This window comes from Mesorhizobium sp. M0217 (assembly GCF_040321955.1).
In the GTDB taxonomy this organism is placed as follows: domain Bacteria; phylum Pseudomonadota; class Alphaproteobacteria; order Rhizobiales; family Rhizobiaceae; genus Mesorhizobium.
In genome coordinates this window covers 1-110,662 of record NZ_JAMYSN010000005.1, presented here as the reverse complement: position 1 = coordinate 110,662, position 110,662 = coordinate 1, and the positions used below count along the sequence as shown (strand labels likewise).

The 110,662-nt window shown below is 61.3% G+C and carries 117 protein-coding genes, 1 tRNA gene and 2 pseudogenes (1 of these 120 cut by a window edge); 56 read left to right on the top strand and 64 right to left on the bottom strand.

From position 1 onward, the window contains the following. A protein-coding gene (locus tag NKJ18_RS11470; protein ID WP_352758252.1) for a hypothetical protein crosses the window boundary here: on the top strand, positions 1–244 show its final stretch. It extends 581 nt beyond the left edge of the window; the window shows 244 of its 825 coding nt (coding positions 582–825); its start codon lies beyond the left edge, outside the window; the stop codon is at positions 242–244. A 490-nt stretch (positions 245–734) separates the two neighbouring features. Next, positions 735–1,478, top strand: coding sequence for a hypothetical protein (locus tag NKJ18_RS11465; protein ID WP_352758251.1), 744 nt, complete (start codon positions 735–737; stop codon positions 1,476–1,478). A gap of 267 nt (positions 1,479–1,745) precedes the next feature. On the opposite strand, the gene NKJ18_RS11460 is transcribed toward NKJ18_RS11465, so the two are convergent. After that, positions 1,746–2,126 carry a hypothetical protein gene (locus NKJ18_RS11460; RefSeq protein ID WP_352670601.1) on the bottom strand — a complete coding sequence of 127 codons (381 nt, stop codon included), beginning with the start codon at positions 2,124–2,126 and terminating at the stop codon, positions 1,746–1,748. A 1,935-nt stretch (positions 2,127–4,061) separates the two neighbouring features. On the opposite strand from NKJ18_RS11460, the gene NKJ18_RS11455 reads away from it, so the two are divergent. Both NKJ18_RS11455 and NKJ18_RS11450 read left to right on the top strand, forming a co-directional pair. Further along, on the top strand, positions 4,062–4,301 hold the full coding sequence (locus NKJ18_RS11455; protein ID WP_352758250.1) for an exopolysaccharide production repressor protein: 240 nt from the start codon (positions 4,062–4,064) through the stop codon (positions 4,299–4,301). Between the two features lie 93 nt (positions 4,302–4,394). After that, the gene (locus tag NKJ18_RS11450; RefSeq protein WP_352758249.1) at positions 4,395–4,700 is read left to right on the top strand and encodes a hypothetical protein; all 306 of its coding nucleotides are present in this window, start codon (positions 4,395–4,397) and stop codon (positions 4,698–4,700) included. A gap of 50 nt (positions 4,701–4,750) precedes the next feature. Here the strand turns inward: NKJ18_RS11450 and NKJ18_RS11445 are convergent, their stop codons facing one another. Further along, the gene (locus NKJ18_RS11445) at positions 4,751–4,966 is read right to left on the bottom strand and encodes a hypothetical protein (RefSeq protein ID WP_352758248.1); all 216 of its coding nucleotides are present in this window, start codon (positions 4,964–4,966) and stop codon (positions 4,751–4,753) included. 871 nt (positions 4,967–5,837) lie between these two features. Here NKJ18_RS11445 and NKJ18_RS11440 point away from each other — a divergent pair. Continuing rightward, a pseudogene (locus tag NKJ18_RS11440) lies at positions 5,838–6,035 on the top strand (winged helix-turn-helix domain-containing protein); the annotation flags it as partial. 277 nt (positions 6,036–6,312) lie between these two features. Here NKJ18_RS11440 and NKJ18_RS11435 read toward each other — a convergent pair. Genes NKJ18_RS11435 through NKJ18_RS11415 form a run of 5 tightly spaced genes read right to left on the bottom strand, consistent with a single transcriptional unit; the run spans position 6,313 to position 10,784 of the window. Beyond that, positions 6,313–6,852 (bottom strand): prepilin peptidase, encoded by a 540-nt coding sequence (locus NKJ18_RS11435; protein ID WP_352758247.1) that lies wholly within the window; start codon positions 6,850–6,852, stop codon positions 6,313–6,315. A gap of 9 nt (positions 6,853–6,861) precedes the next feature. Continuing rightward, complete coding sequence (locus tag NKJ18_RS11430; RefSeq protein ID WP_352758246.1) at positions 6,862–7,404, bottom strand: tetratricopeptide repeat protein; 543 nt, start codon at positions 7,402–7,404, stop codon at positions 6,862–6,864. Between the two features lie 53 nt (positions 7,405–7,457). Further along, entirely contained in the window at positions 7,458–8,408 is a 951-nt protein-coding gene (locus NKJ18_RS11425) for a type II secretion system F family protein (RefSeq protein WP_352597192.1), read from the bottom strand. 16 nt (positions 8,409–8,424) lie between these two features. Next, positions 8,425–9,396 carry a type II secretion system F family protein gene (locus tag NKJ18_RS11420; protein WP_352597194.1) on the bottom strand — a complete coding sequence of 324 codons (972 nt, stop codon included), beginning with the start codon at positions 9,394–9,396 and terminating at the stop codon, positions 8,425–8,427. Then, positions 9,396–10,784 (bottom strand): TadA family conjugal transfer-associated ATPase, encoded by a 1,389-nt coding sequence (locus NKJ18_RS11415; RefSeq protein ID WP_352758245.1) that lies wholly within the window; start codon positions 10,782–10,784, stop codon positions 9,396–9,398. Before NKJ18_RS11415 ends, NKJ18_RS11420 begins: the two co-directional genes overlap by 1 nt. Positions 10,785–11,312: 528 nt before the next feature. On the opposite strand from NKJ18_RS11415, the gene NKJ18_RS11410 reads away from it, so the two are divergent. The 10 genes from NKJ18_RS11410 (at position 11,313) to NKJ18_RS11365 (ending at position 19,527) form a co-directional block, all read left to right on the top strand. After that, entirely contained in the window at positions 11,313–11,531 is a 219-nt protein-coding gene (locus NKJ18_RS11410; protein WP_352597198.1) for a Flp family type IVb pilin, read from the top strand. Positions 11,532–11,611: 80 nt separating this feature from the next. Then, positions 11,612–12,649 carry a Flp pilus assembly protein CpaB gene (cpaB, locus tag NKJ18_RS11405; protein ID WP_352597200.1) on the top strand — a complete coding sequence of 346 codons (1,038 nt, stop codon included), beginning with the start codon at positions 11,612–11,614 and terminating at the stop codon, positions 12,647–12,649. 50 nt (positions 12,650–12,699) lie between these two features. Continuing rightward, positions 12,700–14,145 carry a type II and III secretion system protein family protein gene (locus NKJ18_RS11400; RefSeq protein ID WP_352597202.1) on the top strand — a complete coding sequence of 482 codons (1,446 nt, stop codon included), beginning with the start codon at positions 12,700–12,702 and terminating at the stop codon, positions 14,143–14,145. Positions 14,146–14,149: 4 nt separating this feature from the next. Continuing rightward, positions 14,150–14,431 carry a hypothetical protein gene (locus tag NKJ18_RS11395; protein ID WP_352597204.1) on the top strand — a complete coding sequence of 94 codons (282 nt, stop codon included), beginning with the start codon at positions 14,150–14,152 and terminating at the stop codon, positions 14,429–14,431. A gap of 62 nt (positions 14,432–14,493) precedes the next feature. Further along, on the top strand, positions 14,494–16,026 hold the full coding sequence (locus NKJ18_RS11390) for a TadE/TadG family type IV pilus assembly protein (protein ID WP_352758244.1): 1,533 nt from the start codon (positions 14,494–14,496) through the stop codon (positions 16,024–16,026). Positions 16,027–16,031: 5 nt separating this feature from the next. Then, positions 16,032–16,568, top strand: coding sequence for a TadE/TadG family type IV pilus assembly protein (locus tag NKJ18_RS11385; protein WP_352758243.1), 537 nt, complete (start codon positions 16,032–16,034; stop codon positions 16,566–16,568). Positions 16,569–16,570: 2 nt separating this feature from the next. Beyond that, positions 16,571–17,206 (top strand): TadE/TadG family type IV pilus assembly protein, encoded by a 636-nt coding sequence (locus NKJ18_RS11380; RefSeq protein ID WP_352597210.1) that lies wholly within the window; start codon positions 16,571–16,573, stop codon positions 17,204–17,206. Then, positions 17,203–18,369 carry a CpaE/TadZ family protein gene (locus tag NKJ18_RS11375; protein ID WP_352758242.1) on the top strand — a complete coding sequence of 389 codons (1,167 nt, stop codon included), beginning with the start codon at positions 17,203–17,205 and terminating at the stop codon, positions 18,367–18,369. Before NKJ18_RS11380 ends, NKJ18_RS11375 begins: the two co-directional genes overlap by 4 nt. Next, the gene (locus NKJ18_RS11370) at positions 18,350–18,937 is read left to right on the top strand and encodes a L,D-transpeptidase (protein WP_023689303.1); all 588 of its coding nucleotides are present in this window, start codon (positions 18,350–18,352) and stop codon (positions 18,935–18,937) included. Before NKJ18_RS11375 ends, NKJ18_RS11370 begins: the two co-directional genes overlap by 20 nt. After that, complete coding sequence (locus tag NKJ18_RS11365; protein WP_023824910.1) at positions 18,934–19,527, top strand: hypothetical protein; 594 nt, start codon at positions 18,934–18,936, stop codon at positions 19,525–19,527. Before NKJ18_RS11370 ends, NKJ18_RS11365 begins: the two co-directional genes overlap by 4 nt. A 23-nt stretch (positions 19,528–19,550) precedes the next feature. Here NKJ18_RS11365 and NKJ18_RS11360 read toward each other — a convergent pair whose 3' ends face one another. The 3 genes from NKJ18_RS11360 to NKJ18_RS11350 all read right to left on the bottom strand — a co-directional run bounded on the left by NKJ18_RS11360 (position 19,551) and on the right by NKJ18_RS11350 (position 21,121). Next, a complete protein-coding gene (locus NKJ18_RS11360) occupies positions 19,551–20,090 on the bottom strand; it encodes a hypothetical protein (RefSeq protein WP_023726603.1) in 540 nt (179 codons plus the stop codon). A gap of 129 nt (positions 20,091–20,219) precedes the next feature. Then, positions 20,220–20,408 (bottom strand): hypothetical protein, encoded by a 189-nt coding sequence (locus NKJ18_RS11355; protein WP_156931615.1) that lies wholly within the window; start codon positions 20,406–20,408, stop codon positions 20,220–20,222. Between the two features lie 365 nt (positions 20,409–20,773). After that, on the bottom strand, positions 20,774–21,121 hold the full coding sequence (locus tag NKJ18_RS11350; RefSeq protein WP_352758241.1) for a DUF1294 domain-containing protein: 348 nt from the start codon (positions 21,119–21,121) through the stop codon (positions 20,774–20,776). Positions 21,122–21,369: 248 nt separating this feature from the next. Here NKJ18_RS11350 and NKJ18_RS11345 point away from each other — a divergent pair, with 248 nt between their 5' ends. Together NKJ18_RS11345 and dusA are read left to right on the top strand one after the other, a co-directional pair. Next, entirely contained in the window at positions 21,370–21,666 is a 297-nt protein-coding gene (locus NKJ18_RS11345; protein WP_023726601.1) for a hypothetical protein, read from the top strand. A gap of 228 nt (positions 21,667–21,894) precedes the next feature. Next, the gene (dusA, locus tag NKJ18_RS11340; protein ID WP_023726600.1) at positions 21,895–22,890 is read left to right on the top strand and encodes a tRNA dihydrouridine(20/20a) synthase DusA; all 996 of its coding nucleotides are present in this window, start codon (positions 21,895–21,897) and stop codon (positions 22,888–22,890) included. Between the two features lie 5 nt (positions 22,891–22,895). Here dusA and NKJ18_RS11335 read toward each other — a convergent pair whose 3' ends face one another. Then, positions 22,896–23,600 (bottom strand): TIGR02281 family clan AA aspartic protease, encoded by a 705-nt coding sequence (locus NKJ18_RS11335; RefSeq protein WP_352758240.1) that lies wholly within the window; start codon positions 23,598–23,600, stop codon positions 22,896–22,898. Positions 23,601–23,613: 13 nt separating this feature from the next. Then, positions 23,614–23,847, bottom strand: a complete 234-nt coding sequence (locus NKJ18_RS11330) for a DUF1289 domain-containing protein (protein ID WP_023824914.1) — start codon at positions 23,845–23,847, stop codon at positions 23,614–23,616. Between the two features lie 187 nt (positions 23,848–24,034). Here NKJ18_RS11330 and NKJ18_RS11325 point away from each other — a divergent pair, with 187 nt between their 5' ends. Next, positions 24,035–25,033 (top strand): nicotinate-nucleotide--dimethylbenzimidazole phosphoribosyltransferase, encoded by a 999-nt coding sequence (locus NKJ18_RS11325; protein WP_023726598.1) that lies wholly within the window; start codon positions 24,035–24,037, stop codon positions 25,031–25,033. Between the two features lie 9 nt (positions 25,034–25,042). On the opposite strand, the gene NKJ18_RS11320 is transcribed toward NKJ18_RS11325, so the two are convergent. Beyond that, a complete protein-coding gene (locus tag NKJ18_RS11320; protein WP_023669017.1) occupies positions 25,043–26,566 on the bottom strand; it encodes a sensor histidine kinase in 1,524 nt (507 codons plus the stop codon). A gap of 75 nt (positions 26,567–26,641) precedes the next feature. On the opposite strand from NKJ18_RS11320, the gene NKJ18_RS11315 reads away from it, so the two are divergent. From NKJ18_RS11315 to NKJ18_RS11300, 4 genes are all read left to right on the top strand, one after another. Then, positions 26,642–27,265, top strand: a complete 624-nt coding sequence (locus NKJ18_RS11315; RefSeq protein ID WP_023669016.1) for a thermonuclease family protein — start codon at positions 26,642–26,644, stop codon at positions 27,263–27,265. 39 nt (positions 27,266–27,304) lie between these two features. Next, positions 27,305–27,916, top strand: a complete 612-nt coding sequence (locus NKJ18_RS11310; RefSeq protein ID WP_023669015.1) for a glutathione S-transferase — start codon at positions 27,305–27,307, stop codon at positions 27,914–27,916. Continuing rightward, positions 27,916–28,533 (top strand): uracil-DNA glycosylase family protein, encoded by a 618-nt coding sequence (locus NKJ18_RS11305; protein WP_352758299.1) that lies wholly within the window; start codon positions 27,916–27,918, stop codon positions 28,531–28,533. The genes NKJ18_RS11310 and NKJ18_RS11305 overlap by 1 nt, the downstream gene beginning before the upstream one ends. A 143-nt stretch (positions 28,534–28,676) precedes the next feature. Then, positions 28,677–29,168: an Lrp/AsnC family transcriptional regulator gene (locus NKJ18_RS11300; RefSeq protein WP_023669013.1), complete on the top strand. Its 492-nt coding sequence runs from the start codon at positions 28,677–28,679 to the stop codon at positions 29,166–29,168. A 48-nt stretch (positions 29,169–29,216) separates the two neighbouring features. On the opposite strand, the gene NKJ18_RS11295 is transcribed toward NKJ18_RS11300, so the two are convergent. The 12 genes from NKJ18_RS11295 to moaA form a co-directional block, all read right to left on the bottom strand. Beyond that, a complete protein-coding gene (locus NKJ18_RS11295) occupies positions 29,217–29,786 on the bottom strand; it encodes a DUF3299 domain-containing protein (protein ID WP_023706850.1) in 570 nt (189 codons plus the stop codon). Between the two features lie 102 nt (positions 29,787–29,888). Next, a complete protein-coding gene (locus NKJ18_RS11290) occupies positions 29,889–30,593 on the bottom strand; it encodes a DNA alkylation repair protein (RefSeq protein ID WP_023706849.1) in 705 nt (234 codons plus the stop codon). A 9-nt stretch (positions 30,594–30,602) separates the two neighbouring features. Then, positions 30,603–31,472, bottom strand: a complete 870-nt coding sequence (locus tag NKJ18_RS11285) for an NAD(P)-dependent oxidoreductase (RefSeq protein ID WP_352758239.1) — start codon at positions 31,470–31,472, stop codon at positions 30,603–30,605. Positions 31,473–31,575: 103 nt separating this feature from the next. Then, the gene (locus NKJ18_RS11280) at positions 31,576–32,406 is read right to left on the bottom strand and encodes an ABC transporter permease (RefSeq protein ID WP_023820729.1); all 831 of its coding nucleotides are present in this window, start codon (positions 32,404–32,406) and stop codon (positions 31,576–31,578) included. Beyond that, positions 32,403–33,119 carry an ABC transporter permease gene (locus tag NKJ18_RS11275; RefSeq protein WP_023669007.1) on the bottom strand — a complete coding sequence of 239 codons (717 nt, stop codon included), beginning with the start codon at positions 33,117–33,119 and terminating at the stop codon, positions 32,403–32,405. The genes NKJ18_RS11280 and NKJ18_RS11275 overlap by 4 nt, the downstream gene beginning before the upstream one ends. Before the next feature lie 75 nt (positions 33,120–33,194). Continuing rightward, positions 33,195–33,980, bottom strand: coding sequence for an ABC transporter substrate-binding protein (locus tag NKJ18_RS11270; RefSeq protein WP_023688509.1), 786 nt, complete (start codon positions 33,978–33,980; stop codon positions 33,195–33,197). A gap of 319 nt (positions 33,981–34,299) precedes the next feature. Next, positions 34,300–34,803: a molybdopterin-guanine dinucleotide biosynthesis protein B gene (mobB, locus tag NKJ18_RS11265; protein ID WP_352758238.1), complete on the bottom strand. Its 504-nt coding sequence runs from the start codon at positions 34,801–34,803 to the stop codon at positions 34,300–34,302. Further along, a complete protein-coding gene (mobA, locus tag NKJ18_RS11260) occupies positions 34,800–35,432 on the bottom strand; it encodes a molybdenum cofactor guanylyltransferase MobA (RefSeq protein ID WP_352758237.1) in 633 nt (210 codons plus the stop codon). Before mobA ends, mobB begins: the two co-directional genes overlap by 4 nt. Positions 35,433–35,439: 7 nt before the next feature. Continuing rightward, the gene (locus NKJ18_RS11255) at positions 35,440–36,360 is read right to left on the bottom strand and encodes a DMT family transporter (RefSeq protein ID WP_352546195.1); all 921 of its coding nucleotides are present in this window, start codon (positions 36,358–36,360) and stop codon (positions 35,440–35,442) included. 228 nt (positions 36,361–36,588) lie between these two features. Continuing rightward, on the bottom strand, positions 36,589–36,945 hold the full coding sequence (locus NKJ18_RS11250; protein WP_023669002.1) for a hypothetical protein: 357 nt from the start codon (positions 36,943–36,945) through the stop codon (positions 36,589–36,591). 121 nt (positions 36,946–37,066) lie between these two features. Then, positions 37,067–37,537 (bottom strand): hypothetical protein, encoded by a 471-nt coding sequence (locus tag NKJ18_RS11245; RefSeq protein ID WP_352758236.1) that lies wholly within the window; start codon positions 37,535–37,537, stop codon positions 37,067–37,069. 55 nt (positions 37,538–37,592) lie between these two features. After that, positions 37,593–38,588 (bottom strand): GTP 3',8-cyclase MoaA, encoded by a 996-nt coding sequence (gene moaA / locus NKJ18_RS11240; protein WP_352758235.1) that lies wholly within the window; start codon positions 38,586–38,588, stop codon positions 37,593–37,595. A gap of 200 nt (positions 38,589–38,788) precedes the next feature. Here moaA and NKJ18_RS11235 point away from each other — a divergent pair, with 200 nt between their 5' ends. Together NKJ18_RS11235 and NKJ18_RS11230 are read left to right on the top strand one after the other, a co-directional pair. After that, positions 38,789–39,142, top strand: a complete 354-nt coding sequence (locus tag NKJ18_RS11235; RefSeq protein WP_023668999.1) for a gamma-butyrobetaine hydroxylase family protein — start codon at positions 38,789–38,791, stop codon at positions 39,140–39,142. 65 nt (positions 39,143–39,207) lie between these two features. Then, positions 39,208–39,819 carry a pyridoxamine 5'-phosphate oxidase family protein gene (locus NKJ18_RS11230; protein WP_352758234.1) on the top strand — a complete coding sequence of 204 codons (612 nt, stop codon included), beginning with the start codon at positions 39,208–39,210 and terminating at the stop codon, positions 39,817–39,819. A 26-nt stretch (positions 39,820–39,845) separates the two neighbouring features. Here the strand turns inward: NKJ18_RS11230 and NKJ18_RS11225 are convergent, their stop codons facing one another. Next, positions 39,846–40,298 (bottom strand): MarR family winged helix-turn-helix transcriptional regulator, encoded by a 453-nt coding sequence (locus tag NKJ18_RS11225; protein ID WP_023668997.1) that lies wholly within the window; start codon positions 40,296–40,298, stop codon positions 39,846–39,848. A 48-nt stretch (positions 40,299–40,346) separates the two neighbouring features. Between NKJ18_RS11225 and NKJ18_RS11220 the strand changes: the two genes are divergently transcribed. Next, entirely contained in the window at positions 40,347–41,255 is a 909-nt protein-coding gene (locus NKJ18_RS11220) for an alpha/beta hydrolase (protein WP_023668996.1), read from the top strand. A gap of 45 nt (positions 41,256–41,300) precedes the next feature. On the opposite strand, the gene NKJ18_RS11215 is transcribed toward NKJ18_RS11220, so the two are convergent. Both NKJ18_RS11215 and NKJ18_RS11210 read right to left on the bottom strand, forming a co-directional pair. Beyond that, positions 41,301–41,699, bottom strand: a complete 399-nt coding sequence (locus NKJ18_RS11215; RefSeq protein WP_352758233.1) for a rhodanese-like domain-containing protein — start codon at positions 41,697–41,699, stop codon at positions 41,301–41,303. Between the two features lie 62 nt (positions 41,700–41,761). Continuing rightward, a complete protein-coding gene (locus NKJ18_RS11210) occupies positions 41,762–42,370 on the bottom strand; it encodes a TetR/AcrR family transcriptional regulator (protein ID WP_023710494.1) in 609 nt (202 codons plus the stop codon). Positions 42,371–42,469: 99 nt separating this feature from the next. Here NKJ18_RS11210 and NKJ18_RS11205 point away from each other — a divergent pair, with 99 nt between their 5' ends. Both NKJ18_RS11205 and NKJ18_RS11200 read left to right on the top strand, forming a co-directional pair. Next, positions 42,470–43,216, top strand: coding sequence for a 3-oxoacyl-ACP reductase family protein (locus NKJ18_RS11205; protein WP_023668994.1), 747 nt, complete (start codon positions 42,470–42,472; stop codon positions 43,214–43,216). 212 nt (positions 43,217–43,428) lie between these two features. Then, positions 43,429–45,309: a L,D-transpeptidase family protein gene (locus NKJ18_RS11200; protein ID WP_352758232.1), complete on the top strand. Its 1,881-nt coding sequence runs from the start codon at positions 43,429–43,431 to the stop codon at positions 45,307–45,309. A gap of 96 nt (positions 45,310–45,405) precedes the next feature. Here the strand turns inward: NKJ18_RS11200 and NKJ18_RS11195 are convergent, their stop codons facing one another. The 3 genes from NKJ18_RS11195 to NKJ18_RS11185 all read right to left on the bottom strand — a co-directional run bounded on the left by NKJ18_RS11195 (position 45,406) and on the right by NKJ18_RS11185 (position 47,048). Continuing rightward, positions 45,406–45,876, bottom strand: coding sequence for a hypothetical protein (locus tag NKJ18_RS11195; RefSeq protein WP_023668992.1), 471 nt, complete (start codon positions 45,874–45,876; stop codon positions 45,406–45,408). A 213-nt stretch (positions 45,877–46,089) separates the two neighbouring features. After that, positions 46,090–46,707 (bottom strand): lysozyme inhibitor LprI family protein, encoded by a 618-nt coding sequence (locus tag NKJ18_RS11190; protein WP_352758231.1) that lies wholly within the window; start codon positions 46,705–46,707, stop codon positions 46,090–46,092. A gap of 83 nt (positions 46,708–46,790) precedes the next feature. Beyond that, positions 46,791–47,048 carry a PepSY domain-containing protein gene (locus NKJ18_RS11185; RefSeq protein WP_023668990.1) on the bottom strand — a complete coding sequence of 86 codons (258 nt, stop codon included), beginning with the start codon at positions 47,046–47,048 and terminating at the stop codon, positions 46,791–46,793. A gap of 352 nt (positions 47,049–47,400) precedes the next feature. Here NKJ18_RS11185 and NKJ18_RS11180 point away from each other — a divergent pair, with 352 nt between their 5' ends. Together NKJ18_RS11180 and NKJ18_RS11175 are read left to right on the top strand one after the other, a co-directional pair. Continuing rightward, positions 47,401–49,173, top strand: coding sequence for an adenylate/guanylate cyclase domain-containing protein (locus NKJ18_RS11180; RefSeq protein WP_023682506.1), 1,773 nt, complete (start codon positions 47,401–47,403; stop codon positions 49,171–49,173). A 129-nt stretch (positions 49,174–49,302) separates the two neighbouring features. Next, a complete protein-coding gene (locus tag NKJ18_RS11175) occupies positions 49,303–53,625 on the top strand; it encodes a cytochrome P450 (RefSeq protein WP_352758230.1) in 4,323 nt (1,440 codons plus the stop codon). 30 nt (positions 53,626–53,655) lie between these two features. Here the strand turns inward: NKJ18_RS11175 and NKJ18_RS11170 are convergent, their stop codons facing one another. Then, positions 53,656–54,342 (bottom strand): Crp/Fnr family transcriptional regulator, encoded by a 687-nt coding sequence (locus NKJ18_RS11170; RefSeq protein WP_023682508.1) that lies wholly within the window; start codon positions 54,340–54,342, stop codon positions 53,656–53,658. Positions 54,343–54,849: 507 nt separating this feature from the next. Here NKJ18_RS11170 and NKJ18_RS11165 point away from each other — a divergent pair. Both NKJ18_RS11165 and NKJ18_RS11160 read left to right on the top strand, forming a co-directional pair. Further along, on the top strand, positions 54,850–57,114 hold the full coding sequence (locus tag NKJ18_RS11165; RefSeq protein ID WP_352758229.1) for a DNA/RNA non-specific endonuclease: 2,265 nt from the start codon (positions 54,850–54,852) through the stop codon (positions 57,112–57,114). A gap of 197 nt (positions 57,115–57,311) precedes the next feature. Then, the gene (locus tag NKJ18_RS11160; RefSeq protein WP_023818904.1) at positions 57,312–57,584 is read left to right on the top strand and encodes a hypothetical protein; all 273 of its coding nucleotides are present in this window, start codon (positions 57,312–57,314) and stop codon (positions 57,582–57,584) included. A gap of 38 nt (positions 57,585–57,622) precedes the next feature. Here NKJ18_RS11160 and NKJ18_RS11155 read toward each other — a convergent pair. Both NKJ18_RS11155 and NKJ18_RS11150 read right to left on the bottom strand, forming a co-directional pair. After that, positions 57,623–57,697 (bottom strand) — tRNA-Val (locus NKJ18_RS11155). Between the two features lie 128 nt (positions 57,698–57,825). Next, positions 57,826–58,509 carry a phosphoglycolate phosphatase gene (locus tag NKJ18_RS11150; RefSeq protein ID WP_023818903.1) on the bottom strand — a complete coding sequence of 228 codons (684 nt, stop codon included), beginning with the start codon at positions 58,507–58,509 and terminating at the stop codon, positions 57,826–57,828. Between the two features lie 155 nt (positions 58,510–58,664). On the opposite strand from NKJ18_RS11150, the gene rpiA reads away from it, so the two are divergent. The 3 genes from rpiA (at position 58,665) to gor (ending at position 61,534) form a co-directional block, all read left to right on the top strand. Continuing rightward, positions 58,665–59,396 carry a ribose-5-phosphate isomerase RpiA gene (rpiA, locus tag NKJ18_RS11145; protein ID WP_023748796.1) on the top strand — a complete coding sequence of 244 codons (732 nt, stop codon included), beginning with the start codon at positions 58,665–58,667 and terminating at the stop codon, positions 59,394–59,396. Then, entirely contained in the window at positions 59,383–60,018 is a 636-nt protein-coding gene (locus NKJ18_RS11140) for a DUF2059 domain-containing protein (RefSeq protein ID WP_352758228.1), read from the top strand. Before rpiA ends, NKJ18_RS11140 begins: the two co-directional genes overlap by 14 nt. Before the next feature lie 124 nt (positions 60,019–60,142). Then, entirely contained in the window at positions 60,143–61,534 is a 1,392-nt protein-coding gene (gene gor / locus NKJ18_RS11135; RefSeq protein ID WP_023682513.1) for a glutathione-disulfide reductase, read from the top strand. A 73-nt stretch (positions 61,535–61,607) separates the two neighbouring features. Here the strand turns inward: gor and mgtE are convergent, their stop codons facing one another. From mgtE to NKJ18_RS11115, 4 genes are all read right to left on the bottom strand, one after another. After that, the gene (mgtE, locus tag NKJ18_RS11130; RefSeq protein ID WP_352758227.1) at positions 61,608–62,975 is read right to left on the bottom strand and encodes a magnesium transporter; all 1,368 of its coding nucleotides are present in this window, start codon (positions 62,973–62,975) and stop codon (positions 61,608–61,610) included. A gap of 289 nt (positions 62,976–63,264) precedes the next feature. After that, positions 63,265–65,151 carry an ABC transporter ATP-binding protein/permease gene (locus NKJ18_RS11125; protein WP_023710503.1) on the bottom strand — a complete coding sequence of 629 codons (1,887 nt, stop codon included), beginning with the start codon at positions 65,149–65,151 and terminating at the stop codon, positions 63,265–63,267. A 1,040-nt stretch (positions 65,152–66,191) separates the two neighbouring features. Next, positions 66,192–66,872 (bottom strand): DsbA family oxidoreductase, encoded by a 681-nt coding sequence (locus tag NKJ18_RS11120; RefSeq protein WP_023755261.1) that lies wholly within the window; start codon positions 66,870–66,872, stop codon positions 66,192–66,194. A 49-nt stretch (positions 66,873–66,921) separates the two neighbouring features. Continuing rightward, positions 66,922–68,742, bottom strand: coding sequence for an extracellular solute-binding protein (locus tag NKJ18_RS11115; protein WP_352626257.1), 1,821 nt, complete (start codon positions 68,740–68,742; stop codon positions 66,922–66,924). A 260-nt stretch (positions 68,743–69,002) separates the two neighbouring features. On the opposite strand from NKJ18_RS11115, the gene NKJ18_RS11110 reads away from it, so the two are divergent. Continuing rightward, a complete protein-coding gene (locus NKJ18_RS11110; RefSeq protein ID WP_023668972.1) occupies positions 69,003–69,626 on the top strand; it encodes an invasion associated locus B family protein in 624 nt (207 codons plus the stop codon). Positions 69,627–69,707: 81 nt separating this feature from the next. Here NKJ18_RS11110 and hspQ read toward each other — a convergent pair whose 3' ends face one another. Continuing rightward, complete coding sequence (gene hspQ, locus NKJ18_RS11105) at positions 69,708–70,031, bottom strand: heat shock protein HspQ (RefSeq protein WP_023668971.1); 324 nt, start codon at positions 70,029–70,031, stop codon at positions 69,708–69,710. Between the two features lie 224 nt (positions 70,032–70,255). Between hspQ and NKJ18_RS11100 the strand changes: the two genes are divergently transcribed. Then, positions 70,256–71,218, top strand: a complete 963-nt coding sequence (locus NKJ18_RS11100) for an AEC family transporter (RefSeq protein ID WP_023741221.1) — start codon at positions 70,256–70,258, stop codon at positions 71,216–71,218. On the opposite strand, the gene NKJ18_RS11095 is transcribed toward NKJ18_RS11100, so the two are convergent. Continuing rightward, a complete protein-coding gene (locus NKJ18_RS11095) occupies positions 71,195–72,406 on the bottom strand; it encodes a UbiH/UbiF family hydroxylase (RefSeq protein WP_352758226.1) in 1,212 nt (403 codons plus the stop codon). The two genes, NKJ18_RS11100 and NKJ18_RS11095, sit on opposite strands and share 24 nt — an antisense overlap. Positions 72,407–72,501: 95 nt before the next feature. On the opposite strand from NKJ18_RS11095, the gene NKJ18_RS11090 reads away from it, so the two are divergent. From NKJ18_RS11090 to NKJ18_RS11055, 8 genes are all read left to right on the top strand, one after another. Further along, positions 72,502–73,389: a DUF2182 domain-containing protein gene (locus tag NKJ18_RS11090; RefSeq protein WP_352459009.1), complete on the top strand. Its 888-nt coding sequence runs from the start codon at positions 72,502–72,504 to the stop codon at positions 73,387–73,389. Positions 73,390–73,403: 14 nt separating this feature from the next. Then, positions 73,404–74,018, top strand: coding sequence for a DUF1326 domain-containing protein (locus NKJ18_RS11085; protein ID WP_023706821.1), 615 nt, complete (start codon positions 73,404–73,406; stop codon positions 74,016–74,018). Beyond that, positions 74,015–74,845: a phosphatidylcholine synthase gene (pcsA, locus tag NKJ18_RS11080; protein WP_023682522.1), complete on the top strand. Its 831-nt coding sequence runs from the start codon at positions 74,015–74,017 to the stop codon at positions 74,843–74,845. The genes NKJ18_RS11085 and pcsA overlap by 4 nt, the downstream gene beginning before the upstream one ends. An 18-nt stretch (positions 74,846–74,863) precedes the next feature. Further along, a complete protein-coding gene (locus tag NKJ18_RS11075; protein WP_023682523.1) occupies positions 74,864–75,841 on the top strand; it encodes a quinone oxidoreductase family protein in 978 nt (325 codons plus the stop codon). A gap of 216 nt (positions 75,842–76,057) precedes the next feature. Continuing rightward, on the top strand, positions 76,058–77,635 hold the full coding sequence (locus tag NKJ18_RS11070) for an ABC transporter ATP-binding protein (protein ID WP_023682524.1): 1,578 nt from the start codon (positions 76,058–76,060) through the stop codon (positions 77,633–77,635). Continuing rightward, positions 77,632–78,756, top strand: a complete 1,125-nt coding sequence (locus tag NKJ18_RS11065; protein ID WP_031193354.1) for an ABC transporter permease — start codon at positions 77,632–77,634, stop codon at positions 78,754–78,756. The genes NKJ18_RS11070 and NKJ18_RS11065 overlap by 4 nt, the downstream gene beginning before the upstream one ends. Continuing rightward, positions 78,756–79,676, top strand: coding sequence for an ABC transporter permease (locus NKJ18_RS11060; protein ID WP_023682526.1), 921 nt, complete (start codon positions 78,756–78,758; stop codon positions 79,674–79,676). Before NKJ18_RS11065 ends, NKJ18_RS11060 begins: the two co-directional genes overlap by 1 nt. Positions 79,677–79,726: 50 nt before the next feature. Beyond that, positions 79,727–80,794, top strand: a complete 1,068-nt coding sequence (locus tag NKJ18_RS11055; protein ID WP_023682527.1) for a BMP family ABC transporter substrate-binding protein — start codon at positions 79,727–79,729, stop codon at positions 80,792–80,794. Between the two features lie 138 nt (positions 80,795–80,932). Here NKJ18_RS11055 and rimO read toward each other — a convergent pair whose 3' ends face one another. The 6 genes from rimO to NKJ18_RS11025 all read right to left on the bottom strand — a co-directional run bounded on the left by rimO (position 80,933) and on the right by NKJ18_RS11025 (position 86,408). Next, a complete protein-coding gene (rimO, locus tag NKJ18_RS11050) occupies positions 80,933–82,246 on the bottom strand; it encodes a 30S ribosomal protein S12 methylthiotransferase RimO (protein WP_023691314.1) in 1,314 nt (437 codons plus the stop codon). 141 nt (positions 82,247–82,387) lie between these two features. After that, positions 82,388–83,047 carry a TerC family protein gene (locus tag NKJ18_RS11045; RefSeq protein ID WP_023668959.1) on the bottom strand — a complete coding sequence of 220 codons (660 nt, stop codon included), beginning with the start codon at positions 83,045–83,047 and terminating at the stop codon, positions 82,388–82,390. Between the two features lie 262 nt (positions 83,048–83,309). Next, positions 83,310–83,717, bottom strand: a complete 408-nt coding sequence (locus NKJ18_RS11040; protein WP_032894508.1) for a DUF930 domain-containing protein — start codon at positions 83,715–83,717, stop codon at positions 83,310–83,312. Between the two features lie 110 nt (positions 83,718–83,827). Next, entirely contained in the window at positions 83,828–84,754 is a 927-nt protein-coding gene (locus NKJ18_RS11035) for a glycosyltransferase family 2 protein (RefSeq protein WP_352758225.1), read from the bottom strand. Then, positions 84,755–85,975 carry an FAD-dependent oxidoreductase gene (locus NKJ18_RS11030; protein ID WP_198020341.1) on the bottom strand — a complete coding sequence of 407 codons (1,221 nt, stop codon included), beginning with the start codon at positions 85,973–85,975 and terminating at the stop codon, positions 84,755–84,757. Between the two features lie 43 nt (positions 85,976–86,018). Beyond that, a complete protein-coding gene (locus NKJ18_RS11025) occupies positions 86,019–86,408 on the bottom strand; it encodes a sugar 3,4-ketoisomerase (RefSeq protein ID WP_352597244.1) in 390 nt (129 codons plus the stop codon). Positions 86,409–86,839: 431 nt separating this feature from the next. Between NKJ18_RS11025 and NKJ18_RS11020 the strand changes: the two genes are divergently transcribed. Beyond that, positions 86,840–87,562, top strand: coding sequence for a hypothetical protein (locus tag NKJ18_RS11020; protein ID WP_023668954.1), 723 nt, complete (start codon positions 86,840–86,842; stop codon positions 87,560–87,562). Positions 87,563–87,909: 347 nt separating this feature from the next. On the opposite strand, the gene NKJ18_RS11015 is transcribed toward NKJ18_RS11020, so the two are convergent. Further along, entirely contained in the window at positions 87,910–88,101 is a 192-nt protein-coding gene (locus NKJ18_RS11015; RefSeq protein WP_023668952.1) for a DUF3606 domain-containing protein, read from the bottom strand. Between the two features lie 186 nt (positions 88,102–88,287). On the opposite strand from NKJ18_RS11015, the gene NKJ18_RS11010 reads away from it, so the two are divergent. From NKJ18_RS11010 to NKJ18_RS10980, 7 genes are all read left to right on the top strand, one after another. Then, positions 88,288–88,449 carry a hypothetical protein gene (locus NKJ18_RS11010; protein ID WP_023691300.1) on the top strand — a complete coding sequence of 54 codons (162 nt, stop codon included), beginning with the start codon at positions 88,288–88,290 and terminating at the stop codon, positions 88,447–88,449. A 302-nt stretch (positions 88,450–88,751) separates the two neighbouring features. Further along, on the top strand, positions 88,752–89,072 hold the full coding sequence (locus NKJ18_RS11005; protein ID WP_352758224.1) for an Arm DNA-binding domain-containing protein: 321 nt from the start codon (positions 88,752–88,754) through the stop codon (positions 89,070–89,072). Further along, entirely contained in the window at positions 89,053–89,955 is a 903-nt protein-coding gene (locus NKJ18_RS11000; protein WP_352758223.1) for a tyrosine-type recombinase/integrase, read from the top strand. The genes NKJ18_RS11005 and NKJ18_RS11000 overlap by 20 nt, the downstream gene beginning before the upstream one ends. Positions 89,956–90,601: 646 nt before the next feature. Then, entirely contained in the window at positions 90,602–91,717 is a 1,116-nt protein-coding gene (locus NKJ18_RS10995; RefSeq protein WP_352758222.1) for a hypothetical protein, read from the top strand. Between the two features lie 133 nt (positions 91,718–91,850). Continuing rightward, entirely contained in the window at positions 91,851–92,402 is a 552-nt protein-coding gene (locus NKJ18_RS10990) for a terminase small subunit (RefSeq protein WP_352758221.1), read from the top strand. A gap of 109 nt (positions 92,403–92,511) precedes the next feature. Next, entirely contained in the window at positions 92,512–92,943 is a 432-nt protein-coding gene (locus NKJ18_RS10985) for a DUF2493 domain-containing protein (RefSeq protein ID WP_081726218.1), read from the top strand. Continuing rightward, the gene (locus NKJ18_RS10980; protein ID WP_023829822.1) at positions 92,940–93,218 is read left to right on the top strand and encodes a hypothetical protein; all 279 of its coding nucleotides are present in this window, start codon (positions 92,940–92,942) and stop codon (positions 93,216–93,218) included. Before NKJ18_RS10985 ends, NKJ18_RS10980 begins: the two co-directional genes overlap by 4 nt. Here the strand turns inward: NKJ18_RS10980 and NKJ18_RS10975 are convergent. After that, complete coding sequence (locus NKJ18_RS10975) at positions 93,207–93,722, bottom strand: GNAT family N-acetyltransferase (RefSeq protein ID WP_023829821.1); 516 nt, start codon at positions 93,720–93,722, stop codon at positions 93,207–93,209. The genes NKJ18_RS10980 and NKJ18_RS10975 overlap by 12 nt on opposite strands. A gap of 67 nt (positions 93,723–93,789) precedes the next feature. Continuing rightward, on the bottom strand, positions 93,790–94,437 hold the full coding sequence (locus tag NKJ18_RS10970; protein WP_023829820.1) for a helix-turn-helix domain-containing protein: 648 nt from the start codon (positions 94,435–94,437) through the stop codon (positions 93,790–93,792). Positions 94,438–94,649: 212 nt separating this feature from the next. Here NKJ18_RS10970 and NKJ18_RS32995 point away from each other — a divergent pair, with 212 nt between their 5' ends. Further along, positions 94,650–94,898, top strand: coding sequence for an exopolysaccharide production repressor protein (locus tag NKJ18_RS32995; protein WP_502906161.1), 249 nt, complete (start codon positions 94,650–94,652; stop codon positions 94,896–94,898). A 105-nt stretch (positions 94,899–95,003) separates the two neighbouring features. On the opposite strand, the gene NKJ18_RS10965 is transcribed toward NKJ18_RS32995, so the two are convergent. The 6 genes from NKJ18_RS10965 to arcD form a co-directional block, all read right to left on the bottom strand. Further along, positions 95,004–95,180 carry a hypothetical protein gene (locus tag NKJ18_RS10965; protein WP_023829819.1) on the bottom strand — a complete coding sequence of 59 codons (177 nt, stop codon included), beginning with the start codon at positions 95,178–95,180 and terminating at the stop codon, positions 95,004–95,006. Positions 95,181–95,235: 55 nt separating this feature from the next. Further along, a complete protein-coding gene (locus NKJ18_RS10960) occupies positions 95,236–96,126 on the bottom strand; it encodes a putative universal stress family protein (RefSeq protein WP_352519936.1) in 891 nt (296 codons plus the stop codon). 132 nt (positions 96,127–96,258) lie between these two features. After that, complete coding sequence (arcC, locus tag NKJ18_RS10955) at positions 96,259–97,179, bottom strand: carbamate kinase (RefSeq protein WP_352758220.1); 921 nt, start codon at positions 97,177–97,179, stop codon at positions 96,259–96,261. Position 97,180: 1 nt separating this feature from the next. Next, positions 97,181–98,182, bottom strand: a complete 1,002-nt coding sequence (gene argF / locus NKJ18_RS10950) for an ornithine carbamoyltransferase (protein ID WP_352758219.1) — start codon at positions 98,180–98,182, stop codon at positions 97,181–97,183. Positions 98,183–98,198: 16 nt separating this feature from the next. Further along, positions 98,199–99,413, bottom strand: a complete 1,215-nt coding sequence (locus tag NKJ18_RS10945) for an arginine deiminase (protein ID WP_023829815.1) — start codon at positions 99,411–99,413, stop codon at positions 98,199–98,201. Positions 99,414–99,426: 13 nt separating this feature from the next. Beyond that, the gene (gene arcD, locus NKJ18_RS10940; RefSeq protein WP_352534821.1) at positions 99,427–100,893 is read right to left on the bottom strand and encodes an arginine-ornithine antiporter; all 1,467 of its coding nucleotides are present in this window, start codon (positions 100,891–100,893) and stop codon (positions 99,427–99,429) included. 108 nt (positions 100,894–101,001) lie between these two features. On the opposite strand from arcD, the pseudogene NKJ18_RS10935 reads away from it, so the two are divergent. Together NKJ18_RS10935 and NKJ18_RS10930 are read left to right on the top strand one after the other, a co-directional pair. Further along, positions 101,002–101,231, top strand: a pseudogene (locus tag NKJ18_RS10935) (alcohol dehydrogenase); the annotation flags it as partial. A 441-nt stretch (positions 101,232–101,672) separates the two neighbouring features. Further along, complete coding sequence (locus NKJ18_RS10930; protein WP_031203498.1) at positions 101,673–102,149, top strand: plastocyanin/azurin family copper-binding protein; 477 nt, start codon at positions 101,673–101,675, stop codon at positions 102,147–102,149. 180 nt (positions 102,150–102,329) lie between these two features. Here NKJ18_RS10930 and NKJ18_RS10925 read toward each other — a convergent pair whose 3' ends face one another. The 5 genes from NKJ18_RS10925 to NKJ18_RS10905 all read right to left on the bottom strand — a co-directional run bounded on the left by NKJ18_RS10925 (position 102,330) and on the right by NKJ18_RS10905 (position 107,022). Beyond that, positions 102,330–102,920 carry an NAD(P)H-dependent oxidoreductase gene (locus tag NKJ18_RS10925; protein ID WP_023829812.1) on the bottom strand — a complete coding sequence of 197 codons (591 nt, stop codon included), beginning with the start codon at positions 102,918–102,920 and terminating at the stop codon, positions 102,330–102,332. Positions 102,921–102,950: 30 nt separating this feature from the next. Beyond that, the gene (locus tag NKJ18_RS10920) at positions 102,951–103,337 is read right to left on the bottom strand and encodes a hypothetical protein (RefSeq protein ID WP_352519940.1); all 387 of its coding nucleotides are present in this window, start codon (positions 103,335–103,337) and stop codon (positions 102,951–102,953) included. An 86-nt stretch (positions 103,338–103,423) separates the two neighbouring features. Further along, a complete protein-coding gene (locus NKJ18_RS10915) occupies positions 103,424–104,677 on the bottom strand; it encodes an MgtC/SapB family protein (protein ID WP_352758218.1) in 1,254 nt (417 codons plus the stop codon). Between the two features lie 13 nt (positions 104,678–104,690). Next, positions 104,691–105,140 (bottom strand): thioredoxin TrxC, encoded by a 450-nt coding sequence (gene trxC, locus NKJ18_RS10910; protein ID WP_352519942.1) that lies wholly within the window; start codon positions 105,138–105,140, stop codon positions 104,691–104,693. Between the two features lie 28 nt (positions 105,141–105,168). After that, complete coding sequence (locus tag NKJ18_RS10905) at positions 105,169–107,022, bottom strand: heavy metal translocating P-type ATPase (RefSeq protein ID WP_352534825.1); 1,854 nt, start codon at positions 107,020–107,022, stop codon at positions 105,169–105,171. A 185-nt stretch (positions 107,023–107,207) separates the two neighbouring features. Here NKJ18_RS10905 and NKJ18_RS10900 point away from each other — a divergent pair, with 185 nt between their 5' ends. Continuing rightward, on the top strand, positions 107,208–108,044 hold the full coding sequence (locus tag NKJ18_RS10900; protein ID WP_023835095.1) for a universal stress protein: 837 nt from the start codon (positions 107,208–107,210) through the stop codon (positions 108,042–108,044). Positions 108,045–108,115: 71 nt separating this feature from the next. Here the strand turns inward: NKJ18_RS10900 and NKJ18_RS10895 are convergent, their stop codons facing one another. The 4 genes from NKJ18_RS10895 to hemA all read right to left on the bottom strand — a co-directional run. Continuing rightward, positions 108,116–108,562 (bottom strand): pyridoxamine 5'-phosphate oxidase family protein, encoded by a 447-nt coding sequence (locus NKJ18_RS10895; protein ID WP_023835096.1) that lies wholly within the window; start codon positions 108,560–108,562, stop codon positions 108,116–108,118. A gap of 11 nt (positions 108,563–108,573) precedes the next feature. Beyond that, entirely contained in the window at positions 108,574–109,302 is a 729-nt protein-coding gene (locus tag NKJ18_RS10890) for a phosphoribosyltransferase (protein WP_023829805.1), read from the bottom strand. Between the two features lie 3 nt (positions 109,303–109,305). Then, positions 109,306–109,758: a DUF2267 domain-containing protein gene (locus tag NKJ18_RS10885; RefSeq protein WP_352758217.1), complete on the bottom strand. Its 453-nt coding sequence runs from the start codon at positions 109,756–109,758 to the stop codon at positions 109,306–109,308. A gap of 100 nt (positions 109,759–109,858) precedes the next feature. After that, positions 109,859–110,662: 5-aminolevulinate synthase (gene hemA / locus NKJ18_RS10880; protein WP_352758216.1), on the bottom strand; the 804-nt coding region annotated here is incomplete at its 5' end.

Genomic DNA, 110,662 nt, shown 5'->3' with positions numbered 1-110,662 from the left:
TGGTGACGACATGGCGCCACGAAGGCGGGAGCCTCTATTCTCCGTCAATGGCGGCATCGAGGCGTCCGTGGCGTCGGGTAATACCATCAACGATTTGACGACGCGCAAGATGTGCCTCGGCAAATCGGTTGGCGGCTATCTCGACCGCAAGATTTTTGAGCTTGCAACGTTCTCGACGGTACCGAGCGCACCCGAGAGGGACACCGTCATTGCCGATTTCATGGCCCACATCGGTGCAGTCTGATGGTTGCGGCAACCTTCTGGCCATGATGTGCAACCAATCGCGATGCGCTAGTTTATGAGTTTGAAGCCTGCGACTAGACCCACGCTGCGTTCAATCTGGGCAGTGTACAGCCCTTTGTTCGCCACGTTGTCCCAGATGTAGAACACGGCGACAGCGGCAAGGATCAACAGAAATATTCGCATGAACTGCGCCTCGGTAACGTGGTTTGCCCACGGCGCTTAGGCGAGTTGAAGGTTTCGGCCCGAGTCCGCGCGCATCCTCAACACCAGCAGGCGCGTCGCTGCGAATGGCGTCAAAACAATAAGCGCCATCGTGGTGTTGACTAAGAGCGACAGCAAACAGATCGAGCTTTGGGCGTAGCAAACGGATTCCATGACGTTCCCCTTTTCCATCGTTACTGGTGGCCTCCGTGCGGCAAGAATGATCCTGGTTCACGAGAAATACAAGCAGTTGCTAATACGTTGATATTTCCCCTAGGGTTGGGGCAACGATGCGAAATCGACGCCGGTCAGTTGTTTGGATAGCGATTGCCCTTGTCCTGGCGGCGTTGGCGATCACGGCGGCGATCATTGGCTTTCAGAATTTACGGCGCTCGTCACCGATCATGGTCTCGGCTGTCTCGGCCTTTAATACTGGGGGGCTCGTCCCTGGCCCCACGGTTAAGGCGCCCTCGAAAAACCTTGGTGCTGTTGCTACCGATAGGGATATCTGGCTCGAAGTCTCATGGAAGTTTTTCGGGGAGTTGCGGACGCTGGATACCGTAACTGTCGGCGACCTTCGGGCAAGGCGCCTGGTGCGCAGTCATGATGTGCCCTCAAGCGCCAATTCCGAGATCTGGTTCATATCAGCCGGCAGCGGCGACATATTGGAAAACACAACGTCGACCGACATCGGGTTCACTTTTGATGGCGGCAACCCGTCTGTCACGGCGCAGATTTACAGAGTGGTTGGAGCTTCTGAGATACCTGCCGCGATAGCTGCAGAAAGCGGCGACAGGATTACCATCACCATTCCAGCCGATGGCATCGCTTTTATCTCGCTCATCGCTTCCGGCACCACCTCCGGGTCCATGAGCAATGTCACCGAAGATTTTAGTGCCCTTTGTGGAAAGGATTTCCTTGGCATCCATGCATCAACAAGTTCGACCTTGAATCAGAGACTGCTACGTTTTCGGGAAACTCAACGGCAGATTTTGCTGCTGTCGCACTTCAGTCGGCCGCAGCGAGATAGCTAACCAGCCAGCGCCATTCCAAAGCAAACGCCTAGGCCGACAGCGAGGCCAAGGAACAGCTTGGCGGCAAGATCGAGGGCGAAGGCGCGGACTGGGCGCCACACGTCTGAGCGGGGCTCTCTGAGGGCGTTGGCGATATCATCGAACACCGTTTCCATGGAATGATTCTAGATCGGAACTCCGGGAATGTGAATCCCCTGTTTGTTCCACTTTCGCCCCATTGGGCAACCTGCACGGTTCGCCCGAAACCGTGCAGGCAGCAAAGGTGGCTTAACGCACCACTCTTAAGCCACTCGACTCCAGCCACGCTAGTGCCGTCTCTGCAAAGGTCGCGCAATTGTCCAAAGGATCATTGTTTTCATAGAGCGTGGCTTGATAGGCTGCTGCTATGCCTTCAAAAATGGCGGTTAGAACTTGGTCGCGGTCTCTGGCGGCGTCAGCGGCCGGTTCAACAGTCATCTTTGGTGTTTCTGGGTGTTTGCCTTCCATGAGGAAGTCGAGGAGCGCCGACACCAGCCACTCGGCGCTGTCCCTGTCCAGTTCGAGGAAGGTTGTGTGGTCGTCATCGGTCACCAGTTCCAGTGCGCCTCGCAACGCATTCCGCGATACCACCGTCACGTCACTATCCTGATATTCGACAATTTTGGTCATCACTTTGCTCCATGTTTTTTAGTGGCCGCAACGCCGCCATGGGCGCGGAAGCCGGATTGTTGTTGTTTGGAGTTGTGCTTGGGCAGCCGTGCTGCTCGTTGTCTACGACGTAAGGGCTCCCCCATCGTCGGTTATCACGCGGCTTGATTTCCAAAGGTGCCCGGGCCGCTTCTCTCAAGGCACGCAGTGAAGGTACCTAACCCGCTCGGGCAGTCAAGAGGGCGGAGGGGGCAAGCCATGCGGCTGGCACCAACCGCTAGCTAGGCTGCCTCGTTATTCTCACCCTTGGAACATTGTGGCCTCGAACACTTCGGGCGTTGCACTGCCCCATCAGTGCACGTTCCCTTGTTCTGTTGGAACTAGCCGGCTGCCGAAAGGAGGCCGGCTTTTTTGTATATAAGCGGAACCTGAAATTTGGGGGCTTTGTTGATAGAACGGCAGCGAGTGGGTGTTCGCTGCTGGTCGAGGTCCCGCAAGACTCGGCCGGGCTCGCGTCACCTCGCCGGGCGGTGCGAGCCCACAATCGCGGCCATCTGGTCCGCTGCTTGAGCTTGGGCTTCATCAGAATGAAGGGCGACATGGTTCATCCGAATGTAGAAATTTGCGTTGGGGGGAGGTGAGAATGAGGCGACCAGGAAATGTGTTGGCTGGGAGAACGCAGAGGTGCAGTGCGGTCCGCGAAAGCGATCAATGAGGTTGAATGCACAGAACGTGCCGCCAAGACAGCCAGGTTGAAATCGCTACGCTTGGCTCAGATCTTGCCAGAGGCCGACCCGCACTTTTCGTTCAACGAGGAGCTCGACTGCTCGGTACTTGTCGCGGTGCTGGCTCGGGAACCGCATAATTATCCAAAGCGGCCCGAATCCCATTCTTTCCGGCGGCTGCCCCTGCGACGAGGCCTTTGATCTCCTCAAGCAGCGCCGTTAGGCTTTGTCAACAATCGGCATTTTTCGCCGTGGCGACCCCACATGGCTCTCAACAACGCGCACGTGCTCGGCGTCGACAGTCACCAGTGGCCAGAGGCTGACGGTTACCTTGTCGCCGTCGATGCGCGTGACCGGGCCGACTAATTCCATATGCTGGCCGATTACGGCCTTCGAAGTCGAATCGACAACCGAATGTGGGAAGTCATAGGAGGGAATTGTCACGCTTATGCGATCGGAAGGCCGGCATTCCTGCCGACCAGATCAACGGCGAGCTTGAAAGCGTCTTCTAATTGATTATCGAAGTGAATCGTCGTGTCGCCGAAAGGGTGGACTTAGCCTGAGGCTTCCCCGACGTGCCGGTCATGTCCTACATGCCGGACTGCCTGACAAGGGGCTCGCTTACCTAACCGGCCAGCGCCACGCCAATGCCATCTCAGAGCAAATGTAGATCGACACCGCGAATCCGTGAATCCCCGGTTTGTTCTGGTCATGGCTTCTGCGCCGGTCCGGTCACACAGCGCTGGTGCGTTCACCCCTCCGGCTGGGCAGGGTCCGGTTCTTGGTGCCGCTCTCGTTGATTTTCGAGGAACAGCTATGGCGAGTTCGCCCCACTCAGGATGATCCGTGGTTTTATGCTCTTCTACGAACTCGAGGAAAGCCTTGCGCAAAGCGTCAAGGTCGAAAACCCCAAGATGCTCGCCCATACCGTCGTCCATGCCCGCGACTCTCAACGGTATTAGCTTGTCCTCTCGTTTGAGCCTTCAAGAGGGATTCCCTGAGTTTTGGCTTGGGAGCGCCTACATGGTTAATGGCGTGATTGCTGATATGACTATATCTAGGCAGCGCGGGGGCTCTATCTTCGCGCGCGGTGGCCGGTGCGGCCCCACACCCAAAGACTGCAGCGACCATTTCTGTGGATGGGTAGTGCTAGCCGATGCGACATCATGCTGCAGCGATATTTTAGAATCGGCTAATTGTGCAATCGCTAAATTAATGAAATGCGTGAGGAATGTATTTTCCACAGTTCCTGGTCGGCATGTCTGCCACTGCGATCATTGTGGCGATCTGGACCTACATCGAAGCCGGTTCAATTTGGACCGCGCTCGGCTGTGCGGTCCTTGCGCTGATCGTTCTGCAAGTCGGGTACGCCGGGCTGGTCGTTTGCTTGATATACTGGCGATCATCGGAAGCGGCTGACTCGACTAGTCGAATTTCGGTCGCGGCTCAACAGAACGTCGACGGCATCTGATAGCCCGCGATCGTCTCGGCACGGTCACGTGACCCTGGGGCAGCAGTTTTGCCTCGCAGTGCCGCCAGCAAGTGGGCCTACAACGTGTTTGCGGTGACAGACACCTACCCCGAGCTTCGGGCTGAAAGCCTTATCATTGATCCAGACGCGGAACTGGAGGACGGGTGCGTTGTGGTCGCCATGTTTGGAGGCGGTCATCCGCAAACCATGAGCTGGCGCAACAATCACGGGCGAGGCCATGGGGGCCGCTTTGCCGCCAAGGGAAGTCTGCACGAGACGTTCCTTCTCGATTCCATCGTGTGCGGACGAGGGCCATCTTCTTGCATTCGCATCCTCGGCCGGGTGTTCGGCTACCGGCCGCGCTTCCCGCGCTACAGAACCTGGAACGATCCAGTTTAATTCTTGAATAATTTGGCTCGCTGCCTCACGGTGGCGGGCTTTTTTGTTGCTCAGCCCCAACGTCTCGACGCCGGGCTGCGGAACGCAAACGTCGTGATGTCGTCACCGGAAATCCCGATGTCGCTGAGCATGTCGTCTGGTGACTTGCTCAACTCGTCCGTCGCCTTCAACAGCGCCTTCTGCTCGGCTCGATGACGGACCCAATCGGCAAGGGGACCAACTGCGACAAGACGAAGATTCACAAGCATAGGAAGGTTCACAAGCATCGGGACCACTCCCTTTACCCCTGCAGGAAACTGCACGTAGCCTACGCCAATACGTCGATGCGTCCGTGACAAACCTCACAGTCCGATCCGACGGGGCAAAAACTGCCCGGACGCCTGACGGTGGCGGGCCTTTTATATATTAGCAATGCATAAAATTCGAGAAGGTTCATGGCATGGTTGTTAGCAAACTCGCTGCTATCGTGCGACGCAGGGCTCGGTGGATGGTGTGCTGGAATGCGCGGGGCTGGATGGATCAGGGGTCTGATGGAAGCTGACGCTCGCGATCTGCGGAGCGAGATCAGTCGGCTACAAATAGACTTGATCGCTGCCGCCAACTCTCAGGGTAAATCCAGGCTGCATGACGTCGCGCACACACTGCGATGCCAGAAGGCGCGGCTGGAACGTCTGGAAGAGTGCCTCGCTTCAATGACGTCGAATGTCCGGCCAGAGGCATCCGCAACCCCGCCCCATGAAGGCCGGCCGTAAAAGGCAGCTCATCATTTCCGAAAGAGAACCCGCTGCCTCGCGGTGGCGGGCTTTTTATTGCTCAGCCCCTTGCGGGCAGCGTCTTGTCCGTGTTGCGGCGGAAGGTCATGCGAAGCCGGAAATTTTTTTGCCAGGAATGGTCGCCTCCGCGCCGATCGCCGGCTCCCGAGGCAGATCATCACCAGGCGACTCCTGCAAAAGCAGATAATTTGGGAGACTGTGTGCAGAGAGCGCACAGATTCTTCTTCTCTTCCTTTTTTCGATCTGGAACCTGCCATTGAAGCAACCTTCGATGATCGTGCCAATGTCGTTAGGAGCGCTGGGGAACGCATGGCACGCTGTGCAGGCGCGAACTGAGGCGGGGCGGCGGGCGCGCGGCCGCTAGCAAGAGATCCTGGCGGTCTTCGCCGCACGGGTCGGCGAAACCATGCCGCGTTATGCACTCGCCGGTGACGATTCGGAAGTCGGCGAGCGCACCATCGACGTCCAGATCAACCGGCTGAGCCGCAAGATCGAGCGCGATCCGCTCCAAATCCGGGTCTCGCTGCAGACGGTGCGCGGTATTGGGGACAGGCACCACTGATCGCTATGTACGGCGCCATTTTCGGACGAACGTCTTTTTGATGATTGGGAGCGGTGGCGGTTCGGCGCTGATAATTGTTGGTGTCGCCGGTTTGTTGACAACAGCCGCAAACGGGAACGCCACGGCACCAACAATCAATCCAGCCGCCAACCAGGCAACTGTCGACCGGTAATCCTGTATCATAGCGCACCCTCAATAGGCAGATAGACTGCCAGTTCGGCACTAAGCAAAGATTACGTCGGTGCGCGCTTCGTGCAGCAAAGCGGACTGCCGAGGTTCAATTAAGCTGATCCAGGATTCCTGAGCTGCTCGCCACCACCCAACTCCCGTAAATCTGGAAACCGATAGCGCCAATCGCAGCTGCCGAAATCGGCACGCCAAAAGGAACGACGCCCTTCCTGTCCATATGCTGGACATAGACGCGAAACGCGCCCGCCGGCAGCAGGAACGGATTTACCACCACCACGGCCATGGCAACGGCGAACACCATCAGCAGCAGAGAAAACACGAGAAGGCCGGCGCCGCCGACCAGAAGCGGCATGACTGCCATCAGCTTGACATCGCCGGCGCCCACCTTGCGCAAGGCCCAGAAGGGGAAGAACACGACAAACAGCAGGAGGCCGGCAGCCACGCTCATGCCCATGTCCCACCAGGATCCGGACTGAACAGCCACCAACAGCAGCGAGCCTAAGCCCAAGCCGAGCAGCAGCAGCACGATGCCGTTGGATATCTTTTGGGTGGTGAAGTCCACCCAGGCAACCCTTGCAAGCAGAGGGATGGCCAACGCCTTCAATGGCAGCGATGCGACTAGCAACATGCAGACAGCCTACCGCTCGACGTTCTGCACGCTGGACGACAGGAGCTTCAGATTGTTGACCACGGTCGGATCGTTGGGTGCCAGCTCATAGGCCTTGAGGAAATTCGCGCGCGCGTCCTGCAACTTACCGCGCAGCAGATAGGAATAACCGATATTATTGTAATACTCGGGCGACGCCCCCATCAGCTTGAAGGCTCGGCCATAGGCCCGATCGGCGAGGTCGAAGCGGCGGATGCGATCGCAGGAGGCGGCCAGTCCCATCCAGGCGCCACCATCATTGGGGGCCAGTTGCGTCGCCTTGAAGAACAAGGCACCGGCATTGCCGTAATTTTCCGCGCGGAACTGGTTCTTGGCCTCTGCAACAGCCTGGTCCGAGGCGTAATATTCGACGTCGCCGACCGTCTTCAGCCCGTCGAACGCATCGCCAAAGGACGTTACATCGCCTTTCGACGGCTCGTTGGTGCGAACGACACCGTCGGATGTGTCCACCGTCTGGCAGCCGACAAGCACTACCGTCAATAGGCAGGCTGCGACCGCGACAACTCTTTTCATGCAGTTCCCCTCGAACCCTCCGGACTCATATTAGGACCAAAGCATACATGCAACTAGAAGAAAATGCCCCTCATCCGAATGATAACCGGCAACATGATGACCATCAAGACAACCGGAAAAATGCACAGTCCCAAGGGGATCATCATCTTGACCGGCAAAGCATTAGCGCGCTCCTCGGCGCGAAGAATTCTCTGGCTGCGCATCTCGTCGCTATAGACGCGCAGCGCCTCCGTGAGACTGGTGCCAAGTTCTTCCGATTGCCGAAACAGAACGGCCAGCGCCCGCGCCTCGTCAAGGCCAATACGATCCGACAGATCGCGCAATGCGTCGCGCAACGGCTTACCCGCCCGCAGTTGCAGAGTCATGATGGCAAGCTGGATCCCCAGCCATTTGTGGGTTCCCGCCAGTTCGTTACTAACACGCTCCACCGCAGCTTCCAGGCTCATACCTGCGTCCGCGCACGTGATCATCATATCCATGAAGTCGGGAAAGCCGCGACGGTAAATTTGCATCTGAGCTTTCTCGAAGCGGTCAAGCCCAATACTGGGGACAACCAGACAGGCGAGCCCAAACAAGCCGGCGCCTGCAAATGCAATAAAGCCGGGCATTTGAGGTGGCAACACCCGAGATAGCAGCGTGTAGGCAGCAAAAAAGCCGATAGCTACAGCAGCTATGCGCGACAAGGTATAAACAAGGGGCGCATTTGGCTGGTGGAACCCGGCGCGAAAAAGCTTCGTCTCAAGCGCATTCGGCTCACCCCGCTCCTTCTCAATTGTGCGGAAATAGGCGTCGATCGGCTTTTGTGCCGATATCCTGGCGAGTTGCTCTTGGCCGGCAAGCGAACGACGGTCGACAATGCCCTCTGCCAAGAGGCTTTGCGCCACCAATTTTCTCGTCTGCAACGCTGGTATAAAGACCAAAGCGCAGAACAGAAAGAGCGCCGCCGCCGCCATGAACACGGCAACCGAAACCAGAAAGCTCAAACCCTGAATGGTGGACAACACAGCCGTGCTTCACTCCTCAGAAACCGAAGTTGACCATGCGATACATGATAAAATCGCCCAGAAGCGCCCATCCCCCGAAAATCATGAACACAGGCAGGATTATCGGGTTGTTCCATACGGTCCCATAGTAGGACGGAGCAGCGAACTGGAGGATAAAGAACATCGCGACCGGGAAAAGCGAGATGATCCAGGCCGACATTCGGCCCTCGGCTGAAAGGGCCCTGATTTTCAGCCGGAGCTTTTGCCTCTCCCGCAACACCAATGAGAGATTAGCAAGGATCTCAGTCAGATTGCCACCGGTCTTTGACTGAATCGAGAGCGACACCGAAAGCAGGTGAAGGCCTTCGAAACCCACTCGTTGCGACAACTTTCGAACGGCTTGTTCGATGCTCAGTCCGAAGGCGATTTCGTCGGCGACGATGCCGAATTCCGTGCCGAGCGGATCGGGCATTTCCCGGGCGACGAGACCGATCGCCACGGAAGCCGGGTGGCCGGCGCGCAGCGAACGGACGATCATATCAAGTGCGTCGGGAAGTTGCTTGGCGAACCTCTGGATTCGTTTGTTGCGGGCGCGACGAAGGACAAGAAGAGGCAGCGCAAAACCCACCAGCAGAAAAACGATGAGCGCGGCAATAGAGGAAAAGCCGAAAAGCAACTTCAGAGCCAGCGCAAGCATCAGCCCCGCGAGGAGGAACATTGCCGCGAAAGCCAGCGGATTGCCCGTGATACCTGATTGCGTATAGAGTCGGTTTAGCCCGATCGCGCGAAAAACAAAGTCGCCCGATTCCGTCAATCCACGTTCTCGCAAGAGGCCTTGGAGGGTCTGCTCGGCCGGCGCCTCCTCTGCAAGCCGCTTAAGTCGTCGGTTGATCGTGCCGATTCTGATTCGTCGTCCAGCATAAGACAAGTAGAGTGACTCGGCGGCAAGGATCACCGATGCCGCTGCCAGCACATAAATGAAGTAGAGCAAGGTCTGACCTGTCGGCATCAGAGCGGAACCTGCGGATTGAAGGCGTCCTTGGCGAAATGGTGACCAAGCGTCGCCGCTTCCTGGGCGAACCGCGGGCGAACCCCTGTTGCGCGAAAATCTCCAACAATCTTGCCTTCCGGCGTCACGTCGCGGCGGACAAAATGATAGATCTCCTGAAGCTGAACGACATTGCCTTCCATGCCTGTCAGTTCCGATATGGAAACGACCCTTCTGCCCCCATCGGCGAGCCGCTGCGTCTGCACGATGATGTCGATGGCTGAAGCAATCTGTGCCCGTATGGATTCGTGCGTCATCGGCATGCCGGCCATGCCGACCATCTGTTCCAGACGAGAAATAGCGTCGCGAGGCGTGTTGGCATGGATGGTGGTCATCGAGCCTTCATGGCCGGTATTCATCGCCTGAAGCATGTCGAAGGCTTCCTCGCCACGCACCTCACCGACGATGATGCGGTCGGGCCGCATGCGCAGCGCGTTCTTGACCAACTCACGCTGACGGACCTCGCCCTTGCCCTCGACATTCGGCGGCCGTGTTTCGAGCCGACCGACATGCGGCTGCTGCAGCTGCAGTTCCGCCGCATCCTCGATGGTGATCAGGCGTTCCCTGGACGGGATGTAGCTCGACAGCGCGTTGAGCAAGGTCGTCTTGCCGCTGCCGGTGCCACCCGAAACCAGGATCGACTTGCGCGCCTGGACGGCGATTCGCAGCAGATCGATCATCGGCTGCTTGATTGAATTGAGCGTCATCAGTCGTTCGAGCGAATACGGATTCTTCGAGAATTTGCGGATTGAGACCAGCGGGCCGTCCACCGATATCGGCCGAACCGCGATGTTGACGCGGGAGCCGTCCTCCAGCCGCGCATCGACCATTGGGGACGATTCGTCGACGCGCCGGCCGATCGCCGAAACGATCTTGTTGATGACGCGCAGCAGGTGCGCCTCGTCACGAAACCGGATAGCCGTCTCTTCAACCAGGCCACGCCGTTCAATGAAGACACGCTTGTGGGTGTTGATCAGGATATCGGTAATGGAGTCGTCCTTGAGCAACGGCTCGATCGGCCCGAGCCCCAGCATTTCGTCGGCCGTGTCGATGGTCAGTTGATCGAGCTCGCGGGCATTCAGCGGCACGTTTCGACCGCGAACGAACTCACGCACGATCGGCCGGATCTCGTTCAGGATTTCATCCTTGGACGCATTTTCAAGGGCGGTCAGATTGAAACGATCGATGAGATGGCGGTGGAGTTCGACCTTGAGTGTCAGGAAATCGTCGCCGCCCGATTCGATGTCAGCGGCCGGCGAAAGGGCCGGAGCGGCAGGCAGCACAGTCGGCTGCTCGGCCCTTGTCGAGGCCTGCAACTCGCTTGGTCCCTTGATAAACCGCCCCAGCATAATCCCTTATACCCCCGTTAGCCCTTATTAGCGGAAACTAAACGTTAACCAAGCGAGGCACAAGCGCTGGAGGGTCTCACGTGGAGCCAATGCTTTCAACATAGTTAAGGAGGACGCCAGAAAAATATCGTTTTATTTCGACGCCGCGCGCTTTACCCTCTCCCCAACTTCCACCTCGCGGGACCTTTCATACCGCAACAAATGAGATGCGGGTGAAAAATGTCGGTAAACCCTTACATATAAAGGAATATGCAGCTTCGCTAATGCAACTGTCGTTTTGCCTTGGCTGTGGCCAAATTGTGAACGAATGGTTAAGGCCGGTTGAAAATTCAGCCGAATCAAGCTCTTACTAGAATTCAAATGGCTTTTGCGTTCGCAAGTTCAGGTATTGGAAGGTTAAGGGACCGTTAATCCGTTTGACTCTGCTTTTTCGTGCGACCTAGGATCGAGGTGACGGGGGATGCTTGGGTATGGGGTTCATCCTTGGCTCTGTCTCGTCGGGTTCAACCTCCAAAGGGAGACATTGACATGAAGAAGCTCATGACGGTGGCCCGGCAGTTCCGCGACGATGAAAACGGCGCTGCTATGGTCGAATATTCCATCCTAGTCGGCATTATCGCCGCGGCAGCCATTCTCGCGATCCTCGCGATCGGCGGCTGGGTTACAGGTCGTTTCACCGGTCTCTGCACCGCGCTGGAAAACTCGCCAATCGGGTCCTGCAACGGCGCGACCGGCGTCGGCACCTGATCACGTAATAGTACTCAGGCCCGGATCGATCGATCCGGGCCTGAGTTTCAGCGCGGCGGGCAAATTGGGGCTTGGAGTTCATGCGTGCCAACACTTTGATAATGATTGTCCTAGCCGGCGTGTTCGGTGTCCTGGCGGTGGTTCTCGCAAACTTCTGGCTGGCCAGTCAGCGTAGCGCTTTGGCCGAGGCTAACGGCCTGCAGCGCGACACTGTGGTGGTAGCAGCAGTGCCTTTGAAATTTGGCGATACACTGTCGGCCGACAAATTGCGCGAAATCGCGTGGCCGGCCGGCGCGGTTCCGGCTGGTGCCTTCAGAACAACGAAAGAGATTTTAGGCGAAACTCCGAAGCAGGCATTGCAGGCCATCGGCGCCAACGAGCCCGTACTTGCCTCCAAGGTCACCGGCCCAGGCCAGCGCGCCACACTTTCGGCGGTGCTTAGTGAGGGCATGAAAGCCGTTTCCATCAGGGTCAACGATGTGCTCGGGGTAGCTGGTTTCGTTTTCCCCGGCGACCGGGTCGATGTGCTGCTGACGCGCACGGTGCGCGGCGATGGCGGCGCGGACCAGAGTTTTGTCGACGTGCTGCTGCAGAGCATGAAGGTGCTCGCCATCGACCAGGTGGCGGATGAAAGCAAGGACAGCCCGACGGTTGTGAAGTCGGTGACGCTAGAGGCCAGCACCAAGGACGCGCAGAAGCTGACATTAGCGGCCGGGGCAGGCCAATTGTCGCTGGCCCTTCGCCAGGCTGCCGCAAGCAAAGGCGAGGCGACCGAACGCGTGACATTGTCTGACCTGAGCGGCGAGACGCCCGCGGATGTCGCGAAGAGGCAGGCCGAACTCGATAAGCAGGCGGCGGCCGAAGCGGAGGCCGCGGCTGAGCGCAAGCGAGCCGACGATAAGATTGCCGGATTGACCCAGGCGGTGGACAGAGTGGGAAGCCGCCTCGACGAGTTGGGCAAAGTGAAGCCGGCTCCGGCCGTGGCGTCCGCGCCGGAAGTCCGGGAAGTCGTTAAGGAAGTGATAAAATACGTACAGCCGGAACCGCCGAAGAATGTTACAGTGGGCGTGTTTCGCGGCGTGAAGCTCGAATCCTACGATGTGCCGCGACAACCATAGCAGACACGCGGCAATCGAGGGCTGCCGGCGGCAGTGATTGGGGAGATAGGATGCAGGGGATTTGGGCTAGGATGGGGGCGGCCGCGTTGTCCGGTCTGGCTGCGCTGGTGCTATCGGGCCTTGCGGCCGATGCGGCTGACCGTTTCATCGACGTGTCGAACCCGAGCGTCCATCGCGTCTTCCTGCCGATGTCACAGTCGGTGACGCTCCAGGTGAGCGCCAACCTCGGCGATATCGTAGTCGGCGACGAGAAGATCGCCGATGCCCAGCCGATGACCGACCGGACGCTTTATGTCATCGGCAAGAGCGCCGGCACCACCACGGTCAATCTCTTCTCCCCGGAAAAGCGTTCGCTGGGCGTCATCCAGATCGAAGTCGGTGTCGATGTCAGCGACATGGCGCAGGCGATCCGTCAGGTGGCGCCTCGGGCGCGCATCGAGATCGGTTCGATCAACGGCAAGGTGAGGCTTGGCGGCCATGTCAAGGACGGCGCCACGCTGGCATCGATCCTTGAGGTGGTGCAGCAATATGGCCCCGACGCCATCATAAATTCCGTCATCGTCGACGACAGCCAGCAGGTGAATCTCGAGGTGCGTGTGCTCGAGGCCAAGCGCAATACCGGGCGCGACCTCGGTGTGTCGATCAGGAGCACAAACGGTAGCGGCACGTCACGCACCGGAACCGGCATTGCCGCCGTCGATGAAGACGATGTGGTGCTTGGACCGGGCGGTCTGCTTAGCGGTCTACTGTCGAACAGTAGTCCCTTCGCGGCGCTGATCACCCGCGTCATCGACAGCAACATCAAGGTCGACCTGATCATTGAAGCGCTTGAGGCCAAGGGGGCTGTGCGCACGCTGGCTGAGCCCAATCTCACCACGCTGTCCGGTGAGCCGGCCAGCTTCAACGCCGGGGGCGAAGTGCCTATCCGTGTCATCGGCACCGATGGTGAGGTAACCATCACGTACAAGCAATTCGGCGTCAATCTGCTGTTCACGCCGGTCGTACTCGACGACGGCAAGATCCATATGAAGCTGGCGCCGGAGGTGAGCGACCTGACCGGTTTCACCACCGCCGGCGACCCGATCTTCACCAACCGCAAGCTGGCGACCGTGGTCGAACTGCGCGACGGCCAGAGTTTCGCTGTCGGCGGGTTGTTGTCCAGCAAGACCACCAAGCTGCAGAACCAGGTGCCGTGGCTCGGCCAGGTTCCGGTCATCGGCTCACTGTTCCGCAATTCGAGCAACCAGAAGGAAGAGACCGAACTCGTCGTGATCGTCACGCCGCACATCGTGCGGCCGGTCAAGCCCGGCGAGCAACTGGCGACCCCGTTCGATAAGACGCGGCCGGCCAACGATCCGGAATTCTTCATCCTCGGTCAGCTCGAGGTGAACAAGGATATGATCCGCAAATATGAAACGGGAGACGGTGTGACCGGCCCCTATGGCCACATGCTGGACTTCAAATCGAAGGACAAGATGCTCTATGTCAAGAAATAGCGCCTTGGTCCTCCTCTTGTGTGCCGGCGCGCTGTCAAGCTGCGCCGCCGACTATCTGAACCATTACGATTCGGTGACCCTGGCCGCCGGCGATACGCAGAAATACAATTCGCTGCTGCAGACGGTCGATCCATTCAACCCGAATTCGAAGAACACACATATCGAAGGCGACGGCACGCGGGGTGCGCTTGTTGCCCGTAACTACAAATTTCCGCCACCACCACCGTCACCGCCTGCAATCACGGTCAATGTCGGCGGTTCTGGTGTTACCAACGGAGCGAATTGAGCAGAAGGATGCGATGCGCCGGGCTTCGAAGGGCTTGGCGCGAGGGGTAAAGGGATAGGGCCATGCTGCGAACTGTTCGCGCGTTCTGGCACGATCAGAAAGGACTAGCGCTGATCCTCGTCAGCGTCATGCTGCCGGCGATCATCGGTTTTTCCTTGTTGGCGATCGACATGAGCAGGGTCAACAACCTGCACAACGATCTGCAGAAGGGCGCCGACGCGTTTGCGCTTGCGGCTGCAGCGGAGTTGGACGGGAGCAGTGGCTCCTGGGTGCGCGCCGAACGGGCCATGGCGACGCTTGTGCACAACGAAAGCAATTTCTCGACCGCAGGCAGAGTCCCGATGGGCGCTGGCCAACCGGGAGGCACGCAGCGCTGCAACAGTGCCGGAAGCATCTCCTGGTGCTTCCTCAAGGCCATCCCCCCGTCTGACGGCACCAAGATCACAACAGCCAACCAAGGCTCCTATCTGGCCGACAGTACGCCTGCCGTCGGAGAAAAGGAAACGCGATTCATCCAGGTGACAGTCGTTCCCGAAGGGTTTGCCGCAATCTTCCCAGCCTCTTTTGTAACGTCCGGCGCCAGTGACAGCTTCAATGTCGGAGCAGTCGCGGTGGCGGGTTTCACCTCCGGCGTCTGCGATTTTACACCGGTTTTCATGTGCAATCCCTATGAGATGGCGAACGGAATAAACAATGCCGGCGGCTACACGCTTGAGCAGGCCGTTTCCAACCCGGCCGTCCATCGCCGGCTGATAGAACTGAGGAAGGTCGGAAACGGGGCTGCCGCTGGTCCGGGTAATTTCGGGTTCCTTGAACCCCCGCAAGGCATAGGAAACGGTGCCCAAGCGCTGGCTGAAACGATTGCGACTTCAACCCCAATCGGATGCTACAATTCCGCGAGCGTTTCGACAAAAACCGGCCAGAATGCTGGCCCGGTGCAGGACGCCTTCAATGTCCGGTTCGGAATAAAAGCCAGCGGAAACAACTTCAACACTCCTGTATACGGTCCAGCCGCGAACGTCCGCAAAGGGGCGATAAAAACCCAAGGAAGCGCGAACCAATGCCCTTCCATGAACCAACTTTCATTCACCTTAGCTGGAACAATGGGCCTTCCGCGGGATGCAACCACTCCGTATCTGAGCGGCCGGATGGGCGATGGAAATTGGAATTTCTCCGGCTACTGGAGCACCAACTTTCATTCCGCTGCTTACCCTGCATCATGGGACACAACAAAGCCAACGCGCTATGAGGTGTACCGTTACGAGATATCGGCAGGTCTGGTGAGCAGCGCGTCAACAGGTGGAGAGGTCGGAACCCCGTCGGCGGCTTGCCAGCCGCCTGTCACGACAATTGATCGTCGGTTGATTTATGGCGCGATCCTGAACTGCAACGCGCTAGAAGCAGCGGGCAACGATCTATCCGGCCACAGCACCAATCTGCCTGTCGAAGCCTTCGGCAGTTTCTTCCTCACGGAACCTGTTCCCTCGGCGTCTGACGACGCGTCGGTGATGGTCGAACTTGTCGACGTAACCGGCGGTGCCGGCCAAGGTACGCTTGACAATTTTCTTCGCGACGAAGCCCAACTCTACCGGTGACGCCAATGATGAAAGCGCTGTCCCAACATCTCCACCGATTTCGACGCGAGCAACGGGGTACGGTTCTCGTCGAAATGGCGCTAATCGCACCGCTGATACTTCTGTTTTCGGGAGGCGTGTTCGAGTTCGGCAACTTGATCCACAAGAAGCTTCTGATGGAAGCCGGCCTGTCGGATGCGGCACGTTTTGCCGCGCGGTGCAACAGTCAGTTGTACACCAAGGCGGGGCTGGCGGCGATAAACTGCGCAGACATCGCTGCGAACATCGCCGTGTTCGGCAAAGCAGCAGCAAATCCGTCAACGGATACCCCGCGCGTCAATGGCTGGCAGAAAACCGATGTAACGATCACCATCGCAGCCGCCGGCTCCTGTCACGACGCTGTAGAATCCGGCGTCACCCAATATCGAACTACCACTGCACAAGTCTGCATAGTCAGGGCGGCTGGGACGTTGGCCTATAGTGGCATCGGAATGCTGTCGCTGGTCGGCATCAACTCTATGACGCTGCATGGCTTTCACGAAGAGCGGTTGATCCGATTCTGAGCATGATCAGGCGCTTTGCAAAATCAGAAGACGGCTCAACCATGGTGGAAATGGCCATTGTATCGACTCTGCTGTTTACGCTGACGCTGGGGTTCGTCGACTTCGGCTACGCCTTCTATCAATGGAATGCTGCGACCAAGGCCGTGCAGATCGGCGCCCGCTTGGCGTCGATATCGGATCCCATTGCAACCAGCCTCGCGACTGCCGGGCCGACATCGTCTCCGGGCGCTCCGGTCGTCGCCGGCGTCTATGGGCCGTTCGTCTGCACGTACACCGCCGGCACGGGCGCTTGCAGCAACAGCGGCGGCTTCAGCGCCGCCAATTTCAGCCGCATCTTTCGCGGCGACACGGCAAACACCGACAGCGACGCCTGTCCCGACCTTGCCGCAGACCAGCGGGCTGGCATGTGCCACTTCTTTCCAGGCCTGCGGCGCGACAATGTTGTCGTCACCTATGCCGCTACAGGTCTGGGATATCAGACCCGACTGGGTGGGCCGGTGCCGACAATTACCGTCAACCTCCGGAACATAACCTTCCAGTTCTTCTTCCTGCAAGGACTACTCGGGTACGCTAACAAAACTATGCCCTCCATGCTAAGCACGGTCACGGGCGAAGACTTGAAGAGTACTTTCCCATGAACGCCATCGACACAAAGGTCCTTCCGACCAAGCGAAAGCAGGTGGCGCTTTTCTCGTCGGATGCGAATTTCAAGCGCGATGTGGCGACGCGGCTCGACGCGCTGGCGATCTATGATGTCCGGATTTCCGAGACCGGCGACTTCCTCAGGGGTCCGCCCGCGGACACGCGCCCCGGCATCGTCATCCTCGACCTCGGCAATGGCGAGTTGCTCGGCAGGCCGGGCATCGTCGAAGTGCGCGCCCTTTGGGCAACCGTGCCGCTGATCGCGGTCTCGGACGAACTGTCGTCGGAGCAGACGCGTGTGCTGGTGCGCATGAACGCTTCGGACTGGCTGCACAAGCCGCTCGACGGCAAGGAACTGCTCAATGCGGTGACCTTCCACGACACCGGCAACCAGGGAACCAAAAGCCGTATCATCACCTTCATCAGTGCGAGCGGCGGCGCCGGCGCGACGACGCTCGCTCTCTCGGCGGCCGAGTTCCTGTCATCGAAGTCGAAAGAGCGGGCGGCTTCCACTTGTCTGGTCGACCTAGATTTCCAGAGCGCCAATTGCGGCGCCTATCTCAACCAGTTCAACCAGTTCGACCTCGGCGGCATCATCGGCCAGCCGGAGAGGCTCGACGTCGAGCTGATGGATGTCATCAAGCTCTCGCGCCCGTCCGGGCTGACGCTCTATTCCTTCGAGAGGCCGCAATTGCCTTTCGAACCGCAGGGCAGTGATTTTGTCTTCCGGCTGCTGGACCTCGTCGCCTACCGGTTTGACGACATCGTCATCGACCTGCCGAACATCGAGACGCCTTGGCACAATTCCGTGCTGTCGACGAGCGATGAGATATTCATCGTCTTCGAACTCAACGTCGCCTCGCTGCGGCAAGGCAAACGGCTCTACAAGAAGATCCGTGAGTTGCGTGGCAATGCTGTCAGCATCACGCTGGTCGCCAACAAGCACAAGCGCAAATGGTTCGGCAACCATTTTTCGCGCAGCGAACTCGAAAAGATCTTCAAGGCGCCGCACATCAAGTCGGTCGCGCTGGACAATGCGCTCCTCACCGATGCGTTGAACCGTGCTATCCTGCCTGCCGAGGTGGATGGGCGTGCGCGCTTCAACAAGGACCTGAAGCGGATGTTCAAAGAGCGGCTCGATGACGCTGCTGCCAAATAGGTATCGGATCGTCCTTGGGTTGGTCTGCGCCATGGGCATGGCGCTGGCGATGTCGGTCCAGGATTTTGCCAGCGCGCGATCGGCACTTTCGGATCGGCCGCCGCTGCCGGCAATGGGCCCCAGCCTGCGCAAGACAGTTGCCTTCGAGACGACAGAACAGCCCGGAACAATCGTTATCCGCAAGGGCGAGAAAGCGCTTTACCTGGTGACCCGACAGGGCCAGGCGCTTCGCTATCAGATCAGCGTCGGACGCGACGGATTTGGCTGGACCGGGGTCGTCAAGGTGGGGGCGAAGACCGAATGGCCGGAATGGCGCCCACCCCGCGAAATGCGCGCCCGCCAGCCGGACCTGCCGCAAATGGTGCCTGCCGGTCCCTACAACCCACTCGGCGCCAGGGCGCTCTATCTGCTTCGGGACGGGCGTGACACGCTCTATCGGATACACGGAACCAACGATCCCAAGGGTGTTGGCTTCGACGGAACATCGGGGTGTTTTCGCCTTACCAACACCGATGTGATCGATCTCTTCAAGCGCGTCGCGATCGGCGCAAAGGTGGTGGTTCAATGACGATGATCAGCGAACCGGACATGCCGGCAATCGAGATTGGGACAGCAGCCCGCACCGGAGAGCAAGCTGCCGTTGTGAAACCGAGCGACAAAAGCATTATCGGCGCGGTCATCATCGGCACGTCCCTGCTCACTTTGGTGAATATGGTAGCCGCGGTTTATCTATACCGCGGCATCAGCGATATGCGCTTTCTGGAAGGGCGCCTGGAACAACTCGGGACGTTTGAACAACGAATCGGGGGCCGGCTGGACACGGTCAACAACGGTTTTCAGAGCCGATTTGAAAAACTGGACACTCAACTGCAGAGCAGCTTTGGCGAAATCAACCGGAGCATAGCCCGGCTGGAACAGAACCAGCCTATTGTCCATGACGAAATCACGTCGAGCGCAGCGGAACCTTCCGTCGACACGACCAGCAGCATGGCGGAGGCGCCTGCTGTTCTCGATGGTGAAGACGCGACCGAGCCCAGCGTCGTCGATACACCGCGTCCGCCCAAAAGGAGGATTGCAGCTGCAGCGCCTGCCCCAAGCCCCGACTACCAGCGCATAGAGCAGGCCGACGGCAAGGTTTACTACCGGAAGATCAACTAACGCCGGAAAAAGGTGGGGCTATCCTAGAGATCTCGCTGCAGAGCAACGAGCCTAGCGGCCAGCGCTTCGGACCGCTGTCGGGTTTCGCTGAGGAAGATGACATGGCAGTAGGCGCATGCCGTCACGCCCAGAAACAGCACAAGACTGTTCTTCAAGGTGAAATCGACCGTTAGTTGGAACGGAAGGCCGCCGGGTACCGTGAAAGAGGCGATCGTGCTGGCTGTTTCGGAATGGCTGGTGACAGCGATCATCAACCCGGCGAAAAGCAGGGCGACGTGGTTGGCAAGGAAGAAGAACGCGGCCGACCTTCTTGTGCGGCACGCCATCCAGCAAGCGGTCGACGCGGCGGCCAGCATCAAGGCATCAAAAACCATCGACGACCCGAGATAAAGATCGACCTGTTGCCAGAACATGGTCGACAGCGGCCTTAGTTCAAGCCAAAACCGCCACATTGTGGGACTGGCCGGATATGCTCCCAGCAAGAAAGTCGCCATGCGCTCCCCTGCCAAGATAAGCAGGATCAGAGCTGGGAAGGCAAAGAGCATTATCGACTTGCGCTTCATGTCACCCTCGACAAACTGGCAACAAGATAGCTTGCAGAGATTGAGCGAGGCTTAACGGAGCGTTGGTGGTGCCGCGGCAGCGCAGCCAGCGGCGCATGGCAGCTGCATATCAGAAAGCGGCATGCGCCATTAGTTGTTTTGGGTGAGCACGAGCGTCACCACCTTCGGCTCGACTCGTTGCAGACATCGTTCCGGAATATTGGGCCACATCGCCTTGGCGCATCCCTCTTCGCCTGGCGCCGGCGCCAGCGAGAGTTCTGAGCTACGGGCTTCCTCGGCGGTCGACAGGAATACCTGTGTAGCCAGCGCGGTCGCCATGGATACCTGGACGAGGATAAGAGCGTAAGCGAAACTTCTGATCATCCGCTCGCAACGCCGAATTCGCGAACTGGTTCCAATGGCCTGGCTACCGGGTAACCACGATCGCGATTCTTGGCTCCTCGCAGTGAATTTTGCCATTCAATACCGGCGGATGTTGAACGAAGTACGCGTCTTGTCCTTGGCCGCCTTTCCAGAATACGACGCGTACTCGCGAAAGGTGCCGATGCTCGTCCCTTTTTCGCGAAGGTTGACGCTAGCCGCGCATTGATGGCCAGCAGTCGGGGTCGGTTCCGGTAGGGCGCGCGCCGGCATTCATCGCTGATCCGGTGCCGCTTGAACGTCCGCTCTTGACACCCTTGAAACTAGAGGCCCCCGAATTCGCCTCCGAATGTCAGTAATCGCGAGAGCGCTTCGGGCAATCCCGGAAAGAGCAATCCCACTTCAATCGCGATTACCGCGAGGACTTGGAGCAGGACGATGCGAGCGAGGCTGGAGCGGAACGGCTCCTTGCGCGTCTTGTGCCGGATCGTCTTTTGCGCGATCACAGTCCCGATGCTACCGCCAATGATGGCGAGTGTAAGAAGCGTCGACTCTGGAATGCGTTGGGCACCGTTTTTGGCCTTAGCCTTGTCGAACGACATGGTGGCGTAAGCCAGCAAGTTTACCGCGACAGCGTAGCCGATGACCCCGATTGCAAACTGCCCCGGCATGCGCTCCTCCACCTTCGGGCCAGTATAACCTAAGCCCGCTAAATCATCGGATGGCAACGGGTCCATCTAAATGGGCTATCTGAAACGTCGTCATGGTGACACGAAGTGACCGATGAGCCTGTCGAGTTCATCCTGCGTCGGGCGCCTGTCGCGCTGATGGCCTTTCCAACCACGCGAAGCCTCTTCAGGGCAATACGCGCGAGATCAACCGGTTCGACCTTGACGGGCAGACCGTGCACCGCAGCGGCATGAGCCAGAATGAGTTTTACAAAGCCAATGTCGATGCCGAGCGTCATCGGTCCGGCACCTTGGGCGGCCCGGTCGCGACCAAAACGAATGAGCCGTTCGCGATCAAGGGCAGCTATGTTGCACTTCCCCAGATGTCTTTGGAGCATATCGAGGGCTGCGGCCTTGGAGCGGCGAGGGGACTTGCCTACATCGCACATGTCGTCGATATGAAGGTCGATGGGTTCGCCGAAAGTTTTCAGGCGCGCTATACGGACTTGGTCGGCGTCTCACCGCGATCGACTTGGCGCTCGGTTTAGGTTGCCCAGCGCCTGGCGTCGTCTCGGCGCAGAAAGGTCTCGCTAACGTAGCGACCCTTGCGACGGACTTGGACACGCCATGAACCGGACGAGAGTTTTGTGTAGGTGGCCATTTTCTCGTGTGCGCTCCGTGTGCACTGAGAGATCGAAACGTGGCGAAAAGGGTCGTATTCTGGCGTAAATTCGCGTGCACTCGGGCTGCTCTAACGATTTGATGTTAAAGAAAAAATGCTGAAAAATCAAGATCATAGACTGGCTATTGCACCCATGATGGACTGGACCGACCGGCATTGCCGGTTCTTCCACCGCCAGTTGACGCAGCGTGCGCTGCTCTACACCGAAATGGTGGTGGCGGACGCTGTCATCCATGGTGCGCGCGAGCGGCTGCTTGGTTTTGACGAGACCGAACATCCGGTGGCACTGCAGCTCGGCGGCTCCGATCCGCAAAAGCTGGCCGAGGCGGCGCGCATCGGCGAGGGCTTCGGCTACGACGAGATCAATCTCAATGTCGGCTGTCCGTCCGACCGCGTCCAGTCCGGCACGTTCGGCGCCTGCCTGATGAAAGTGCCTGACCTCGTCGCCGATTGTGTGGCGGCGATGAAGGCGGCGGTGAAAATCCCGGTGACGGTCAAATGCCGCATCGGCGTCGACGAGCAGGATCCGGAGCCCGCGCTCGACGCGCTGGCCGACGGCGTTTTCGCGGCCGGCGCCGACGCGCTGTGGGTGCATGCGCGCAAGGCTTGGCTGGAGGGTCTGAGCCCGAAGGAAAATCGCGACATCCCGCCGCTCGACTATGACAGGGTCTATCGCCTCAAGGCGGGAAAATCGAACAAATTCATCGGCATCAACGGCGGCGTTCAATCGCTCGAAGAGGCGGCTCGCCACCTCGATCATGTCGATGGCGCCATGCTTGGCCGCGCCGCCTACCACACGCCAGGCATCTTGGCCGGCGTCGACGCGGCATTCTACGGCGACAAGGCCGGCGCCTACGATTTTGCCGCGCTGATCGACACGATGGCCGACTACGCCGCGCGGCATATCGAGCAGGGCGGGCGGCTCGGCCACGTCACCCGCCACATGGTCGGGCTGTTCCACGGCCTGCCGGGCGCGCGCCGCTTCCGGCAGATACTGTCCACCGACGCGACGAAACCCGGCGCCGGACCGGATGTGCTGAAGGCAGCGTTCGCTGCCGTCGATTTCGACCGTGTTGAAAAGGCCGCTTAAGCAGTTCAGTCGCGCAGAATCATCCGGTCGCCGCGCACGTCGAAACCCGACAGGGAACCGATGAAGTTCATGCCGAGCAGGCTCTGGCTGAGCGCGCCGGGCGCGGCGACCATCACCTGCATGTTCTTGCGCACGATGCCGCCGATCGCCAGTTCGTCGGTGCGCACCGAAGCGGCGCGTGCCATGCCATTGGCGGTCGAGACCGGGACGGTGAAGCTCAGCGCGGCCGGATTGAAGCCGGCCGCCAGCGCGTCTTCGGCGGTGAGCACTGTACTGGTCGCGCCGGTATCGACGACGGTGCGGATCGGCGCGCCGTTGATCGTGATGCGGGCCTCGAAATGGCCGCTGTCGGCCTTGTCCAGGGTCACGGTGGCATGGCCGTCCTCGACGCCGAGCGCCAGCGGGCTGCCGGGAACGAGGCCCGCCGTCACCCGGCTGGCGAAATCCTGCAACTCGTAGCGGTACTGGTAGCCGGCGACGAGCGCCAGCACGATCAGGGCCCACGTGCCGAGATTGCGGGCCATGACGCCGAGCGGCCTGCCGGACCGGACAAGGCCGGCGCTGACGAGCAAGCCGATCGCCCCCAGCCAGACCAGACGGCTGAAATCGTAATTCTCGATGCCGAACGTGCTGCCGGCGTCGTTGTTGATCATCAGCAGCACCAGCCCGAGGCCGATTGCCGCCATCACGATCCAGAACAGTCGGTTCATTGGACCTGCCGCCTCAAGAGAGGACGTCGCGCTCGCGCGCCATGCGGCTGCGGCGTGTTTCCCGGCGCGGCCGGCGCTCGACCGTTTCCAATCGGGCCGGCAACTCGGCCATGACGCTGCGGCGTACCTCCGGCGTCATCCCCATCCAGGCGCCGATTTCATCGCGCGTGCGGCCACAGCCGAAGCAGAAGCCGGTTTTCATGTCGATCGAACAGACCAGGATGCACGGGGATTCGATGGCCGTCATGACTTTCTCTTGAAGGTTCCGTCCGGAATCCCTCGTTCCATCTCCACATGGTGCAACGGCAAAGCCAATGCAAGCCCTTCGGAATGCGGCGCGGGCAACCGCTTTCGCGCCAATGTCGAGGGGAGTTGTGCCGGCCGGGCAAGGCGGTTATGCCGCTGATCAACCACAGGGAATGATCAGGACCGACATGACCAGCGCGCTGCCCTTCGACGACTTTCGCAATCTGCTGGCGAGCCTGCCGCCTGCCGATACAGTCGCGGAAAACAGGGTGCGCACCCTGTTTTCCAAGGCCGACAAGCCGAAAGCCTCGCTTGGACGTATCGAGGACATCGCCGCCTGGCTTGCTGTCTGGAGCGGGCGCGCCCCGCCGGCGGTGAACCGGCCCCTAGTGGCGATCTTCGCCGGTAACCATGGCGTGACCCGCCACGGCATCTCGCCGCGCCCTGTCGCTGCGACCGCAAACGCCGTTGAGCTGTGCGCCGCCGGCGGTGCGGCAATCAACCAGATTTGCGTCGCCAACAATCTTGGCCTCAAGGTGTTCGATCTGGCGCTGCACATTGCGACCGCCGACATCACCGAGGACGCCGCCCTCGACGAACGCGGCTGCGCCGCCACCATGGCCTTCGGCATGGAAGCCATTGCCGGTGGCTCCGATCTGATTTGCCTCGGCGATCTCGGCGTCGGCAACTCCACCGTTGCGGCGGCTTTGTGCGCCGCCCTGTTCGGTGGCAGCGGCGCCGACTGGGTCGGCCCCGCCTCGGGCGCCGACGCGGCCATGCAGGCGCGCAAGGCTGATGTAGTCGATAAAGCCGTCGCCTTGCATGGTGCGGCTCTGAAGGACCCCCTGGAAGCACTGCGCCGGGTCGGCGGCCGCGAATTCGCGGCCATTGCCGGCGCTATCCTCGCCGCCCGGATGCAAAAAATCCCGGTGCTGCTCGACGGCTTCGCCGCGACCGCTGCCGCTGCCGTGCTGCATGCCGCCAACCCGGGTGCGCTCGACCATTGCCTGCTGGCCAGCCAGTCGCCCGAACCCGGCCAAAGGCTTGCCGCCGAGCGGCTCGGCCTCAGGCCGCTGTTCGATCTCGGCATCAGCCACGGCGAAGGGGTAGGGGCCGCCCTTGCCGCCGGTCTGGTCAAGGCGGCGGCGCTTACCAGTTCGGGCATGGCGGCGGCGGTCAAAGCCTAGAACAAGCTGTCAGCGTCGGCGAGCCGCCGCGACCGCCTTTGTCGGCAGCGCCGGCAGTTCCTCCATCACTCGGGCGAGCGGGAAGATGGCGATTGCCTCGGTGCCTTCGCGCAATTTCGACTGAAGTTCGAATTCGCCGCCATGCATGGCGAGCAGGCCCTGAACGATCGGCAGCCCGAGCCCGGTGCCCTGTTCGGCGCTCTTGATGGCGATCGAGCCCTGGCCGAAGGCGGACAGCACGATCGGGATTTCGTCCTCCGGTATGCCCGGCCCATTGTCCTTGACCGAAATGTACTGGCCACCGCCCGCCGTCCAGCCGACGCGCACGCGAACTTCGCCGCCGGTGGCGGTGAATTTGATGGCGTTGGACAGGAGGTTGAGCGTGATCTGCCGCACCGCGCGCTCGTCGGCGAACAGCCGCGGCAGGGCACTTTCGAAATCCTGGACGATGCGGATGTCCTTGTTGCGCGCCTTCAATTCCATCATGTGGCAGCAATCTTCGGCGATGTTGAGCAGCATCACCGGCTCTTCGTTGAGCTGATAGCGGCCGGCCTCGATGCGCGACAGATCGAGGATTTCGTTGATCAGGTCGAGCAGATGCTGGCCGGAATCGTGCACGTCGCGGGCGTAGTCGCGATAGGTCGGGTTGCTCATCGGCCCGAGCACCTCATTGGCCATCACCTCGGAAAAACCGAGAATGGCGTTGAGGGGCGTCCTGAGCTCATGGCTCATAGAAGCAAGGAAGCGCGACTTCGCCAGATTGGCGTCTTCGGCCCGCCGACGAGCTTCGTCCGACATTGATTTCGCTGTCTCCACCTCGGCGAGCAGCGCGTCCTTTTCGGAGCGGAAGGACAGAAGTATCAGCGACGAGCGGTTGAGATGGCGCGCGATATAGGCAAAGAACGGCAATGCCGCGACCAGCAGGGCGACCATGATCGTCCCGACCGGCACCCAAAATTTCGTTTCAGCATAGGCATAGACCGCCACCGGAACGACGAAGGTGGCAAGCAGAGAGCCGCGCAAGGACGACGCCATGATAGCGGTCGCCGCCATGGCCAGCAGCAGCACCACCGCCTTGGCGGCCTGGAACTGGTCGATCTGGCAGGTGGCGCAGCCGAGCCATGCGAACCACGCCCAGCCGAGGCCGCACAGCGAATGTCCGATCAGGAAATCCCTGCGGGTGTGAACAGGATTGAGCTCGGCGGCTTCGGTGCGCTCGACGCGGCGCGCCATGAAGGCGACGATCGAATAGCAGATCAGGGTGAACAGCGCCCAGACGCTGATCTGTTTGTCCACACCGGCCAGCAGCCCGGCCGCCGCGACCGCCAACACCAGCAGTGGGATGACGGCTGCGCCGCGCACCATGGTCCCGGCATGCAGCTTCAGCAGTTCACGGTCGAAGTCGAGATTGCCAACCTGCTGCGAAAGACGGTCGCGCGTCTTGCGCACCGCGCGCGCCACATCGCTGTTGCGGTGCGGTTTCCGGCGGTCCACAATGAATTTATCCGCTGTGTTCGAGCGTAGCAGAGGCATGGAAACTTCGATTTATGCGCGCAGCGATCTCAATTCGTTAAGCTACGTTCGAATGATTAAGAGACTGTTTGCCATATGAGCCGTTCGTGGTCGCCAAGGCCGCGCCGGCGATACTATCCGCCGCCGCCGCGAAGCCTGTGGCGCAAGCTGCTGGATTACGCGCTGACGGTCATTCTGCTCGGCCTGCTGATCCTGCTCGCCGCACGCCTCGACCGTTTCGAGACGCGCAAGGCGCAAGGGGTGGCGATCGTCAACGATGGCGATTCACTCACTCTTGGCACCGAACGTATCCGCATGCGCGGCATCGACGCTCCGGAATACCAGCAGATCTGCCGTAGGGATGGCGCAGACTACGCCTGCGGCAGGCTGGCGCGCCAGGCGCTGGTGCGGCTGATATCAGGAAATCCGGTGACCTGCAGCGGCTGGCAGCGCGACCGCTACGGCCGCCTGCTCGGCGATTGCAAGGCCGGCGGCAAGGATCTCAACCGGGCCCAGGTTGAGGCCGGCTGGGCCATTGCCTATGGCGATTTCGACACCGAGCAGGCCATTGCCCGCGCCGGCAAGGTTGGCATCTGGGCCGGCACGTTCGATGAGCCGCAAGACTGGCGCGAAAGCCACCACGGCGGCCCGCTCGAAAGAAAGCACGGCACCCTGGCTTCGGTCGGTGACGCCTTGCGAGAGATGTTTCGCTTCTGGTGACGAGCACTATAGTTGAAGGACCAGATCGGGAGGATAAGCATGAAACTGTTCGACGGCGGCCGCGCCCCCAATCCGCGGCGCGTGCGGGTTTTCCTCGCCGAAAAGGGCATCGCAGTGCCGCTGGTGCCGGTCGACATGGGTGCGATGGGGCACAAGCAGGAGCCGGTCAGGTCGCGCAACCCGCTGCAGCGGCTGCCGGTGCTCGAGCTCGACGGCGGTACCATCCTCACCGAATCCGTCGCCATCTGCCGCTATTTCGAGGAACTGCATCCCGAACCGGCGCTGTTCGGGCAAGGCGCGCTCGGCAGGGCCAAGGTCGAGATGTGGCAAAGGCGCATGGAGTTCAATCTGCTCAGCTGCGTCGCCCAGGCTTTTCGCCACATCCATCCGGCGATGAAGGAATGGGAAATTCCGCAGATCCCCCAATGGGGCGAGGCCAACAAGGCGAAAGCGGTCGAATTCCTGAAACTGCTCGACCCCGAACTGGCAAACCGCGAATTCGCCGCCGGCGACGCCTATTCGATCGCCGATATCACCGGCATGATCGCCATGGATTTCATGAAACCGGCGCGCATCAAAGTGCCGGACGAGTGCACCAACGTGCTGCGCTGGTACAGCGCCGTCTCGAGCCGTCCGAGCGCTTCCGCCTGATGGAGGCGGAACTCGAACGCTTGACGGCAAAGGTCCGCGCCTGCCGCATCTGCGTCGACACTCCGGTCGGCAGGCCACTGCCGCACGAGCCGCGCCCGGTGCTGCTGCCATCATCCAGTGCCCGCATCCTGCTCGCCGGCCAGGCGCCAGGCACAAAGGTGCATTTGTCGGGCATGCCGTTCACCGACGCGTCCGGCGACCGCTTGCGAAGCTGGCTGGGCGTGACAAGCGAGGAATTCTACGACACGGATAAATTCGCCATCGTGCCAATGGGGTTCTGCTTCCCCGGCCAGGACGCCAAGGGCGGCGACCTGCCGCCGCGCCGAGAATGCGCGCTGGCCTGGCGCGCGCCGCTGATGGCGCTGATGCCGCAGATCGACCTCGTTTTGACAATCGGCTCCTACGCGCAATCCTGGCATATGGGCCCCACGCGCCGGCCGTCGCTGACCGAAACCGTGAAGGACTGGCGCACCATCTGGGATGCGCCGGCCAGCCTGAAAGTGCTGCCGCTGCCACACCCGTCATGGCGCAACTCAGGATGGCTGAAGCAGAATCCATGGTTTGAAATGGATTTGCTGCCGTTTCTGAGATCGGAAATCCGCTATCGCATAGATTAGACTTTAAGCAAGATATCACTCGCTTTTGTGCCATCCGGCAGAATTTCTTTCTTGTGAAAGGTCGAAATAAGAGGGAGTATAGCCAATCTATTCCCAAAGCGCGTCGCGCCCGAGGGAACGCGGCCTGCACCAGGAGCACCTTAATGGATCGCCTCGACAGAAAAATTCTCCGCCTCCTGCAGGAGGACGCGACGCTCGCGGTTGCCGATGTCGCCAAGAAAGTCGGCCTGTCGACGACGCCGTGCTGGCGCCGCATCCAGAAGCTGGAGGAAGAGGGAGTCATCAAGCGGCGGGTCGCCATCCTCGACCACGAAAAGGTCAATGTGCGCGTCACCGTCTTCGTGTCGATCCGCACCAATTCGCACAGCCATGAATGGCTGCGGCGTTTCTCGGAAGTCATCCAGGAATTTCCCGAAGTTGTCGAATTCTACCGCATGAGCGGCGACGTCGACTATCTCCTGCGCGTCGTGGTGCCCGATATCGCCGCCTATGACGCCTTCTACAAGCGGCTGATCGCCAAGATCGAGATCCGCGACGTGTCGTCGTCCTTCGCCATGGAGCAGATCAAGTACACGACCGAAATGCCGCTCGACTACATGCTGCTGGACAAGGAATCCGGCGCCAACGCGGCCTGAGCGCGGTTGTCCGTGACTGGGTGGTGACGCTGCACAAGCAGGCGGCGCTTAGTTTTTCTTTTTGTTGAGGAAACTCCAGGGCGAGTTGACCGGCAGCGTGATCGTGTCCGGCACCGTGTCGACTGCCACCACATCGGCTTTGCGTACGGTGTAGCCGGACTGGATGATGCTGACGCCGTCGAGAATGAACAACTGGCTCTTCTCCAAGCCGGGCCGCAAGGCGCCGGTCACGGCAACCGACTCATAGGCCTGCGACATCTTGTAGGGACGGGCCGGCGTCACCAGCACGATCTGGTTGGGCGGCGGCGTCGGCATGTGGCTGCAAGCGCCTGTCCACGGCACCAGCAGGAACTGGTAGACGAGATCGCCATCACGGTCGACCGGCAATGCATAGCCGGCTAATTGTACCGTCTTGTCCTGCAGGTTGAGCGACAATGTCTCGCCACGATCGGGCAGTTTTGCCGCAATCATCGGCAGGCCGGCATCTTCGGCCACCGCCTGCGTCGCCGGGCGGAGATCCTTCCAAAAGATATGCGCGGTTTGCGCTGAGGCGTCGAAGGTACCGGCTGTCAACAACGCGGCTGCAAGCGCGAGGGTCGATTGGAGATGTTTGGTCATAGGCCGAGTAAAGACGTCCTGGCCAATTGCGTCAACGCTTGAGCCGCATCATATGTCTGCGAGAGCCGGCGGCCAGGTTGCGTCGGCAAACGGGTTGCCAGGTCAGCCTTTTCTGGCGGCGATCCGCTCGATGATCTTGGCATTGGTGAGTTCCCGTACGGCGTCCTTGCCAATCCAGCGAGCCGTCTTGTCGGTCGACTGGGCCAGCCGTTCGGCCACGGCAAGGGCAGCACCGTGCATCTCCAACGATCGCTTGCCGATCGAACGAAGCGCCCAGTTTGCCGCCTTCTTCACGAAATTGCGGCTGTCGGCGGCATGCGCTTCGATGATCGGCAGGAAGCCGAGGAAAGTCGCCACCGGCTCCTGCTTCCGGTGCACGACGGACCACGCCATCATGGCAAAGGCCGTGCGTCGAACGAACTCGCGCTCGTCCGCCGCGAACTCTTCAATCAGCTCCTTCCAGGCGTCCGTGTCGACGAAGAGATCGGAGACGCCGTCGACGATGTCCCAGGAATCGAAGGACGCGGCCCATTGTCGTGCTTCCGCGGCTGAGAAGCGCTTCGGGTCGGCCGTGACGGAAGCGATGAACTGCGCCTCCATGATGCCGGTCTGCCAAAGCTCGAAAGCACGCTCGTGGTTGCGCTTGATCTTTTTGGCGATCTGCCGCTGCATGCCATGCGAGATGCCGAGCGCGCGCTCGATCTTGATGCCGTAGCGCAGCATACCGCGGCGATTGTCCTCCAAGCCGATCGAGCGCAAATGGGCGACGATCTCATCGGCGCTCGATTGGGGCGAAAGCTCGGCCATTGCGAACGCCTACTTCTCCAGTCGCGCAAGCAGGGACGACGTATCCCAGCGCTTGCCGCCCATCGCTTGCACATCCTTGTAGAACTGGTCGACAAGGGCGGTCACCGGCAGTCTCGCGCCATTGCGGTCGGCTTCATCGAGGCAGATGCCGAGATCCTTGCGCATCCAGTCGACGGCAAAGCCGAAATCATATTTACCGGCATTCATCGTCTTGTGGCGGTTCTCCATCTGCCAGGACCCGGCAGCGCCCTTGGAGATGACTTCGATGACCTTCTCGATGTCGAGCCCGGCCCTCTTGCCGAAGTGGATGCCTTCGGCCAGTCCCTGCACCAGCCCGGCAATGGTGATCTGATTGATCATCTTGGTGAGCTGGCCGGCGCCCGACGGCCCCATCAGCCCGACCATGCGGGCAAAGGCGTCGATGACCGGCCTGGCCCTGTCGAAGGCAGCCTGCTCGCCGCCGACCATCACCGTCAGCACGCCGTTCTCGGCGCCCGCCTGCCCGCCGGAAACCGGCGCGTCGAGGAAGGAAAAGCCGGCCTTTTCAGCGGCGTCGGCCAGTTCGCGCGCGACTTCGGCCGAGGCGGTGGTGTTGTCGATGAAGACGGAGCCTTTTTTCATCGCGGCGAAGGCGCCATGGGCCCCGGTCGTCACCGAGCGCAGATCGTCGTCATTGCCGACGCAGGAGAAGACGAAATCCTGGCCCTCTGCGGCGTCCGCCGGCGTCAAAGCAAGCTTGCCGCCATGCTGGGCCACCCATTGTTCCGCCTTCGCCGCGGTGCGGTTGTAGACGGTGACGTCGTGGCCGCCTTTGTTCCTGAGGTGCCCGGCCATGGGATAGCCCATCACGCCAAGACCGAGAAATGCCACAGATGCCATGGGTTTGCCCTTCAGACGGAACGGAATTGTCTTGGACAGCTCTAGGCTCTACGCGCCATTCGTCAAGACGCGCATGAGCCGATCGACTGGTACAGCCGAACGCTCAGCGGATCAGATGAATGGTGATCCGCCGCTCGATCCATTCGACGCCGTGGCGCAGGATCTCGACCATCACCAGATAGACGATGGCGACCCAGACATAGGCCTGGAAGTCGAAGGACTTGGCGTAGGCCAGCTTCGCGTTGCCCATCAAATCATAGACGGTGATGATGGCAACGATGGCGGAGGCCTTGATCATCAGGACGAGTTCGTTGCCATAGGGCCGGAGCGCGACGATAAACGCCTGCGGCAGGATGACCTTGCGCAGCGTCTGCAATTTGTGCAGGCCGAGCGAAGCAGCGCCCTCCCATTGGCCCCTCGGAACACTTTCTATGGCGCCGCGCAGGATTTCGGCCTGGTAGGCGGCGGTGTTGAGCGCGAAGGCGAACACACCGCAATTGAAGGCGTCGCGGAAGAACCACCACAGTCCGAAGGATTCGAGTTGCACCCGGAATGAGCCCAGGCCGTAATAGACGAGATAGACCTGGACCAGCAGCGGCGTGCCGCGGAAGAAATAGACATAGCAATAAGCCAGGACGGACAGATAGCGGTTCTTCGACATGCGGGCATAGGTGACAGGCAGCGAAAAGAGCGCACCGAGCACCATCGAGATGGCCACCAGCGCAAGCGTGGTTCCCAAGCCCTGCAGATAGGCCGGCGCGTATCTGGCGAAGAATTCGCCATTCCAAGCGTAAACCAGATAGACGGCGATGCCGATGCCGAACAGGATCCAGAAGCCGACCAGCGCGTAGCCGACGATACGGGCCCGCGGCCAGCCTCGCGCCCGTGGTGGTGGCTTCTCGATGTCGACGGCGGCGCGCGTCACGACGCTCATCGTGCCTCCCTCCTCCCGAGCGAACGCAGGATGAAGCCGGTGGCGATCGACGACAGGATGGCAAGGATAAGGAACACCATCGCCGCGACGCTGTAGAACAGGAAGGAATGTTTGGTGACACGGGCCGCCACGCCGGCGTTGCGCAAGGTTTCAGCCAGATTGACGACCGACACCAGGGCCGTGTCCTTGAGCAGGCTCAGCCAGCAATTCTCAAGGCCGGGGAAGGCGATGCGCAGCAGCTGCGGCAGGATCACCTTGCGCATCGTCTGCCATTTCGACAGCCCGATCGCATAGCCGCCCTCATACTGGCCCTTCGGAATGGCGCGAAAGGCCGACAGGAAGACTTCGCTGGAATACGACGAAAAGATCAGCGACAGCACGATCATGCCGGCGAGGAAGCTGTCGACATCGACCGTCGCTTCCGGCCTGAACAGACGGATGACATACTGCAAGAGGATCGGCATGCCGAAGAAGAACAGGAAAAGCGTCACCAGTTCCGGCAGTCCGCGAAACACCGTGGTGTAGATGTTGGCAGCCACGCGAAGCGACGGCTCTTCGGATTGTTTTGCCCAGGCGACGAAAAAGCCGATCGTCAGGCCGATCGGCAGTGTCGCCAGCGCGAGCGCAATGGTGACCAGTGCGCCATAGGCAATATCGTCAATCCAGCCATCGGGTCCCCAAGTGAGAAGTATCCATATGTTCTGGCTTGGCATTGACGGGTCTTGTCTCCACTTCTGTCAGGCCAAGGCGGCAGCAGGAAATTTCCGCTGCCGCCTTGTTTCAGACGATCAGGACTCGGCGCCGAAGACGTCGAACTTGAAGTACTTGTCGTTGATTTCCTTGTACTTTCCGTTGGCGCGGATTGCGTCGATGGCGCTGTTCAACTTGTTGACCAGATCCGTCTCGCCCTTGCGCACGGCGATGCCGGCGCCCGGTCCAAAGATATCGACCGGCTGCGGCGAAGGCTGGCCGAGAATCTTGCAGCAGGCGCCATCAGGCGAATCCAGGAACTGTTGCAACACGACGATATCGTCCTCGATCGCGTCGAGACGGCCATTGGCGAGATCAGCCTGCTCTTCGGGGCTGCTCGGATAGCCCTTGACCGTGCTGTCCGTATAGGTTTTCGAGGCATAATTGAAATGCGTCGTGGTGGTTGCGACGCCGATGGTCTTGCCGGCCAGGTCTTCCTTGGTCACGCCCTTGAGGGTCGAATCCTTGGGTACCGCGATCGCCGACGGCGTGTTGTAGTATTTGTGGGTGAAGTCAACCTTCTCGGCGCGCTCCGGCGTGATCGACATCGAGGCGACGATGGCGTCGAACTTGCCGGCCTGCAGGGCCGGAATGATGCCGTCCCAATCCTGGGCGACGAAGGTGCACTTGACCTTCATCTCGTCGCAGAGCGCCTTGGCGATGTCGATGTCGAAGCCCACGAGCTGGCCGTCGGAGGTCAGGTTGTTGAATGGGGGGTAGGCGCCTTCGGTGCCGATTCTCAGGGTCGTTTCCTGAGCCTGGGCGACGCCGAGCGTCAGCAGCGCAGCCGATGCGGCGAGCGCGATACGCAGTGCAATACGCATGATAGTCCTCTCTTTATGGCTCCCGGCCGTCGTTCCGGAACGGCTCTGTGGGGCGGTGCTTTTGACCGCCCGCTGGCGCGATACTCCCACTGTTTTCGGGAGAAAAGCAACTGTAAAACCGTTGCTTGCGGGATTTGCGGGTCCAGCCAATGCCGACGCCGGGTTAATGCATGTCGCCCAAAAGTGCGCAGCGGTTTTGGGACGACGACATGCATAAATAAAACAACCTGAAGCGCGTCGCATGAGGCCGTTCAGGCGCGACGCGCTTAGACAATGCAACGGCTGAAGAGGGCGGCTGACCCGGGCGAGGGCAGGGGCCTCAAGGTTTGAGGCCGGTCATGCGCTCGATGAAGTCGGCTATCCCTCCCGTGTCGTCGAGATCGAACACAGGCAGGCTTTCGCCGGTAACCGCGAAGTCGGCGGCAATCGCCACGATATGTCCGTCGTTCGCCGACAGCGGCGAGCGGTCCTTGGCCTCCCGCCGCCGGGTCTCGATCTTTTTGTGCGCCTCGCGCTTGTAGCCTTCGACCAGCACGATGTCGCACGGGGCCAACCGCGACAGGACCGTCTCCAGCGTCGGCTCGTCCTCACCGCGCAATTCATGCATCAGCGCCCAGCGTTTGCCCGACACCACCGCGACTTCGGTGGCGCCCGCCTGGCGGTGACGAAAGCTGTCGGCGCCAAGCTTGTCGATGTCGAACTCATGATGGGCGTGTTTGACCGTCGACACTGTCCAGCCGCGCCGGACGAGCTCTGTGACCAGCTTCTCGGTCAGTGTGGTCTTGCCGGAATTCTTCCAGCCGGTGATGCCGAAGATGTTCATGGGCCGATGCTCTGCAACAGACGCTCGGCCACCGCAAGGTCGTGCGGTGTGTTGATGTTGAAGAACGGGTCGATCTCGTCACTGCCGTGGGTCAGCAACGGAAATTCCACTTCGACACAGTCGTGCCGCTCGATGAAGGCGGAGACGCGCCTGTTGTCCTCGTCGATCAGGAAATGACGCAAGGCCTCACGCAGCCCGAGCGGCCACAGCGCGAAGGTCGGATGCTGCCGGCCGCCGGAACTGGCAACCGCCATCGAGCCCGGCCGACTGGTCGCGGCAGCGGCCAGCTTTGCCACCAGATCCACCGGCAGGAACGGCGTGTCGCCGGCGGCCGTCGCCAATGCCTTGAAAGCGGTATTCGCTGCCGCCCATTCGAGGCCGGTGAGGATTCCGGCAAGCGGTCCGGCATAGCCTTCGACCGTATCGGCGAGAACCGGAAGACCGGCCGCGGCGAAGCGCGCCGGGTCACCATTGGCGCTGACCGCCAGCGATCCGACCTGCGGCGCCAGGCGGGCAACGACATGGTCGAGAAGCGGACGCCCGCCAAGCGCCAGCAAAGTCTTGTCGCCGCCGCCCATGCGCCGTGACAGGCCTCCGGCCAGGATAATTCCTGCAATGTCTTGGCTCATGGCCAAACTATATGCCGTCCGGCGCCATGTCGGGTCCAGCGCTTTCGGCTGCGGGTTTTTGCCGGCCGGCGACCCGCTCGCGATAGAGCGCGTAGAGGCCGGAGCCGATGATGATGGCGGAGCCGAAGATCATCGGCAGGTCGGGAACATCGCCGAAGATGATGAGGCCAAGCAGCATCGACCAAAAGAGGGCGGTGTAGCGGAATGGCGCAATGAAGGAGATGTCGCCGGCCCGCATTGCCATGATGATGAACTGGTAGCCGATCAGCACCAGCACCGCCGCCAATGCCAACAGTGCCGTGCCTTTGCCGGACATCGGCGTCCAGCCACCCATCGGCGACAGCAGCACGGCGCCAACGATGGTCATGGCGATTGCCGTTGCCGTCGACACCAGCAAGGTCGGGATAGCCCTCGGGATGCGCTTGGTGGCGAGGTCACGTACTGCGCAACAGGCGACGCTGACGAGTGCGTACAGCGAATAGACGCTGAAGCCTTCGAAGCCTGGCCGCACGATGATCAGCACGCCGCCGAAGCCGACCGCGATCGCCAGCCAGCGCCGCCAGCCGACCGCTTCGTTGAATACGAGTGCGGCCCCCATCGTCACCGCCAGCGGCAGCGCCTGCAGCACCGCCGAGACATTGGCGATCGGCAGATGCGCTAATGCCACAAGGAAGGCGACGGTGGCGCCGGCCTCGGCGACCACGCGAAGCGCCACCAGCGGCTGCAGCATCGACCTCGGTCGCGCGAGCGCGCCTTGCTGCCAGGCGAGCAGGCCGACGAGCAGCGACGCAAAGGTGCCGCGCACCAGCATGACCTGCGCCATGTTCATCGATTCCGACGAGAACTTGGTGATGGCGTCGTTGAGGGTGAAGCCGATCATGGCCACCATCATGCACAGCGCGCCGCGAATGTTTGGGGAAAGAGGCAAGGGCGTTACCGGTTTTGCAAGAGCAATTCCAGGAAAAGTGTGAAACGGTTTTCCGTCCGGAATTGCGTGAAAACAAAGAATAAAGCGGTTTGACGTTTCGGCGAAACGGTGAACCGCTCAAGCCTGTAGCAGCCGGCGGCAAGACAGCAACGTCAAAGAAATAGGCCACGGATTTTCACCCGTGACCCATAGAAATCCCTCAGAGGGCTGGCCGGATGACCAGCAGGCTCATTTCGGCGTCAGCACCTCGGTGCCGCTGCCGTTCTTGCCGGCGATGGTCCACAGGCCGTGCAGCGAGCCGTCATCCTCTACCTTGTAGACGACAAGACCGATTTCCTTGCCCATGACATAGCCGGCGGAAAAGGCATCGTCGTTGCGCATGCAGATGCCGTCCGACGATGATCCGCCGGTCTCCCAATGGATGGTACAGGTGGTCTCGCTGGTCAGCGTGATGGTGGCTTCGCCGCCATATTTCGAGCCGTCGAAATTGGTGCCCGCGACGGTGTAGCTGCCACCGATGGACTGTGCTGCTGCCGGCGCGGCGGCAAACCCAAGCATTGCAAGAGAAAGTAAGAATGTGCGCATGTCGTATTCCCCCAAACCGAGCGACGAGCCGCTATGTCCAGGAATCTAGGCTCGAACGCGCTTGCGGTAAATCCGCCAGCTATATGCGCATGAGACTTTTTCTGGTGTGTGTCCGAAAAGCTCACGGTCCTTTGAGGCTGCCGGCAATGGCGCCGACCAGCGGATCGTATTTCGCTTTAACGGCCGGCGGATAGTCGATCCGCACGGTGCGGATGACGCCGTCCTTGCCGAACAGGCGCCGTTCGTAAAAAATCTTGCCATCCTTCAGTCCCGACAGCACCGCCCAGTTCTTGCCGGTCTTGCTGTAGCTGATCTGGTAGCCCGCTTCCTTGATTGCCTTCTCCTCGGCGACGAGGCTCTTTGGGGTGTCGTCACTGACGTTGAAAATACCGGAGCAGATCAGGCTGGCGCCGTCGGCGCTGAGCCACTGCTGTCCGTCGCCATTGTACGGCTCGGGCTGGCGATCGGTGAAGATGTCGTCGGGAAAGGTGCAGACCGTGCCGAAGCGCGCATTGGTGTAGGTGAACGGCGCTGCATTGGCGCTGCCTGCCGCGATCAGTGCAACTGCCAATCCAATGGAAAGACGCTTCATTCGATGTCTCCAGCCGACAATGGGAGACATTCCTTGCACCAAATCGCGGAGAAAATCAGCCGCCGGTGACGCTCATATGTCTCGACACCGACGGGCGGCTGGTGCGGCGGTCGATGATGAAATCATGGCCTTTCGGCTTGCGGCCGATCGCTTCGTCGATGGCAGCAGCGACCAGTTCGTTGCCTTCGGACGCACGCAGCGGGGCGCGCAGGTCGGCGGCATCCTCCTGGCCCAGGCACATATAGAGCGTGCCGGTGCAGGTCAGCCGCACGCGGTTGCAGCTTTCGCAGAAATTATGCGTCATCGGCGTGATGAAGCCCAGCCTGCCGCCGGTCTCTGCGACATGGACGTAGCGGGCCGGACCGCCGGTCTTGTAGGGGATGTCGCTCAGCGTGAACTGGCGCTCGAGCGAAGCGCGCAGCAGCGACAGCGGCAGATACTGGTCGGTCCGGTCGGCGTCGATCTCGCCCATCGGCATGGTTTCGATGACGGTCAAGTCCATGCCGCGGCCATGCGCCCAGCGCATCATCTCCGGCAGCTCGACGTCGTTGAAGTCCTTCAGCGCAACGGCGTTGAGCTTCACCTTCAGCCCCGCCGCCTGCGCGGCATCGATGCCTTGCATGACCTTGCCGAGATGGCCCCAGCGGGTGATGGCGTGGAACTTGTCGGCATCGAGCGTGTCGAGCGAGACATTGATGCGCTCGACACCGCAATCGGCAAGCTCGGCGGCAAAGCGCGACAGCTGCGAGCCATTGGTGGTCAGCGTCAACTCTTCCAGCGCGCCGCTCTTCAAGTGCCGCGACAACTCGCGCACCAGATGCATGATGTTCTTGCGCACCAGCGGCTCGCCGCCGGTGAGGCGCAGTTTGCGCACGCCCTTTTCGATGAAGACGGTGCAGAGCCGGTCGAGTTCCTCGAGCGACAGCAGGTCCTTCTTGGGCAGGAACGCCATGTCCTCGGCCATGCAATAGGTGCAGCGGAAATCGCAGCGGTCGGTGACCGACACGCGCAAGTAGCTGATCGTGCGACCGAAGGGATCGATCATGTCCATGCGTTCAAGCGTTTCCAATGCTGCGAGTGGTGCCGTTATATACGGCTATGTGATACGATCCAACCCGCCATTCAAGATAGCCGCTCTCGATCTTTGGTGACATTCCCCGGCCGACATCCGATGTCGGCCGGGTCCAAATGGCCTTTTCCGCTCGCGCGAAGCAGCGTAGGGAAGGGCGGATCGATGCGGGATGCAGAACAATGACGGCGCCGAAGGAACTCAGGGTCTCGAAGGACAGAAAACTGCTGTCCGTCACCTTTCCCGATCATCGGCCGTTCGAACTGCCGGCCGAATTGCTGCGCGTCGCTTCGCCCTCGGCCGAGGTGCAGGGCCATTCGCCGGACCAGCGGGTGACGGTTCCCGGCAAGCGTAACGTTGCTATCCTGAAGATCGAGCCGGTCGGCAACTACGCCGTGCGCATCACCTTCGACGATTTTCACGACACCGGCATCTTCACCTGGAATTACCTGCACACGCTTGGCCACGAAAAGGACGCGCGCTGGAATGCCTATCTCGCCGAGCTCCAGGAGAAGGGACTGAGCCGCGACCGCTAGTTCGGCACTGTCGGCAAAACGTCATTGACTGGGGGTAACGCTGGCAACAGTTCGGAGACGGGAAAATGTCTGACATCACCACGGTCGAACAGCTCGAAACCCTCTACGGCCTGCCCGGCGAAGCGTCGACGGTCAAGGAACTCGACCACGTCATTCCCGAATATGCCGCCTTCATCGAAGCCTCGCCTTTTGTCGCTTTGGCGACGAGCGGGCCGGAAGGGCTGGACTGCTCGCCGCGCGGCGATCTCGCCGGCTTTGTGCGCATGCATGACCCGAAGACGCTGATGATGCCGGACAGGCGCGGCAACAACCGCGCCGATTCGCTTAAGAACATCATCCGCGATCCTCGCGTCGGGCTGCTGTTTCTTGTGCCGGGTTCGGGCACGACGCTGCGCGTCAACGGCCGCGCCCGCATCGCCACCGACGCCGCGCTTTGCGCCTCCTTCGCCGTCGAAGGCAAGCCGGCGCGCTCGGTCACCGTGGTCGATGTCGATTCGGTCTATTTCCAGTGTGCCCGCGCCATCGTTCGCTCGGAGCTGTGGAACCCGGCAAAGCACGTCGACCCGAAATCGCTGCCGACACCCGGAACAATCCTGGAAGTCACCAGCCGCAAGAATATCGATGCCGGTACTTACGACAAGGAATGGCCGGAGCGGGCGAAGAAGACGATGTGGTGAGGTGGGAGGCGCGTGGATCGAACGGCTCAGGTATCCTTCAGCACGTCATAGATCTTGCGCATCTGTTCGCCGATCATGTCGCACTGTTCCGCTGTCGACTGGCTCATCGCCTTTTCGATCAGCGCCATATGCACCTTCAGCGCCTTCATCAAAAGCTCCGTGCCGGCCTCGGTAAGCGTCAGCCGCAGCACGCGCTTGTCCTTCTCGTCGCCTTCGCGGCGCAGCAGGCCGCGCGCCTCGAGCTGCGGCAACAGCATGGTGATGTTGGAGCGGCCGACCAGCAGTTTGCGGGCGAGATCGTGCTGCGACATGCCGGGATGGCGATAGAGGTTCATCAGCACGTCGAGCTGCGCCGGCTTGAGATCCAGCGGCGCCAGCTTTACCGCCAGCGCACGCTCCAGCACATGGCAGGCGCGCGCCACCGCGACCCAGTTGCGAAAGCGCGGGTTGTCCCAGGGCAGCTCTTGTTTAATGTTCATGTTTGAACTATTATGTTCATGCTTGAACGGAATGGATGGACCGCCACTATGGCATCATTTGGACTGAAGGTCATCCGGGGCGTGTTCCGCGCCGCCGAGCATGTGGCGCCCCGCCTGAGCGGGCGCGCCGCCTTCGAACTGTTCTGCCGCACGCCCAGCGTCAAGGCGCTCAGCGACGGCGAGCGGCGTGCGGTCGACCGCGCCGCCGGCTTCATGGCCGAGGCGCGCCATCATCGGCTGACGACCAAGGCCGGCTGCGTCATGGTGCACGAATTCCGGCCCGAGCCGGGCAGGGCGTCCGCCGGCACGGTGCTGGTGGTCCATGGCTGGCGTTCGCGCACGGAATATATGCGGGCGCTGATCGAAGGCTTTCGCGATGCGGGCTACCGGGTCGCCTCGCTCGACCTGCCGGGCCATGGCCAGTCGCTGGGCCGTCATCTCAATATGGTCAATGCGGTCGAGGCGGTCAGGGTCGCCGGCGAATGGTTCGGTCCGTTCAAGGCGATCGTCGGCCATTCCTTCGGTGGCGCCGTCGCCGCCAATGCCATTGCCGGTTCGATCAAGGGTATCCAGCCCGTCGCGGCCGAGCGGCTGGTGCTGGTCGCCGCGCCAAGTTCCCTGCCGGCGATCTTCGCCGACTTCAGCCGCATGCTCAATGTCGGTCCGCGTTCGCAGGTTTCCATGGCCGATCAGGTGAAAAGGCTGTCGGGCCGGCCGCTGCATGAATTCACCGGCGACCGCCAGTTGGCTGAGGCGCCGGTGCCGACGCTGGTCATCCACGCGCCGGACGACCGCGAAGTCCCCGCCGATCATGCCACACGTTATGCCGGCGCCGGCAGCCATGTGCGGCTGCACTGGGCCGATGGGCTCGGCCACCGTCGCATTCTCGCCGACAAAGGTGTTGTCGAACGCGCTGTGACTTTTGTCAAAAACGAGCGCGAGCCGATACTGCATTGATTCCAATGGGTGTATTGTCGACTCCGACAACGCCGGAGCGGTGAGCTAACCGTTCTTCTTGCCGCCCGGCTCGACGGGCAATCCGGCCGCCTTCCAGGCGGTATAGCCGCCAAGGATGTGCTTGACCGGCGACAGCCCCATATCCAGCGCCGTCTTGGTGGCCAGCGCCGAGCGCCAGCCGCCGGCGCAAAAGAAGACGAAGCTTTTGCCCGAGGCAAAGAACGGCTTGTGGTAAGGGCTTTCGGGATCGATCCAGAATTCCAGCATGCCGCGAGTGACATGTTTGGCGCCGGGGATCTGGCCGTCCCGCTCGATCTCGCGTGGATCGCGCAGGTCGACGAAGATGGTGTCCTCGTCGTCGAGCAGCCCGGCCGCTTCCTCGGGCGAGACCACCTCGATCTCGGCATTGGCCTCGTCGAGCAACTCGCGATACCCTTTTTTCACGGATGATCCCTCCCGGCGCATTTCGCCGCCGACTGGATTTCCAGCACAAGCTCCGCGCTTTGTCACGCTGTTCCGACCAGCCCCTGCCACGCCGCCATCGCTCCGGCCACTGTGGCCATCAGCGCTTCGCACGAGGCGCCGTCGCGGGCCTGGATCGACATGCCGTGCTGGACCGTCGCATAGAAGGTCGCCGCCGCGTTGCTGTCGAAGCCCGCCGGCAATTCGCCTTCCGCCACACCGCGTTCCAGCCGTCTCAGCAAGAGGGTGTGGTTTTCGGCGCGGCGGCGGCGCAAATCATCGCAGATCGCGCCGCTGCTTGAATCCTGGTGCAGTGCGCCCAGCGCGATGAGACAGCCCTGCGGGCGGTCGTCCTGAGAGTACGCTTTTGCCGTCTGGCGCAGGAAATTCTCGATCGCCTGGCATGCCGTCGGCGCTTCGTCCAGCGCGCTCCAGATCTCGGTGCCTTCGTTGCGGGTGTAATACTCGGTCGCTTCCAGAAACAGCGCCTCCTTGCTGCCGAAGGCGGCATAGAGGCTGGGCGAGCTGATCCCCATCGCCGCGGTCAGGTCGGCGATCGAGGTGCCCTCATAGCCTTTGGCCCAGAACAGCTCCATCGCCTGCCGCAAGGCGGCGGTTCGATCGAAGGTGCGGGGACGGCCTCTTTCCGGCATGACGATCTTTTCTGTGTTGATCGATACATAATTCACTTGACGTCGCCAGGCAAGGTTGCCAGATATTTATGTATCGATCGTTACATAACGGAGAATGACATGTCAGCGAACGGATTGAACGGCAAGGCAGCACTGGTCACCGGCGGCAGCCGCGGCATAGGTGCTGCGATAGCAAAACGGCTTGCGGCCGATGGCGCCGACGTCGCCATCACCTACGTCAACAGCTCGGCGCCGGCCCAAGCTGTCGTCGCCGAGATTATAGCGGCAGGTGGTCGCGCGATCGCCATCCAAGCCGACAATCGCGACGCCGCCGCCATCGAAGGCTCGGTCGCCGAGGCGGTGAATGCCTTCGGCCAGCTCGACATCCTGGTCAACAGCGCCGGCATCTGGCGCGCGGCGCCCATCGAACAGATGTCGCTGGCCGACTTTGACGAGACCATTGAGGTCAATCTGAGAGCGCCGTTCGTGGCCTCGAAGGCGGCAGCGGCTCACATGGGCGAGGGCGGCCGCATCATTTCGATCGGCAGCAATCTGGCCGAGCGCGTCACCGACACCAGCCTCAGCGCCTATTCGACCAGCAAGGCTGCGCTGGTCGGCCTGACCAAGGCGCTGGCGCGAGACCTCGGTCCGCGCGGCATCACCGCCAACGTCGTTCATCCCGGTTCGACCGACACCGACATGAACCCGGCCGAAGGCCCGCATGCCGAACACCAGCGGCGGAAGATGGCGACGCCCCGCTTCGGCAAGGCTGACGAGATCGCCGGCATGGTTGCCTGGCTCGCCGGTCCGGAAGGGCGCTTCGTCACCGGCGCCGCGCTCACCATCGACGGTGGCGCCAACGCCTGAAGCAGCAGCCGCTTTGACCGGTCTGGAGCGGCAACGCCGCTCCAGACGTCACGATGTTGTGAAACCGTTCTGCAACAGGCCTGCGGAAATTTATGGAAGCTTAACGAAATCGGTATGAATCGGTATAGTAGCGCCTTACATCCGCCATGCGGTTGGCAAGATCGTCTAGCGGCGCGGAACGGGAGCCGGCTTGCAGCCGGAGCGGGTGATTAATGAAATTCCTCGGAAATAAAGCCACCGTGATGCCGCTTGCAGTGGCGGCAGCACTGGCCTTCGGTGTGCCGCAGGCAAGCGCGCAAGGCCTGTTCGACATGCTGTTCGGCGGTGGCGTCAAGCACAGGCCGCAAGGCGAATTCCCGCCGCCGCCAAAGCGCAAGCCGAAGCCCGCCGTATCGGGCGGCGGCGGCACCAGGATCAGCAGCCCGTCCTACTACACCTACAAGGCCGACCGGCTGGTGCGCGTCGACTTTGCCGCGTTGGTGGCAGCACCTCCCCAGGTGGCAACAGCTGAAGACGCCGCCTTTGTGCCGTCGGCGACCAGCACTGCCTTCCGCGAAGCCGTTGCAGGCCTTAGTGACTATGAACTCTATGCCGAGCCCGATATCGCCAAGGCACTGATTGCCTATTACTCTGCCAATCCTGATTTCATCTGGGTGAACGAGGGCAATCCCAATGCCCGCGCCCAGGATGCGGTGCGGGTGCTTGGCGAAGCCGCAAGCTATGGTCTCACGTCGGCCGACTACACGGTCGAGGTGCCGGCAGCTAACGCATCGGCAGTCGATGCCGACGCCCATCTGAAGGAACTCGTCCGCTTCGAGATGGCGCTGTCGGCGCGCGTACTGCGCTATGCCCGTGACGCCCAGAGCGGGCGCGTCGATCCCAATCGCATCACCGGCTACTATGAATTTCCGCCGAAGCCGGTCGACATGGAAGGCGCGCTCAAGACGCTGGCTCACACCCAGGAAGTGCGCACCTACCTCGAATCGCGGCACCCGCAGAACGCGGAATATCAGGCGCTGCGCGTCGAACTTGAATCGCTGCAGGCGAGCGCCGAAAACGAAATCGTCGTCGATCCCAAGCTGTTGCTGAAGCCCGGCGAGACCAGCGCCGAACTGCCGAAGCTGCTGACGCTGATCGCGCGCAATCTCGACGACGAGATGGGCGGCGCCTATGGCGAGATCCTGTCTCGTCTCGGCACCAGCGATGTCTATGTTCCCGAACTGGTTCCGATCATCAAGGCCGTGCAGGTGAAGGCCGGCATGAAGGGCGATGGGGTCATCGGCCCGCGCACCGTCGCCTCGCTCGCCGGCACGTCCAAGGCCGACAGGCTGCAGAAGGTGCAGGTCGCGCTGGAAGAATTGCGCTGGATGCCGTCCGATCTCGGCAGCGCGCGGGTCTTCATCAACCAGCCCGCCTTCACCGCCAGCTATATCGACAATGGCGAGGAGAAGCTGAAGACCCGCGTCGTCATCGGCCGGACCACCAACCAGACCGCCTTCTTCTTCAAGGAGATCAAGCAGGTCGATTTCCATCCCTATTGGGGCGTGCCGCAGTCGATCATCGTCAACGAGATGCTGCCAAGGCTGCGTGGCGATCCGGGCTATCTCGACCGTGCCGGCTACGAGGTGACCGATTCGCGCGGCAGGCGGGTTCCCTCTTCCTCGGTCAATTGGGGCGCCTACGGCGCCAACATTCCCTACAGCGTGCGCCAGCAGCCGAGCGAAGCCAATGCGCTGGGCGAACTGAAGATCCTGTTCCCCAACAAGCACGCCATCTACATGCACGACACGCCGCAAAAATCCTTCTTCCAGCGCGATATGCGGGCGCTCAGCCATGGCTGTATTCGCCTTCAGGATCCGCGTGGGATGGCGGCGGCGGTGCTCGGCGTCTCGGTCGACGACATCGCCGAAAAGCTCAAGCACGGCCATGCCAGCGAAGACGTGACACGCACGATTCCCGTCTATGTCTCCTACTTCACTGCCTGGCCGGACCTGTCCGGCAAAGTCGAATATTTCAACGACGTCTACGACCGCGACACGCGGCTGATGCAGGCGCTGGACGCGACTGAAGCGGTGCGCTCGCCGACGAGCTGAACCAGCGGAGTTCCTCGTTCAACGAACGAGGAACTCACTTTATCTCTCTGGTTTAATTAGATTTTTGGCCGATGGACGGTCGCCCGTTTCCTGCGATCAGCGCTGGATGAGCGGACGCCGGAAGCCGGCGTCGCGGCCCGCGATCAGCCAATAGACCAGACCGGCTACGAGGCCGGCGGCGGCGATGATGCCGATATCGGCCCAGCGTCCGGCATCCTCTTCCGCGGCCGGCCAGACCAGGAAGAAGCCGGCTGCAGCGGCAGCGGCGCCAAACAGCATGTGCACCAGGAAATTGCGCAGGGCAAAGAATTCGGCGAGCAGCGCGAAGATCAGCGTCTGCAGGCCGGTCAGCACGATCGTCAGGAAATAGACGACCATGCCGAGCGGCGGCCACAGCAGCACGACAATGGGCGAAAATTGCATGGCGCCGAAATAGTCCGGCGCGTTGGGCAATACGGCGAGTGCGCAATATATCGCCACGACCGCGAACAATCCGATCAGCACCGAAACGAAATAGCCGGCAAGCATCATCAGGATGCGCTTCAAAACATGCTTAACCATGGCCATGCACCCCCGTGCCCTGCAACTGTTACGCGCACTCAGCCATCAAAGGCGGACCGGCGCAAGAGTGCATCCAGCAGTGCTTTGCGGCAAATCTTCAGGCGCCGCCGCATAGATGTTGTGAATCCGGCAAAACCCATGTGCCTTTTATCGTGAGGTCGACGCCGTAATAGACCCGCCCGCGCTCGTCGCCCTGCGGACAATCCCTCGGGATCGAAATCAGGCACATGACGACAGGATCGCCGGCTTTCGAACTGGCAAGGCCAGGCTCCCGCTCGTAGGAAACCCCGGCGCCGCCATTGCTGAACCGCGCCAGGCTGCCGGCTTAAGGCCGGCGGTTTCCAGCGGGTCGTCGCCGAGCCGCGTCGTCAGCGCGGTGATGTGGGTCAAGGCGCATTGGCCGATCGACGAGGGCAGGGGCTGGTCGGGGCTGCCCGGATGGCGGGCCGCGGTGTCGAGCGCCTTCTTGCCGATCAGGGCGATGTTGTAATCCTGCACCCAGGACGGCGCATTGCCGTAGGTCTGCAGCGCATTGTTCTGGGCGCTGACGATGCAGGCGGCATCCTGCCCACAGGCGTTCCTGTCGTCGATGAGCGCACGGGCGATCTTGCGCTTGTCGCCGCCAAAGGCTGGCTCGAAACCCGTAAAGGCCTCGGCCACCAAGGCATCAATTGCCGACAGTTGCGGGTCGGCACAGATCGCCTTTTCCACCGGCAGGCTGGCTTTGCGGCAGTCGAAGGATGGCCCGTCGGCACGCGCTGGACCAAGGCAGACCGCCGCGCCAGCCAGTGCAACGACAAGCGCAAGCGAGTTGGCAATTCGATTGGAAGAAAGCATGGTCGCCCCGTTGTCCGACAACTGCCACCATCGTAGGCAAAAAACGCGGCGGACGGAATTGCCGAAGCGGTGCGGTATCGGCGCTATTTCGGTTCGGCGGTCACGGGATCGAAGGTGATTTCGACTTTCGCCTTGTCGGCGGTGTAATAGGTCACGGTGTAGCCGTCCTTGTCCCAGTCGACCTCCTTCACATAGCGAAAGCCGTCGCGCTGCTCGACCTTGGCGATGATTGCCGACAGTTTCTGGGCATTCGTCGGCGGCAGTGGGCTGTCATCCGCGGCAAAGGCCGTTGAGCCGGCCAGAAGAACGACGACACCGGTCGCCAGAACAAGATTTCGCATGATTACCCTCATTTGGTATTGAACCGCACCGGAAACTCGCAGGCAGCACAGTTTGTTCCGAGATGTGACGTCGCGCAGGTTCCGTGAAGCCCTGGATCGCCGCGCTCAGAGCGACGGCACGCCCATATTTGCGCCAACCGCCGGCCAACCATGAGTGCTGCCACGGCCCGCGCTGGACAACCCGATGGTGGTAGAGCTTTGCCAAAGACCCTGCTAGACTTCTGGTCCTGGCGGGGTGGCATGGCGCGCCAACCCCGCCGGAATCTTCATCTCTCAGCGCGCGGCGAAGTGTTTCAGGAACGGGTCGTCGCCTGTGCTGGACCAGAACCAGAAAGGGAGCGGGGGCTCGAACATGGCTGTACGGAACTACACCCGTCAGCTGGCGACAATCATTTCTATCGATGCCGTCGGGTTCTCGCGGCTGATGGGCATCGACGACGAGTCTGCTGTCGCGGCATTCGAGGAACGGCGCGACATCATCGCCGACAGCTGTGGCACATTTGGCGGCCGCACGTTCGGCGACGCCGGCGACAGCATCATGGCCGAGTTCGGCAATCCGATCGAGGCGTTGCGCGCGGCCTTTGATTTCCAGGGCCGCATCGTCGCCCTCAACGCCGAGGTTGCCGACGATATGCGCATGCCGTTTCGCGCCGGCATCAACACCGGCGACGTCATCGTGCGTGGTGGCCGCCTCTACGGCGACGACGTCAACATCGCGGCGAGAATCCAGGAATTCGCGCCGGGCAACGGTCTCGCCGTTTCGGAGACGACCTGGCACCATGTGAAGGACAAGACGGCGGCCGAATTCACCGATCTCGGCGAATTCATGCTGAAGAACATCGCCTTGCCGGTGCGCGTTCTGATCGCCGGCCGCAGCGGCAACGGATCCTCGCCGGCGGCGTCGTTCGCGGCCATTCCCCAGGCCAATGCGCAGCAGAAGCTGTCGTCCAAGGGGCCGCCGGCGATCGCCGTCCTGCCCTTCCACGCCGATGGCGGCGAGCATGACATCGGCTACATGGCCGACGGCATCGCCGAGGACATCATCTATGGTCTATCCAACACCAGATGGCTCTCGGTCATCGCCAAGGGCTCCAGCTTCCAGTTCCGCGACGACACGCTGGGCACGCGCGTGATCGGCAACGCGCTCGGCGCGCGCTACATCGTCAGCGGCACGCTGATGCGCAATGGTGGCCAGATCCGCCTCAACACCTCGCTGGCCGACGCGTCCAACGGGCGGCTGGTGTGGTCGCAGCGCTTCGATCGCGATCTGGTCGACATCTTCAACCTGCGCGACCAGATCGGCGCTGAGATCGTTTCGATCCTCGACAAGGAGGTCGACCGGGCGGAACAGGCACGCACCTTCCAGGTTCCCTGGGAAAGCCTGGAGACCTGGCAACTGGTGCGACGGGGCCGCTGGCACATGAACCGGCGCACCCGCGGCGACACCGAAACCGCACTCGAGTTCTTCCAGAAGGCCTACCGCGAGGACGCCAACTCGAGCGCCGTGCTCAACGAACTGGCGTGGTGGTATTTCTGGCGGGCATGGCTGCGTTTCGGCGACAGCGACGATTTGAACAAGGTCGAGCAGTTTGCCCGCAAGGCGTTGCTGGTGGACAGCCTGGATGCGCGCCCGCACGCCCATCTCGGCGCCGTCGACATCATGCGCGGCGAACCGCGGTCGGCCGTCGACCATCTCGAGGAAGCGATCCACATCAATCCGAGCTTTGCCTTCGCGCGCTCGGCCATGGGCAGCGCCCAGCTGCTGCTCGGCAATGCCGCGACCGCGATACCGTTCTTTCTCGATACCGAGCGATTGAGCCCGTTCGACCTCTACCGCTTCCACAATCTGGGGGAACTGACGGCGGCCTATTGTCTGGTCGAGAACTGGCCGGCGGCGATCGCTGCCGCTGACCGCTCGCTCAACCTGTCTCCCGGCTATTTCTATTCCAGGTTCCTGAAGATCGGCGCGCTGATGCGAAGCGGCCGGCCGGAACAGGCGCGGCGCGAGATGACCATTTTCACCACCCGGCATCCCGATTTTTCAGAACAGCGTGTGCGCTGGATACCGTTCACCGACAAGGCCGCGAACGAGATCCTCGTCGCCAATTTCCGACTGGCCAAATGAACATGGCGTCAATGCTGGCTGGAACATGGACCAACTGTGAAAAGATTCACATACGTGCAACCGATGCAAACCTAGGCGTTGAACGGCCGGCATCGCAATAACGTGGATAGCCGGGGGGCTTGAACGCGCATGACCGAACTGAAGTATTTCGACGCTATTCGCGTGGCCCAGAAAAACCAGCGCCCGCTGTCGGAAATGCCGCCGTTCGATCTCGGCCGGATCCGCAAGACAGGGCTGATTGCGCGCATCGTCGGGTCTCTGGCCGAAGACCCCCGCTGGGCGCTTTCCCTGTTGCGGCGTATCCGCCCGACCGGCAAGCTCTTCGGTGTTCTCGTGGTCACCAAGAACGCCGATGTCCGCGACATATTGGAGCGCGGCGACGAATTCCAGACCCCATACGGCCCGGAAATGACCGAGCTTGCCCGCGGATCGAACTTCATCCTCGGCATGCAGGACGGCGCCGACTACCGGCGCATGAAATCGTCGGTGCTGAGTGCATTCCCGCCGGCCGAGGTCGAAGCCGCCGTCAGGCCGATCGCGGCGCGTCATTCGCAAGAGATCATGACGCGCGCCAGCCCCGGCTTCGATGCGATCTCCAGGTTGATGAAGATCGTCCCGGTGCACATCTGCCGCGATTATTTCGGCGTCGAGATGGACGATGAATCCGAATTCGCCGACTGGGCGATCGCGCTGAGTGCGCTGTTCTTTTCGGACCCGACGGCGAGCCCCGTCATGCGCGAACTCGCAGTGGTGGCGGGCGACCGTCTTTTCAAAGTCATCGATCGCTCCATCCAGTCGGCTAGGGACCGGGGCTTGAAGGCCGAGCAACCGCTGGCGAGGCTGGTTGTCCAGATGGATCAGGGCCGCCTGTCGCGGGACGACCTCAATTCGATCATGCTGGGCATGATCGCCGGCTTCGTCCCGACCAATGTGCTGGCCGCCGGCAATTGCCTCGACGTGATCCTGTCGCGGCCCGACGCAAGGCAGGCTATCGATGCCGCATTGGCCGAAAACGATACCGCCAAGCTCGACAGGGCCGTCCTTGAAGCCATGCGCTTCAAGCCGATCTGGGTCGGCCCCTGGCGCTACACGGCCCGCGACGCGATCATCGGCAAGGGTACGCGCCGCGAGCGCCTGGTGAAGGCCGGCACGGTGGTGATGCCGGCGACGCTGTCGGCGATGTTCGATGCCGACGCCGTGCAGAACCCGGACCAGTTCGACACATCGCGCCCGCATCGCGACTACATGGTGTTCGGCCACGGCATTCATCAGTGCATCGGCGCCGAGATTGCCAGGATCCAGATCGGCGAAAGCCTGCGCGCCCTGTTCCAGAAGCAGGGCGTGCGCCGCATGCCCGGCAAGGCCGGGCGGATGACCCGCATCGGCGCCTATCCCGAAACCCTCAAGGTCGATTTCGAACGGGCAGAACTCTGCCGCACCGTAACGCAGTCTATGGTGACGGTGGTCTGCCCGGTCACCCGATCCGCGTCGCTGGATGCTGTCCGCGACAAGGTTGCCAGCCTCGGCAACCCGGCCGTCGAAGATATCCGCACCGCGCTCGACATTGCCGGCACCGTCCACTTCACCAGCCTTACCGTGGTCGGCACCGGCGAGATCGGCGCTGATTCCGGTCAGGAAAAAGGAGCTCTGGTTCTCGAGATTTCCGGTGACGGCAGCATCGACGATGTCATCGATGCGGTCACGCACGCCATCGGGCACCGGCTACGGCCGATCTTCAAGGATGTCTGCGATCTGCGCGATGGCGGCGCATTGAACGATTTCCTGCGCAAGCACAATGTCGACATATCGCCGTCCTTCGGCAGCAATGCCGGACTGGTGTTTTCGGGCACGCCGGGGCACTCGGTCCAGCGTATCAAGGCCGAGCAGCAGCTTTTCGAAGCCGTGCGCGACATCGTCGAGCGGCCACGCAAAGGCGCCGGCAACGCTCCTGCCGTGCTCGCTGAAGTTCGCCAGCATGTCCAGTCATTAGAGACGTTTGCCTGGGCGTTCGAGCCGGCCGAGAGCCTGCTGGAAAAGCCGCCGGGTCATTGGGGCCGTGCTCTGATGACGACGTTGCTGGTACCACCGGTCTTCGTCACGGTGGCGATCATCTGGGCTGCTTGCTGGTACATGACCTACAGTGTGGTGTTCGGCAGATCTATCGACATCAGTTCCCAGGAAATCTCCTTCACCGCTATAGCCGTGGCAATCACCTCACTTCTGTTGTCCGGACTTGGAGTGTTGGTGGCAGCGGCGCTGCTGGCGTTTTCGTGCTTGCTGGCGCTGCGACGCCGCGAGGACAGGGATCGGCCGGAAAGCACATCGATCGGCATATCTGAATTGAACGCGATACTCGTCAAGGAGGGCCACGCGGCACAGAACCATCTGACTGCGATTTCGACGATGAAGGCCGGCATCCTGCGGCGGCTGGCGCTCAGGTTTTCTTTCTACCTGATCTCGATAGCTGCCCAGAAGGTATTCAAGCCAGGCTTCCTCAACACCATCAACACCATCCATTTCGCCCGCTGGATACTGCTGCCCGGCTCCAACCGATTGATGTTCTTCTCCAACTACGGCGGCAGCTGGGAAAGCTATCTTGAGGACTTCATCGCCAAGGCGTCCGCTGGCCTCACCGGCGTGTGGAGCAACACCGTGGGCTATCCACGCACACGATGGCTGTTCCTGGACGGCGCGCGCGACGGCGATCGTTTCAAGCGCTGGGCGCGGCGCCAGCAGGTGCCGACCCTGTTCTGGTACTCCGCCTATCCCCAAATCAACACAGAGCGCATCCGGATCAATTCCCGGGTCAGGCGCGGCATTGCTTCCGCCGTCGGCAACGAGGCGCGCGACTGGCTGAGCTTGTTCGGTTCGCTACGGCGCCCGGCGAGCGAAACAACCACCGTTCAAAAGACCACTTCGCTGCTGGCCAATATCAGCTCTGCCTTTCCGGCGCCTCTCGAACAGCAGTTGGAAACCGGCGAGATCCAGTCCATCTTCTTCGGCCCGCTCGGCCCGCTCGCTTATTCGCATATGCTTGCGATCCGGGTGCCGGACAAGTTGCCGGTGCCCAAGCGCAGAGCCTGGCTCGATTTCGTTGTCGAGCAGACGAGTTTCGGCGAAGGCAGGCCCGCCGGGCGCGCTATGATAGTCGCCTTTGGTCCCGGTGGCCTGCGGCAGTTTGGGCTCGACGAGGGTGTGGAGGGCGATCCACTGGAAACATTTCCGATCGCCTTTCGCCATGGCATGGGCAATCCCGAGCGTGGGCGCATACTGGACGACCGAGGCCGCGACGGCCCGGACGAATGGGAGTGGGGGTCGTTGGAGAACCCTGTGGACCTGGTCATCGTCTGCTATGCCGAAGACCCGGGACGGTTGAAGACCGAGATTGCCACAGTGAGACGAAAGACGACCGGTGCAGGCATGAAGGTCGTTGCCGAACTGCCGCTCGCCGTAAACCGGGGTCCGACCGACACGAAGACGAAATCGTCCGACGGGGCAAAGCGTGACGATCGGTCGGAACGTGGGCCAGCCTACGAGCATTTCGGTTTCGCGGACGGGATTTCGCAGCCGATTGTCCGGGGCACGACCCGCGCCAGCAGGGGCGCCGCGCCCATGCATCTGGTCGCGCCCGGCGAGTTCCTGTTCGGCTATCGTGATGAGCATGGGTTCTATCCAGCCTCGCCCTCGGTAAGCGCATCACGCGATCGGACCGGAATCCTTTCGCAGGTGCGCCGTAGCCGGCTGATTCCGGGCCTGCCGCCACCGCCGCGCGATTTCGGGCGCAACGGTTCATTCCTGGTTATTCGCCAGTTCGAGCAGCACGTCGACGTCTTCAACAACTACTGCAAAAAGGCTGCAGCCTTGGTCGCGAGCCAACTCGGCAACCAAGCCATCACGCAAGACTGGATTGCCGCCAAGATGCTCGGCCGCTGGCAGAACGGTAGCTCGCTGGTGCGCAACCCCGATCATCCGGGACGCGTCATCGACAACAACTTCGCCGCTGGCGCCGAGGATCCGCAAGGCCATCGCTGCCCGCTTGGTGCCCACATTCGCCGTTCCAACCCACGCGACTCGCTGGGTGAGGACCGCGATACGCAGATCAATATCGGCAAGCGCCATCGTATCCTGCGGGTCGGCCGTACCTATGAGAAGCAGGACGGCAAGAATGGCAAGGTCGAAAAAGGGCTGCTGTTCATGTGCCTCAACGCCGACATAGAGCGCCAGTACGAATTCATTCAGCAGACCTGGGTTTCGTCGGCCACGTTCCAGGGCCTCGTCGCTGAAAAGGACCCGACGATTGGTTCGCGCAGCGGTGATGGCAGGTTCACCATTCCGTCATGGGAAAAGGTCACGACGCTCCGTGACATGCCGCAATTCGTCACCACCAAGGGTGGTGGATACTTCTTCATGCCCAGCCGCTCGGCGCTGCGCTACCTGATTTCGCGGCTCTGAGTCTTAGCCGGGGCTGATTCGGGATCGGCGTCAGTCGTCGTCCTGCGATTCGGCGATATGGCGCAGCGCCCCGGTGTCGGTGATGCGCAGGCCGCCGCGTTTGATGGCAATGAACGAGCGGTTGCGCCAGTCGTTGAGCGTCTTGTTGACGGACTCGCGCGTGGCGCCGAGGAACTCTCCGAGTTCCGATTGCGAGATCGGGATCCAGCCGGCGCTGTCGGCCATCACCTTGGCCAGGAAGACCAGGCGTTTGGCGAGCCTCGCCTCGATGCCGAAGAAGGCCTGGTCGCCGAGTTCGCCGCTGACCCAGCGCAGCCGGGCGCACAGAAGTTCGATCATCGCGCGTGCCAGCGGTGGATTTTTTTCAATGCGATCAAATAGTTGTGTCCTGCTGAGCGAAACCAGCTCGCAAGCGGTCAGGCAGATGGCGGTGGCGGTGCGTGGCCGCCCGTCAAGCGCGCCGATCTCGCCGACGAGGCTGCGCGACAGCTCGATATTGGCCACCAGCTTCTGCCCGCCGGGCGAATAGATCGAGATTTCCACCGTGCCGCTCATGACCCCGTAGATCCGGTCGGCGGCATCTTCCTGAACGAACAGATGCTGGCCGGCGGCGTAGCGCTCGACCTTGCAGCCGCTGAACAGGATATCGAACAGCTTTGGATCGATGCGTGCCAGGCGCGGCAGATCGTTTCTGTCGTTGGGGCCGCCAAAAGCCATGTTCCAAATTCCCAATTGCCGCAATCGGCGAAGTTTAAGGGCCGAAGTCTAAGGCAAGAGTGCACCGCGTCAAAGGCCGGCGTTCATCCCTTGCGATTACGCCTTCTAAAGGCGTGGCGCAGTGGTCGCGCCCAGTGCCTGGCTCGTGCCGGGCGGAAAGCCGTCTGCACGCGCGACGGGAGGAGCCGCGCGTGCAGGCGCCACTGATTAAAATGGTTAGGTGATAAAATTTCTGTAAAACCGAGCGGCCGCAATGGCCTTTCCGCCTGTTGCGATAGCTGGGCGCAAACAGCGTGAGCGTCTGTGACGGAGATCACATACGGCATCGCTGAAATAATGCGAGCGTCATACACCGCGCGAGCGACTGCCGCAAAGAGACATGCCGACGTTGCGCTGCGGTCATCTTCGACGCGAGTTGATTTGTTTCCTTGCCTGCCAGTCAGAATTGCACCAGTCTAAAATGGGGCAATACAGTTCTTTACTTCGACAGAACGTTAGAGGGCTACTATGCCGGTCAGCAGAGAGCAGCGAATCCGTCGATATCTCGATCTCGTCACCGGGGGCGAGGGGACTGAATCGGTCCTCGGCAACATGGAGACGATGGCAGGCGGCGGACTGGAATCCCTTGCGCCTGCGGAAGCCGGCAAGACGGAGGCGGCGTTTGAATCGGCGCGCGCTGGCATGGAGAGCCTCGCGCGGGGCGCCGAAGTCGCGCCCGAGCAGCTTTCCGATCTGGAAGCCATAATCATCCCGGAGTTGCGGCCGGTCTATGACATCAAGGATGGCACCTTTACGACGCTGACTTTCGACGGCGCTCCGACACCTGGCCATTCGCTGTGGACGAAGCTTACCAGCGAGGCCGCATTGAAGCAGCGCATCGAAGCCGCCCTGCCGGCGATCGGGCGTATCGAACTGTTGTGGAACACCAATATCCCTTACGGCGGCACGGGCTTCGTCGTCGGCCGCAACCTGCTGATGACCAACCGTCATGTGGCGCAGATATTTGCGGACGGCCTTGGCGACCGCAATGTGCAATTCATCAACGGCCGCGCCGCCGGCATCGACTTCAAGCGCGATTCGGCGGCGGGAAACGTCTTCAAGATCCGCAATGTCCGGATGATCCATCCCTATTGGGACATGGCGATCCTCGAAGTCGAAGGCCTGCCCGACAACATCACGCCGCTGTCGCTCGCGGTCGCCGACGCGCGCGATATGCTGCGCCAGGAAGTCGTCGCCATCGGCTATCCCGCGTTCGACAATCGCAACGCGGTCGATGTCCAGAACGAGCTCATGCGCAATCGTTTCCAGGTCAAGCGCCTGCAACCGGGCATGCTGCAGGGCGGCTTCGATACGGAGAGTTTCGGTAAGATCGTCAGCGCGGCGACACATGATTGCTCGACCACTGGCGGCAACTCCGGCACCGCCATGATCAACCTCGCCACCGGCGAGGTCGTGGCGCTGCATTTTGCCGGCCGCTATCTCGAGCGCAACTACGCCGTGCCCACCGGCGCGCTCGCCAAGGACCAGCGTGTCGTCGACCTCGGCCTCAATTTCGCCGGCGCCGCCAGCGGCGGCCCCAACGATTGGGGCGCATGGTGGAACAAGGCGGACAGTGGGTCGCCGGCCGAGGGCGTAAACCTGGTTGAAGTCGGCGGCGCCCAGCAGATCCCGGGCGTCGCCACCCAGACGCCTCCATCCGGAGGCGTCGTCGTTTCGCCGGGCGGCAGCGTCACCTTCGAAGTGCCGTTGCGCATCACCGTCTCGCTCGGCGCAACGCCTGGCCATGAAGCGGTCACGGAATCGGTCGAACTGGAAGCGGCCAAGCCGACCCCTCCAGGCGGCGCATTCGTTCCCAAAACGGTCGCGGACTATGCCGGCTATAAGGGCTACGACGAAAAATTCCTGTCCGGCGGCACTAAACTCGCGCCCGTCGTGGTGCCGATGCCGGAGGCCACCGACCTGTCCGTGCTGGCGCAGCTCAAGGCAGGGGGCACGCGGCTAGATTACCAGAATTTTTCACTCAAGATGCACGCCAAGCGGCGGCTGGCGCTGTTCACCGCCTCCAACGTCACCGAGGAGAGCAATCTGCGCGAGCCGGAAAAGGGCCGCAACTATTCGCGTGGCGGCCTGTTCAGCGAGCGCTGGTTCCCGGATCTGCGGCTCGACGACAAGTATCAGATCCCCGATGTCTTCTACACCCAGGATCAGGGCGCCTTCGACAAGGGCCATATCGTCAGGCGCGATGACGTGGCCTGGGGCAGCACCTTCGAGCTGCTGCTCAGGGGCAATGTCTGCTCCTTCCATGTCACCAACTGCTCGCCCCAGGTCGAAGGCTACAACCGCTCCGACAGCGGCGAGAAGAACTGGGGCGATCTTGAGAACCACGTCCTGTCGGAGGCGGCGAGCGAGCGGCTTTGCGTCTTCGCCGGGCCGGTCCTCGCCGAAGACGACCGGACCTTTGCCGGCAAGGGTCCCAAAGGCACCAGTCTTCGCGCGCTAGTGCCGCGCCGCTTCTGGAAGGTGGTGGTCGCCCGCGTCAGTGACGGCATCGCCAGCTACGGCTTCGTGCTCGAACAGGATCTGTCGGACACGCAGCTTGAGTTTGCCGTCTCCGACGAGTTCATCGGCGCCATGTACCCGCTGACCGAAATCTCCGAAATGACCGGCGTCAGCTTCGACCAGTCGCTGGTCGATGCCGACCAGTACGAAACGGTTCGCGGCACCGAAATTGCGATGCGGGCGGGATCACGGAGACGAAAGAAGAAAGCTTAGGCTCGCGCGGCGCTGCGATGCCTTGCAGGGAACACCATGACCGAATGGACGCAATCCAAGCCGACCTCCCTGCTGCCGGCCACGCGCCCCCGAGCGGCGAGCCGGGCACCGGAAAGAAGTCGTTCGTCAAAAAGCCGTGATGCAGCGCTTCAAGATAGCGGCAATAATACGGGCTGGTTTTCATTCGGGGTTTTTACATGCGCACGCGTCACGCCGTCATGCTTGCACTTTCCGTACTTTCCATTCCTGCCGTCTCCATGCCGCTGCAGAAAGCCAGCGCGCTGGAGCCTGAAAAATACACGGTCTATTGCGCCAACGATCACATCGAGGTCACGTTCTGGGATCTCGAGCAGATGAAGGTGCGGAACGGCTCCGATGTCTGCCAGTTCCAGAGCTATACGAGCTACTCAAGCGCGTTGAACTTTGCGCAGAAGAATTTTGGTGGGGAAGGGGCGAGTTGCAGCTGCTAGGAGTGCTGGCTTGGAGTGTGCTGTTCCGGGAAAGAAAATGGTGGGCGATGCAGGGATTGAACCTGCGACCCCACCCGTGTGAAGGGTGTGCTCTCCCGCTGAGCTAATCGCCCGCTCGTTGCCCGAAGGCCAAGCGAGCCGCGATATAAGGGAGGCAGGCCGTTGAAGTCAAGGCGATGCGCCTGCCTTCTACGCCTGAAATAGGCAAGGGCGGACGCTGCCGCGCAATCGCCCGTTTCGTTCAGCCGGCCGCCGCAGCAATCAGCCGTTCCGCCAGGTCGAGCGTCAGCGCGTCGAAATGCGAAATCACCGCCGACGGCTCGAATTCCCTGACATGGCGGTCGGTGTAGCCGAAATCGACGGCAACCACGGGAATGCCGGCGGCCTTGGCCGTGTCGATGTCGGTCTGCGAATCGCCGACCATCAGCGCATGGGCCGGGTCGCCGCCGGCGAGCCGGATGGTTTCGGTGAGATGGCGCGGGTCGGGCTTGCGGAAGGCGAACGTGTCCTGGCCGGCGATCGCGGCGAAATGCTTTGTCAGGCCGAGCGCCCCAATCAGCGCTTTCGAATTCGCCTCATATTTGTTGGTGCAGATGGCAAGCAAATAGCCGGCCTTCTCGAAGCGGGCGATCGCCTCGACGACGCCGGGGTAGGGGCGCGACTTGCCGGGGATGTTGAGTGTGTAATGGTCGAGGAACAGCTTGAGCAACCTGTCGTGCTCGTCCACCGCCAGCGACTTCTGTTGCGCGGTATGTGCGCGCTCGATCATCACCCGTCCGCCCTGGCCGACAAAACGCCGGAAGCCGGCTTCGTCGACAGCGGCAAGCTCGCTGGCGGCAAGGCTGTGATTAAGGCTGTCGAGCAGATCCGGCGCCGTGTCGATCAGCGTCCCGTCGAGGTCGAACACGATGATCGGTTGGGTCATGGCCTGTCCTGTGGCTGATGCATTGCAGGCAGGCGATAGCGGCTGCGCTTCTTTCAGGCAAGCCGGTGCGAGCCAAAGTCTTTGACCCTGCGGGCAAAAGTGCTAGGAGCGCGCATCCAGAAAAATCAGAACCAAGCCAAATCCCCGGGGCGAGCATGGATGCGAGGCAGTTGAAGGTCGAGGCCGCGCGGGCAGCCCTTGCCCATGTCAGCGACGGCATGCGCATCGGCATCGGCACCGGGACGACGGCCGACGAATTCGTGCGGCTGCTGGCCGAAAAGATCGCCACCGGCTTGTCCGTCATCGGCGTGCCGACGTCGGAGCGCACCGCAGCCCTTTGCCGCGAACTTGGCGTGCCGCTGTCGACGCTTGAGGAAACGCCCGAGCTCGACCTTACCGTCGACGGCGCCGACGAGATCGACGCGGCGCTGACGCTGATCAAGGGTGGCGGCGGCGCGCTGCTGCGCGAGAAGATCGTCGCGGCGGCATCTCAGCGCATGATCGTCATTGCCGATCGCTCGAAGATGGTCGACACCCTTGGCCGGTTTCCCTTGCCGATCGAAGTCAACCGGTTCGGCCTGCGCGCGACCGAAATCGCGGTCGCGGCAGCGGCCAAAAGTCTCGGCCTTTCCGGCCCGGTTACATTGAGGATGACGGGGGGCCAGCCTTTTGTTACAGACGGCGGCCATTTTATCCTCGATGCATCTTTTGGCCGCATTCCGGATACAAGAGCGCTTTCGAATGCTCTCCATGCCATTCCTGGTGTGGTCGAGCATGGTCTTTTCATCGGGCTGGCGTCAGCGGCCATCATCGCCGGCGGCGACGGCATCCAAACCGTCCATGCCGCCCGAAAACCAGGGAGTTCTACCGATCATGATGTTGCATAACCGGGTTCGCAATCTTTGCGCCGTTCTGGCGGCTTCGGCCGTTTTCGCCTTCTCCTCCCCGGCGTTCTCGCAGGAGATCACGGAATCGCATCTGAAGGCGGCGCGGGCGGCGGTCACGGCAATCCACGCGACCGACTCGTTCGACAACATCCTGCCGCAAGCGGCGGCCTCGCTCGAGCAGCAGCTTATCCAGAAGAACCCTGATATGCAGGAGCTGATCGGCAAGACCGTCAGCGAAAAGGCACTGGCGCTGGCCTCGCGCCGTGCCGATCTGGAGAAGGAAGCAGCGCTCGCCTATGCCAAGGTGTTCTCCGAGAAGGATCTCACCGACATCGCCGCCTTCTACACTTCCGATGCCGGCAAGAAGCTGCTCGACAACGGCCCCAACGTGACGCGCGAACTGGTCAAGGCCGCCGACATCTGGCAGAACGGCCTGGCGCGCGATCTCGCCCAGCAGGTCGGCGAAACGCTGGCAGCCGCCGCGAAGGCCGCTGCCCCGGCCGCGCCTGCGCCGGATAACGCAACTGCCCCCGCCGATGGCGCTGCACCTGCCGATGGCGCTGCACCTGCCGACGGCGATGCGCCCGCAGACGGTGACCAGCCGGAAGCGCCGAAGAACTAAGACGTCTGATTTCGCCACCGGCATCCTTGCCGCTGGACCAGAAAGCCCGGTGGAAACCGGGCTTTTCTTTTGGCTTCATGCGGCCTACCTGTCTCAAACATTTCTTGAGGCAAGGAACAGCAGCATGGCCGGTTACGACTACGATCTCTTCGTGATCGGCGGCGGCTCCGGCGGGGTGAGGGCGGCGCGCGTGGCGGCCGCGCTCGGCAAGCGCGTCGGCATCGCCGAGGAGTACCGCTATGGCGGCACCTGCGTCATCCGTGGCTGCGTGCCGAAAAAACTCTATGTCTATGCCTCGCAATTTCCCGAGCATTTTGCCGACGCCGCCGGCTATGGCTGGACGGTGCCGGAGGCGAGCTTCGACTGGCCGACGCTGGTCGCCAACAAGGACCGCGAGATTGCCCGTCTGGAAGCGATCTACGAAAAGAACGTGAAAGGCGCCGGCGGCGAGACGTTCCACTCGCGCGCCATGCTGGTCGACCCGCATGTCGTGCATCTCCTGGGCGATGACCGCACCGTCACCGCCGACCAGATCCTGATCGCCACCGGCGGCCGGCCGGCGCCGCACCCGGCGCTGCCCGGTCACGAGCATTGCATCTTTTCCAATGAGGTTTTCGACCTCAAGCAACTGCCGAAGGCGATCATGATCGAGGGCGGAGGCTACATCGCCGTCGAATTCGCCAATATCTTCCATGGCTTGGGCGTCGACACCACGCTGGTCTATCGCGGCAAGGAGATACTGTCGCGCTTCGACATGGACCTGCGGCGCATGCTGCACGAGACCATGGAAAAGAAGGGGATCAAGATTCTCTGCCACGCCGTGTCGGAATGGGTCCGCAAGCGGCCGGACGGCAGGCTGGATGCGTTGGTCACCGGCGGCAAGGTGCTGACAGTCGACCAGGTCATGCTCGCCATCGGCCGCCTCCCCAACACTGAGAATATGGGCCTGGAAGGCGTCGGCATCGAACTCGGCAAAACCGGCGCCATCGTTGTCGACGAATATTCCCGCACCAACATCGACAACATCTGGGCGATCGGCGACGTCACCAACCGCGTGCAGTTGACACCGGTGGCGATCCACGAGGCCATGTGTTTCATTGAGACCGCATTCAAAGGCAATCCGACCGCGCCCGACCACGACACCATCCCGACCGCCGTCTTCTCACAGCCGGAGATCGGCACCGTCGGGCTGTCCGAGGACGATGCCGTCAAGCGCTACTCCGATATCGAAATCTACCGCGCCACATTCCGGCCGATGCGGCACACGCTGTCGGGCCGCGACGAAAGGATGCTGACGAAGCTGGTGGTCGATGGCGCCACGCGAAAAGTGCTCGGCGCGCACATCCTCGGGCCGGACGCCGGCGAGATGGCGCAGTTGCTCGGCATTCCGCTGAAGGCCGGCGTCACCAAGGATGATTTCGACCGCACCATGGCCGTCCACCCGACGGCAGCGGAGGAACTGGTCACCATGTACAAGCCCACCTACCGCGTGAAGAACGGCGTGCGGGTCGATTGACGCCCGCGCGCTCGATCTTGAAGAACCCCCCATGGCAGCCGCTGTTGCCACCGAGATGGGAGCCTGAAGCTTATTACAACAAAGTGCCGCGCAGGATGACCAGCGCCACCGAGAAATAGATCACCAGGCCGGTGACATCGACCAGCGTGGCGACGAACGGCGCCGAGGCGCTCGCCGGATCGAAGCCGATCCGTTTCAGCGCGAACGGCAGCATCGACCCCGACAGCGAGCCGAAGGTGACGATGCCGACGAGTGCTGCCCCCACGGTCGCCGCGATCAGCGGCCAATGCGGCCCATAATCGTAGAAGCCCATATATTGCCAGAGCGCGATGCGGCAGATGCCGACCACGCCAAGCATGGCGCCGAGCACGAAGCCGGTGGGCAATTCGCGCAACGCCACCCGCCACCAGTCGCGAAGGCCGATCTCGCGCAGCGCCAGCGCGCGAATGACGAGCGAGGTCGCCTGCGAACCGGAATTGCCGCCCGAGCTCATGATCAGCGGGATGAACAGAGTGAGCACGATCGCTTTTTGCAGTTCGCCTTCATAGCTTTGCATGGCATTGGCGGTCAGCATCTCCGAGATGAACAGCGCGCACAGCCAGCCGCCGCGCTTCTTGATCATGGCGAGAAAGCTCATCTTCATGTAGGGCTCGTCGAGCGCCTCCATGCCGCCGAAGCGATGCGCGTCCTCGGTCGTCTCCTCGATCATGGTGTCGATGATGTCGTCGATGGTGACGATGCCGAGGATCTTGCCATGGTCGACGACGGGAACCGCGAGCAGGTCATATTTGGAGATCGTCTGCGCCAGTGTCTCGCGATCGGTCAGCGGCGTCACCGTCACCGGGGCGCGATCCGGCGCCACCGACAGGATCGGATTGTCCGGCTCGCCGGTGATCAGCCGGCGCAGGCCGGTCGAGCGCACCAGCACATGCGTGTCTGGATCGACGATGTAGATGGCGTAGACGGTCTCCCGCGTCCGCTCCACCTTGCGGATGTAGTCGAGCGTGCGCCCGACGGACCAGTCCGACGGCACGCTGACGAATTCGGTCGTCATGATCGAGGCGGCGCTGCCTTCGGGATAGCCGAGAATGGAAAGCAGCGTTGCCCGCAGCGGCGGGACCAACCCGCCGAGCAGCTCGGAGCGCGTCGGCTCATCCAGCTCTCGCAGGATATCGGCGGCGCGGTCGACCGACATGGCGGTCAGCAGCTTGCACGCCTTGGCGCGCGGCAGCGCTTCGGCCAGTTCGGAGGCGCCGTCGAGTTCCGGCTGGTCGAAAATCTCGACCAGCCGCTCGAACGGCACTTCGCAAAGCAGTTCGATCGCGGTTTCGCGAGGTTCCCGGTTCAGGGCCTCGACGACATCGGCGACGTGATCATTGGCAAGGATACGCGCGATCGCGACGGCATCGTCGCCCGCTACGACGGGGGTAAATTCGTTCATGGCTCACTCCTTGCCGTCCGGCAGGACGTGAGCCGTTAGAGGTCACTTCCAGGCGGACGGCGGTTGCGTTCGACTACTGTCGCCAGGCATGGCGCCGTGACCTTTCTGCTCGCGGGTTCGAGTTGGAATTCAGCGAGCGGGCGCAACATAGGAGCGCATCTTGGCGAGTCAATCGCAGGTATGGCGGAAAACAGCCGGGAACCGGCGCAATCGCGGGACTGTGATCGTTATTGCAGGGGAGGGAGCGGGTGCCCGGTTGCCGGTGGCGGAACGCGCTTCGGCGTCGTTGCTATTTCTGCTTCAGCCGGCGCGAAAAACGCATCCATTTGTCCTCGACCGGCCGCGGCTGCGTAAGGATGGTGGTGAGCTCGCGCGGCAGGTTCGGAACAAGCGGCCTCTTGGTGGCGACGCCATCGGCGATCGCGACCACGCTGTGGTAGAATTCCTCGCCCGAGGCCGAGCGTGGCGCCACCGCCTCATGCATGATGCTGATCACGGTGACATCGGGGCAATTGTCCTTGATCGCCTGGTGGAAGGCGATCTTGCCATCGGGATCGAGCGCGCCGGTCGCTTCGTCGAGGAACAGCAGTCCCGGTTGCTGCAGCACGATGCGGGCCACAACCAGCTTCTGCTTTTGGCCGCCGGAAAGCAGCTGGTCCCAGATCTTTCCCTCGCGGCTTTCATCGGCCATGTGTTCGATGAAATCGCCAAGGCCGGCCTTGTGCAGGGCTGCCGCGACCTGCGCATCGCCATAGTCGTCCTCGGAGCCGGGCAGGCACACCAGCTGCTTCAGCGACACCAGCTGCAGCTTGACCTCCTGGGCGGCATAGAAGCTCCTCACACCGTCAGGGAAGACGATGGTGCCGCGGCCATAAGGCCACAAGCCGTTGATCGCCTTGATCAGCGAAGTCTTGCCGCAGCCGGATTCGCCCTTGAGGAATGCCCACTCGCCGCGCCGAAAGCGCAGATTGGCTGCGCTCAGGAACGGCGTGGCGTCTTCACCCTGATGCGCCAGTTCAAGCTTCTGGATGGTCAGGCCGAAGACCGGGTTCTGGCTGGCATAGTGGAAATCGGAACGGCCGGTCTGGCTGTAGAATTCCTGCGGCTGTTGGACGTTTTCAATGGCGTGCGCCAATTCAATGACGCGCTGGCTGTTGGCCCGCAAGGTGGCGAGACTCGGCATGACATGGATGAACCAGGAACATTTGCTGATCAGCGCGTTGACCTGCTCGGAACCGGTTATGTAGCCCTTGAGGTCGACGCCGTTGTGGATGAACGGCACCAGACCAGGTCCGTAGGCGACAACTTTGGCCCCGACGAAATTGTAGACCGATTCGAATCCCGCATAGAGGGTGTTGACGATGTTGAGCTTCGACCAGGTGGTATCAATATCGAGATAGAGCCGTCCATGTATCGTCTTTTGCACGTCTTCGCCTTGCGACGCCGACACATGGAAACTGCGGCGCAACAAAGTGATCAGCTCGCTGCGATAGGTGCCTTCGGCCTTCTGCATCCTGACGTTGAGCCACTCCAGCATTCCGCCGAGTTTGATCGCGATCCAGGTATTGACCGGCACGTAGATGGCAACCGCCAGCAGAGCGAGGACGGCGCTGCCATAGCTGCCGAGGGCATCCAAGCCTTTTACCTCCACGGAATTCGCCAGCAAAGCGCCGCCGACAAAATAAAGTGAGGTGAAGACGCCGAACACACCTTGGGCAAGCCCGATGGCGCCGCCCGCCATGTCTTTGATGGATTCCTGCACGCGCTGATCAATGTTGTCGGGCGCTGGCGCATCTGGCGAGCCATTCTGGGCGTGGTAGTGCGTATGGTTGGTATCGAGCAGCGCCGCATTGAAACGCGCGTTCAACCAGGCGCGCCATTTGCGATGCAATGTCGCCGATACAAATTTGCAGGCGCCTATGATTCCCATGTCCTTGAACACGACCAGCAGGACAAGCAGGCCGGCATTGGTAAGCACCGATTCAAGGGGCGTGGTATTCGCGGCGTCGTGAAAAAAAGCGATTGAGGCTGCCAGTTCGCCCGCCAACACGGTAAACCAGACGTCCGCCTTGCTCGACAGGGCTATGATGAGTGCGAGGACGACGGTGAGAGCCCAGGCTTCCCTCCACCGGTCCGAGAACCAGTAGGCCCGCATCAGTCCCCAGAAGGTCCGCATCGACGATACTGGCGTCAGGGGCGACGGCCCGGCGGGGGCGTCGCGGTTCCAAAGTGCCGATATTGAACGTCGCGGTCTGTCGACCCGAATCACAATCCCGCCCAAACCTTTTTTAGTTTTGTTACGGATAGTAACACCAATTGATCATTTTCTATGAATTTTATCCCGGCGAATGTGAAGCAGCCCACCCGCCGTTGCCATGAGGCAACAGTTGGTGCTGCGAGATCGCCGCCTTTGGGTCAAATTTGTCCTTTGTTTCAATGTGTTGCGAGAACGCTCAGATGTGCGAATATATTCCCTGAGGGAAGGCTCATACACGGCTTTGTGACCAAAAGGCCTGCCCGTCGGCCGGTTTTCCCACCGCGCGCTAACCGGATCGCCCGAAAAATTGCCGTCCGTGATCGCCCCAGGCCGCCCGAATCATTTCACCGGCCATCATGGTTGGGCACGCGAGATCGTCGCTCCTGCACGGCGACTGCTCATGAGTTGGCCCACGCTTTTTAGCTGCAGCTCAACACCGTTTGACAATCAAGCGCACTGGAATGAACCTTGCCGGGCACTGTCGGCACCGATGCATGTCCGGTCCCCAACAAGGAAGCTCCCCAATGCTTGCACGCGCAGCCGTTCCCGCAATGGTGACGCTCTTGGCTGCCTCTTGCGCATGCCGTCAGCCAGACCATTCCGGCAAGCGCCGAAGAGCAAATCGAGTTCAATGCTCCGTCCGGCAACATCGGCTCCATCTACACGCCGAAGGGCGGCACCAGCACCTACGAACCACAGGATGGCGGTCCGGAACTGAGCTGTTCGCGCGTCGAGCCCAGCTACGTCACCGTGATCCTTGGGCCGAACGGCCCGGCGACCTTGATCAAGAATCCGGGAGAGCAGGGCTGCTGCAGCGATGTCGCGAAGCTGGCCTATGGCAACAGCTGAGCAAAGGGCCGTTTACCTGCCAGTCGTCAACCAAGGGACTGACCTGCACGGGCAGCAACGGGCATGGCTTCTTCCTCAGCAAAGCCAAGGTGACGGTGAAATAACTTCGGTCAGCCGGCCTTTTCCAGCTCGCCCTTGGCCTTTGCAGCCGCGACCTGGCGGATGGCATCCGTCAGCGTGTCGGGGTCCTGCGCGCCCATGACGGCGTATTTGCCTTCGAGCAGGAAACACGGCACGCCGGTGATCCCCATCCGCGATGCCGTGGCGATTTCTGTGCGCACCTCCTCGACGTCGGCATCGGTCGGCAACAGCGTTTCGACCACGGCAGCGTCCATGCCTGCCTCGCGGGCGGCATCGACCAGCACGGCGTGGTCGCCAATATTGCCGCCTTCCTCGAAATACAGCTGGAACAGCCGGCGCACGAGCCGGTTCTGCACGGCTTCACCGGCGGCACCGGCCCAGCGGATGACACGATGCGCGTCCAGCGTGTTGGCGGCCACCTTGATGGCGTCGAAAGCGAAATCGATGCCTTCGGCTTCGCCGAGCGGCTCTATGCGGGCATGCATCTGACGGATGCGCTCGTCGCTGCCGAATTTGGCCAGCATGTATTCGCGCCGGTCCTTGCCCTCGGGCGGGATGGTCGGGTCGAGCTGGAACGGCCGCCAGCGCACATGAACCTCAACGTCGCCGGCAGCGGCAATCGCTTTATCCAGCCGCTTCTGGCCGACGAAGCACCAGGGGCAGACGACGTCGGAAACCACGTCGACGGTAATGGAATTGTCATCGCTCATCTTGATCTCCTGCAGCCGAACGTTTCAGCGAGACCGATCTCGGCCACGCTCAGTTCGGCTTGCGCCACCAGGTCGGCCATTGATAACCGAATATGGGCGTCTTTTTGGGATGGTCCAGGTAATTCCAGTAAGCGAGCCATTGCTGCGCGTTGTACTGCATCGGCACCATGTAATTGCCGGAGATCAGCAATCGGTCGAGCACGCGCACGGCGGCGACATAGTCTTCCTTGGTCCGTGCTCTCAGCATCGCGTCGATCGCCGCGTCGACCGCCGGATCGGCGACGCCGGCCAGATTGAATGAACCTTCTCTTTTGGCCTCTGAAGAACCCCAGCGAAGGTTCTGCTCCATACCGGGAGACAGCGAGTTGCTGAACCCGCTCGACCCGACAAGAACCTCAAAGTCGAAACGCTGCTTGCGCGACTGGATCTGGTCGGCCTCGAGGCTGCGGATGGTCACCGCGATGCCGATCTTTTCCAGCGAGCGCTGATAGATGGCGGCAAAGCGTTCCTCGTCCTGCGAGGCCGTCAGGATCTCGAAACCGAACGGGTTTCCCTTTGGGTCCAGCAGGACCCCGTCCTTGACGGTGTAGCCCTGGCTCTTCAGCAGGTCGAACGCCACCTTCAGCACCTTACGGTCCTGGCCGGTGCCGTCATTCACCGGCGGGCGCCAGCTGCCGTCCATGACATCGGCCGGCACGCGGCCGGGGTAGGGCGCCAGCAGCGCCTTTTCCCTGTCGCTGGCGGGATGGCCGAGCGCGGAAAGTTCGGAATTCTGCCAGTAGCTCATCGTGCGCGTGTACTTACCGCCGAACAGGTTCTTGTTGGCCCATTCGAAGTCGTAGAGCATGCCGAGCGCGCGCCGCACCTCCGGATTGGAAAACTTCTCCAGCCGCGTGTTGAACAGGAACCCGGTCACCACGGGCGGTATGCCGGTGTCGAAGGTCTCGGCGATCACCTGGCCGCGATGAAAGGCGGGAAAATCGATATCGCGCTCGCGCTTGACCGGATCGCCCTCATCGTAAATGGCGCAGATGCCTTTCTTGAACGCTTCCGTCTTGGCATTGGCGTTGAGGAAGTACTCGATGGTGATCTGGTCGTAGTTGTCGAAGCCGCGCTTGGAAGGGATGTCCTTGCCCCAGTAATTCGGATTGCGCTTGAAGACGATGCGCTGTCCCGGCTGCACCTTGTCGATGGTGTAGGGACCGCTGCCGATCACCGGCTTCAGCGTCGTCTTGTCGAAGGTATCCTTGTTGAAGGCGTGCTTTGGGATGATCGGCGTCAGCGCGATGATCAAGGGGGTCTCGCGATTGGCCTTGTCGTTGAAGGTGAAGCGCACGCTGTGATCGCCGGTCTTTTCGAGCTTGGCGATCAGGCTCATGCGATCCCTGTAGGGCGGGCGGCCCTTGTCGGTGAAGACATCGTAGGTGAACAGCACGTCATCCGGCGTCACCGGCTCACCGTCCGACCACTTCGCATTTGGATTAAGGTGGAATTCGATCGATTTGCGCTCCAGGTCCATATCGGCTGTGTCTGCGAGCAGGCCATAGAGGGTGAAGGCCTCGTCGTAGTTGCGCATCATCAACGGCTCGAAGACGAGATTGCCGAAAATGAGGTCCTGCATGCCGCGCGCCGTGGTGCGCAGGCTCTTCAGGATGAACGGGTTCAGATTGTCGAAGCTGCCGACGACGCAGTAAGTGATGTTGCCGCCCTTGGGCGCATCGGGATTGACGTAGTCGAAATGCTGGTAGTCGGCTGGCAGCGCCGGCTCGCCCTGCATGGCGATGGCATGTTTCGGTTCCGACATCGCCACGCCGGGTGCAAAGGCGAAGAACGAGATTGCGGCGATCAGCCAAACAAGAATGCGGCCCATGACCGTCTCCTTACTGGGCGGCTTGATGATTCGGAGTGCACCCTAACATGGCGCCGCGGCGCTCCGGCCAGATACATTAATCCAAATCGCACGACCCAAATTGCGAGGCCAAGAATTGCAGGCGGCGGGCTGGATTCGGCTGCTCATGCAGTGTAACACGCGCTCCGAAGTCATTCTGTTGCCTCAATTCGGCAACAGGTAGCAGGACCACACGGCGCGAAGAAGCCGGTCCCGGGATCATTTGAGAGGAAATGCACGACATGACGAGCCTGAACAGCAACGCATACCGCCTTTCGGTCCTGGCCGCGGGCGTGGTCGGCTTTCTGGGCGCCGGACTTCCCACCGCTTCGGCACAGCAACAGATTCCGCAGGGTTGGTTCAAGGCCTGCACCAAGCAGGAAGATGTCGACATCTGCAATGTCCAGAACATCATCACTGCCGGCAACGGCCAGTTCGTCACCGGCGTCAGCCTGATCGAGTTGAAGGGCAAGGTAAACCGCAAGGTCTTCCAGGTCACGGTTCCCCCAGGTCGCCTGGTGCCCCCCGGCATCGCCCTGCAAATAGACGCCGGCAAGGCGACGAAGCTGGATTATGTCATTTGCTTCGCCGACCGTTGCGTTGCCGAAGTGCCGCTGACCGACGCGCTCGTCGCTTCCTTCAAGAAGGGACAGGCGATCACGCTGACCTCGATCAACTTCCAGAGTCAGCCAAATCCAATCAAGGTTGCCTTGACCGGCTTCAGCGGCGCCTTTGACGGCGCGCCGCTGCAGCAGTCGGACATCGAGGACCGGCAGAAAAAACTTCAGGATTTCGTCGTCAAGAACAACCAGGACTTCGCCAAGAAGCTCAAGGACGAGCAGGCCAAGGCCAAAGCCGCCAACTAATCGCCGGGACAGATACCGGAGCGACAAAAAGCGGGGTCATGCCCCGCTTTTTTGTTGTCGTCACGTCGATGCAAGGTGATGTCAGTGTCTCGACTGGCGTTTTGGCTCATAGCGTCCGTCGGGCCGCTTGTCGAACATCTCGCCGATCTGTGGATGCCGGACCGGTTCGCCCGATTGATCCTCGAGCAGGTTCTGCTCGGAGACATAGGCGATGTATTCGGTTTCCGAATTCTCGGCGAGCAGATGGTAGAACGGCTGGTCCTTGCGCGGCCGCACGTCGGCCGGGATGGCTTCGTACCATTCGTCGGTGTTGGCGAATTGCGGATCGACATCGAAAATGATGCCGCGGAACGGAAACAGCCGATGACGAACCACCTGTCCGATCGAAAATTTGGCCGTTTTCATCATACTCACCACTAAGCCTCTAGAGCGCCCGGCGTCCCCTCGAATGTGCGAAGAGCGCTCTAAGACTTTGAATTTACACACACCGTGGCCAAAAATCGAGCCCGACTTAGGTCTGGGATCAGGCTTTATTTGGCGCAGATAGCGTGTCAGTTCAATGCCGAAGCGCTTGACGCCTGATGAAGCTACGGGCTAGCCCGGTCCCGGGGTTTCGGGCCAGGGCAAAAATGTCTGACATTGTCGGTCTTGTTCTTCCGTTCTTCGGGCTGATTTTCATCGGCTTTCTGGTCGCGCGCATGACCAGGCAGCCGCTGGAAGCGCTTGGCTGGATGAACACCTTCATCGTCTATGTCGCGCTTCCTGCCCTGTTCTTCCAATTGCTGGCCCGCACGCCGTTCGAACAGTTGACCGAATGGCGCTTCATCTTCGGCTCGGTATTTTCCACCTACACGATCTTCTCGATCATGTTCGTATGGTCGGTGACGGCGTCGCGCGGCGAGATCGCCCAGTCGACGATCAAGGCGCTGGCCGCGGCCTACGGCAATATCGGCTATATGGGGCCGGGGCTGGCGCTGCTCGCCTTCGGCGAACAAGCGGCGGTCCCCGTTGCGCTGATCTTCTGCTTCGAAAATATCATGCATTTCGCCATCGCGCCGATGATGATGGCGCTGTCGGGCGACGACAAGACATCGCCGTGGCGGCTCATCCTCGGCGTAGTCAGGAAAATCGTCCTGCACCCGTTCATCATCGCGACCGCGCTTGGCGTCGGCGCCGCCTATCTCGGCTTTCACCCACCGCAGCCGGTCGATCGCCTGCTCGAATATCTGTCTCGGGCGGCCGCCCCTTGCGCCCTGTTTGCCATGGGCGTGACGCTTGCGCTCCGGCCCCTCAACCGCGTGCCGCATGAGTTGGCGTCGATCGCGGCGCTGAAGCTGATCCTGCATCCATCGCTCTGCTACGTCGTGCTGAGCTGGATCGGGAACTTTTCCGAAATCTGGGTTTTTTCAGCCGTGCTTTTGGCGGCATTACCGACCGCAACCAACGTCTTCGTCATCGCCCAGCAATATGGCGTCTGGGTGCAACGCGCGTCGGCCAGCGTGCTGATCACCACCTGCCTCTCGGTGCTGACGGTGACCGGGCTGCTCTACATGATCCGCCACGGCATCTTACCGCCGGACCTGTTTCCCTGAACCGCCGGTAAGCGCCGCAAGGCCGCTGCCCGGCCTCAAGCCTTCGCGCATGAAAAAGGCGCGCAGCGGCGCGAAACTGCCGAGCACATTGAGGCCGGCGCTGCGTGCCATCTGCGCCGGCAACATGTCCGACAGCAACGACATGTTAAGCAGGTTGACCGCGCCCGAACGCGCCAGAATGTCGGGACGGCGCCTGGAATCATAGGCGGCCAAAGCCCTTGCGGCGCCAGGGTCGCCGCGATTTTCGCGTGCGATTCCAATCAGATCCTCGACGTCCCTGATGCCGAGGTTTAGACCTTGGGCCCCGATCGGCGGGAACACATGTGCAGCCTCGCCGACCAGCGCCACACGGTTTTGCGCGAAGCGCCCCGGTGATGCCGCTGAAAGCGGGTAAATTTGTCGGCCGGGCTCGACCGACACCCGGCCCAGCATCGACTGCATCTGCTGCTCGACACGCTCGGAAAGCGTCGCGTCATCGAGTGCGGCGAGGTCCTTCGCCGCCTCCGGTTTCACCACCCAGACGAGGCTGGAGCGGTTGCCGGGCAGCGGCACCTGGGTGAACGGCCCGGTCTCTGTGTGGAACTCGGTCGAGGTGAAGCCGTGTTCGCTGCGATGGCCAAAATTCAGCACCAGCGCCGCTTGGCGGTAGGATCGCACCGAGGCCACTATGCCTGCCGCCTCGCGCGCCGGCGACAGGCGCCCATCGGCAGCGACCGCAAGCGCGGCCGAGACTTCGCGACCATCAGTCAAGACGGCATGCGCCTGATCGGCGTCCAGACGCCAACTCTCGACCATCGACGTCAGCCATTCGATGCCGGGATGGGCCGCGACGGACTTGGCCAGCGTCGGGTTCAGCGCACTGTTGGGCAGGTTGAGCCCGAACTGCTCCTCGCCGATCTCCATGGCGCGAAAAGTCACCACCGGGCTGCGGATCAGCCGGCTGGTCGCATCAACGATGCGCATGACCTTCAGCGGCGCGGCCTTCGGCGCAAGTTCGGCCAGCACGCCCAGCCGATCGAGAACCTTGAGAGCAGGGTTCATCAGCGCCGTGGTCCGGCCATCGGGCCCGCCTGCTTCGGGTCCGACCAAGGTTACCGGAAAGCCCGCCTCGGCGAAACCGAGCGCCGCGATCAGTCCGGCAGGGCCGCTGCCGGCTACCAGTATCCGTGCTGTCTCGCGATGATCCAAATTGGACTTCCAGTTTGCGATGCAGGTGTCTACCCATGGATATAGGTCAGACCATGCGGCTTGATCAACGCGGCGATTAGACTCATTCGGTTGTCATGACCGGCCAGCAGGACGATTTCAGCCATCTCGACCGCGCCGGCCGCGCCACGGCAAGCCTGGCCCGCAGCCCCCGCCTGACGGTCAACATCGCCATCGCCGGCGGCATTCTGCTCGCCTGGTTCATTCTCGGCGCCATGGCGATCCGCGGCGCCGAAGGCCGGCTCCCCGGCGTACCAGGCGATGTGGTCCTGCGATATCTGCCGCAACTGCCGCTGCCGGATGTCCTCGACCGCTTCTTCGGCATGTGCCTGACGCCCGCACCACTTGATGCCGGCGGCGCACCGGTTCTGGCGCTGATCGTGATGTGGTTTTTGATGGCCGTGGCGACGATGCTGCCGTCGGCGGCGCCGATGATCCGTACCTATTGTGAAATCGCCGACACCGCCCGCATCAAGGGCGAGCCGGTGGCCCACCCGCTGGTCCTGGTTGCCGGCTACCTCTCGACATGGCTTGTCGCCTCTATCGGCTTCGCGGTGCTGACGTTGCTCGTCCACGCATTTGCGTCCTCCGCTCGATTGCTCGATCCGGTGAGCGGCCTTGCCGCGGCGGCCGCGCTGCTGGTTGCCGGCCTCTACCAGTTCAGCAGCCTCAAGCAGGCCTGCCTGACAAAATGCCGGAACCCGTTCTCGACACTGTTTTCCAACTGGAGCGCGGAGCCGGGTGGCATCTTCCGGCTAGGGCTGAAGCAGGGCCTGTGGTGCCTCGGCTGCTGCTGGGCGCTGATGCTGGTGATGTTTGCCGTCGGCGCGATGAACGTGTTCTGGATGGCGCTGATCGGCCTGTTCACCTTGATCGAAAAACAGACCACCGGCAGCCTTCCAACCCGAGTGGCCGGTGCGATACTGCTTGTCTGGGCAGTCGCCCTGCTAGTAGTCTCGGCATGACGGGGGATAATTCCATGGCAGAGCAAGGCTGGGCAATGAAAGGAGAGCTCGTACTCTCCTGCAATTGCACGGTTTTTTGTCCTTGCGTACTGTCGCTTGGCAGCCATCCGCCGACGGAGGGTTATTGCCAGACCTGGGCGGGCTTCCGCATCGACGCAGGCCATTTCGGCGAGGTCGACCTGTCCGGCCTCAATCTCGGTCTGGTCATGGAAATCCCAGGCTATATGAGCCGCGGCAACTGGACCGCAGGCCTGTTCATCGACAAGCAAGCCTCCGTCTATGCGGTGAAAGCGCTGACCAGGATCTTCACCGGGAAGGCCGGCGGAACCACCGCGCTGTTGTCGATCCTTGTCGGCAAGTTCCTCGGCGTCGAGCAGGTGCCGATCACCTACGAGACGCGTGACAAGACCCGTATTTTCCAGATACCGAAGATCATCGACGGGGCGGTCACACCGATTCCCGGCAAGGATCGCGAGAAGGATACCGTGATCGGCAACTCGGAATACTGGATCGCGCCGGAGATCATCGTGGCCAGGTCCGATAAGAGCAAGATGCGGGCTTTCGGCCGCAACTGGAACTTTGCCGGCCGCTCGGCCGAAATCTGCAAACTGGATTGGCGGGGCCCGTGAGCAAGAACACAACGGCCAGAAACGCCGCCAAAAAGATCACCGACCGGATACCCAGGCCGAAGAAAAAGGTCACCTGGCCGCAGGCGCGGGCATTCTCGGTGCATCTGTTGACCGCGTCTGGCTCGTTCCTGGCCTTCCTGTCGCTGGTGGCGGCAAGCGAGCAACGCTGGACGGCGATGTTCTGGTGGCTGGGGCTGGCGCTGTTCGTCGACGGCATAGACGGGCCGATCGCGCGCAAGCTCGAGGTCAAGGAGATTTTGCCGACCTGGTCGGGCGAGCTCCTCGACAACATCATCGACTATGTCACTTACGTGCTGATCCCGGCCTTCGCACTCTACCAGCGCGGCTTCATGGGCGAAGGGCTGTCGTTCCTGTCGGCGGCCATCATCGTGGTGTCCAGCGCCATCTATTATGCCGACACCGGAATGAAGACGAAGGAGAACTTCTTCAAAGGCTTTCCGGTGGTCTGGAACATGGTCGTGTTCACGCTGTTCGTCATCGAGCCCGGACAGTGGGTGTCCTTCGGCGTCGTCGTGGCGGCCGGCATCCTGACCTTCGTGCCGATCAACTTCATCCATCCCGTGCGGGTGGTGCGGCTGCGGCCAATCAATCTTGGCATGACGCTGCTCTGGTGCGCTTTCGGTGCGCTGGCGCTGGCGCAGGCGGCCCTTGCCGCCTTCTACGACCAGATCGGCGTTTTGGGCGAACAGGTCGGCGTCTTTACCAAGGTCGGCATCACCATCACCGGACTTTACCTCGCCTGCATCGGCGGTATCATGCAGTTCTTCCCCAAACTCGGCGCCAAGCCGGACACTAAGAAAGCCTGACCGCAGGAAAGCCCACAAATGTCCAAAGCAATCCGTATCCACGCCCATGGCGGTCCGGAAGTCCTGACCTATGAAGACGCCGATCCGGGGCAACCCGGCGCCGGGCAGATCCTGGTCAGGCACACCGCGATCGGCCTCAATTTCATCGATGTCTATCACCGCATCGGCCTCTATCCGCCGCCCGGCGGCTTCCCGCTGATCCCGGGCGGCGAGGCGGCAGGTGTGGTTCTCGAGGTCGGCGCAGGCATCGACTGGCTGAAGCCGGGCGACCGCATCGCCTATGCCGTCAATGTCGGTGCCTATGCCGAACAGCGCATTGTCGCCGCCGACCGCGTGGTCAAGGTACCGGACCGCATCAGCGACGAACAGGCCGCCGGCATGATGCTTAAAGGCATGACGGCGGAGTATCTGTTGCGCCGGACCTTCAAGGTGAAGGCAGGCGACACCATCCTGTTTCATGCCGCCGCCGGCGGCGTCGGGCTGATCCTGGGACAATGGGCAAAACATCTCGGCGCCACCGTGATCGGCACGGCAAGCTCAACCGACAAGATCGAGCTCGCCAAGGCGCATGGCTTCGACCATGTCATCAACTACAAGGAGCAGGATTTCGTCGCCGGCGTCGCCGCCATCACCGGCGGCAAGAAATGTGACGTCGTCTACGATTCGGTCGGCAACGACACATTCCCGGCCTCGCTCGACTGTCTGAAGCCGCTCGGCATGTTCGTCTCTTTCGGTCAGTCCTCTGGACCGATCCCGCCATTTTCGATGTCGGTGCTGGCGCAGAAGGGCTCGCTGTTCGCTACCAGGCCGACGCTGTTCGTCTACAACGCCAAGCGTGAAGACCTCGAAATCTCCGCCGCGGCATTGTTCGATGTGGTGTTGAGCGGCGCGGTCGAGATCAAGATCAACCAGCGCTATGCGCTGAAGGACGCCGGCAAGGCGCAAGCCGATCTCGAAGGGCGCAAGACCACGGGTACGACAATACTGATCCCCTGACGGAGGTTTGCCTTCCTTTCAGTGCTTTGCCGCGGCGCCCAGGCACTGTTTGCACGAAAAACCGGTCGGTCGGTTTGTTGTGCGAAACGGGTCTATCTTTACCCCTTGAGTTTCCGCTGAAATTCTTGAAGCTCTTTCAAGGTGGGTGCTGCTTTCGCACGAGAGCGGCCAGCGCATACGATGTTGGCGGGAACACAGAACATGTCCGGGAACCGGATGGGAGGCACTGTGAGTGCAGATCATGATGGAGCGAACCTGCTTGAGGTTCGTGGCCTGACCAAGATATTCGGCACCCTGACGGCGTGCGATCATATCGACCTCAACATCGCCAAGGGCGAGATCCACGCGCTGCTTGGCGAAAACGGCGCCGGCAAGTCGACGCTGGTCAAGATGCTGTTCGGCTCGCTGGAGCCCAATTCCGGCGAGATATTCTGGAACGGGGAAGCGGTGCGGATCACCAGTCCGGGCATGGCGAAGAAGCTCGGCATCGGCATGGTGTTTCAGCACTTTTCGCTGTTCGAGGCGCTGACCGCGGCCGAGAATATCGCTCTGTCTCTGGATGACGGCTCACCGATCAGCTCGATCGCGGCCAAGGCGAGGGCGCTTTCCTTCAGCTATGGCCTGCCGCTCGATCCGGACTCGCTGGTCGGCGATCTCTCGGTCGGCGAACGCCAGCGCATCGAGATCATCCGCTGCCTGTTGCAGACGCCGCAGCTCATCATCCTCGACGAGCCGACCTCGGTGCTGACGCCGCAGGAAGCCGACAAGCTGTTCGAGACGCTGGAGCGCCTGCGCTCCGAGGGCAAATCCATCCTCTACATTTCGCACCGGCTGGAAGAGGTCAAACGCATTTGCGACCGCGCGACCGTGCTGCGTCACGGCAAGGTCGTCGGCCATTGCAATCCGCGCGAGGAAACGGCTTCGTCGCTGGCCCGCATGATGGTCGGCAACGAGGTGAAGGCCGTGGTGCGTGCGCCGGCCGAAGGCATCGAGACCGCGCAGCCGCTGCTCGAAATCCGCGCCCTCAGCCGCAAGCCGGCAACGCCGTTTTCGATTCCGCTGAAGAATATCAACCTCACTGTGCGCGCCGGCGAGGTGATCGGCATTGCCGGTGTCGCCGGCAACGGCCAGGGCGAGTTCTTCGAATCCGTCTCCGGCGAGGTGCTGCAGCAGGACGCCGCATCCGTGCGCATCCGCGGCAAGGATGCCGGCTCGCTCTCGATCACAGGCCGGCGGCTGATGGGCGCTGCCTTCGTGCCGGAAGAACGCCTCGGCCATGGCGCGGCGCCACGCATGAAGCTTTCGGAAAACCTGCTTCTGTCGCGGCACGCCACCGACGGCAAGGTTTTTGTCGGCGCCGGCGGCGCCGTCAAAAGCGGTGCGGTCTATGCCGCCGCCCAGCGCATCATCGTGGCGATGGATGTGCGCAAGAGCGCGCCCGATCCGGAAGCTGCGGCCCTTTCGGGCGGCAATTTGCAGAAATTCATCGTCGGTCGCGAACTCGACCGCAGCCCTGCCGTCATGGTCGTCAACCAGCCGACCTGGGGCGTCGACGCCGGTGCCGCCGCCCACATCCGCCAGGCGCTGATCGAACTGGCGCGCAGCGGCTCGGCAGTTCTGGTCATCAGCCAGGACCTCGATGAGCTGTTCGAGATTTCGGACGCGATCGCGGTCATGCACAATGGCGAATTGTCCAAACCGCTGCCGATCGCCGAGGCAACTTTCGAAAAGGTCGGTCTGTTGATGGGCGGCGCCGAGCCTGGCCACGCCGAACATGGTCTGGAGACGGCATGATGCGCCTCGAACTCGTCAAACGCCCGCAGCGCTCTATGCTCTTTTCGGCGCTGTCGCCCTTCATCGCCTTCGCCCTAACGATCATCGCCGGCGCGGTTCTGTTCGCGCTGCTCGGCGTCAACCCGCTGAGCGCATTTGAGATCTATTTCATCGAGCCGATCAGCCAGGTCTGGCAGCTGCATGAGCTGGCGATCAAGGCCGCGCCGTTGATCCTGATCGCGGTCGGCCTGTCGGTCTGTTACAAGGCCAACATCTGGAACATCGGCGCTGAGGGACAGTTCATCCTCGGCGGCATTTTCGGCTCGGCCATTCCGGTGCTGTTTCCCGGGTTCGAAGGCCCGCTGGTGCTGCCGCTGATGCTGTTGTTCGGCATGGTCGGCGGTGCCGCCTATGCAGCAATCCCGGCTCTCTTGAAGACGCGCTTCGGCACCAACGAAATCCTGACCAGCCTGATGCTGGTCTATGTCGCCCAGCTTTTCCTCGACTGGCTGGTGCGCGGCCCCTGGCGCGATCCACAGGGCCACGGTTTCCCGCAGACGATCCAGTTCAATGACTCGGCGGTCCTGCCGGAACTGATGCCGGATGCCGGCCGCGCCAATTGGGGTTTTGTCTTCGCGCTTGTTGCAGCCGTGCTGATCTGGGTGCTGATGAGCCGCCTGCTCAAGGGTTTTGAGGTCCGCGTGCTCGGCTCCAGCCCGAGGGCAGGGCGCTTCGCCGGTTTCGGCCTCAACCGCATGGTGTTCTTCGCCTTCCTGCTGTCAGGCGCGCTGGCTGGGCTTGCCGGCATTTCGGAAGTCTCCGGCGCCATCGGCCAGCTGCAACCGGTGATCTCGCCCGGCTACGGCTTCACCGCCATTATTGTCGCGTTCCTCGGCCGGCTCAATCCGCTCGGCATTGTCGCCGCCGGCCTGGTGCTGGCGTTGACCTATCTCGGCGGCGAGGCGGTGCAGAGCGCGCTCGGCATTTCCGACAAAGTGGCACGCGTGTTCCAGGGCATGCTTTTGTTCTTCGTGCTCGGCTGCGACACGCTCATCCACTATCGCATCCGTCTGGTCGGCATGGCGCTGACGAAAAGCGCGGCGAAGCTTGAAGCCGCGCCGAAGTTGAAGGAAGCCCGCTGATGGACATCGCCGTCAACATCCTTTTGACCATCGCCACGGCGGCGACGCCGCTTTTAATAGCGGCCATCGGCGAACTGGTGGTCGAGCGCTCCGGCGTGCTCAACCTCGGCGTCGAAGGCATGATGATCATGGGCGCCGTCGGCGGCTTCGGAGCCGGCTATCTCACGGGATCGCCCTGGATGGGCCTGTTGGCGGCAATTGCCATGGGCGCGGTGTTCTCGCTGCTGTTTGCGGTGATGACGCTGTCGCTCGCCACCAATCAGGTGGCGACCGGCCTGTCGTTGACGCTGCTCGGCCTCGGCCTTTCCGGCATGATGGGGACCAGCTTCGTCGGCCAGCCCGGCGAGCGGCTGCCAAACCTCTACGTTCCGGTGCTCACCGACATTCCCGTGGTCGGCAGGCTGTTGTTCGGCCAGGACCCGATCTTCTACATCTCGATCGCGCTGACGGCGGCCGTCATGTGGTTCCTGTTCAAGACCCGCACCGGCCTCACTCTGCGCTCGATCGGCGACAGCCACACATCGGCGCATGCGCTCGGCATCAAGGTCATCCGCTACCGCTATCTCGCGGTCATCTTCGGCGGCGCCTGCGCCGGCCTTGCCGGCGGCCATCTGTCGCTGGTCTACACGCCGCAATGGGTGGAGAACATGAGCGCGGGCCGCGGCTGGATCGCGCTGGCGCTGGTCGTCTTCGCCTCCTGGCGGCCGTGGCGCGTGCTCGCCGGCGCCTACATCTTCGGCGCGGTGTGGATCGGCCAGCTTCATGCACAGGCATTTGGCATTCCGGTGCCTTCGCAGCTGCTTTCTTCTCTGCCCTATCTGGCAACCGTCGTGGTTCTCGTTCTAATCTCGCGCAACAAGCGTCTGACGATGATGAACACGCCGGCTTCCTTGGGGCAGCCATTCGTTCCGGATCGTTGACAACAAAAACAAACGGGAAGCTCCAAGGCTAAACTCAGAGAGGTAACACAATGAAAAAACTGCTTATTGCGTTGATGACCACGACCGCCGCCATGTCACTGGCGGCGTCCGCGCAGGCCGCCGACAAGTTGAAGGCATGCTGGGTCTACACCGGCCCGATCGGCGACTTCGGCTATTCCTACCAGCACGACCAGGGCCGCCTCGAGGTGGAAAAGGCGCTCGGCGACAAGGTCGAAACCGCCTATCTCGAGAACGTCTCGGAAGGTCCCGATGCCGACCGCGCTTTCGAGCGTCTGGCGCGCGAAGGCTGCAAGATCATCTTCGGCACCTCTTTCGGCTTCATGGACCCGGAAGTGAAGGTCGCCAAGAAGTTCCCCAAAGTGATGTTCGAGCACGCCACCGGCTACAAGACCGCTGACAATCTCGGCATCTACAATGCGCGCTTCTATGAAGGCCGCTATGTGCTCGGCCAGATCGCCGCCAAGGAATCGAAGGCAGGGGTCGCCGGCTATATCGTTTCCTTCCCGATCCCCGAAGTGGTGATGGGTATCAACTCCTTCATGCTCGGCGCGCAGTCGGTCAACCCGAACTTCAAGGCCAAGATCGTCTGGGTGAACTCCTGGTTCGATCCGGGCAAGGAAGCTGACGCGGCCAAGGCACTGTTCGACCAGGGCGCCGACATCATCGTTCAGCACACCGATTCCACCGCTGCCTTGCAGGTCGCTGAAGAGCGCAAGCTGCACGGCTTCGGCCAGTCCTCCGACATGATCAAGTTCGCGCCGAACGCGCAGCTGACCTCGCTGACGGACGAATGGGGGCCGTACTACATCAGCCGCGTCCAGGCGGCGCTCGACGGCACCTGGAAGCCGGACAATGTCTGGCTCGGCATCAAGGACGGCGCCGTCAAGCTGGCGCCCTTCACCAACATGCCGGACGATGTGAAGGCGATGGCCGAGGCAACCGCCAAGAAAATCGCAGATGGCTGGAACCCCTTCACCGGACCGGTCGCCAAGCAGGACGGCACGCCGTGGCTCAAGGACGGCGAAGTCGCCGACGACGGCACGCTGCTCGGCATGAACTTCTATGTGAAGGGCGTCGACGACAAGTTGCCGCAGTAAGTATCGGAACGCAAAAGAGAAGGGGCGCCGCGCGGCGCCCCTTTTCATTTCGCGGACTGCACGCTTCGACCGCGAAACCGCGCCGAGGGCTGTGCCAAAAATCCGAGGGCGCCGGGAGGCGCCCTTTTTGGTAATTTTCTAAACCGCCGAGCCGTAAAGGTCGTAGGCGTCGGCGCGGTCGATCTTGACCGTGACGATGTCGCCTTGGCGCAGCGGACGGCGCGACTGGATATGCACCGAACCGTCGATCTCGGGCGCGTCGTATTTTGTCCGGCCCTTGGCAGACGTGCCATGCGCCTCGTCGATCAGCACCGGCAGGCGCTTGCCGACCTTCTTAGCCAGCTGCGTCGCCGAGATCTTCTGCTGGCGCTGCATGAAGCGATGCCAGCGCGCTTCCTTGATCTCCTGCGGCACCTGTTCGAGGCCGAGATCGTTGGAGCGGGCGCCGCGGACCGGCTCGTATTTAAAGCAGCCGGCGCGATCGATCCTGGCCTCGTCCAGCCAGTCGAGCAGCATCTCGAAATCCTCGTCGGTCTCGCCGGGGAAACCGACGATGAAGGTCGAGCGTATCGCCAGATCCGGGCACACCTCGCGCCAGCCGCGAATGCGCTCCAGCGTCTTTTCGCCATGGGCTGGACGGCGCATGTTCTTCAGCACCTGCGGCGAGGCGTGCTGGAAGGGGATGTCCAGATAGGGAAGGATTTTTCCATCCGCCATCAGCGGGATGACATCGGCGACATGCGGGTAGGGGTAGACATAGTGCATGCGTACCCAGATGCCGAGCTTGCCCAGCTCCTCCGACAGGTCGAGGAATTTCGCCCGCACTTCGCGGTCGCCGAACATCGACGTCTGGTACTTGATGTCGATGCCGTAGGCGCTGGTGTCCTGCGAGATGACCAGCAATTCCTTGACCCCGGCCTTGGCCAGCTTCTCGGCCTCGCGCAGCACATCGGCCGCCGGGCGCGAGACGAGGTCGCCGCGCAGTGCGGGAATGATGCAGAAGGTGCAGCGGTTGTTGCAGCCTTCGGAAATCTTGAGATAGGCGTAGTGGCGCGGCGTCAGCTTGACGCCTTGCGGCGGCAGAAGGTCGATATAGGGATCGTGGCTGGGCGGCGCCGCCTCATGCACCGCGGCCATCACGCTCTCATAGGCCTGCGGGCCGGTGATGGCGAGGACGTTGGGGTGCTTCTCTCGGATGACGTCCGGCTCGGCGCCGAGGCAGCCGGTGACGATCACCCGGCCGTTTTCCGAAAGCGCCGAACCAATGGCGTTGAGCGATTCGTCGCGGGCTGAGTCGAGAAAGCCGCAGGTGTTGACGACGACAAGGTCGGCGCCGTCATGCTTGCGTGCGATCTCATAGCCTTCGGCGCGCAGGCGCGTGATGATGCGCTCGGAATCCACAAGCGCCTTCGGGCATCCAAGGCTGACGAAACTGACGCGAGGCGCAGACATGAGAAAACATTCCGGGTTTTTCGGGATCGGCGGCCAGTACCACACTTATTGCGGCATTGGTATGGGCAGCGGCTGCGGCGAACGCGACCACTGCCTCCGGCAGATACCCATGCTGCTACAGAAGCTGTGGGACCGGCAGCGTCAGCTCACCACAGGACTGACATGCGGCCAGACCTCGACAACGCCGCGATAGACCATATCGATCGCGACGTAGAGAATGATCAGCAAGCCGACATAGGCGATCCAGCGGTGGCGATGCAGCAGCTTGGCAATGAAGCTCGCGGCCAAGCCCATCAAGGCGATCGACAGCACCAGGCCTATGACAAGCACGGGAAAATGATCGCGCGCCGCACCGGCGACCGCCAGCACATTGTCCAGCGACATCGAAACATCGGCGACGACGATCTGCAGGGCCGCCTGGCCGAGCGTCTTGCGCGGCGCCTTGCCACCCACCGTTCTGTCGCTGTTGAGGTCGGAATCGGACAGCGCCTCGGTCGCCTCGAACTCGTCGGCATGCGACGTCCGCAGCTCGCGCCACATCTTCCAGCACACCCACAACAAAAGGATGCCGCCGGCCAGCAGCAGGCCGACAATGGCAAGAAGCTTGACGGTGACGGCGGCAAACAGGATGCGCAGCACAGTCGCCGCCAACACGCCGATCAGGATGGCTTTCTTGCGCTGCTCGACCGGCAGGCCGGCGGCGGCAAGGCCGATGACGATGGCATTGTCGCCGGCAAGCACCAGATCGATGGCGATGACCTGGAGGAGGGCCGTCATGCTTGCAGCGCTGAAAATGTCCATCGACCGGAGCCCCTTGCTGTATCGGCGTGTTCGTCGTCGGATATGCCGACGCCCTAACGTGTATGGTTCCCGCGCGTCAAGAGACTGCCGGCGCAATTCCAGGAAAAGTGCGTAGCGGTTTTCCGTCCGGAATCATGCAAAAACAAAGAGTTAGAGTGGGTCAGCTGCTCTATAAAAAGCTGAACCGCTCTAACGGCCGACGCTGAAAGCCACGGGAATAGGGAAGGTCGTTCTGCCAGAGAGAATTCTGGTCGCAGCGAATTCAGTCGTAGAGATTGTACTTCGCCCAGTCGGCTTCCGGAATCTCGTCGCCGATGCGGTAACGGAACTGCAGGACCTCCATATGGTCAGGCGCCGTCTCGCATTTGAACTTCAGCCGGTACCACTGCCCCTTGCTGCGGAAGGCAGCGCCCGGGCTGCGGATGGCATCGGCCTTCATTTCCGGCGTCGCGAAGGCGTAGGCGACGACGCGGTCTGCCTTGTACTTGTGGTCGTCATGGCTGATGCGGTCGAGCACTTCGGCGTCGCATCTCTGCTCCAGCCGGGTCTCCGGGTCGAGTTTCAGCAGGCCGGCGCGCAGGGCGGCGTCCATCGCGTGGGCGGGTAAAGCCAGCGTCACCGAAGCCAGCGCCGCAAGGAATAGTTTTTTCATGGGCGGGAGAACGACCATATCTCACGTGAAAAATCAACCGGAGTGCCATTTTGGGGCAGCCGGATGTGCCCGGAAATCGCCGTTGGCTGGGCAGGCGCAGCCGTTTTGGCGCGCCCCCGGCGCCATTCTTATTTGTCCGGGCTGCCATGCACCGATTGCCTGTTTCGCCGTCTTTGCGCTTCTCGCGATCGCGGCCCCCACCGCCACGGCCGCAAGGCGATATAGACAGCGAGGAAGGCTCTTTGTGCCAGGCCGGCCTCGCTGTGCCAGACCTCCCTTATCCCCGCCGCCCGCAAGGCCCTTCGTTGGGTGCTGTTGCGGTCCCAGCGCCGGCTGATGCTGCCCGCCCGGTAGTATTTGTGGCAGAGCACTTGCGGCACGCGGACAAAGCCGCCGAGCAGCGACAGATGCAGAAGCCAGGTCCAGTCGGCGCTGAATTCGCCTTGGCTGTTGGGCTTGATCCCGCCGCTACGGTGGAACGCCCAGGCCCTGAATATCCCACGATTGGGAACCCACCATCCATGCGGCTGGCGCGCCATCGCCCGGCCACGCGCTAAACCGTCCTGCAAGCCCTCCAGCAGGTCGAACTTCCACGTGGCACTTTCGCCGCTGACTTCGATCACTTCGACGTCGCTGAACGACAGTACGGCCTCGGGATTGGCATCGAGCGCCCGCACCAGCGCCTCGATATAGGTTGGATCGATGACGTCGTCATGAAAGGCAAAGAACATCAATTCGCCGCTGGCATTGGCCATCAGATCGTTGGAGTTCTTCAGCCATCCCAGGTTTTTGTCCCGGCGCAGGATACGGACATCGTCGCGGCCGCTGGCGAAGGCTGAAACGATCTCGAATGTCGCGTCGGTCGAATTGTCCTCGCCGACCAGGATCTCGACATTGTCCCAGGTCTGCGCGGCGAGGCTGTCCAGCGTACGCGAAATGAATGCCGCCGAATTGTAGCACGGCACCAGCGCCGTGACCTTCGGCCGCCAGCCGGATCGAAGCTGGACTTGTTTCTGCGCTACCTGCTTCGCGCCGCCCTGTTCTGTCTCACCCATTCACTCGATCCCGCAGATTTGCCGCGCCAGCCTGTCGGCAAGCCACGGCGCCGTCGAATATTTACCTGTGTCGACCGAGATGTAGTTGCCCAGGCGGTTGACCCCGAATTGGTCGCGGCGATGGATCGTGGCTTTCGGGTCGCTGAGCGAACCACGCCCTTGCGCAAACACGAAGCCGCCGCGTACCTCAAGCTCCTCGGCATCGTCGAACATGCTGGAAACACTGGGCAACAACCGGGCGAGCGTGGCGCGAACGTTGCCGATGAACCGCTGTCGTGCGTCGGCATCGAGCGCTTGCGGCGTTTCGATCGACAATTCGCCACTCTCCGCAAGCAACCCGCTCGGGTACCAGGAGAGATAGAAGTTGCGCCCGTCATAGTTTTTTATGTCGCCGAACGGGCCAAGGGCGACGACCGCGCACGGCACATCGACAGGCTGGCTGGTGCGGCCGAACAGGCAAAGCCTGTAGCGGTGCGACCATCCGGGAACCGGCTCGATGCCGGCCGTGCGGTCGACAGCCAGCCGCCCCTCCCAAAGGCAATTGACGACGATGTCGAACGCCTCACTTTTTTCGCTTGCGACCGCCACGCGCCATTTCCTGTCAATTCCGTCCACCGGCTGTGCCGACAGGACTTTGGACGCCATCCGCAAGCTGATATTGGGTTCACCCCGAAGCGCCGCGCAAAGCCGGTCGGCAACCCATCGCGTGTTGACGGATCGCTCCGGCACCTGGAAGCCCCCGACGATCTGGTCCGAGTTGGTGACATCGGCCAATTCAGTTTTGGAAAGCCGATTCGATCGCGCCGCCGATACGTCGGCAAGGTAGCTGGTGGCGTCAGCGTGGCTGCGCACCAATACATCCACACGTTCAAAGATCGCCCCCAGCGCCTCGGCAGCGACGATCGAGTTGCGATGGACCAGATAAAGGTCTTCCGAAAAGGTCGTGTGCGCTTCCAGATTGCTTCCGATCAGCTCGGAAACAAGCCTGCCGAAACACAGTCCTCCCGAAAGCAGATGCCGGGCGGTCAGCAGCGAGGGATCGTTCCCGTAGAGATAGCCGAGATGAATCTTGCCCTCGTTCCAACGGCTGGCGCAGGCCATCGGCTCGCTCTCCTTGTCGAAGAGGGACACCGCGTAGCCTCTGCGGGCCATCATGAGAGCGAGGCTGGCGCCCATGATGCCGGCGCCGAGAATAGCCATTCTGCCGCGAGGCGCTGTCATGTCCTGGCGCGCATCGCGGCCTCTCCTTTCCCGATGAGTGTCATCAGGGGTTCGATACGTAGTTTTCAGGGTCGTATTCGGTATCGCAGAAAACCAGCAAAGACGGGTTCTCCCCTTCATAGGTCTGCAGCGCCCACACCGGGGCATCGACCAGCACCGCGCGGTTCGATGCGGTGAGCGTCAGCCGTTCGGTCTGTTCCTGATAGCGAAATTCGATGCCGATCTCGCCCGACAGCTGCATCATCAATTGCCGGCCCGAGCCGTGTGCATGTCCGCCCCGCGACGTGCCGCGCGGCGCGGTGACGACGAACGCCCGCACGGCTTGGAAATTGTAACCGCTGAACTCGATAGCGGTCAGCATTCCCCTGGGATCGCAATGTAACGGAGTGGGGATCTCGGTGACCTTGCCGCCAAAGAACGTTCGATGCTGCATAACGTAAGCCCGCCAGATGCCGGTCGAAATTTACCTCAGACTAGCGCTTATATCAAAAGGCAGAGAATACAACCACTTAGGCGGTGTTTTGGGACACAGCAGCGGATCGATGTCGAGCTCGGCCTCAGGCCGATACGGTGCCGACTACCGAAGGTCGCCGCGCCGTCACGACTTCTGAGTCGCGGCCGAAACCACGGCTTAAGACCTTGGTCCGAGCGGTCTAGGACCTTTGAGTTCGGAAGGCCGGCCGGTCCCAACGAGGGTGATCTACTTCAGCAATTTCAAAGAGTTATGCTGGTTGGCGTTTCGCCGGCCGGCCGCTTCGTTGTCGCAATGAAAGCACAGCTATATCCAAGTTTACCCTTTGTGTTAGCGATTCCTCATGTTGCCCGCTATAGCGGTTAGTGGCGGTGGCAATCTCGGAGGTAGTTATGACATCCCGAAAGACCCTTTTTGCTGCATTTGCGGTGTTCTCGCTTCTGGTGTCGCCGGCCCTGGCTGCTGCTGGTGGCAACGGCCATGGTAACGGCCATGGCAATGGTAACGGCAATGGCAATGGCAATGGCAATAGCGGAGGAAACGGTAATGCTGGCGGCAATGGCGGAGGCGGCGGTTCGCTCGGCAAGTCGGCATCCGCCAAGGGCCAGGTCGCCAAGGCCGCTACCGGTTCAGTGTCCAAGGAAAAGAATATCCATGCCAAGCTGGGCCGATTGAACTCACTGCAGCGCAACGCCAACGCCTTTATGCACTCCAAGAGCAAGAACTTCGCTGGCGTGCAGGCTTTTGTGACACAGTCGGCAATAGCCAAGAACGCTCAATCGGCGCTCGATGCCGCTAATCAGGCGGTTGCCGACGCCAAAGCGGCGCTCGACGCGCTGAATGCGAAAGCGGCTGACCCGAATACCCCGCCCGAAGATGTCCCGACGCAGGCCGACCTCGATGCAGCACAGGCAGCGCTCGATGACGCCACCCAGGATGCGGCCGCTGCTCAGACCGCCGCCACAGCTGCCGCTGCCAACGTCCCATCGATCGATGCAGCCCTTGCCCAAATGGCCAACAAGCCCGTTGACCCTGAGGTGACAGATTGGGCCAATAGCGTACTTGCCGACAAGATCGACCAAGTAGCCGCCAAGCTGGCGCCGGCCGCGCCTTAAGGCCCCATGCGGCGGCAGCGATCCAATCGACGATAAGCCGTCGGGTCCGCCCGGCGGCTGCACCTTTCTCGCCTATCTGCAGCGTTGGTCCCAATGCAGGTCCGAGATTCTGGTCATGGCTATTTTGCAAAATCTCCAGCCGGGCCGCCGTCCTCAAGACTGAATTCATGCGTGCTTCGCGCATCTTCATCGACCACACGAAACCAATGCTCCTGAAGCGCTCTAGGCGACACCCTTTGGCCCGTGACCTTCTCTACCGCAGATAACGGATCATCGGCGCTCGTGGCCTGAGTTGAGACACACTCCTCTCCATGCCACTCTTCCACCTGGTACTCTGGCATGCCGGCCTACCTACCGCTCCCCAGAGCCTTCGCTTCCCGCTCCAGCGTCTCGCGTCGGTTGCCGTGCTTCGCGATCAATTCCTTGACCTGCTGCGGGGTGATGCCGGCCTTGGTGGCGAAATACTCGACTTCATAATCCTCATCGGCAGAGACGCGGTCCCGATCGCGGAAGTCCGTCTTCGTTTTGTCGTCGGCCATTTGCTTTGCTCCTGGTTGAATGATCAACCGCAACGTGCAGCCGCAGCCTTTTGTTGCAGCGGAGCCCGGATTTCCGAAACGGTCACATGGGAAAACGGCCCTCAGTCGCAGGAGGTGCTGGTGTTGCTGTAACTTTGAACGGAACGGTTCTTCTCCTTGACGGTTGTGACGTGAAGGAGATGCCTCATGTTTGAAAGTGTGATGTGGTTGATCGTCGTTGCTGGTGGGCCACTGTTGCTGGCCCTATTGATGGCATACGTTCTTATGACCCGACGCCACCGTGGTCCTGCAGAACGCATGGAAAGCGACCGCGCGACCAAACGGCTCTATCGCCAGGACGAACGTTGATCCTGAGGCTGGCGCAACGTTTGCGCTCACGCTGGCCCGCTGCCTCGCGGTGGCAGGCTTCTTCGTTTTAGGAAGTTAGGAATAACTTAGGAAAGATTTGGCCCTCTTTGAAAATACAGAGGCAATTCAGCACGGTAGCCAAATATCTGGCGGAGGGAGTGTCCGCCTTGCCCCAGTGGCATATCGGTTCAATCAATATAGAATATCATTTAAATTCAGTCCCATAGGCTTATGCAGCGTTTTATGCCATTGCATGCGCCCTCACCGTGTTGCATATTTTTTGGTGGGTCTAATGATGGGTCGTGGAGGTAGGATTGCCGCGCAAAGCTAGAGAGCTTGGGCCGTTGGAGGTCAAGCGCCTTTCGAAACCGGGGCTACATGCCGTTGGCGGCGTGGCGGGTCTGGGATTACAGGTCAAGGATACTGGTGCACGCTCTTGGTTGCTTCGAATCTCCATAGGGCAACGCCGGCGAGAGATTGGTCTTGGTGGATATCCGGATGTCACACTCGCCCAGGCTCGCGAAAAAGCGCGGGAGATGCGTGCAGCGGTTGATCGCGGGGGGGGACCCCGCCGAACAAAGGCGGGCAGCCAAGCGTGCCCTGATGTCCGCAGCCGCAAGTGAAATTACCTTCGATGAAGCGGCGCGGCGATGGCATAAGTCGAAGCGCCGTGAATACAGGAACGAAAAGCACGCCGCACAGGTCCTGACGACGATTCTGACTTACGCGTCTCCGGCATTGGGTACTGTACCGGTGGGGTTGATCTCACTTGCGCACATTGTTCAAGTTCTCGAACCCATCTGGGCTGAGAAGACTGAGACGGCCACCAGGCTTCGGGGTCGAATTGAGAACGTTTTATCCTGGGCCACAGTGTCGGGTTTTCGATCCGGAGAGAATCCTGCAAGGTGGAAAGGGAACCTTGATTCAGTACTTCCAAAGCCGAAAATGCTGAGGTCGGTATCGCACCATTCAGCCCTGCCATTTGATCGAGTTGCAGCGTTTCTTGTTGCTTTGAAGCGGATCGAGGGGATGGGGTCCAAAGCACTCGAATTTGCTATTTTGACAGCTGGCCGGTCGGGCGAGGTGCGCGAAGCGAAGTGGAGCGAATTTGATCTGCAGAAATCTGTCTGGACAGTCCCGGCCGATCGAATGAAGGCGGGGAGGGAACACAGTGTGCCCCTTTCGCGGCAAGCTATGCTTGTTCTCAATGGCATTCCAAGGTTCTTGCATTCGGAGCTCGTTTTCACGGCGCCGCGCGGGGGGGCACTTTCGGACATGACGCTGTCGGCAGTGATGAGGCGGATGGCTGTTGCAGCTGTCCCGCACGGGTTCCGGTCTACGTTTCGCGACTGGGTGGCCGAACGCACTGCATATCAAAGTGATGTAGCTGAGATGGCACTGGCACACAGCATTCGCAACAAGGTTGAGGCAGCCTATCGGCGCGGTGATCTGTTTGAAAAACGCCGGCAGCTTATGCAGGACTGGGCGGATTTTTGTGCGCCGTAGTGTGGGTCGATATCGCATGTTGACTGACGCAATGGAATCGCTTCTCCTAAAGTGCCTCTTGTAGGTCAAACGCATGCGTTGATTGAGATCGAGGAGCAACTTCTGCGCATGACGTGCGGGCAAATGTCGAGGCGAGACCTCGGCAGGGTCCTGCAATCCATGTCGATATTGCCCAAAGAGGTATTCTATTCGGTTCACGACGTTGCGGCGCGCTATCGCATCTCCGTGAATAGCGTTTGGCGATGGGCCTCACATCGCAAAGATTTCCCTAACCCTGTCAAGATCGGACCAGGCTGCACGCGTTGGCGTCTGACCGAACTTGAAGCTTTTGAGAACAGTTCAGGCGCTTGCCCGGCGGCTTCGGCTCGCGCGTCGGACAAGATTGCCAAATGAAGATGCCAAGTTGGAACGCTTCGACAGCAGCAGGTTTGGCCTACACGGCCTCAAATCTTCGACAGGCAGGGCTCGACCAGACCTCCGTTGACAGCTTCCGTTCTGTTCCCGTCAAAAGCCACGCAGCCTCTGACTGGAACTCGGCAAACCGTACGAGGGTTGCGTGAGTTCGGAACCTACCATCAGGCGTGGGCCACGCACTACGAATTACACAACCGTTCCGAACCATGTCTTTGAAGACCAGCGCCTATCGATGGAGGCGCGCTGGCTACTGGGGTATCTCCTTTCAAAACCCGACAACTGGAAGGTTGTCATAGGTGACATTCGCAACAAAGGGGGATGTGGCCGTGGCAAGGCACAGCGGATGGTCAATGAGCTTGTCGAGCTTGGTTATGCGGTTAGAGAGCAACCTCGTGCCGACGGACGATTTGCTCCCCTTAGCTTGGTCATTTTCGATGAACCTAGGTCTAAGCGAGGCGACGAGACGTCGGAAAGTGTTGCATTCTTACCGCAGCCCGAAAAACGGTCGACGGCAAATCCGTCGACGGAAAATGCGGCACTAGTAAAGACTGATCCTAAAGCAATTACGGATTATCAAAAGAGAGAGCGAAGCGGCGACGACAAGGGAGAATGTGAGCCCCAGGCGGACGATCCGGCGGGGTTCAAAGCACGGGTTAGGCATCTCGCCGAAAGCTTGAATTGGCCGCATTGGGCGAAATCGCCCCTGGATTGGACAGTAGCGTGCTTCGCGGAATTGTCAGATACGGAAAGAGCCGAAGCAGAGGCGAAAGCATCTGCCTATCTTGCCCATTGTGGGCGCAAAGCGCTGGCGCTTGGAACGTATTTCAAAGATCGGAAATGGAAGCATCTTCGCACTTCAGCATTATCAGTGGCCAAGGGGTCATCTGTACTAATGGCCCAGCCATTCGGGAGCATTTGGTGCGCCATCAGGCTTTGCTGGCTACTCCTTCCGCCGCAGCAGTTGCCCAAGCCAAGATCTTTCCTTGGGAAGTTGATGGCTGACGACGGTGCAGACGGACATCGTGAGCGTTTGGCATACCAGGCGCGGCATGGATGGCCGATGGTCAACCGCATGGATGTTCAGGCTGACAACGGCAACGGAACACCCGTTCCCGCAGACATGCCGATGCTGGAAGTCGTTGGTTCATCTTTAGAACAAGTTCGCGCCGGAACGCCGCTCTGGGCGGCCTGGAAGGCCGAACACCAGAGGCGAGGCTGGCCTTGGCTATCATCCCAAGGCGATCAACCAGTGGCCTATTTTCCAGCAGGCGGGCCTGTCAGATTGAAGGCTTTCGAGGAAGCCGTGAAAGGGAAACACCAACATTCAGCTCGATGGGCTGGCGGATAAGGCGATCTGGAAACGCACATCTTTCGCTTAAAGTGAGATAGCAGCCGACGGGCTGGCATCCCCTTGGAATGTTGGGGAGTGCCATCCACGGATGGAGCTCGAGTTTGGTAAAACGGTTGGGAAAAGTTAGGTTGTGAAAAAACTCACCGAGAAGCAGCGGCAGTTTGCCTACGAGTACCTCGTCGATCTGAACGCGACGCAGGCCGCTATCCGGGCCGGCTATTCCCCAAAGCGAGCCGATGTCGAAGGCTGTGATCTGCTCAAGCATGCTGGCGTAAGCGCGTTCATTGAAGAATTAAAACGCCAACGCTCCCAGCGAGTCCAGTTCAGCTCGGACGACCTCCTTGAGAAACTGAGGGACCAGGTGAATGCCGACCTTGGCGATCTCTTCAATCGGGATGGGACAATCAAGCCAATTCATGAATGGCCTACCGTCTGGCGCCAAGGTCTTGTCCGGGGTATTGAGTCAGAGGAGCGTTACGAGCGCGGTGAAGGTGGCACGAAAGTGCCGGTAGGGCGCATTACTAAGATCAAGTTCGGTGATCGAGCTCGGATCCTTGAGCTCATCGGAAAGCACACCAAGGTGAATGCCTTTGGTGTCAAAGGCGAACACCCGACGGGTGACGCCATTGACCAATTCTTTGCGGAGATAATGGGCAATTCGATACGACCGAAGATCAATTGAAAGCGAGCTCGGATGATCGACTGAACTCGCATCTCTGCATTCCTAGGCTACGCACAGGCGGTGAGGGGGCAGAAATTGGATCCTCGTGGTTCCAGGAAAGGAGGTGTGCATGATCGTTCTTGTGTGTGGAGGGCGCCAATTCGGAGTGCCTCTCGATCACGGGCCAAATTTACCAAGCGATGTCGATTTGATCAGAGCAGACCAAGACCGGAAATTCTTGTTCCAAGCTCTCGATCGGCTACATCAGGAGCGCGCTATTTCGATAGTCATTCATGGCGATGCTGACGGTGCCGATCGTCTGTCGGGTACGTTGGCCGAAAGCCGGCAAATCCCCGTACGGGCTTTCCCAGCCGATTGGGAAACTCATCGTCGCGCAGCCGGGCCGATCCGAAACAAGCAAATGCTAGACGAAGGCACTCCCGATCTAGTCGTCGCGTTTCCCGGTGGAAGAGGCACGGCCAACATGGTGCTTCAATCAAGAAGTGCCGGTGTTTCGGTCATGGAGGTTGACGCGTCTCATGCGGGCCAGACGGATAGATGATAGGACGCGTAGAAAAGCCGCTTCCGGGACAGGGCATCGGCGAACGCCTTGCGTTGGGCCTGCGGACGCGTGGGATCAGCGCCGCCGCGGCCTGGTTTGGAGTAGGTCTCGACGACGAGCGCAACCGAAGAGGCGAGGAGGTAGTCAGCGCTGCAAATTCCCGCGTCGATGTCCTTGTCATTCCAGCGGATGAAGAAAGCGCTGTGGCCGCGGAGATGCTCGTCTTTCGATCTGCCACGCCCACAACGGCCCGGAAGGGGCAGCTAAGCGGCTGATCGCGCCCCCAGCTCCCGCCGAACCAGGACAAGCGTCGCATCGTCGGGATCGGTCGTGACGGTGAAACCCATGTCGCGCTCGACCTCGATCGCAGCACGATTTTCACGACTCTCGATCGACTCGATCGCTTTGAGGCCGAGTTGTTCGGCATATTTCGCAACATAGGCGAGGAGCTCCCAGCCAACGCCCAGATGCTTGCGATCCTGGCGAATGCAGATCGCGACCTCGCCGCTTCGATCGGCTCGATCGCTTGCCAACGTCGCAACCGCGATGAGCATCCCGTCAATTGAGAATGCTAGAAAATTATGGATATGGGCGTCGTCTGAACGCGTCATGGCGACCAGCCGTTCATGCGAGACTTCCTTCACAGCGCCGAGAAAGCGGAAGCGCAGGTCGTCTGCGGTCACATGGGTGAAGAACTCGACCAGCGTTGGCTCATCATCCGGGCGCGCGCGGCGCACTTCAAAGCGAAAGCCGGTATGGGTGGTCAGTGTGTTGTCCATCGTCATCTGGTCCTTGAACTGAGGCCGGTTTGCGGCGTCATTGTCGTCTCTTGCGCAGGCAGGCGCTTCATTCGCTCATGCAATGGAGCGCGTCGTGTTTGACAATTTCAATGCTGCGCAGGTTGAGCAGCCGGATGACGCCCTTGTCTTTCAGCCGGGTGAACACCCGCGATACGGTCTCGATGGTGAGGCCGAGATAGTCGCCGATGTCCATACGCGACATTGGCAACTCAACCTGCCGCAAGCCGCCCTGCCGCTCCGCCATATCCACGAGGAAAGCGGCTACGCGTTCGATAGCGTTCTGGCGGCCAAGCACCAGGAGGTGCTCCTGCGCCCTCGTCAGGCCCTTGAGCGCCAGGGGCAACAGCTGATGGGACATGTCCGCTCCAGTGCCGATGCGGAAGGCGCGTACCCCGGTGGCGTTGATAGCCTCGGCGAAGAAATGATGCTTCGTGTCGGCTTCGAAGCCGAAAGTCTCTCCGGCGAGGTGGAAGGCGCTGATCTGCCGGCGGCCATCCGCGAGCAGGCGGTAGATGCGCACGGCGCCGAATTCGACCTGATAGAGAGCGCCGGCCTTCTCACCTTGAGCATAAATCTCCGAACCGGCGGGAAAGAAGTTGACGGGCAGTTGCGGTTCCGAGCCAAAGACCGCTGGCAGGCTCGGCTGAGCAGAATGCGTCGGCAATGAAATTCTGGAAGCGGTGTAAGCGTGCATGGCTGTTTTCCCGGTTGTTCCGTGACACAGCAATCGCGCGAATCCGCGGGTCGCGAAATTCGGTTATATCCCTACGGGAAACTACCTAGTCGCGCGGATTGTTGATCCACATCAAGTGGCCAGGCGCGCCGGTCGCTTAAGACCTCGTTCGCTTTGGGCGACAGCAATAGAGTCGTTTCGAAATCCTTCGTCGAACGGCTGGGTGGACCGCGATGTATCTTGCGCAATTCCTGCTCGGAATGTTTTTGACCTCGGGTATTGTGTGTCTGTGGGCTTACGCGGCAACCGGGTCAATCTGGACCGCGGTAGGCTGGGCGATTATCGACCTTGTAGTTCTGCAGGTCGCATACTTCGCCTTTGTCATACGCCTTGTTTACAAACGCACGACTGCAGACGCTGCAGCAAATTCGGCACCGCCAAGCCACGTTAAGCCATTCCGCCGCGACGGCATGCACTCTTAGAGCCGCCAGACCGTGTGACTCATCCGCCAACGGCCTTCCCAAATCCAGCCGCGGCTTCAAGAGATCAGGTCCCACAGTCGCGCCGCCATATGCCCTGGTCACGCGCTAGTTGCCGTCATCGAACGGGTAAAAGTGGACTACCTTGAGTGTGACCGGGATGTCGTGGCCCTCGATCAGAACCGTGGCCCACCGGTCCCCCAGATCGTCTTGCCAAGTTTCGGTAACGCGGCACCTCGCGGCCAGATCCATGCCAACCTCGACCTTGTCCGTTCTCTTTGCCATCATTGGTCTCCCGCTCGCATTCGCCTCGACTCTGCGTATCCCTGCTCCCAGTGGGTCAGTTCGAGAGCAGCCGGTTAATCGCCCCTTGCTTCAGCAAGGAGCGGGTCATGCCGCCAAAAGCCCATTCGCGGATACGACTGTGGCCATAGCCGCCCGCGACCACAATATCTGCACCCATCGCCCGGGCGACTTCGGACACGGCTTCGCAAGCGTCCGCTTGGCCGACGTCCAAAACCTCCGATCTTGCCTCGACGCCATGTCTCATCAGGAACCGGATGACGTCCCCGACGCTTTCGCGTGCGTTTCTCAGGTTCTGTTCCTCGATCGTCGCCACAAGGACATGTTGTGCACCGGTCAAAAAGGGCATCGCATCGGTGACCGCGCGCCTCGCCTCGCGGGTATCCTTCCAAGCCACCAGAACATTTTCGGACTTAGGCGGCGCAACCTTGTCAGCCGCAAGCAACACGGGCCGCCCGGCCGACAGTACCAACGTTCCGACATCGACCATCCGGTGACGGTCGCTCGGAACTCCTCGTGCGGGAGCCCCGGTCACGATGAGGTCGGCTGCGCGCGCATGCATCGCCAGCATACATGTTGGATCGCCGACCTCCTCGCGCCAGGAGGCATCGTGTCCGACAACGACACTCAGGAATTCTTCCTTCAGGATCTTCAGGCGATCCTCGATCCCGTTCCGGCGCTGCCGCATAATTTCAGCCGCCGCCGTGTCGCCATCGTCACCAGGAACAAACACATATGCATCAGCCGCCGCAAAACCGATCAGCGTAGCCTCGAAGCGTCGCGCCAACTCCAGCGCGTAGGTCGTTCGCGGCACTGCCGGGGAATCGACATCGAGTTGGACCATGATGGTGTTGAAGGTCATTGTCGTTCCTCCGATGAGCTTTATTGCAGGATCGCCCGAGGTGCGACCTTCCGCCTTGATGCGCATCAAAGCCTGCACATCTTGCCAGTCCCTCAGGCTACATCGTCATGGACCCGTCGCACCGCCGGGATGGTCCGAAGCGAAGCCTGATGCCGGCACCGCTCATGGCACTAGGCGTTCAAGCGGCCTTGAAACGCATCAATCCACGCTCCAACTGGCTTTGAACCAGGTACCGCGTTCGCCCCTGACAATTTCGACGGCGTCATCGAGCTTGCCGATAGCGGCAGGTTTGCCCATTGCTTCAGCGAACTCCGCCGCAGCGCTGACTTTCGGTCCCATGGAGCCGGCGGGAAAATTCCACCCCGACACCTCCTTCGGATCCACGCGCCGGAGCGCCCGAGCAGTCGCCGTTCCGTAATCGACATAGACGGCGTCGACATCGGTCAACAGGAGCAGCATGTCGGCTTTCAATTGGCGGGCGAGCAGTGAGCTTGCCAGATCCTTGTCGATAACTGCTTCCACGCCGAAAAGACTGCCGTCGTCGCGGGCTATCACTGGAACACCACCGCCACCGGCGCAGATGACGATCACGCCGCGCTCGACCAGGAACGAGATCACTGCAGCTTCCAGGATCTCCAGCGGCCTGGGCGACGGCACGACGCGGCGCCATTTGTCGCCATCGGGTGCTATCTGCCAGTCGCGCTCGCTGGCAAGCCTGGTTGCGGTTGCCTCATCGTAGACCGGGCCGATAGGCTTCGTCGGGTGAGCGAAAGCGGGATCGTGTGGATCGACCTTCACCTGTGTCAGCAGGGTCGCAAACAGCCTCTCTTTGAGGAGGTTGCCGAGTTCCTGCTCAATGACGTAGCCGATCATCCCTGCGCTTTCGGCGCCAATCACGTCGAGTGGAAATGTGCGGCCATCCGAGGTTGCAGCTGCCTGCAGGGCCAGAAGTCCCACCTGCGGACCGTTGCCGTGCGTGACGACAATCGAATGCCCTTCGCTGACGAGTTTGGCCAGCACGGACGCAGCGCGTACGATGTTGGCGCGCTGGTTGCCGGCCGTCATCGGTTCTCCACGACGCAGCAGTGCGTTTCCGCCGAGTGCAACGACAATAAGCATCTCAGTTGCCGATCGTTGCCACGAGCAGAGCCTTGATCGTGTGCATCCGATTTTCGGCCTGATCGAAGACGACCGACGCGGCCGACTCGAACACCTCGTCGGTGACCTCCATGCAGTCCATGCCGTATTCCTTCGCTACGAAGGCGCCGATCTCGGTCTCGGTGTCGTGAAATGCCGGCAGGCAATGCATGAATTTGACGTGGGGGTTGCGGGCGGCGGCCATCACTTCGCTCGTAACCCGGTAGGGCGTCAAAAGGCGGATACGTTCGGTCCAGCCGGATTTGTCCTCGCCCATCGACATCCAGACATCAGTGTAGATGAAATCAGCCTCCTGGACGCACCCCGTCACGTCCTCGTCGAGTCGGAAGCGGCCACCGCTGCGCTCCGCCAGGTCGCGGACATGAGCGCAGAATTCCTCATCCGGCCAGAGTTCCTTTGGCGAGGCGATGCGCATGTCGATGCCGACCTTCGCTGCCCCCAACGCCAGCGACCGTGCGACATTGTCCCGGCCCTCGCCAACAAAGGTGACGGTCATGTCCGAAAGATGCTTGTGCGTGAATTCACGCATGGTCATGAGGTCGGCGAGGATCTGCGTCGGATGCGCCTCGTCGGTGAGGCCGTTGTAGACCGGCACGCCGGCATATGTAGCCAGCACTTCGGCCTGGTGCTGGCCAAAGCCGCGAAACTCGATCGCGTCATACATGCGGCCGAGGACGCGAGCGGTGTCCTTCATGGATTCCTTGTGGCCGATATGGCTGCCGGTAGGGCCAAAGTAGGTTACGTGAGCGCCCTGGTCATAGGCCGCCACTTCGAACCCCGTCCGTGTGCGTGTCGAATCCTTCTCGAAGATCAGAGCGATGTTCTTTCTGACAAGACCCGGGATCTCGTGTCCGGCCAGCTTGGCCGCCTTGAGGTCTGCGGCCAGCTTGAGAAGAAAGCGGATTTCTTCGGCGGTGAGGTCATCGAGGGTCAGGACGGAGCGGCCGTGAAGATTGATCGACATCGTATTTCCTTTCGGGTCAAATCGGGTCGCGGGCAATCGGGCAGGTCATGCAGTGACCGCCGCCGCGGCCGCGACTAAGCTCGGCGCCTTCGACCGTGATCACTTCAATTCCGGCACGGCGCAGAAGCGTGTTGGTGTAGACGTTGCGGTCGTAGCCGATGACTACGCCGGGCTCGATTGCCACGACATTGTTGCCGTCATCCCATTGCTCGCGCTCGGTCTCGTAGCGGTCGCCGCCGGTGGCGATGATCCGCAGCGAATTCAGGCCAAGGGCTTCGGCAACCACCGTCGTGAACGGTTTCGTCTCATCGGTGACCTCGACTGCCGCCGCTCCATCGCCCGGCCGCAGCGAGAAGGTACGCAGCCGGTCAACCACCGGCGGATACAATGTGACAAGGTCGCGATCGCAGAAGGTGAATACGGTATCGAGATGCATAAAGCTGCGGTCCCGTGGCATTAGCGCGGCAATCACACGCGTCGCTTCACCCGCCGCGAACAGGCTGCGCGCAAGGCCGCCGACGGCTTGCGGGGTGGTGCGCTCCCCCATACCGACGAGAACCGTTCCACCCCCGATCGGCATGACGTCGCCGCCTTCCAGGCTGGTGCCGGTTCCCAAGTCTGGCGACACGAATGGAATGCCACTGTCGCGAAAGTGGGGATGGAAACGATAGACGGCTTCGACATTGGCAGCTTCCGGACGTCTGGCCGGCCAGTACATGGAATTGACCGACACCGACCCGTAGATCCAGCAGGAACTGTCGCGGGTGAAAAGCTGGTTCGGTAGCGGCGGCAGCACGAAATCCTGGGGGGCGAGCGTCCTTCCCGTCAGGCCTTTGGGTTCGAAAGAAAGCTCGGCGCGGGCAATGCCCCCGACAAGGTAAGATGACAATTGCTCTGACGGCATCTCGTTGAGCCATCCGCGCAGCTCGTCGACCATGTCAAGCCCGACGACGCCGGGATGAACCCGGCGGTCGAGAAGCCAGTCGCGGGCTTTGGTCAGGCTCATCGTCTGAGCCAGGAGTTCCCCGAAGGAATGCACCAACACACCGCGTTCGCGCAACGCATCGACGAAGACATCGTGTTCCTGGCGGGCCCGCTTGACCCACAACACGTCGTCGAAGAGCAGCGCCTTGCAATTTTCCGGTGTCAGCCTGCGCAGGCTGAGATCGGGACGATGAACCATCACTTCACGCAGACGGCCAACTTCGGAGTGAACACCCAGGCTTGTCATCGTGCCGACCCCTTCACAGCGCGCTGACAGCGCCGGTCCACATCTCGTAGACGGCGAGGAGGGCGACTGCGACCAGGGCTGCGGCGAGAGCTGCTTCAACAGGATGGAACACGCGTTGATTGGTTTCCCGGCGAGCCCAAATGTAGAAAATGATGCCGGGCGCATAGAGGATCGCACACATGAACAGGTATGCAGGGCCCGCAGCGTAGACGAGCCACAGCCCGTAGACCGTTGCCAGCAACCCAGCAAATAGCGGACCGACGCGCTGCTCGCCACTCGCGTAGCTCTCTCCCATCAGCGCGAGCTTGGCCGCGTAAGCGCCGGAAAAGATGTAAGGAACCAGGATTGCGGCCGACGCGATGTAGAACAGCGCCTGGTACGTGCTCTGCGCGAAAAGGGTGATCACCAGGAAGGCTTGCACGAGCAGGTTGGTGATCAGAAGCGAGATCGACGGCACGCCGCGGTCGCTTTCGCGGCCGAAGAATTTTGGCATCGTCCCGTCCTTGGCGGCGACATGCGGTATTTCGGCGGCGAGCAGTGTCCAGCTCAGGAAGGCGCCGATCACGGACACGACCAGCGCGATGTTGATCAGGATGGCGCCCCAAGGGCCGACAATCGCCTCCAGGACACCGGCCATCGATGGGTTCTTCAACGCAGCGAGTTCGGGTTGGTTCAGGATGCCAAGCGACAGCAGCGACACCAGGGCGTAGAGCGCGAGACAAGTGAAGAAGCCGAGAACGGTCGCCGTGGCGATGTCCTTGCGGCGCTCGGCGCGACCGGAAAAGACGCTGGCTCCTTCGATGCCGATGAAGACCCACAGGGTCACCAGCATCGTGCTTTTCACCTGCGCGGTGATCGAGCCGAGACTGGCGTTGCCGAGACCGGTGAAGTCGAGAGACCAGACCTGAAGTTTGAAGGCGACGGCAACAACCCCGACGAACAGCACGATCGGAGCGATCTTCGCCACCGTCACAATGAGGTTGATGATCGCCGCTTGCCGGATGCCGGCGAGAACCAGCATGTGGATCAGCCACAGCAGGATCGACGCGCCGAGCACCGCCTGCCAGGTGTTTCCATCGCCGAAGGCGGGAAAGAAATAGGACAGGGCGCTGAACACGATCACAGCGTAGGAAACGTTGCCGACCCAGGCGCTGATCCAGTAACCCCAGGCGCTGTTGAAACCGATGAAGGGGCCGAAGCCGGCCTTGGCGTAGGCGTAGGGCCCGGCGTCGAGCTCCGGCTTGCGGGTGGCAAGCGACTGATAGACGAAGACCAGCGCCAGCATGCCAACCGCAGTGATGGCCCAGCCAATCAGGATGGCGAGAGGACCGGCACCGGCTGCCATGTTCTGCGGCAGGCTGAACACGCCGGAGCCGACCATGGAACCGATGACCAATGCGGTCAGGGAACCCAGTCGAAGTTTCGTTGGCGCCGCTGTCGCGACTTTCGGAACAGGGATGTTGAAATCAGCCGTAGTCATGATGCTCTCCCAGATTGAGGCTCTGATGGGAGGCAATGAATAGGAAGAACGAGCCGGCAGCTTTGATGCGGGTCAAATGAAAGTTTGATTTCCAAAGGTGAAGTTGAGGGTCCACGCATGAGTGACATCCCAGCGATGTCCTACGAATTGCTCTGGGAAGAGCGGGAACTAATATCGGTAGAAACCTGACGCGCCACGACGCGGAAGAGTTCTTTCCCGTTGCGAAGAGTGCGCGGGCTCGCACTCATACCAAAGCCTATCCGCTGGAACAGGCAAATCGGGCGTTGGACGATCTGAGGCAAGGGAGATTGAGCGGCGCGGCTGTCCTGGTACCGTGATTGACAATCTACGAGGATTATCTGGCCGGTTCTCCCACCGTCCATGAAAGATCGTGATGTACCTTGCCGATCCCGGCAAGCCGCTTCCGTATATGTTTAGTCCGAAAATCGGGTGGATGAAGATAAGCTGGCGACATGGCGATGTATCAGAACTCGGCCCGGCAAGTCAGGCACGCCGACCGTCGATCTAGGCTGGAAAATACCTCCTTGTCTCTAACGTGACAGGTCACTACGCGCGGGCATGTGGACGGAGTTCACGGTCGATCCATAAGTCCGTGAAACACGCAGCGCTTCGGGTGAAGGTCCATCGCATCTTGGTCGCCGTTTGTATCCGCTGTCAGCGTGTTGTCAGCTTGGCTGTTCTAGCCGGGTGCGGCGACCGGGAATGATTCCAAAAACAGCGCTCACGGGGTCGCCGCGAGCGATCAGGAGCATTTAGACATGAAGCCTTTCAAGACCGGACTGGTCCTCGTTCTATTAACAGCCTCGGCACCCGCCTTCGCCAACACGACCGTGAACGTCAAGCTATGGGACAAGGAAGGGGTGGTGAACGCCGATGCAAAAATGGGCATGGGCATGCCGGCCAACATGAGCATGGCAACCATGAGGGTCAAGCTGGACAAGACCTTCGTACCCGCAGGCAAGGTGACCTTTCAAGTCCAGAATACCTCCAAGGATACAGTCCACGAGATGATCGTCGTGCCGATCGCCGATGCCAAGAAGACAACCCTGCCATATGTGCCGAATGAAAATCGTGTCAACGAGGATGCGGCGGGCCATCTTGGCGAGGTTTCCGAACTTGATCCGGGCAAGACCGGATCTCTGACGCTCGACCTCAAGCCCGGCAGCTATGCCGTCTTTTGCAATATTCCGGGCCACTTTATGAACGGAATGTGGGCGACAATCCTGGTCAAGTAAGGCGCGCCTTGATGAGACGCCCGTCGCGCCAAGGTGTGGCGGGTTTCTCATTTCGCATGCGTATCCCCGCGTCATCCAAAACTCGCGCGATTTCCGGTTGGCGGCCGCATAAGCTCTGGCTTGTTTGTGGCTCCGGCAAAAGATGCCTTTGAACCGCTGTCCCGGCTTCTGGGTTACCAGCTAAAGCCCACGCTCACCAAGCGTGCGCATTTGTCCGATCCATTTCGCACGGGTCGCATCGTTGCCGCCAGCGACCATGCCGAACAAGGTCTCGTGCACAGGACTGATGCCGACAAAACGCAGAATGCTTCGTTTCATGCCCGCGATGCCGTGTCCGAGGAACCATAGCCGGTAAACAACGGAAGGCATGCCCATCGTAACCACGACGCGCGCAGAACGGCCGCGAAGCAGCGTCTTGGTGAATCCACCGCCCTTGTCCGGGTAGGCAAAAGCCGTTCCCGGCCGCATCACCTGTTCCAGGAATGCCTTGAGCATGGCCGGCATGGTTCCGAGCCATAGCGGGAAGACAAAGACAATGTGCTCGGCCCAAACGATCGATTGGGCGGCGTCCTTGAGGCTGTCGGGCACAGCACCGTGCTCAAACTCCTGCATCGTGCGTAGCATCGGAAAGTCGAGTGCTGCCAGATCGACCCGTCGGACGGCGTGCCCCGCCCTTTCCGCGCCCTCGGCATAGGCGTTGGCAAGACCGCGGCAGAGCCGGTCGGGGGATGGGTCGGGATGGCCGACCACAATCAGGATGCGTCGTGACATGGTCTTCTCCCAGGGAGCTTGGCGTTGCTGTCAGGGCCGCTCGACCCTTGCTACCTGGTAGGTGTGCATGGCGCCGTTGCGCTCGATCGACACATATTCACCGGTCACGAACCGTTCGTCGCCGAGATGGAAGCCGATTTCGTCATCGCGGTCGCCTTCCGCGTAGTCGAAATACCACTGTCCGCCGGGCTTGCGCCTCAGCCGGCCGATCAGATCCTGCTCGCCAGTGCGAAACCGGCGAACACGGCAGGAGGCGCTGTGCGATTTCCACTCTTCCGCATCGATCCGCCCTTCGCCGGTCAATGGAGCCAGCACGTCATAGCCCTCCTCGCGGTTCCCTTCCGGATGGCCTTTCTCGCGCGCGAGCAACAGCCGGACATGGCGGAATTTCGGGGTGAGATCTTTTTGATTGGTCATTGCGAACTCCTTTTCATGGAGTCCCATAGAACGGTGTCAGGGCCTGGCCATTGATCCGCATCAAAGATGGATCGAGAACAACGCTTCTATCCAGGAGCAAGCAACAAAAGGGCGCAGATACCAAGGGTGACGGCGATGAGAGTTGCGACGGCCATTGGCAACCAGAACCTGACCGGCCCGGCAAATACCGCAAGCGACAGGCGACCAATGGCGTTTGCCGCCAGTGCCGCGAGCACGGCCTGGCCCACGGTCTCGACGGAGACGGAATGCTTGACCAGGCGCAGCGCGCCAAGCACCGAAACATCGGCATCGAATGCGCCGGCCAGCGCCGAGCTCGCCAGCAAACCGCGCCCACCGAATTGAGCGGCCAGCCCCGCACTCGCGGTCGCGACGATGGCGAAGAGCAAGGCGAAGAGCAGCAACGGGCCCAGTTCGAATGGATTGCGCGCGATCGCGCTGCCTTCACCGTTCCCGCTGTCGCGAGACAGCAGCAACGCGCCGCAGACAGCGAAGGCGAGCGCCGCGGCAATCGCCGGAATGGCGACCGATGCGAGCACGCTTGGCTCGACGATCAGAACCACGGCGCATACGCGGAGCACTGAAACCATTGCAGCCAGGGATGCCGCCCCGGCGAGCGGTAGCGGATTGCTTGCCGATGCGGCATTGCGGGCAAGCGCCAAGGTCACCGCTGTGGAAGAGACGATTGCACCGGTGAGCGAACTGACCAGCAGACCACGCGTGTTGCCCAGTATGCGAACAGCCACGTAGCCGGCGAACGAAATCGAGGCCATCAGCACCGTCAGGAACCAGACCTCCCAGGGATTGAAACCGCCCCATGGGTCCATTGTCCGGTTTGGCAGCAGGGGCAAGATGATTGCCGTCATCACCGCCAGGATCAGCGCCGAGCGCAGTTCGACCCATGTCAGGCGCTTCAGAAGGCCGTGCAGGACTTCTCGGCTGGCCAGGATTGCCGCCAGTGCCGCCCCACCGGCAGCGGCAGCCCGATAATCGCCGGCGACCGAAAGCGCACCAAGCGCAAAAACGCCAAGGCCAGCGATCACGCTGGTGACGCTGAAATCCTCGTCATGGGCAGCCTCACGCGCCTTGTACCAAGCGAAGATTGCCGCAAAGGCGATGAAACCGCCGACCAGTACGGATACTGCGCCGAGTGCGTTGGCGAGTGCGGCGAGCACGCCGCCAAGCAGGCCGGATATGCCGAATGTCCGGATGCCGGCTGTGCGAGTGCGAGCGGGTGCATCCCGCTCCTGCCAGCCACGCTCCAAGCCGACAAGCAGACCTATTGCGAGGGCAAGTCCGAGCCGGGCGATGAGCGGATCCATTGGCCGGCGACGTTCAGGCGGCAACCGTCGGCAGGCGGTCGCGAACCCACCTGACGATCTGGCCTGCCGTCATTGCGCCGGATGTGCGCGCAATCTCGCGTCCGCCATGAAAGAGGATCATGGTCGGGATGGCTCGAATGCCAAACTTCGCCGCAACGGCCTGCTCATTGTCGGAATTGAGTTTGATCAGGCGGACATGCGGCTCAAGTTCATTTGCTGCCGCCTCATAAGCCGGAGCCATCATCTTGCAGGGGCCGCACCATGGTGCCCAGACGTCGACGACAACTGGAAGGCTGCTGCGCCCGATCTGATTATCGAAGATCGCGGCATCGACATCTTCGGGATGTCCCGAAAAAAGCCTGTTCCCGCACTTTCCGCATTTCGCCTCCATGGCATTGCGGCCTAGTGGCAGGCGGTTGACCCCACCGCATTTGCTGCAAACCACCAGATTCTGCTGTGCCATGGCAATTCACCGATCAACTGTTCGTCCACTATGCGCGCCACCGATGGCCATCGCCAAGGCTGCGCAGCGCGTTCAGGATGACCGCCACGTCAATCCCTTCCTGCAGCAGCGCTCCGGCAACCGGGGTAATCTGCCCCATGGCCGCCGCGATCATTGCCAGCCCCGACAGCGCCAGCCCGGCAATGATGCTTTGCAAGGCGATCGATCGCGTTCGCCGTGCAATCCGAACTGCATCGGCGACCGGCTGCAGCCTGTCGGTCAGTACGATGACGTCAGCCGCCTCGGAGGAGGCGGTCGCACCACGTGCGCCCATGGCAATACCGACCGTTGCGGCCGCAAGGGCAGGGGCATCGTTGATGCCGTCGCCGACCATCATCGTCGGTGCCACGGACTTCTCGGCTTCGACCGTCGCGACCTTATCGGCAGGGGTCGCATCGGCGACTATGGCGTCGAGGTTGAGCAACGCGGAAATGCGCTTGGCAGCCACGGCGTCGTCACCTGTGAGCATGATCATGCGCCCAATGCCAGCGGAGCGCAGCTTGCCGAGTGCATCACGCGCATCAACACGCAGGGCGTCGCCCAACGTGAAAACACCGGCAAGCCGTCCGCCTAGTGCTACAAAAACCCTGAGCACCGGCTCTTCCCGGTATTTCTCCTCGCCGCTTTTCGCCCAGCCGGGCAGCGGCTTGTCGGCGAGCACGAGATCCCGCGACCCCGCGGTGACCGAGATGTTGTCGACCCGGCCCTTCAGGCCCGCACCGCGACGCTCGTGGACATCACGCGGATGCGAAAGCGTCAACTGCTTGCCACGCGCCGCCCGGATAATTGAGTCGGCGAGCACATGGTGCGAGGCCTGTTCCAAAGACGCGAGTAGCCGCAGCAGATTGTCGGGGTCGCGACCGGTCGCCACTTCGATTTCGATGAGCTCAGCTCCGCCGATGGTCAAGGTCCCCGTCTTGTCGAAGATTGCGGTCCGGACTTGTGCAAGCGCCTCCAGAGCCGCGCTGCCTTTCATCAGAACGCAGCTGCGGGCCGCCCGTGACACGCCGCCGATGAAGGCAACGGGCGCAGCAAGGATAAGCGGACAGGGCGTCGCGACGACCAGCACGGCCAATGCTCTAATCGGATCGCCAGACATGTACCAGGCGCCACCGGAGACAAGCAGAGTCGCTGGCAATAGGAGCAGCGCGAAGCGGTCGGCCATGCGGATGAAAGGCGCTTTCACGGTCTGCGCTGCAGCAACCATGCGAACGATCGCTGCGTAGGTGCTCTGCTCGGACTGAGCAGAGGCCCGCATCCTGAAGGTCTCGCCCGCATTGATGGTGCCGCTGCGGAGCATATCGCCCGCTGTCCGCCTTTCCGGCAGCGGTTCTCCGCTCACGGCGGACTCGTCGAGAGAGGCCGAATCATCAAGCAGGATGCCATCGACGGGAAGCAGTTCGCCGGCCCGAACCAATAGCTCGTCGCCCACGGCAACGTCTTCAACGGAGATGGTCTCGGTCTCCAGCTTTGACGTTCGATGGGCGACACGCGGTGACCGGTCGGTCAAGGCCTTGAGGTTGCGTTCCGCGCGGCCGCGGGCAAAATCCTCAAGCACCGTGCCGCCGGCATACATGATTGCCACCACCACGGCCGCCAGGGGTTGTCCGAGCAGAAGCGCGGCGGACATCGATACCAAGGCAATCGCATCGACGCCGAAGCGGCCGATCCAGAAATCACGCAAAATGGAAATCGCGAGAGCTGCCACCACGGGCAAGGTGGCCACCGTCCAGATCATGTCGGCTTCAAAGGGGCCGAGCCTGGTTCGCCAGACCCCTAAACCAATGGCGAGGCCCAGGATGGCGATGACCAGCAATGTGCGTCGTAGAGTAGACTCGTTCATCCGATGTCTTCCGATCTGGTCGATGCTCGCCAATTTTAGCCACCGCCGACCGGCGCGTCGAACTCGGGCAACAGCTAATCGCGAGAACTGGAGAACGCTTTGATTCAGCGCAATGAACGCCCCAACCCCTCTCGCTTACGCTTCAGCATCAACTGAACCTTCACTCGAACTGAGGAGTTGCTGCTGTGACTTTCAAGACGCTGCTTACGGTTACCGGACCGAACCAGGGGGAGGGCGATCTGAAGCTCGCCGCTGACTTGTGCGAACAAATCGGTGCCCATCTCTCCGTGCTCGTTCTCGAGCTGGCCGCACCGCCCTCGGGTGTTGAATATGGTGCTGTCGTCTCACCGGCCTGGCTGGAGGAGCGTCAGGCCGAGATCAAGAGGCTCAAGAAGAGAATTTCCGACGTCGCTGGCTTTCTCTCCAAAACCGGGGTATCGGCTGATCTGAGCGACGACTATCCCGACACGGGATGGGCGGACGATGTTGTTGGCAGACGTGCCCGCTACGCCGATCTGACCATTCTGGGACCAGATCTGCTGGCAAGCCATGCGCTGAAGGACAAAGTCATCGAGGGCACGCTGTTCTCGTCGGGGAAGCCCATTCTGCTCTTTCCCGATGGCTCGCGCCCGACCCTTAAACCAAAACGCATCCTGGTCGCTTGGGACGCCCGCCTTGAGTCATCGCGCGCCGTCCGCGAGTCGCTCGATATGTTGAAGGGCGCCGAAGAGGTTCACCTCGCTATGGTCGACCCGATCGAGGACGAGTTCCATCACGGTGCGGAGCCGGGGGCAGATGCCGCTGCCTATCTCGCCCGGCATGGCGTGAAGGTTACTGTCGAACGACTGCCGAGCGCGAACCATTCGGTCGCCGACGTGCTTCGCCAGCGTGCCGGCGACATGGCTGCCGAGCTCCTGGTCATGGGCGCCTATGGACACTCCCGGCTGCGCGAGCGGATTTTTGGCGGGGTGACTAAGTCGATGCTTGAGAGCTCGTCAGTGCCTGTGTTGATGGCGCGATAGCAGTTCAACAGGAGAAAAGCCGGCGCAGATTGCGCCGGCCCTTTGCATTCTCGCAAGATCCGATGGGACGACTACTCGCTCGCTTCCCGGCCGGACACCTGTTCGACTAGGATCCGGAAGAAGACGTGCGGTGCTCTGTCGGCTGTGGGAGGAGTGACGGGCTTGAGTGCACCAGGTTCCCACCAGTCGGTATGCTTGCTCAACAACGACCAGGCATGGTCCCGCTCAAGCTTGTGGCCGATGTGGTCAGGCAGTTCTTCGTACCGGCCATCGGCAACCACGCTTCTCCATCCTCGGCCCTGGCCATGTTCGTCGACCTGGAGGGACACCAGCGGATTGACTCGCATCCATTCGATCTTCTTGCCCGGCATGGAAAACGCATAAAGATGAGCATCCGAATGGGCGTAGTAGAGGGGCACGACATAAGGCTGCCTGTCCTTCGCGCATGCCAGGCGGCCAACGCGATTGGCCGTCAGAATCTTGGTGCATTCCAAGGCAGAAAGTGTTCGGACCAGCATGAGGTGATCTCCTATGTCTCTGGGTTGTTCCGTGGCATTGATTTCGTGGCGACTTTCGAACCGGCTGCGTGTTGCGCACTGAGTTGTTGCCTGTCGGTTTGCGACCGGACAGCCTCGCCCATGGCAGCGACGACATCACCGTCCGAGAGCTGAGGAAACCGGATGTAATGGTAGCTCAGGGCACGGAACTGTCCTGGTTGACTTAGGCAAACCACACGATCCGCTTCGCGTGCCAGTTCAGCGACCGTCTCTTGCGGCGAAACAGGAACTGCCACGATGATTTCCCTCGGTGACCGGCGCTTGATGGCGCGGATCGCGATTTTCATGGTTGTACCCGTCGCGGCCCCGTCATCGACGATGATCGCGGTCTTTCCCGCGATCGAGATCGGTTTGGTCTTCCCTCGATAGGCAGCGCGCCGGCGTTCGAGTTCTGGACGCTCATTTGCAATCAACACGCGTAGCTCGCCTCGATCGAGCGCATAGGCCTCGACGATCTCCCGGTTCAACACGACCTCCCCGGGGTCGCCATCGACGATTGCTGCAACAGCCAGCTCGGGATTACCTGGGGCGCCGACCTTGCAGACGATAAGCAGATCAAGAGGAGCGTTGAGGATCTTTGCCACTTCCACAGCGACAGGCACGCCGCCACGCGGCAAGGCCAGTATGATGGGGTGATGCAATTGAAGCCTGCCGAGCTCCAGGCCGAGCTTCGCTCCAGCGTCTTCGCGGTCGCGAAACATCGGTCAATTCACCGGCCACAGGTTGCGCAGTGACTTCTTCATCGAGTTCCTGACCTGGACGATCTCACCATGCGAAATGTGACGATCGAGGAGCTTGAATACCGCGTTGATGGCGACGTCGAAGTCGATCTCGTCATCGTAGCCAAAACTGTTCCTGACGCTGAGAATAAAGTCGCGCTTCGTGCGTTCACACGCAGGCGCAGATGGCTTCCAGCCTTCGAAGTAGATGCCACGAACCAGAACAGGCAGCTGCGCTGACAGATCAGCCATCTCCGCTTGAGACAACCAGTCGCGCACCGAGTGCAGAACGCATCGCAGGAGGCGGCAGGAGCTCGGTTCGCTCCAGGAGAGATCGCCGGCAAGCTCCCTGACCCATTGCTGGGCTTGCTGGGCAGCGTGCGTGAAGTCAGCGAAGGATGTGTGAGAATTATGGCCCATGATGAAGCTCCTCAGCAATTTGAAGCTCATTGTGAGGCATCGAGACGCTCTCAGCATTGAGCGGGATCAAATAGCTGAAAGCTGGACTGGCTAGGCATCGGTTTCCCGGCCGGCGGCTTCAGCCGCCCGACTTCGGCACCAGCAGCGGCACAATCCGGTCGCTCTTGGCGACAGTGGGCCGTCCGGCGGAGCCGTAGGGAATGCCCAGCGCATCCCATGTCTCGACCAGCGCGTCCTGAAGTCCCGCAATCAGCGCATCGGTATGGAACGGCGTCGGCGTGATGCGCAGCCGCTCGGTGCCGCGCGGCACGGTCGGATAGTTGATCGGCTGGATGTAGATGCCGTGCACGCCGAGCAGACGGTCGCTGGCCATCTTGCAGAGTTCGGGGTCACCGACCAGCACTGGCACGATGTGCGTCGGCGATTCCATCACCGGCAGGCCAGCTGCAGACAGAACCTCCTTGGTCCGCGACGCCTGGCGCTGTTGCGCATCGCGCTCGGCTTGCGACCGCTTGAGGTGGCGGATGGACGTGGTGGCGGCGGCGGCGATGGCCGGCGGCAGCGCCGTGGTGAAGATGAAGCCCGGAGCATAGGAGCGCACCGCGTCGATGACGGCGCTGTTGCCGGCGATATAGCCGCCCAGCGTGCCGAATGCCTTGGCCAGCGTGCCTTCGATGATGTCGATGCGGTCGGCAAGCCCCTCGCGCTCGGTGATGCCGCCGCCGCGCGGTCCGTACATGCCGACGGCATGGACCTCGTCAATATAGGTCATGGCGTTGTAGCGTTCGGCCAGTTCGACGATCTGCTTGATCGGCGCGATGTCGCCATCCATCGAATAGACGCTCTCGAACACGATCAGCTTGGCGCGTTCGCGGCCCGCCACCTGCAGCAGGCTTTCGAGATGCGCGACGTCGTTGTGGCG

Bases quoted from the DNA above. Each gene is read 5' to 3' on its own strand.
- NKJ18_RS11465 (WP_352758251.1), top strand. From the start codon at position 735: ATGCGAAATCGACGCCGGTCAGTTGTTTGGATAGCGATTGCCCTTGTC.
- NKJ18_RS11460 (WP_352670601.1), bottom strand. From the start codon at position 2,126: ATGACCAAAATTGTCGAATATCAGGATAGTGACGTGACGGTGGTATCG.
- NKJ18_RS11455 (WP_352758250.1), top strand. From the start codon at position 4,062: ATGTATTTTCCACAGTTCCTGGTCGGCATGTCTGCCACTGCGATCATT.
- NKJ18_RS11445 (WP_352758248.1), bottom strand. From the start codon at position 4,966: ATGCTTGTGAACCTTCCTATGCTTGTGAATCTTCGTCTTGTCGCAGTT.
- NKJ18_RS11435 (WP_352758247.1), bottom strand. From the start codon at position 6,852: ATGTTGCTAGTCGCATCGCTGCCATTGAAGGCGTTGGCCATCCCTCTG.
- NKJ18_RS11430 (WP_352758246.1), bottom strand. From the start codon at position 7,404: ATGAAAAGAGTTGTCGCGGTCGCAGCCTGCCTATTGACGGTAGTGCTT.
- NKJ18_RS11420 (WP_352597194.1), bottom strand. From the start codon at position 9,396: ATGCCGACAGGTCAGACCTTGCTCTACTTCATTTATGTGCTGGCAGCG.
- NKJ18_RS11415 (WP_352758245.1), bottom strand. From the start codon at position 10,784: ATGCTGGGGCGGTTTATCAAGGGACCAAGCGAGTTGCAGGCCTCGACA.
- NKJ18_RS11410 (WP_352597198.1), top strand. From the start codon at position 11,313: ATGAAGAAGCTCATGACGGTGGCCCGGCAGTTCCGCGACGATGAAAAC.
- cpaB (WP_352597200.1), top strand. From the start codon at position 11,612: ATGCGTGCCAACACTTTGATAATGATTGTCCTAGCCGGCGTGTTCGGT.
- NKJ18_RS11400 (WP_352597202.1), top strand. From the start codon at position 12,700: ATGCAGGGGATTTGGGCTAGGATGGGGGCGGCCGCGTTGTCCGGTCTG.
- NKJ18_RS11390 (WP_352758244.1), top strand. From the start codon at position 14,494: ATGCTGCGAACTGTTCGCGCGTTCTGGCACGATCAGAAAGGACTAGCG.
- NKJ18_RS11385 (WP_352758243.1), top strand. From the start codon at position 16,032: ATGATGAAAGCGCTGTCCCAACATCTCCACCGATTTCGACGCGAGCAA.
- NKJ18_RS11380 (WP_352597210.1), top strand. From the start codon at position 16,571: ATGATCAGGCGCTTTGCAAAATCAGAAGACGGCTCAACCATGGTGGAA.
- NKJ18_RS11375 (WP_352758242.1), top strand. From the start codon at position 17,203: ATGAACGCCATCGACACAAAGGTCCTTCCGACCAAGCGAAAGCAGGTG.
- NKJ18_RS11370 (WP_023689303.1), top strand. From the start codon at position 18,350: ATGACGCTGCTGCCAAATAGGTATCGGATCGTCCTTGGGTTGGTCTGC.
- NKJ18_RS11365 (WP_023824910.1), top strand. From the start codon at position 18,934: ATGACGATGATCAGCGAACCGGACATGCCGGCAATCGAGATTGGGACA.
- NKJ18_RS11360 (WP_023726603.1), bottom strand. From the start codon at position 20,090: ATGAAGCGCAAGTCGATAATGCTCTTTGCCTTCCCAGCTCTGATCCTG.
- NKJ18_RS11355 (WP_156931615.1), bottom strand. From the start codon at position 20,408: ATGGCGACCGCGCTGGCTACACAGGTATTCCTGTCGACCGCCGAGGAA.
- NKJ18_RS11350 (WP_352758241.1), bottom strand. From the start codon at position 21,121: ATGCCGGGGCAGTTTGCAATCGGGGTCATCGGCTACGCTGTCGCGGTA.
- NKJ18_RS11345 (WP_023726601.1), top strand. From the start codon at position 21,370: ATGAGCCAGAATGAGTTTTACAAAGCCAATGTCGATGCCGAGCGTCAT.
- dusA (WP_023726600.1), top strand. From the start codon at position 21,895: ATGCTGAAAAATCAAGATCATAGACTGGCTATTGCACCCATGATGGAC.
- NKJ18_RS11335 (WP_352758240.1), bottom strand. From the start codon at position 23,600: ATGAACCGACTGTTCTGGATCGTGATGGCGGCAATCGGCCTCGGGCTG.
- NKJ18_RS11330 (WP_023824914.1), bottom strand. From the start codon at position 23,847: ATGACGGCCATCGAATCCCCGTGCATCCTGGTCTGTTCGATCGACATG.
- NKJ18_RS11325 (WP_023726598.1), top strand. From the start codon at position 24,035: ATGACCAGCGCGCTGCCCTTCGACGACTTTCGCAATCTGCTGGCGAGC.
- NKJ18_RS11320 (WP_023669017.1), bottom strand. From the start codon at position 26,566: ATGCCTCTGCTACGCTCGAACACAGCGGATAAATTCATTGTGGACCGC.
- NKJ18_RS11315 (WP_023669016.1), top strand. From the start codon at position 26,642: ATGAGCCGTTCGTGGTCGCCAAGGCCGCGCCGGCGATACTATCCGCCG.
- NKJ18_RS11310 (WP_023669015.1), top strand. From the start codon at position 27,305: ATGAAACTGTTCGACGGCGGCCGCGCCCCCAATCCGCGGCGCGTGCGG.
- NKJ18_RS11305 (WP_352758299.1), top strand. From the start codon at position 27,916: ATGGAGGCGGAACTCGAACGCTTGACGGCAAAGGTCCGCGCCTGCCGC.
- NKJ18_RS11300 (WP_023669013.1), top strand. From the start codon at position 28,677: ATGGATCGCCTCGACAGAAAAATTCTCCGCCTCCTGCAGGAGGACGCG.
- NKJ18_RS11295 (WP_023706850.1), bottom strand. From the start codon at position 29,786: ATGACCAAACATCTCCAATCGACCCTCGCGCTTGCAGCCGCGTTGTTG.
- NKJ18_RS11290 (WP_023706849.1), bottom strand. From the start codon at position 30,593: ATGGCCGAGCTTTCGCCCCAATCGAGCGCCGATGAGATCGTCGCCCAT.
- NKJ18_RS11285 (WP_352758239.1), bottom strand. From the start codon at position 31,472: ATGGCATCTGTGGCATTTCTCGGTCTTGGCGTGATGGGCTATCCCATG.
- NKJ18_RS11280 (WP_023820729.1), bottom strand. From the start codon at position 32,406: ATGAGCGTCGTGACGCGCGCCGCCGTCGACATCGAGAAGCCACCACCA.
- NKJ18_RS11275 (WP_023669007.1), bottom strand. From the start codon at position 33,119: ATGCCAAGCCAGAACATATGGATACTTCTCACTTGGGGACCCGATGGC.
- NKJ18_RS11270 (WP_023688509.1), bottom strand. From the start codon at position 33,980: ATGCGTATTGCACTGCGTATCGCGCTCGCCGCATCGGCTGCGCTGCTG.
- mobB (WP_352758238.1), bottom strand. From the start codon at position 34,803: ATGAACATCTTCGGCATCACCGGCTGGAAGAATTCCGGCAAGACCACA.
- mobA (WP_352758237.1), bottom strand. From the start codon at position 35,432: ATGAGCCAAGACATTGCAGGAATTATCCTGGCCGGAGGCCTGTCACGG.
- NKJ18_RS11250 (WP_023669002.1), bottom strand. From the start codon at position 36,945: ATGCGCACATTCTTACTTTCTCTTGCAATGCTTGGGTTTGCCGCCGCG.
- NKJ18_RS11245 (WP_352758236.1), bottom strand. From the start codon at position 37,537: ATGAAGCGTCTTTCCATTGGATTGGCAGTTGCACTGATCGCGGCAGGC.
- moaA (WP_352758235.1), bottom strand. From the start codon at position 38,588: ATGGACATGATCGATCCCTTCGGTCGCACGATCAGCTACTTGCGCGTG.
- NKJ18_RS11235 (WP_023668999.1), top strand. From the start codon at position 38,789: ATGACGGCGCCGAAGGAACTCAGGGTCTCGAAGGACAGAAAACTGCTG.
- NKJ18_RS11230 (WP_352758234.1), top strand. From the start codon at position 39,208: ATGTCTGACATCACCACGGTCGAACAGCTCGAAACCCTCTACGGCCTG.
- NKJ18_RS11225 (WP_023668997.1), bottom strand. From the start codon at position 40,298: ATGAACATTAAACAAGAGCTGCCCTGGGACAACCCGCGCTTTCGCAAC.
- NKJ18_RS11220 (WP_023668996.1), top strand. From the start codon at position 40,347: ATGGCATCATTTGGACTGAAGGTCATCCGGGGCGTGTTCCGCGCCGCC.
- NKJ18_RS11210 (WP_023710494.1), bottom strand. From the start codon at position 42,370: ATGCCGGAAAGAGGCCGTCCCCGCACCTTCGATCGAACCGCCGCCTTG.
- NKJ18_RS11205 (WP_023668994.1), top strand. From the start codon at position 42,470: ATGTCAGCGAACGGATTGAACGGCAAGGCAGCACTGGTCACCGGCGGC.
- NKJ18_RS11200 (WP_352758232.1), top strand. From the start codon at position 43,429: ATGAAATTCCTCGGAAATAAAGCCACCGTGATGCCGCTTGCAGTGGCG.
- NKJ18_RS11195 (WP_023668992.1), bottom strand. From the start codon at position 45,876: ATGGCCATGGTTAAGCATGTTTTGAAGCGCATCCTGATGATGCTTGCC.
- NKJ18_RS11190 (WP_352758231.1), bottom strand. From the start codon at position 46,707: ATGCTTTCTTCCAATCGAATTGCCAACTCGCTTGCGCTTGTCGTTGCA.
- NKJ18_RS11185 (WP_023668990.1), bottom strand. From the start codon at position 47,048: ATGCGAAATCTTGTTCTGGCGACCGGTGTCGTCGTTCTTCTGGCCGGC.
- NKJ18_RS11180 (WP_023682506.1), top strand. From the start codon at position 47,401: ATGGCTGTACGGAACTACACCCGTCAGCTGGCGACAATCATTTCTATC.
- NKJ18_RS11175 (WP_352758230.1), top strand. From the start codon at position 49,303: ATGACCGAACTGAAGTATTTCGACGCTATTCGCGTGGCCCAGAAAAAC.
- NKJ18_RS11170 (WP_023682508.1), bottom strand. From the start codon at position 54,342: ATGGCTTTTGGCGGCCCCAACGACAGAAACGATCTGCCGCGCCTGGCA.
- NKJ18_RS11165 (WP_352758229.1), top strand. From the start codon at position 54,850: ATGCCGGTCAGCAGAGAGCAGCGAATCCGTCGATATCTCGATCTCGTC.
- NKJ18_RS11160 (WP_023818904.1), top strand. From the start codon at position 57,312: ATGCGCACGCGTCACGCCGTCATGCTTGCACTTTCCGTACTTTCCATT.
- NKJ18_RS11150 (WP_023818903.1), bottom strand. From the start codon at position 58,509: ATGACCCAACCGATCATCGTGTTCGACCTCGACGGGACGCTGATCGAC.
- rpiA (WP_023748796.1), top strand. From the start codon at position 58,665: ATGGATGCGAGGCAGTTGAAGGTCGAGGCCGCGCGGGCAGCCCTTGCC.
- NKJ18_RS11140 (WP_352758228.1), top strand. From the start codon at position 59,383: ATGATGTTGCATAACCGGGTTCGCAATCTTTGCGCCGTTCTGGCGGCT.
- gor (WP_023682513.1), top strand. From the start codon at position 60,143: ATGGCCGGTTACGACTACGATCTCTTCGTGATCGGCGGCGGCTCCGGC.
- mgtE (WP_352758227.1), bottom strand. From the start codon at position 62,975: ATGAACGAATTTACCCCCGTCGTAGCGGGCGACGATGCCGTCGCGATC.
- NKJ18_RS11125 (WP_023710503.1), bottom strand. From the start codon at position 65,151: ATGCGGACCTTCTGGGGACTGATGCGGGCCTACTGGTTCTCGGACCGG.
- NKJ18_RS11120 (WP_023755261.1), bottom strand. From the start codon at position 66,872: ATGAGCGATGACAATTCCATTACCGTCGACGTGGTTTCCGACGTCGTC.
- NKJ18_RS11115 (WP_352626257.1), bottom strand. From the start codon at position 68,742: ATGGGCCGCATTCTTGTTTGGCTGATCGCCGCAATCTCGTTCTTCGCC.
- NKJ18_RS11110 (WP_023668972.1), top strand. From the start codon at position 69,003: ATGACGAGCCTGAACAGCAACGCATACCGCCTTTCGGTCCTGGCCGCG.
- hspQ (WP_023668971.1), bottom strand. From the start codon at position 70,031: ATGAAAACGGCCAAATTTTCGATCGGACAGGTGGTTCGTCATCGGCTG.
- NKJ18_RS11100 (WP_023741221.1), top strand. From the start codon at position 70,256: ATGTCTGACATTGTCGGTCTTGTTCTTCCGTTCTTCGGGCTGATTTTC.
- NKJ18_RS11090 (WP_352459009.1), top strand. From the start codon at position 72,502: ATGACCGGCCAGCAGGACGATTTCAGCCATCTCGACCGCGCCGGCCGC.
- NKJ18_RS11085 (WP_023706821.1), top strand. From the start codon at position 73,404: ATGGCAGAGCAAGGCTGGGCAATGAAAGGAGAGCTCGTACTCTCCTGC.
- NKJ18_RS11075 (WP_023682523.1), top strand. From the start codon at position 74,864: ATGTCCAAAGCAATCCGTATCCACGCCCATGGCGGTCCGGAAGTCCTG.
- NKJ18_RS11070 (WP_023682524.1), top strand. From the start codon at position 76,058: ATGGGAGGCACTGTGAGTGCAGATCATGATGGAGCGAACCTGCTTGAG.
- NKJ18_RS11065 (WP_031193354.1), top strand. From the start codon at position 77,632: ATGATGCGCCTCGAACTCGTCAAACGCCCGCAGCGCTCTATGCTCTTT.
- NKJ18_RS11060 (WP_023682526.1), top strand. From the start codon at position 78,756: ATGGACATCGCCGTCAACATCCTTTTGACCATCGCCACGGCGGCGACG.
- NKJ18_RS11055 (WP_023682527.1), top strand. From the start codon at position 79,727: ATGAAAAAACTGCTTATTGCGTTGATGACCACGACCGCCGCCATGTCA.
- rimO (WP_023691314.1), bottom strand. From the start codon at position 82,246: ATGTCTGCGCCTCGCGTCAGTTTCGTCAGCCTTGGATGCCCGAAGGCG.
- NKJ18_RS11045 (WP_023668959.1), bottom strand. From the start codon at position 83,047: ATGGACATTTTCAGCGCTGCAAGCATGACGGCCCTCCTCCAGGTCATC.
- NKJ18_RS11040 (WP_032894508.1), bottom strand. From the start codon at position 83,717: ATGGTCGTTCTCCCGCCCATGAAAAAACTATTCCTTGCGGCGCTGGCT.
- NKJ18_RS11035 (WP_352758225.1), bottom strand. From the start codon at position 84,754: ATGGGTGAGACAGAACAGGGCGGCGCGAAGCAGGTAGCGCAGAAACAA.
- NKJ18_RS11030 (WP_198020341.1), bottom strand. From the start codon at position 85,975: ATGACAGCGCCTCGCGGCAGAATGGCTATTCTCGGCGCCGGCATCATG.
- NKJ18_RS11025 (WP_352597244.1), bottom strand. From the start codon at position 86,408: ATGCAGCATCGAACGTTCTTTGGCGGCAAGGTCACCGAGATCCCCACT.
- NKJ18_RS11020 (WP_023668954.1), top strand. From the start codon at position 86,840: ATGACATCCCGAAAGACCCTTTTTGCTGCATTTGCGGTGTTCTCGCTT.
- NKJ18_RS11015 (WP_023668952.1), bottom strand. From the start codon at position 88,101: ATGGCCGACGACAAAACGAAGACGGACTTCCGCGATCGGGACCGCGTC.
- NKJ18_RS11010 (WP_023691300.1), top strand. From the start codon at position 88,288: ATGTTTGAAAGTGTGATGTGGTTGATCGTCGTTGCTGGTGGGCCACTG.
- NKJ18_RS11000 (WP_352758223.1), top strand. From the start codon at position 89,053: ATGTCCGCAGCCGCAAGTGAAATTACCTTCGATGAAGCGGCGCGGCGA.
- NKJ18_RS10995 (WP_352758222.1), top strand. From the start codon at position 90,602: ATGGAGGCGCGCTGGCTACTGGGGTATCTCCTTTCAAAACCCGACAAC.
- NKJ18_RS10985 (WP_081726218.1), top strand. From the start codon at position 92,512: ATGATCGTTCTTGTGTGTGGAGGGCGCCAATTCGGAGTGCCTCTCGAT.
- NKJ18_RS10980 (WP_023829822.1), top strand. From the start codon at position 92,940: ATGATAGGACGCGTAGAAAAGCCGCTTCCGGGACAGGGCATCGGCGAA.
- NKJ18_RS10975 (WP_023829821.1), bottom strand. From the start codon at position 93,722: ATGGACAACACACTGACCACCCATACCGGCTTTCGCTTTGAAGTGCGC.
- NKJ18_RS10970 (WP_023829820.1), bottom strand. From the start codon at position 94,437: ATGCACGCTTACACCGCTTCCAGAATTTCATTGCCGACGCATTCTGCT.
- NKJ18_RS32995 (WP_502906161.1), top strand. From the start codon at position 94,650: ATGTATCTTGCGCAATTCCTGCTCGGAATGTTTTTGACCTCGGGTATT.
- NKJ18_RS10965 (WP_023829819.1), bottom strand. From the start codon at position 95,180: ATGGCAAAGAGAACGGACAAGGTCGAGGTTGGCATGGATCTGGCCGCG.
- NKJ18_RS10960 (WP_352519936.1), bottom strand. From the start codon at position 96,126: ATGCGCATCAAGGCGGAAGGTCGCACCTCGGGCGATCCTGCAATAAAG.
- arcC (WP_352758220.1), bottom strand. From the start codon at position 97,179: ATGCTTATTGTCGTTGCACTCGGCGGAAACGCACTGCTGCGTCGTGGA.
- argF (WP_352758219.1), bottom strand. From the start codon at position 98,182: ATGTCGATCAATCTTCACGGCCGCTCCGTCCTGACCCTCGATGACCTC.
- NKJ18_RS10945 (WP_023829815.1), bottom strand. From the start codon at position 99,413: ATGACAAGCCTGGGTGTTCACTCCGAAGTTGGCCGTCTGCGTGAAGTG.
- arcD (WP_352534821.1), bottom strand. From the start codon at position 100,893: ATGACTACGGCTGATTTCAACATCCCTGTTCCGAAAGTCGCGACAGCG.
- NKJ18_RS10930 (WP_031203498.1), top strand. From the start codon at position 101,673: ATGAAGCCTTTCAAGACCGGACTGGTCCTCGTTCTATTAACAGCCTCG.
- NKJ18_RS10925 (WP_023829812.1), bottom strand. From the start codon at position 102,920: ATGTCACGACGCATCCTGATTGTGGTCGGCCATCCCGACCCATCCCCC.
- NKJ18_RS10920 (WP_352519940.1), bottom strand. From the start codon at position 103,337: ATGACCAATCAAAAAGATCTCACCCCGAAATTCCGCCATGTCCGGCTG.
- NKJ18_RS10915 (WP_352758218.1), bottom strand. From the start codon at position 104,677: ATGGATCCGCTCATCGCCCGGCTCGGACTTGCCCTCGCAATAGGTCTG.
- trxC (WP_352519942.1), bottom strand. From the start codon at position 105,140: ATGGCACAGCAGAATCTGGTGGTTTGCAGCAAATGCGGTGGGGTCAAC.
- NKJ18_RS10905 (WP_352534825.1), bottom strand. From the start codon at position 107,022: ATGAACGAGTCTACTCTACGACGCACATTGCTGGTCATCGCCATCCTG.
- NKJ18_RS10895 (WP_023835096.1), bottom strand. From the start codon at position 108,562: ATGCTGGTCCGAACACTTTCTGCCTTGGAATGCACCAAGATTCTGACG.
- NKJ18_RS10890 (WP_023829805.1), bottom strand. From the start codon at position 109,302: ATGTTTCGCGACCGCGAAGACGCTGGAGCGAAGCTCGGCCTGGAGCTC.